The sequence below is a fragment of the Caballeronia sp. SL1002 genome, assembly GCF_057814995.1.
This window is the reverse complement of record NZ_JBYMUW010000002.1, coordinates 461,374-574,717: the sequence shown is the minus strand read 5'-3', so window position 1 is coordinate 574,717 and position 113,344 is coordinate 461,374. Positions and strand designations below refer to the sequence as shown.

Sequence of the window (113,344 nt, the reverse complement as noted above, 5' to 3'; positions counted from 1 at the left end):
CTGCTTCGAACCGGCCACGCTGGAAATTTACGAAGCGCGGCGGCTGGAATTCCGCCGCCGTCGCGATTTCATCGTACCCGCGCTCCGCTCGCTCGGCTTTGAAGTGCCGGTCGTGCCGGACGGCGCGTTCTACGTGTATGCCGACACGCGCCGCGTCGCGCATCCGGCTGCGGGCAACAGCGATGCGCTGACCAAGGCGATGCTGCACGACGCAGGCGTTGTGCTCGTCCCCGGGGCGGATTTCGGTTTTCATGCGCCGGGCGACTATATCCGGCTGTCTTATGCGACGTCGTATGCAAAGCTCGAAGAGGCGGTCGAGCGGCTGGCGGTGTTCTTCAAGCTTTGACACGAAGCGCCAACCCATAAAAAAAGGACACTGGAAGGTGTCCTTTTTTACATTTCAGCGCGTCTAAGAACCGTTTCAAGCCCCGAGTTCCGCCGATGCAACGTGCTTCGGCTGCGCCTCGGCGTCGTCCTGACCGCTCGCCGGCGTGCTCGGCTTCGGCGCGGTGATCGCCGGTGCGTTGTCGAGCGTCACGTGCACGCGCTTGTTCGCGTCGCCGGAATTCGACGCCAGCACCTGCTTCGGCGCGGGTTGCGCGGGCGCTTGCGGCGAGTTGATCGGCACATTGCGGCCACGCGCGACGTCGCGCAGGCGCGAGCGCTCGGCCAGCACTTTCGCGCCGTAGCCGCCGTCGTCCTGAGTCGACGAGCCGACATAGAACCGCAAGCCGCCAGCCACCGAACCGCCCCGCGCGATGCAATCTTTCAGCACCAGCGCGCCGACCTTGATATTCGCGAGCGGATCGAGCGCGGCGTGCGACCCGCCGAAATACTCGAATTTGTCGGAATGAACCTTCGACATGACCTGCATCAGGCCCTGCGCGCCCACGCCGCTTTCCGCATACGGATTGAAACCGGATTCGATCGCCATGACCGACAGCAGCAGCAGCGGGTCGAGACCCACTTCGCGGCCCGTGTCGAAGGCGGCGCGAACGAGTTCGCTGACCGGTTCCTGCGCCACGCGATAACGCCGCGCGATAAAGCTCGCCACCAGATTCTGCTCGCGGTTCGAGACCAGCACGCGATCGTCGCGGGCATCGGCGACCACCCGCTGCGACGGAATCGCGTTCGCGAGTGTCGCGACCGTAGGCAGCATTCGCGGATCGAGCCCATTCGGCGACACCGCCAGGCTGATGCCGCCGGTCAGTTCGCGCGTGCTGTCGTCGTCGGACGTGGCCGAGCCGAGCGACGGCGCCGCGGGCGACACCAGCGCGACCGACGTGGCGACGCTTGCCGCGTCCTCGTCGGGCGGCGGCTTGTGGCCGACCGCGAACGGCGGAAGCGGCTGACCCTGGAGCAAGCGTGCCGGGCCGGCCTGAACTGCGGCGGAGACCATGGGCATCACTTTTGCTGCAAAAGTACCGCGCCAGCTGGGCAGCAGCCAGAGGGCGAGCGCGGTGACAACGGCCGCGCAGCCGACCAGGCTGAATAGATAGTGACTCATGCGGGTCCCGCGACGCAGGGCCGCGCGCATGTTCTGCGCGATCCTTGCGTCGGGACGCCACGACAACCAAGCGTTCATTGATGCTCCCATATTGCATTGATTCCACCGATGAAAGCCGCGAGTTCCAGCTGACAAAGGCGTATATCAGATGCCGCCTGCTTCTTGGCAAGCCATAGGCGACATCGGGAAAACGGCGTGTACCGTCTGGGAAGCCGGACCGGAACATTCGGTTTCCGGTCAAGCGCGCAGCACGAAAAGCATGCCGGGGCGCGCAAAAGGCTTCCACGCGAAAAACCGGCGGAGAAGAGCGCCGGCTAGGACAACCAAAGCCACGAGTCGCCGACAGGAACGGCGCAGGCGACGCATTGCGTCTGACAAAAACCTGAGGCAACGGGTAAAAAGTTTCAAATCCTGCTGTTAATGTCGAGCGATTCTAGCAGGGTTAAATGATCCGTCAATGCTATAGACGTTGATTTCGATTACTTTTGGTTATAATGAACACTGTTCAGTTGATTAAATCGGCGCTTCGGGACGACTTTCTATCGGAATTTGCTGAATGTCCGCAAACGCACGGACTACGATGCAGGTAAAATCGACAATCGCTTTCTGCGCGCAGCTTGCAATACCCCGCGTTTGTGCGCTCCATCCGTTTCCTCGATGAAATATAAAGACCTGCGCGATTTCACCGCGCGCCTCGAAGCGCTCGGCGAACTGCGCCGAATCAGGCAGCCTGTCTCCCCCGTACTGGAAATGACCGAACTCTCCGACCGCGTATTGCGTTCGGGCGGTCCCGCGCTGCTGTTCGAGCAGCCGGAAGGCCATTCCATTCCCGTTCTCACCAATTTGTTCGGCACGCCGCGGCGCGTCGCGCTCGGCATGGGGATCGAAACGACGTCGGCCAGCGGTAAATCCGTCGACGCCAGTCTGCTCTCCGACACCGCCGCGCTCGAATCGTTGCGCGATGTCGGGCGGCTACTGTCGGCGCTCAAGGAACCGGAGCCGCCAAAAGGCCTGAAGGACGCGGGCAAGCTGTTGTCGCTCGCGAAGGCCGTGTGGGACATGGCGCCGAAAACGGTCAGCGCGCCGCCGTGCCAGGAGATCGTGTGGGAAGGCGGCGATGTCGATCTGAACCGCCTGCCGATCCAAACCTGCTGGCCCGGCGACGCGGGGCCGCTCCTCACCTGGGGCCTCACGGTCACGCGCGGGCCGAACAAGACACGGCAAAATCTCGGGATCTATCGGCAGCAACTGATCGGGCGCAACAAGCTGATCATGCGATGGCTCGCGCATCGCGGCGGCGCGCTCGATTTCCGCGAGTTCGCGCTCGCGAATCCCGGCAAGCCGTATCCGGTGGCGGTGGTGATCGGCGCCGATCCCGCCACTATTCTCGGCGCGGTCACGCCGGTCCCCGATTCGCTCTCCGAATATCAGTTTGCGGGCCTGTTGCGCGGCGGGCGGACGGAACTGGCGAAGTGCCTGACGCCGGGCGTCGATACGCTGCAGGTGCCCGCGCGCGCGGAAATCGTCCTCGAAGGCTTTATCTATCCGCAGGACGGCGCGCCCGCCGATGCACCCGACGGCGCGCCGCCGCGTCCGTCGAAAGGGGCGTCGGCGAACTACGAGCACGCGCTCGAAGGCCCTTACGGCGATCACACCGGCTATTACAACGAACAGGAGTGGTTCCCGGTCTTCACCGTCGAGAAGATCACGATGCGGCGCGACGCCCTCTTCCACTCCACCTACACCGGCAAGCCGCCCGACGAGCCCGCCGTGCTCGGCGTCGCGCTGAACGAGGTGTTCGTGCCGCTGTTGCAAAAGCAGTTCACCGAGATCACCGACTTCTATCTGCCGCCCGAAGGCTGCAGTTACCGGATGGCGATCGTGCAGATCAAGAAGAGCTATCCGGGCCACGCGAAGCGCGTGATGTTCGGCGTGTGGAGCTTTTTGCGCCAGTTCATGTATACGAAGTTCATCGTCGTCGTGGACGAGGACGTGAATATCCGCGACTGGAAGGAAGTGATCTGGGCGATCACGACGCGTATCGATCCGTCGCGCGACACCGTGCTCGTCGATAACACGCCGATCGATTATCTCGATTTTGCGTCGCCGGTGGCCGGGCTCGGCTCGAAGATGGGGCTGGACGCCACGAATAAATGGCCGGGCGAGACGGATCGCGAATGGGGCCGGCCTATCGTCATGGACGAGGCGGTCAAGCGCCGTGTCGATACGCTCTGGGACGAGATCGGGCTGGGAGGCGCGCGATGATCGCCGCCAAGGTTTATCGCGGCGGCGAGATTGAGAACACGCACGCGGCGCATGTCGCGGTGGTCGATGAAAACGGCGCGCTCGTCGCATCGTTCGGCGACCCGCACCGCATGACGCTTGCCCGCTCGGCCGCCAAGCCCGCGCAGGCGCTGGCCGTGGTCGAAACCGGCGCGCTCGAGCGCTTCGGTTTCGACGAAGCCGATCTCGCGCTGATGTGTGCGTCGCACAGCAGCGAGCCGCGCCATATCGAGCGCACGCGCGCGATGCTCGCGAAGGTGCACGCGACCGAGGCGGATTTGCGCTGCGGCGGCCACGCACCGTTGTCGGACGCGGTCTACAAGGACTGGATCCGGCGCGACTTCACGCCGACGCCCGCGTGCAGCAATTGCTCGGGCAAACACGCGGGCATGCTGGCGGGCGCGCAGGCCATCGGCGCGGCCATCGCCGATTACCACCTGCCCGAGAATCCGCTGCAGGCGCGCGTGAAGCACACGGTGGCCGAAGTCTGCGATCTGCCGGACGACGGCGTTCACTGGGCGATCGACGGTTGCAACTTGCCCACGCCCGCGTTTCCGCTCGACCGGCTGGCGCGTTTGTTCGTGAAACTGGCAACGGCCGACGGCAGCCAGCCGGACGCCAGCCCGCGCAGCGCCGCCCTCGCCCGCATCTATCGCGCGATGACGGCGCATCCGGAACTCGTCGCGGGCGACGGCCGCTTTTGCACGATTCTCATGCGCGCATTCGACGGCGAACTCGTCGCCAAGGTGGGCGCGGACGCGAGCTACGCGATCGGCGTGCGGCGGCCGGAAGGCGCGCTCGGCATCGCGGTGAAAGTCGAGGACGGCAATGTCGCGGTGCTCTACGCGATCGTCGCGACGCTGCTCGACCAATTGCAGATCGGCACAGAAGCCCAGCGCGACGCGCTCGCGACCTTCCGCCATCCGCCGATGCGCAACACGATGGGCATTGAAACCGGGCGTATCGACGTGTCGCTGCAACTCCGAAGTCACTAATAAAAATCAAGGAATACGCGTCAAATGCACTCGTGGCCGCTGTTGTCGGATGGATTTTTCCTGTCGTTGTCGCTTTGTCTCGATATTGGTATCGCGAACGTCGCGATTATTTCGCTCGCGCTGTCGCACGGTTTCAAACCGGGTCTCGTGCTCGGCCTCGGCACCTGTTTCGGCGATCTCGTCTATGCGGTGCTCGCGCTGGCGGGCATGTCGGCGCTGTTGCAATTCGCGCCGGTGCGCTGGGTCGTGTGGATCGGCGGCTCGATCGTGCTGCTTTTCCTGACGTACAAGATGGCCCGCGAAGCGCTGAATCCCGCGTCCGCGCCGCCCGTGGAAGGCGAAGCCGATCATTCCGCGCGCCGTCCGCGTCATCACAAGAGTTTCCTGCGCGGGTTTTTGCTCGCGGTGTCGTCGCCGAGCGCGATTCTCTGGTTCGCGGCGGTCGGCGGCGCGCTGATCGCAAAAGCCGGCGCGACGAGTCCGATCAGCGCATCGGTGTTCCTGACCGGCTTCTTTCTCGGCGGCCTCGGCTGGACGCTCTTCATCTGCACGCTCGCGAGCCACGGCCGCAAGCGCGCGGGCACGACGCTTCTGCGCGCGTGCCATGTGATGTCGGCGCTGCTGTTCGCGTACTTCGCGTACAGCGTGATCGTGAACGGCTACCGCGATCTGATCGTCGGCGCCGCAGTCTGATTTCCGCGCGGCGGCGTCAGGCGATAAATTCGGCGAAGCGCGCGAGATCGACGTTCCCGCCGCTCACGATCACGCCCACCCGCTTGCCCGCGACCGGCACGACACCGTGCAGCACGGCGGCGGCGGCGAGACACCCGGTCGGCTCGACGACCATCTTCATGCGCTCGGCGAAGAAACGCATCGTATCGACGAGTTGCGCGTCGCTCACCGTCACGATTTGATCGACGTGGCGCTGGATCACCGGAAAGTTGTATTCGCCGACATGCGTGGACGCCGCGCCGTCCGCGATCGTGCGCGGCACCTCGATATGCACGATCTCGCCACGCGCGAGCGACTGCTGCGCGTCGTTGCCCGCTTCCGGCTCCACGCCGATCACCTTGCACGACGGACTCAACGCGGCCGCCGCCAGCGCGCAACCGGCAATCAGCCCGCCGCCGCCGAGACACACGAACAGGTAATCGAGCGGCCCGGTTTCCTCGATCAACTCCTTCGCCGCCGTCCCCTGCCCCGCGATCACATGCGGATGGTCATAGGGCGGAATCAGCGTCATGCCGCGTTCCTCGGCCAGTTTTGCGCCGAGCGTCTCGCGATTTTCGGTATAGCGGTTGTAGGTAATCACTTCGCCGCCGTAGCCGCGCGTCGCCGCGATTTTCGCGGCGGGCGCGTCCTCCGGCATGATGATCGTCGCGCGGATGCCGGCAAGTTGCGCCGACAACGCGATGGCCTGCGCGTGGTTCCCCGACGAATACGTGAGCACGCCGGCCTGGCGCTGGCGATCGTCGAAATGCGAGATCGCGTTGTACGCGCCGCGAAACTTGAACGCGCCCATGCGCTGGAAATTTTCGCACTTGAAGAAAAGCGACGCCGCGGCGCGCGCGTCGGCGGTGCGGGAAGTCAGGACGGGCGTGCGATGCGCGGCGCCTGCAATGCGTTCGGCGGCGTCGGCGACGTCTGAATAGGTGGGAGCGGGAAGCGGCATGTCGGCGTCGGGCAGCGTGGAAGATGCCCACATTGTCCTGTGCGCGAGCGCGCTTGAACAGATACAGACGGCTAGCGCTTGAATGTGTACAGCGCGGCACGCGTTCAAACGAAAAAGCGGTGCAACCTGACGTTGCACCGCTTTTTAGACAAGTCAAATTCGCGGACTAGCGATGCCAGCCGCCGCCGTGTCCATAACCGCCACCATAGCCGCCATAACCGCCGCCGCCGTGCCCGTAATAACCGTGCCCATAGCCACCACCGTAGTAACCGCGGTTCCAGTACGGACGGCCGTAATACCCGCCGACCACCACAGGCGGGGGCGCATAGACCACCGGCGGCGGCGCGTAATAGACGGGCGGCGGAGGCGGCGAGTAATAGACGGGCGGCGGAGCGGCGTACACCGGATAAGCGGGCACCCCAATGCCCACGCCGATCGACACATGCGCTTCTGCGTTGGCCGCGAAACCTGCGGCCAGCGCGACACCGGCTAATAAGGGAATGGTCTTCTTCACGTTATTTTCTCCTCGCCGCTCGGCCTGCAGGTGCGGCTGAAAATGTGCGGCGGCATGATTTGAATTTAGCGAAAAAAACGCAGCGCCGCCGAGCCCATTTGTTGCAAATTGCAATTTGCTGCACGGGTTTGCAAGCATCTTTGAAACGATCGTGCCAACCGGATTACAGGAATTTGTCTGAAGAAGGCTGGGGAGACGCTACCAGCGCCCTTCGAGCCGCCGCGCGAGCGTGAGCGGCGATTCCCGAACCCTTACGCGCCGACACACCGGTAAACTTTATTTGCAAATGAGTTTCAGGCGTGTCAACCGGCCCGCAACTCGACTATCGCGGCCCAAAAGCAAAACCCCGCGAAACGTCGCCGTTCGCGGGGTTTTTCGAAGCTTTTTGGGGCATCGCGGGATCATCCGCGACCTGTCAGCGCCCCGGCGCGCCGGAACGGATCATCCGACCTTGACGTAAGCAAACTCACGCGAGACGTTCGGCGGCACGTAAGCGCCACCGATCACCACGCGCGGCGTCAGCCGTTTCTTCTGATCCCACCAGCGCCTGCGTTGCGCCTGACTCAGGAACCGCAGATGTTTTCGATATGAAAAAATACTCATGGCGACCTCCGTACATAGCGAATGACAACCACAAAGGAAACAAAGCGATCCAATTGCACTTCGAAACCGGATTTCCCTGTTCTGATCGTTTTTGGAACACCTACACCGGCTAACCCGAGGCGCGACGGATCGTCGCGCGGATGCGCCGTCTGGCGGAACGCCAATTAGCGTCCCACGCCGCGCATCCGGCTAATTGTCTGACTTGGAGCAGAAAACATGCCAAATTCCCCGACGCTGACAGCTGCCACGCCGCCGACGCCGACGAAGCCACGCCTGGCTTTCGTCGGCGCCGGACGGCTGGCTCGCTGCGTTGCGAGCGTCTGGTCGCGGGCGGGCTTTCCGGTCACCGCCATCGCCAGCCGTTCGCCGGCCTCCGCCCGCGAACTCGCGGAGAAACTGCCGAACTGCGTCGCCGTCGGCACGGCGGATGAAGCTGCCGCGCGCGCCGACATCCTCTTTTTGACAGTTCCCGACGACAACATCGGTGCGGCGGCGAACGCTCTGCATCTCGATGCGTCAGGGGCGGGCGCGCGCGCCGTGGTTCACTGCAGCGGCGCAACACCCGTCGATATCCTCGCGCCGGTCCGCGCTCAGGGCGGCGCGACGGGCGGCTTTCATCCGTTATTTCTATTCGGCGGTATCGACCGCGATCAAACCCTTATCCAGGGCTGCTCCGTCACGATCGAAGCCGATGGCGCGCTGCGTGAAACGCTCGTCGAACTGGCGCGCGCGCTCGGTTGCCACCCTCTCTCGATCCCGCCCGGCGGCCGCATGCTTTATCACGCGGCTGCTCACTATGCTGCCAGTTTTGCGCTATCGGCGCTTTCTGAAACCGTCGCACTTTGGCAACACTTAGGGTTTTCCGAGGACGATGCGCTGCGCGCCGTCCTCCCGATGCTCGCCGGCACGATCGAGACAGCGCGCGCCAAAGGCTTGCCCGGCGCGCTCGCCGGACCGGTTTCGCGCGGCGACACGAGCGTGGTCCAAAAGCAGCTCGCGCTGTTGCAGGACATGGGCGGCGACCACGCCGCGCTCTACGCGCTGATGACTCGCCGCGCCGTCGCGCTCGCGCGCCGCCGCAGCGTGCCGCCTCCGGCCGAAGCGCTCGCGGCGATGGATCGCGCCGTCGATACGACGCTCGGCCACGCGGCGTCCGCCACCACCGCGCGAGGGGACCAAAATGCCGGTGCCGTGTGACGCGCGGATGAACGTCGAGGGATCGGCGCTGCCGTTTCGTGCGCGACGGAAATGGCCGGACGGCGAGACTTTACGGAGCGATAACCAGCGCACCCAAGCCGCATTAAAGCCGTGCTAAGGTACGTCCGGCGTGCCTCGACAGACAATTGGCGGGGTGCCGGGGAGTGCCGCTAAACACCGGGCACGCATAACAAGAGTCGCGGGACGGCACGGATCGAGTCTCGCGCGCCGCACAGCGTGGCGGCCTGGCATGACATTTCAGCTACGAGAACGATTAATGATCAAGGTCAGCTTCCACTATCCGTTTGTCGCAAACGGACGTTTCGACATCGATTACTACTGCACGCGCCACATGCCGCGCGCCGCCGAACTGCTCGGCGCGGCGCTGAAGGGGTGGTCGGTGGAGACGGGGCTCGGCGCCTCGCCGCTCTACGTCGCGAGCGGCAATTTGCTGTTCGAGTCCATCGAGGCGTTCACGCAAGCGATCGGCCCGGCCGCGCCCGAACTCGAAGCGGATCTGGCGAATTACTCGGACGGCCCGCCCGCCAAAATGCAGATCAGCGAAGTACGCGCCGAGGCCTGAGGCCTAGGCCTAGGCCTTAGGCGTAGGCTTAAGCACAGCGCTTTCTCAGGCAATCTCACGTTTTTCACGACCCGAGCGCAGCCTTACTGCGCCACGTTTTCGAAAGGACCTCAGATGTTCGGCGATATCGCCCGTTTTCTGCTCAATACCATTTTCACGCTGTTTGGCGCGGCGCTTTTGCTGCGCGCCTGGATGCAGGTCGTGCGCCTGCCGCCCTACAACCCGGTGTCCAACGCCGTGATGCAGGCAACCAACTGGATCGTCCTGCCGCTGCGCAAGATTTTGCCGTCGAAGAGCAAGATCGACTGGGCGAGTATCGTCGCCGCGTTGATCGCCTCGCTGGTGTTCGTGGTGTTGAACGTGCTGCTGCTCGGCATCGACCCGACGCCGATGATGCCGATGCTGCTGCTCGTCGCGCTGCTGACGGTCATCAAGTGGGCGCTGAACCTGATCATCTGGGTGACGATCCTGATGGCGCTGCTTTCGTGGCTCAACCCGCAATCGCCCGCGATGCCGATTCTCTATCAGATCACCGCGCCTTTTCTGGAGCCGCTGCGACGCGTGCTGCCGCGCCTCGGCGGGATCGATCTGTCGCCGATCGTGTTGTTCGTGATCGTGCAGGTGTTGCTGATGGTGCTCTCGCGGCTCGCGCTTTCGGTGCCGATGTTTGGGTTCTGAGTCGGCTGCTGAGTCGTTAAGGAGCGCACGCCGATTTGTCAAAGCGGACTAAAACCCGTTAAAATCGATGGTTCTGGCGGGCGTCGTATAATGGCCATTACCGTAGCTTCCCAAGCTACAGACGTGGGTTCGATTCCCATCGCCCGCTCCAGACCGAACATGACGAAGCACAATAAAAGCCGCCTCAGACGCGGCTTTTATGCTTTTCAGCGATACCGGGATCTTCCACGCAGCATGTCGATTCCACCCCGCTTAGCGCCTACGAGAAGCATCCAGCAATGACCCACGATTCCCACGACGCCGAGCCGCTCGGCACCGGCGACCACGATCAGCCCGAAGCGCAAGCCGCCGCCGACACGGCACACCATCGGCGTATCCGCAGCTTCGTCACGCGCGCCGGCCGCGTGTCCACCGGCCAGCGCCGTGCGATGGACGCGTTCGGCCCGCGCTTCGTCGTGCCCTACGCCGACGCGCTGCTCGACTGGTCCGCGACGTTCGGCCGCGATGCGCCGCGTATCCTGGAAATCGGTTTCGGCATGGGCGCGACGACGGCGGAAATCGCGGCGGGCCGCGCGGGCGATGACTTTCTCGGCGTCGAGGTCCACGAGCCGGGCGTCGGCGCGCTGCTGAAGCTGATCGGCGAGCAAAGCCTCACGAATATCCGCATCGTCCAGCATGACGCCGTGGAAGTGCTCGAACATATGCTCGGCACCGACAGTCTCGATGGCGTGCACATCTACTTCCCCGATCCGTGGCACAAGGCGCGTCATCACAAGCGCCGCCTGATCCAGCCGAAGTTCGTCGCGCTGCTCGTGTCGCGGCTCAAGCCCGGCGGCTACCTGCACCTCGCGACCGACTGGCAGAACTACGCGGAGCAGATGCTGGAAGTGCTCTCGGCGGAACCGGCGCTCACAAATACCGTCGATCCCGCCGTCGGCTATTCGCCCGCGCCCGATTACCGGCCGGTCACGAAATTCGAGCGTCGCGGCTTGCGGCTCGGACACGGCGTCTGGGATCTGGTGTTTCGGAAGCGCTAAAGCGTCGCTCGAAACTCCGAGTAGAAAGCAAAACGCCACGGCAAGCCGTGGCGTTTTTTCGTCTGCAAGGCGCGCGCTTACTCGGCCCAGCTCAATCCGCCGCTATAACCGACGATCAAAATAAGCAGCCCGAACCCGATCCGATACCACGCGAACGCCGTGAAATCGTGCGTCGCGACGTAGCGCAGCAGCCAGCGCACGCAGATGAACGCGCTCACGAACGCGGCGACGAGGCCGATCGCGAACAGCCCGATATCGTCGACGGAAAGCGTGCGCCAATGTTTCGCCAGTTCGTAAAGCGTCGCGCCGAAGATGATCGGAATGGCGAGGAAAAACGAGAATTCAGTGGCGACGCGGCGTTCCAGCCCGAACAGCATCCCGCCGATAATCGTCGCGCCCGAGCGCGACGTGCCCGGAATCAGCGCGAAGCATTGCGCAAGTCCGACTTTCAGCGCATCGCCGTAGGACAAGTCGTCGACCGACACGACCCGCGGCGCGACGCCGCGATCGCGCTGACGCGCTTCCGCCCAAAGAATCACGATCCCGCCGAGAATCAGCGCGACCGACACCGGAACGGGCGCGAACAGTACGGATTTGATCGCTTTTTCGAACATCAAGCCGAGCACGATGGCCGGAATCGTCGCGATGATGACATTGACAGTGAAACGGCGCGCGTCCGGCCGGGTCGGCAATCCGGTGACAACGGTGGCGATCTTGCGTCGATATTCCCAGCAAATGGCGAGAATTGCGCCGAACTGAATAACGACGTCGAAAACCTTGGCTTGCGCGTCGTTAAAATTGAGCAAACTGCCCACCACGATCAAATGTCCCGTGCTGGACACCGGTAGAAACTCAGTCAAGCCTTCCACGACGCCGAGAATGAGCGCCTTGCACAATAGGATCCAGTCCATCCGTCAGCCCTTTTTCGCTGTTATCTGCTGTTCGCCGGAGGCATTCGCGGGCCATTCCCGATTTACTTTTCGAGAATCTGCACACGTATACCGTTTGTAAGGATGGTGATTGTACCGGGTTCGTAATTCACGCCGGCAAATTGCAATTGTTCGGGCTTGAACGTGTAGATCGGGTAACGGTCGAGCAACTGCGTCGCGAGCGCTGCGCCGGCCGCGCCAATTTGCTGGTTGTACTGAGCAGCGTCGCCCGTGACGCGCGAATCGTCGACGGTCGGCGCGAGCAGGATCACCGAGCGGCTCGCCGCGTCGTAACCGAGCTGGCTCGACAGCGTGAACGCGCCGTTCACCGGATTCGGCATGAACGGCGTCGACAGCCGCGCGTCCAGCTTCACCGTCACGCGATTGCGATCCGGCGACAATCCCACCACCGGATTGCTCAGGACGACGTCGAAAATCTGCGAGGCCGAGCGCTGCAGCGGGAACTTGCGCGCGACCGCGTCCTGGACCTGCTGCTGGGTGAACGTGTAGTGATCGGGGATAAACGGAAACGTCGATACGGCGCGCGCGGCGGGCGTCGCAACCGCAAAAGTGCTCGCGAGACACGCGAGCAGGAACCGGCGCCGATGCGGCGCGGCGGTTTGAGTCATGCGAAATCCTCCCTTCAGGGTGTTGATGGCGAGCGCGCCGGCTGCGGTTCCGGCCGTGTCGCGGCTTCAAGATGCGTGAGCCACGCGAGTGCATCGACGCGCGTGTCGCCGCACATCTCCCGCGACGGCTGCAGGCCCGAACAGCACGCGGGCCGGCGCGGATCGCCGAAGATCATACAGCGCAGGTCGGCGCCCAACTGCACGCAGCGCACGCCCGCGGGCTTGCCATTGGGCATCCCGGGAATCGGGCTCGAAATGGACGGCGCGATGCAGCAGGCGCCGCACGCTTCGCGGCAGGCGTGATCGGGAAATGTGGCGGTAGCGGACATGAGCGATGAGACCGTGCGGACAGAACCGCATTTTGCCATCGAAGGGCTTATGGGCCGCTTTTGAGCCGCTCATATGCTGCTTATATGCCGCTTATATGCCGCTTATGGATCGTTGGTTCACCTAGTTCCGTGCGGCGATATCACGCAAGGCCGCCGAGCGACGGTTCGCTACACTCGTCTCACCTGTTTCCAATCCGTCCCTCAAGCCACGGCATCGCGATGACTCCCGCCGACACGCTCTTCCGCCCCGACCTGCTCGCGAAATACAGCGCGAACGGGCCGCGCTACACGTCGTATCCCACCGCCGTCCAGTTCACCGAGCAATTCGATCCCGCCGACTACCGCCGCGCCGCCAGCGCTCAGGCCTCCGCGGCGAACCCGCTGTCGCTCTACTTCCACATTCCGTTCTGCGACACGGTGTGCTTCTACTGCGGCTGCAACACGATCGCGACAAAAAATCGCGCGCGCGCCCGGCCGTATCTCGATCGGCTGAAGCGGGAACTTGCATTGCAGGCGGCGCTCTTCGATACCTCGCGCCCCGTCACGCAGCTGCACTGGGGCGGCGGCACGCCCACGTTCCTCGCCGACGACGAAATGGCCGAACTGATGGACGCGACCGCCGCGCACTTCAAGCTCGTACCGGACGACGAAGCCGAATATTCGATCGAGGTGGATCCGCGTGAGGCGTCGGAGCGCACTATTCGCGGATTGCGGCGGATCGGCTTTAACCGGCTGAGCCTCGGCGTGCAGGATTTCGATCCGCGCGTGCAGGAAGCGATCAACCGCGTGCAGCCGCGCGAAATGACCGAGACGGTGATCGCGGCGGCGCGCGCGGAAGGCTTCAAATCGGTGAGCGTCGATTTGATTTACGGGCTGCCGCATCAAAGCGTGGAGAGTTTCAGCCGCACGCTCGACACCATGCTCGAACTCGCGCCCGACCGGCTTTCGGTGTTCGGCTACGCGCACATGCCGTCCCTTTTCAAGATGCAGCGCCAGATGGACGAAGCCGCGCTGCCCTCGCCCGCCGTGCGTCTCGCGATCCTGCAGCGGGTTATCGAGAGACTGACGGGGGCTGGCTACGTGTATGTCGGCATGGATCACTTCGCGCGGCCCACCGACGAACTCGCGCTCGCGCTGAAAGCCGGCACGTTGCATCGGAATTTTCAGGGCTACAGCACGCAGGCGGATTGCGATCTGATCGGCTTAGGCGCTTCGTCGATCGGCAAGGTCGGCGATGTTTATGCACAGAACGCAAAGGACTTGCCCGGCTACGCGGCGGCGATCGACCGGGGGGAACTCGCGATCACCCGCGGCGTGCGCCTGAGCCCGGCCGACCTTCTACGCCGCGACGTCATCGCGCGGCTCATGTGCCAGCTCGAAGTCCGCTTCGATGCGATGGAAGCGACGCACGGCATCGACTTCGCGCACACGTTCGAGGCCGAGATCGCGCGCTTGCGGCCGCTTGAGGACGACGGGCTGGTCGCCGTCGAGCACGACCGGATCCGCGTGCTGCCCGCCGGCCGGATGCTCGCGCGCAATGTCGCGATGATCTTCGACAGCTATCTCTCCCGCACTACGCCCGACGCCAAGCGCTTCTCGCGCACCATCTGAGCGGCGGCGTTCCGCTTGCGGGGAACGCCTGCTCAGGCTACCTTCTCTGACTTTGCCGCTCCGGCATTGGCCGTTCGGCATCTGCCGCCCGCCACGCCGGGCGGCGTGCCCGACACAAGCTCAGACCAAGCGTAGACAGGTAATGCAGAACTCCACCAGACGGAAGGCCGTCATCGCGGTCCTGATCGTGATTGCCGTGATCGCGGTGCTCGCGCTCGGCATCGCCCATGCGCTCAGGAAACGCTCGGCCACGCTGGCCGAACCGGCGACGGCGATGCCCGCCGAATCGGCGATCGAATTCACGCCCGACGACCTGGCCGCCGTCACGCGCCGCACGCTCTCGGAAACGCTGCCGCTGACCGGCTCGCTGCGCGCGCTCACGCAGGCGACGATCAAGGCGAAAGTCGCCGGGTCGGCGTTGAGCGTGCTGGCCCGCGAAGGCGATTCGGTACGCGCCGGCCAGGTGCTCGCGAAAATCGATGCGCGCGACTTCACCGCCCGCGCCGAGCAATCTCGCGGCCAGATGGCGGCGATGGCCGGCCAACTGGATATCGCGCGGCAAACGCTCGAAAACAATCGCGTGCTGGTCGAAAAGGGCTTCATCTCGAAGAACGCCTTCGATACCGCGCAAAACCAGTACGCCATCGCCGCCGCGAATCTTTCGGCGGCGCGCGCGGGGCTGGCGTCGTCGAATTTGTCGCTCGCGGATACCGTCGTCACCTCGCCGCTCGACGGCCAGATCGCGTCGCGCAGCGTCGAGCCGGGCGAAAAGCTCTCCGTCGATACCACGCTCTTCACCGTCGTCGATCTGCGCACGCTCGAACTCGAAGCGCCGGTGCCGGTCGGCGAGATCGGCCGCGTGCGGATCGGCCAGCCGGTCGTGATCCGTTTCGACGGCATCGATCGGCCCATTACCGGCACGGTCACGCGGATCAACCCCGCCGCGCAAGCCGGTTCGCGCTCGATCCGCCTATACGTGCAAGTGTCGAATCCGGATTCGACCTTGCGCGTGGGCATGTTCGGCACGGGCAGCGTGACGGTCGGCGAGAAGGCGGATGCGCTCGTCGTGCCGGACACGGCGGTGCGCAGCGACGGCGCGCGGCGCAGCGTCTACGCGCTCGATCACGGGCGGCTCACGGAAGTGCCGGTGCAGACCGGCGTGACCGGCTCGGCCGATGGACACAACTGGATCGAACTCGTGAACGCGCCGCTCGCGCTCGGCCAGCAGATCGTGAAAAATAATCTCGGCTCGCTGCGGATCGGCAGCACGGTGCGCATGGTCGGCGCCGCGAGTCAGCCCGCCGCCTCGAACTGACCGGAGCCGCCATCCATGTGGTTCACGCGCGTCAGCATCAGCAACCCGGTCCTCGCCACGATGATGATGGCGGCATTCCTCGTCATCGGGCTTTTTTCATATCAGCGGCTGAAAGTCGATCAGTTTCCGGACATCACGTTTCCGGTCGTCGTCGTGCAGACGGCGTATCCGGGCGCGTCGCCGGAATCGGTCGAGTCGGACGTCACGCGCAAGATCGAGGAAGCGGTCAACACGATCAGCAGGATCGACGAGATTTCGTCGCACTCGTATGACGCGCTGTCTGTCGTGATCGTGAAATTCGATCTCTCGGTGAACGTGATGCAGGCGGCGCAGGACGTGCGCGACAAGGTGGCGCTGGTGCGCCCCGACTTGCGCGACGGCGTGAAAGAGCCGCGCGTGCTGCGCTACGACCCAGCCGACATGCCGATCGTGACGGTCGCCGTCTCCAACGCGCCGGGCGCGAAACTCACCACGCGCGACCTGACCACCGCCGCCGACCAGATCGTCAGAAAGCGTCTGGAAACGGTGCGCGGCGTGGGATCGGTGTCGCTGGTCGGCGGCGTGAAGCGGCAGGTTCGGATCGACGTGAGTCCGGACCGGCTGCAGGCGCTTTCAGTCGGCGTCGATCAGGTGATCCGCGCGATTCAAAATGAAAATCAGGAGATTCCGGCCGGCCCGCTGACGTCGGCGGGCGTCGAACAGACCGTGCAGATCAAGGGCCGTTTCCAGACGCCCGACGACTTCCGGCGGATCATCGTCGCCCGGCGCGGCGTGAGCGACGCGCACGCGGTCACGCTCGATCAGGTCGCGCAAGTCGTCGACGGGCAGGAGGAGCCGGACAGCATGGCGCTCCTGAACGGCAACCGCGCGCTGTTTTTGTCGGTGGTGAAGGCGCAGGGCGAAAACACCGTCGATGTCGCCGAGGGCGTGCGCGCCGAGGTGAAGGCGTTGCAGGCGTCGCTGCCGCCGGGCGTGAAGCTCGACATCACCGACGATTCCTCGCTCAACATCCAGCACAGTGTCGATGAAGTCAAAGGCACGCTGTTCGAAGGCGCGCTGCTCACCATCGCGATCGTCTTTCTGTTTCTCGGCTCGTGGCGCAGCACGGTCATCACCGGCCTCACGCTGCCGATCGCGCTGATCGGCACGTTCGCGTTCATGTTCGCGGCGGGCTTCACGATCAACGTCATCACGCTGATGGCACTCTCGCTCTGCGTCGGGCTTTTGATCGACGATGCGATCGTCGTGCGCGAGAACATCGTACGGCACGTCGAACTGGGCGCGGATCACCGCACGGCGGCGCTCGACGGCACGAAGGAAATCGCGCTGGCCGTGCTCGCGACCACCTTCTCCATCGTCGCGGTGTTTCTGCCGGTCGGCTTCATGAGCGGCATCATCGGGCGCTTTTTTCACCAGTTCGGCGTGACGGTGGCCGCCGCGGTGCTGATCTCCATGTTCGTGTCGTTCACGCTCGACCCGATGCTCTCGTCCATCTGGCCCGATCCCGACCTTCACGGCAACCGCCGCCGTCACCTCGCGCGCGTGCTCGGCTGGTTCGACGCGCAGATCGAGCGGCTCGCGCGGTTTTATCAGCGGTTGCTCGGCTGGTCGCTCAGGCATCGGGTCGCCACGCTCGGGGCGGCGGCCGTGACGTTTTTCGGCAGCCTCTTTCTCGTGCCGCTGATCGGGACCGAGTTCGTGCCGAACGCCGATTTCTCGATGACGCAAATCGGCCTGAACACGCCGGTCGGCACGTCGCTCGACGCCACCGCCGAGAAAGTGCGCCAAGTGGAAGCGGCGCTCGCCGAGTATCCGGAAGTGCGTTTCAGCTACGCGACCATCAACTCGGGCAACGCGCAGGGCAAGAACAACGCGCTCATCACCGTGCGGTTGAAAGAGCGCCGCGAACGCACGCGCGGCGTGCAGGAACTGAACCAGGCGTTTCGCGCGCGGCTCGCGCGCATCGCGGGCGTGACGATCACGGAAATCGGCATGCCGGATGGCGCGGGATCGACGAAAGCGGTGCAGTTCAGCCTCCAAGGCGACAATCTCGACGAACTCCGGCGCTTGTCGGCCGAAGCGGAACGGCGGCTCGTTAAGATTCCCGGACTCGTCGATCTCGACGCGAGCCTGAAGGACGACAAGCCGATCATCGCGATCGACGTGCGGCGCGAACTGGCGTCGGATCTCGGCGTCGGCGTGGCCGACATCGGCCAGGCGCTGCGCCCGCTCCTGTCGGGCGACGCCATCAGCACGTGGCGCGCCCCGGACGACCAGGACTACGACGTCAGCGTGCGCCTGCCCGCCGCCGAACGCCGCAATATCGACGATCTTTCCAAGTTGATGATCGCCACCACGCGCACCGATTCCAACAACGCGCCCGTGCTCGTGCCGCTGCGGCAAGTCGCCGACCTGACCGAGACGGTCGGGCCGGACGTCATCAGCCGCCGCGATTTGTCGCGCGAGGTCGAGATTTCGGCGAACGTGAACGGCCGCTCGCCGGGCGAAGTCGCCGCCGACGTGAAGAAAACGCTCGACGACATGCATCTGCCCGCCGGCTACCGCTACCGCTTCGGCGGATCGACGAAGAGCATGAACGAGTCGTTCGTCTACGCGGTGCAGGCGCTCGCGCTCGCTGTGATCTTTATTTACATGATTCTGGCTTCGCAGTTCGGCAGCTTCCTGCAGCCGCTCGCGATCATGGCGTCGCTGCCGCTCACGCTGATCGGCGTGTTGCTGGCGCTCTTGCTGTTCGGCAGCACGCTCAACATGTTTTCGATCATCGGTTTCATCATGCTGATGGGACTCGTCACGAAAAATGCCATCCTCATTATCGATTTCGCGAATCAGGCGCGGCGCGGCACGCTCCTCGACGCGTCGGGTCACGGCCGCCGGATGGCGCGCGCGGAAGCCTTGCTGGAAGCCGCGCGCGTGCGGCTGCGCCCGATCCTGATGACCACGCTCGCGATGATCTTCGGCATGCTGCCGCTCGCGCTCGGACTCGGCGAAGGCGGCGAGCAGCGCGGACCGCTCGGGCAGACGGTGATCGGCGGCGTGATTACGTCGTCGCTGCTGACGCTCGTCGTGGTGCCGGTCGCCTATACCGTGCTCGACGACTTCGGCGCGTGGGTCGCCCGCAAATGGCGGCGGCAGGCGGCGCCCGGCGCGACGCGAAACACCCGCGAGGAAATTCAGGCCGTGGCGGAGAACGAAACGCATGAGCCGCGCCGCTGAGTACAGTATTTCTTACCGCGCTGGCATAGAATGACAGCCACTCAGGGCGAACCGTTCCGTCGCCCGTCCATTCACGCCGAAGCGTGACGAAGCGCCTGCACGAGGCTTCCGGCACGCTCCGGCCACAGCCTTTCACCATGCCGACCGCGTCCACCGAATCGCCGCTGTTTCCGCCTCTCGCCCGCCTCGCCGCCGATCTGCGCGAGGGCCGGACCACGAGCCGCGCGCTCGTCGATCAGGCGCTCGCCCGCATCGAAGATCCAGAAGGCCAGGGCGCGACAGTGTTCCTCGAAGTCGATGCCGACGCCGCCCGCGCCGCCGCCGACGCCCACGACGCCTTGCGCCGCGCCGGCACGGTGCTTTCGCCGCTCGCGGGCATTCCGGTGTCGGTCAAGGACCTGTTCGATATCGAAGGCCAGGTGACGCGCGCCGGATCGCGGGTACTCGCAGGCTCGCCGCCCGCGCAAGCCGACGCACCCGCTGTCGCCCGGCTGCGGCGCGCGGGCGCGGTGATCGTCGGGCGCACCAACATGAGCGAGTTCGCGTTCTCCGGACTCGGCCTGAATCCGCACTACGGCACGCCGCGCTCGCCGTATCGGCGCGACGTGGCGGGCGACGAACGCATCGCGGGCGGGTCGTCGTCGGGCGCGGCGGCGTCGGTCGCCGACGGCATGGCCGCCGCCGCGCTCGGCACCGACACCGGCGGCTCGATCCGCATTCCCGCCGCGCTGTGCGGCCTGACCGGCTTCAAGCCGACCGCCTCGCGCATTCCGACTCAAGGCGGCGTCCCGCTCTCCACCACGCTCGATTCGTTCGGGCCGATCGGCCGCTCGGTCGCGTGCTGCGCGCTGGTGGATCGCATTCTGGCCGGGCGGGAGCCTGAGATTCCGGCCAAACGTCCGCTCGACGGCGTGCGGCTCGGCGTACTGACCAATTACGTCACCGAAGGCGTGGATTCGACGGTCGCGAGCGCGCTCGCGGCGGCGCTCGGGCATGTGTCGGCGGCGGGCGCGCTCGTCCACGAGGTCCGTTTCGCCCCGCTCGACCGGCTGCCGGAGATTAACCGGTTCGGATTTTCGGCGATGGAAGCGTATGCGTGGCATCGCAAGCTCGTGGCCGAGCGCCCCGGCGAGTACGATCCGCGCGTGCTGACGCGCATACTTAAGGGTCAGCACGCGAGCGCTGCCGACTATCTCGATTTGCTGCGCGAACGCGCAGCGATGATCGACGCGGCGCGCACGCTCTGGCAGCGCTTCGACGCCATTGTTTGCCCGACGGTGCCGGTCGTGCCGCCGCGTATCGCGGAACTCGAACACGACGACGACGAGTTCGGCCGCACCAACGCGCTCATCCTGCGCAACCCGAGCGCGTTCAATTTCCTCGACACGTGCGCGCTGTCGCTGCCCTGCCATCCGCGCGGCGACGCGCCGGTCGGGCTGATGCTAGTGGGCGCCCCGCGCGGCGACGACGCGCTTGTGTCGATTGGACGCGCGGTGGAGGCCGTGCTCGAATCCACACGCTGACGTTTTCCCGGTAGGCTATCGCGATAGAGATCTCTGGCTTTGCCGCACTTTTTAGTGCATCACCCTCGAATATTGCGAAATATGAATAATTCTCTACACCATTTCACGATGCATCAGGAAGACCGCGTGATGCGGCGTGAACGCCGTCTGCTGGTTTTGCTCGGATTCGTGTGTCTCGCGCTGATCGGCGGGGCGCTTTATCTGCAGTTCGTGAAGCACGAGGACCCCTGTCCGCTGTGCATCATCCAGCGCTACTTTTTCGCGCTGATCGCCGTTTTCGCGTTTCTCGGCGCGGGGTTGAAAGGCTGGCGCGGTATCGCCGTGCTCGAAACGCTCGTGGCGCTATCGGCGCTCGGGGGGATCGTCGCGGCGGCGCGGCACGTGTATGTGCAGGCGCATCCGGGCTTCAGTTGCGGTTTCGACGCGCTGCAGCCGGTTGTCGACAGCTTGCCGCCCGCGCAATGGCTGCCGCAGGTGTTCAAGGTCGCGGGGCTCTGCGAGACAGCCTATCCGCCAATTTTCGGGTTGACGCTGCCGCAATGGGCGCTGGCGGCGTTCGCCGTGATGTTCGTCGCGGTCGCGGGCAGTTTGTACGGCAAACGGCGACTGCGCTCGAATTAAGCGCGCTGGTTTTCAGGGTTCGTCGACTGGCGTTGCCGCGTTCCGGGCAACGCCAGTTTTGCTTGCGCGGCTGCTCTCGGCCAACGCATCGCCCGGCATTTTCGAGATGCCGCGCTTATTTCCCCTTCCCTCCATTTCCGCCTCCGCATAACCTTGATATGTGCATCGCAATATTTTCAAGATATTGCGGTGATATCTTCGGACACTGGATGGCGATCTACGTGCGCCCGGCCGGACCTTTCCGCGCCCGCGTAACGCGCGCCCCGATCCGCAATGTCTCGGGCTACTTTATGACAACGCAAACCATCCGATTTCTGCACCGTGGAGCAATCCGCGAAATTTCCGGCGTACCGGCCACGCGGTCGGTGCTCCAGTACCTGCGCGACGGCGCGCAATGCACCGGCACCAAGGAAGGCTGCGCCGAAGGCGATTGCGGCGCGTGTACGGTCGTGATCGGCGAACTCGACAGCCACGGCGAACCGAGGCTGAAAGCCGTCAACGCGTGCATCCAGTTTCTGCCGACCCTCGACGGCCGCGCGCTTTTCACGGTCGAAGACCTGCGCGACGCGAGCGGCGCGCTGCATCCGGTTCAACAGGCGATGGTCGATTGCCACGGCTCGCAATGTGGCTTCTGCACGCCCGGCTTCGTCATGTCGATGTGGGCGCTCTATCAGAACCACCCCGCCGCCGCCGGTCTCCCGACGCGCGACGAAATCAACACCGCGCTGTCCGGCAATTTATGCCGATGCACCGGCTATCGGCCGATCGTCGATGCGGCGCAGAAGATGTTCGATGCCTCGGAATATCCTCGTCCGCCGTTCGACCGCGATGCCCTCAAACAAGCGCTCGCCGCCATTCGACGCACCGGCACACTCGATTACCGCGCGCCCGACGCGCGCGGCGCAGCGTTCGGCACGCCCGCATTCCTCGCGCCGTCGACGCGCGCCGAATTCGCCCGCCTTCGCGCGGCGCACCCGGACGCGCGCCTGCTCGCGGGCAGCACGGACGTGGGCCTCTGGGTGACGAAGCAATTCCGCGATCTCGGCGACATCCTGTTTATCGGCAACGTCGCGGAACTGAAGACCATTTCGCGCGACGCGCAGCATCTGGAAATCGGCGCGGCGGCCTCTCTCGAAGACGCTTACGCGGCGCTCGCCGCCGATTTCCCCGAACTCGCGGAACTCTGGACGCGCTTCGCTTCGCTGCCGATCCGCAACGCGGGCACGCTCGGCGGCAATGTCGCGAACGGCTCGCCGATCGGCGATTCCATGCCCGCGCTGATCGCGCTGGAAGCCGAAGTCGTGTTGCAGCGCGCTGAAAAAATCCGCTCGATGCCGCTGGACGCGTTCTATCTCGGCTATCAGAAAAGCGCGCTCGAAGCGGGCGAATTCGTCGCGGCGATTCGCGTGCCGCGACCGTCGGCGGCGCTGCGCTTTCGCACCTACAAAGTCGCGAAGCGCTACGATCAGGACATCTCGGCGGTCTGCGCCGCGTTCGCGCTGAAACTCGACGGCGCGCGCGTCACGGGCGTGCGGATCGCGTTCGGCGGGATGGCCGCGACGCCGAAACGCGCGAGCGCCACCGAGGCCGCGCTCTTGCATCGCGAATGGACTGAGGAAACGGTGCGGGACGCGATGCATGCGCTCGACGTCGATTTCCAGCCGCTCACCGATATGCGTGCGTCGAGCGCGTATCGCAGCAAGGTGGCGCGCAATCTGCTGCGGCGTTTCTACCTCGAAACGCGCGATGCCGCGCCGCTCGCGCTACGCGAAGTGAACGCCTTCGCGTTCGACGCGCACGCCGACCACGCGCACTGAAGGAGCCGCCATGAACAAGCGAACCGATCCGCAGGTCGATAGCGCCGCCGACCTGGTGCGCGGTCTGCATCAGGACACGCATACGGCCGAACCGCAGGCGATCGGCGTCGGCCTGCCGCACGAATCGGCCGCGCTGCACGTCAGCGGCGAAGCCGTTTATACGGACGACATCCCCGAATTGCGCGGCACGCTGCACGCGGCGCTCGGACTTTCGCGTCACGCGCACGCGCGGATCGCGGCGCTCGATCTGGACGCGGTGCGCGCCGCGCCCGGCGTGGTTGCGGTGCTGTGCGCCGCCGATGTCCCCGGCGAGAACAACTGCGGTCCCGTTCTCCACGACGACCCGATTCTCGCCGACGGCGTCGTGCAGTATCTCGGCCAGCCGGTCTTCGCGGTGATCGCCGAAAGCTACGAACTGGCGCGGCGCGCGGCGGCGCTCGCGAAAAGCGCGGACGTCGTGCGTTACGAGTCGCTCGAACCGGTGCTCACGCCGCGCGAAGCGAAGGCGCAGAAGCAGTTCGTGCTGCCGCCGCTGCACCTGCGCCGGGGCGACCCGGACGCGCGGATGGCCGCTGCGCCGCATCGTCTCGCGGGCGAATTCGAAGTCGGCGGGCAGGAGCAGTTCTATCTCGAAGGCCAGATCGCATATGCCGTGCCGAAGGAAGCCGACGGGATGCTCGTCTACAGTTCGACGCAGCATCCGAGCGAGATGCAGCACGTGGTCGCGCATATGCTCGACTGGCCGACGCACAACGTGATGTGCGAATGCCGGCGCATGGGCGGCGGATTCGGCGGCAAGGAATCGCAATCGGCGGTGTTCGCGTGCGTCGCGGCGCTCGCGGCGCATCTGTTGCGCCGCCCGGTTAAATTGCGTGCGGATCGCGACGACGACTTCATGATCACCGGCAAGCGCCACGACGCCGTGTACACCTATGAAGCGGGCTTCGACGACGAAGGCCGGATCATCGGCGCGAAGGTCGAAATTGCATTGCGCGCGGGCTATTCGGCGGATTTGTCGGGTGCGGTCGCGACGCGCGCCGTCTGCCATTTCGACAACGCGTACTTCCTGCCCGACGTCGATATCGTCGCGCTGTGCTGCAAGACGAACACGCAGTCGAACACGGCGTTTCGCGGTTTCGGCGGACCGCAAGGCGCGCTCGTGATGGAAGTGATGATGGACGAGATCGCGCATCGCGTGAAGCGCGATCCCGTGGACGTGCGGCGCGTGAATTTTTACGGCGAGGCCGGAAGCGAGGCCGGACGCGAGGCCGGACGCAATACGACGCCTTACGGCCAGACCGTCGAGGACAACGTGATCGCGCCGCTCACCGACGAACTGCTCGCCTCAAGCGACTACGTCGCACGGCGCGCGGAGATCGCGGCCTTCAATGCGGCGAGCCCGGTGCTCAAGCGCGGCATCGCGTACACGCCGGTCAAGTTCGGCATCTCGTTCAACGTGCCTTTCCTGAATCAGGCGGGCGCGCTCGTGCATGTGTACAAGGACGGCTCGGTGCTCGTGAATCACGGCGGCACGGAGATGGGCCAGGGTTTAAACACGAAGGTCGCGCAGGTGGTGGCGAACGCGCTCGGCGTGTCGCTGCCGCGCGTGCGCGTGACGGCCACCGATACATCGAAGATCGCGAACACGTCGGCCACCGCGGCATCGACTGGCAGCGACTTGAACGGCAAGGCGGCCGAGGCCGCCGCGCTCACCATTCGCGCGCGGCTCGCGGCGCTCGCGGCGGCCCAACTCGGCGGCACGGCGGACGCGGTGAGTTTTCACAACGGTGTGGTTGAATCGAACGGTGGCCAGATGCCCTTCGATCAACTCGTCGCGGCGGCCTATCTCGCGCGCGTGCAACTTTGGTCCGACGGTTTCTACGCGACGCCCAAAGTGCACTGGGACGCTAAAACGCTTACCGGCCGGCCGTTTTATTACTTCGCGTATGGCGCGGCGGTGTCGGAGGTGGTTGTCGATACGCTCACCGGCGAGTGGAAATTGTTGCGCGCGGACTTGCTGCACGACGCCGGCCAGTCGATCAACCCGGCCATCGATATCGGGCAGGTCGAAGGCGGTTTTATTCAGGGCATGGGCTGGCTCACGACCGAAGAATTGTGGTGGAACCGCGATGGACGGCTGATGACGCACGCGCCGTCGACCTACAAGATTCCCGCCGTCAACGACGCGCCTGCCGCGTTCAACGTGGCGCTCTATCGCAACGACAACGTGGAGCCGACTGTGTTCGGCTCGAAGGCAGTTGGCGAGCCGCCGCTCTTGCTCGGCTTCTCGGTGTTTCTCGCGATTCGCGCGGCGATCGCGGCGGCGTCGCCCGGTTCCTCCGATGCCCCGCCGCTGCGCGCACCCGCGACGCCCGAAGCGATTCTCGATGCGCTCGACGCGTTCGCCGACACCGCCGCGCCGCTTTCGCCGCAAGCAAATCCCGGCGCGCGCAGTCCCGCGCCGGTAAACTAACGCCTTTTCGCGCGCCGGGCCGACCGTTCCGGCGCACTTTTGCACCCATTATTGGAGCGTCTTCGATGCAAGCCTGGCTGCACGACCTGCAACACCTTCTCGCGCACGGCGACGCCGTCGTGCTCGTGACGGTCGCGCGCGTCGAAGGATCGGCACCGCGCGAAGCCGGCACGAAGATGATCGTGACGCGCGAGGAAGCGCGCCATACGATCGGCGGCGGGCATCTCGAATGGAAGGCGATCGAGACGGCGCGGCAAGTGCTGAAGGACGGCATGCGCAGCCCGCGCATGCGGCGGATCGAACGTTTCGCGCTCGGCCCGAGCCTCGGCCAGTGCTGCGGCGGCGCGGTCGTGCTCGCGTTCGAACGGCTCGACGTCGGCGATCTCGGCTGGGTCACGTCGCTTGCCAAGCGCATGGCGCAAAACGTATCGACAGTGCGCAGCGTCTCGTTCAGCGCCGCGCCCGACGCCGTGATGCTGTCCGATCCCGAACCCGGCGTCGCCGGTCCCGACTGCCTGCTGTGGGACGGCGCGGGTTTCGACGACAGCGGCGCGCTTCTCACCGAAACCATCGCGCCACATGAGTTCGCGGTCGCGCTGTTCGGCGCGGGGCACGTGGGCGCGGCGCTGGTACGCGTGCTCGGCACGCTGCCGTGCCGCGTCACGTGGACCGACGCGCGCGACGCCGCGTTTCCCGCGAAGGCGTATCTGCCGGACAATGTCGTGATCGACGAAAACGATGCGCCCGATTCCGCCGTCGATAGCGCCCCGCCCGGCGCGTATTTCATCGTGATGACGCATAACCACGCGCTCGATCTCGAACTCGCCGAACGTATCCTTCGACGCGGCGATTTTTCGTTCTTCGGCATGATCGGCTCGCATACGAAGCGAAAGCAATTCGAGCACCGGCTCGCGTCGCGCGGCATCGACCCCGCGCGGATCGCCCGCATGATGTGTCCGATCGGCGTGTCTGGAATCGTCGATAAAGCGCCTGAAGTGATCGCGGTTGCCGCGGCGGCGCAAATACTGCAGGCGGTCGAGGCGAATGCACACGCCCCGGCCGCGCATCATCCTGCGTGATTCAACAATAGCCCCTAAATAAAGCCCTAAAAACAGCATGAACCCCACACTCGCAGACAAGATCGCACGCGCGCCGAAGGCCGAGTTGCACATCCATATCGAAGGCTCGCTCGAACCCGAACTGATCTTCAAGCTCGCGCAGCGTAACAACGTGAAGCTCGCGTACGACTCGGTCGAAGCGCTGCGCGCGGCTTACGCGTTCACGGATTTGCAGTCGTTCCTCGACATCTACTACGCGGGCGCGAGCGTGCTGCTGCATGAAGAAGATTTCTACGACATGACCATGGCCTACGTGGAGCGCGCGCTCGCGGACCACGTTACGCACACGGAAATTTTCTTCGATCCGCAAACGCACACGGAACGCGGCGTATCGATCGCAACGGCGGTCGCGGGCATCGAGCGCGCGCTAGCCGAAGGCGAACGGCGCGGCATGACGAGCAAGATGATTCTCTGCTTCCTGCGCCATCTTTCCGAGGACGACGCGCTCGCCACCTACGACGCCGCGCTGCCGCTCTTCGATCAATACGCGCATCGTCTGATCGGTGTCGGGCTGGACTCGTCGGAGAAGGGACATCCGCCGTCCAAGTTCGCGCGCGTGTTCGCAAAAGCCCGTGAAAAAGGGCTCAAACTCGTCGCGCACGCGGGCGAGGAAGGTCCGCCCGCTTATGTCTACGAAGCGCTCGATGTGCTGCAAGTGCATCGTGTCGATCACGGCGTGCGCAGTATCGAAGACCCGGCGCTCGTCGCGCGTCTCGCCGATTCGCGGATCGCGCTGACCGTGTGCCCGCTCTCGAACCTCAAGCTCTGCGTCTTCGACGACATGACGAAGCACACGCTGAAAGACCTGCTCGATAAGGGCGTTGCGGTCATGGTGAATTCCGACGACCCCGCGTACTTCGGCGGCTACGTGAACGCCAACTACTTCGCGATCGTCGATGCGCTGAAGCTCAACGACGCCGAAGCGTACACGCTGCTGAAGAACAGCCTGGAGGCCTCGTTCGTCACGCCGGCCGAACGCGATGCGATGGTCGCCAAACTCGATACGTACTGGCACGCAGCAGCGTAACCAGGAATACAGGCAAGAGAACAACGCAATGAAGATGGAAACAGTAGAAACGGCAGGCGACGACACCACTCCGATCGAACGCTTCTTCGGCATCCGGTCGGCGGGTTCGCGCACCAAGACGGAAATCGTCGCGGGCGTGACCACCTTCCTCACGGCGATGTACATCATCGTCGTGAATCCGGGCATTCTTTCGCAAGCAGGCGTCCCGTTCGCGGCGGCGCTCACGGCGACCGTGATCGTCAGCTTTCTCGGCAGTTGCGCGATGGGTCTCTACGCGCGCAACCCCGTGCTCGTCGCGCCCGGCATGGGCATGAACGCGCTCTTCGCGTTCGTGATGGTCCACGGCGGCAAAATGCCGTGGCAGACCGCGCTCGGCTGTGTGTTCTGGGCGGGCGTGATCTTCGCGGTGCTCGCGGCGTTCAACGCGCGCAAGCTCGTGGTGGATGCCATCCCCGCAAATCTGCGGCACGCGGTGTCGTGCGGCATCGGTTTGTTCATCAGCCTGATCGGGCTCGTGAACGCGAAGTTCGTGATCGGCGATCCGGTCACCATCGTGCATTCGGCGACGCTCAATCCGGTCGTGATCACGTTCCTGATCGGCCTCGCGGTGACGACGATTCTGGTCGCGCGGCGCGTCACCGGCGCGTTGATGCTCGGCATCGTTTTCACCACGCTCATCGCCATTCCGATCGGGCGCGTGTGGGGCGACGGCACCGCGTACTGGCCCGCCGCCATCGCGACGAAAACGCTTGTGAACTGGAACGGCGTGTTCTCCGCGCCGGACTTTTCGGCGCTCGGCCAGCTCGATATTCTGGGCTCGCTGAAAGTGATCTACTGGCCGTTCATCTTCGTGATGCTGTTCACGTCGTTCTTCGACGCGCTCTCCACGTTCATGGCAATTTCCGAGGCAGGCAAGCTCTACGACCGCGACGGCAACCCACGCAACATCCGCCAGTCGATGATGGTCGATTCGTTCGCGGCGCTCATTTCCGCGCCGCTCGGCACGAGCCCGGCCAACGCGTATATCGAATCCGCCGCGGGCATTTCGGCGGGCGGCCGCACCGGCCTCGTCGCCGTGATCGCGGGGCTTTGCTTTCTGCCGTTCCTGTTCCTTTCGCCGCTGCTCTCGCTCGTGCCCGCCATCGCCACCGCGCCCGCGCTCGTGCTGGTCGGCGTGTTCATGATGGAGTCGATCACGAAGATCGAATGGAGCCGGTTCGACGAGGCCATTCCCGCTTTCCTCGCGATGATTCTGATCCCGCTGACGTACTCGATCACGGACGGCATCGCCTACGGTTTCCTCGCGTTCGTCGTGATCAAATTCTTTACCGGCCGACGCCGCGAGATCAAGCCTGCGATGTGGATCGTCGCGGCGCTTTCGCTGGTGCTTCTGACGCAGCTCTGACTGCCATAAATACGGAGACGTTTCACCCATGACTCAAACCGCCTACCGCGCGCAGCTTCTGACCTTCCGGGACGATCCCGCGCACGCCGCCGACGGCGCGATTTTCGAACAGGACGGACTGATGATCGTCGAGGACGGCCGCGTCGTCGCAGCGGGCGGCTATGCCGCGCTGCGCGACACGCTCGCACCCGATGCGAAAGTGGAGAACATGCGCGACAAGCTGATCGTGCCGGGCTTTATCGACTCGCACATTCACTATCCGCAGACCGACATGATCGCGTCGCCCGCGCCCGGTTTGCTGCCGTGGTTGAACACCTACACGTTTCCGACCGAGCGCCAGTTCGAAGATCCGGCGCACGCGCGCGATACGGCGAGCTTTTTCCTCGACGAACTGCTCGCGTGCGGCACGACCACGGCGCTGGTGTACTGCACGGTGCACAAGGAATCGGCGGACGCGTTTTTCGCCGAGAGCGAAGCCCGTAACCTGCGGATGATCGCGGGCAAGGTGCTGATGGACCGCAACTGCCCCGAGTTCCTGCGCGACACGCCGCAGTCGGGCTACGACGACAGCGCCGAACTGATCGGCCGCTGGCACAATCGCGGCCGCCAGCAATACGCGCTTACGCCGCGCTTCGCGCCGACCTCCACCGAGGCGCAACTCGAAGCGTGCGGCGTGCTGGCTCGAAAGCACGAGGACGTTTATATCCAGAGTCACGTCGCGGAAAATCTCGACGAGATCAAATGGGTCGAGAGCCTGTTTCCGGGACATCGCAGCTATCTGGACATTTACGATCACTACGATCTGCTGCGCCGGCGCGCGGTCTACGGCCACTGCATCTATCTCGACGACACCGACCGCCAGCGCATGGCAGAAACCGGCGCGGTCGCGTCGCACTGCCCGACCTCGAACCTCTTTCTCGGCAGCGGCCTGTTCGACTTCGAGAAGGCCGGCGCGTCGAACATGCCCGTCGCACTCGCGACCGATGTCGGCGGCGGCACGTCGTTCTCCATGCTCCAGACGATGAACGAAGCGCACAAGATCGCGCGACTGACGGGGCATCATCTGACGGCGACGCGCATGTTCTGGCTCGCGACCACGGGCGGCGCGAAAGTGCTCGATCTCGACGACAAGGTCGGCACCCTGGCGCCCGGCAGCGAGGCGGATTTCGTCGTGCTGGATGCCACCGCGACGCCGTTGCTTGCACGGCGCACCGCGCGCGTCGAATCGCTTGAGGAACTGTTGTTCGCGTTCGCGCTGCTCGGCGACGACCGCGTGGTGTTCGAAACGTATTCGGCGGGCAAGCGCGTGCATCGACGCGATGCACCGCGCCGCTCGGCGCTCGAACTCGCGGCCTGACGCTGTAGGGGCCGGATCCCGCTAAAAAAACGCCTCGATTTCGAGGCGTTTTTTTTCAACATATGACGAAAGCCGGGGGGTATCTTCAAGCAAAATTTGCGACTTACCGCTAAAGTCTAGCCTTCGCTGCCCGCACATTCGACGCCCGACCGACGCCCGATGAAGCACTTCGCACTGTCCACGCTCGCCGTCGCGCTTGCGGCCTTCTCGGCAACGCAGGCTCACGCGCTCGCGCTCGACGCGCAACTCGACTGCAAGTCGAATCCGCACGCCTTCATCGCACCGCTCCAGCAAAAGCATTTCATCGACGCCAGTCCGATGCGGGTCGAAGCTAATTCGATCAACGCGTTCAGGCCGGTGCACGGCACGGAATTGACGGCGTTCGATTTTGGCGTGTACGCGGTCGTGGCGTATCAGAAGGACGATACGCTTTTCACGCGCGGCAGCGGTGAGCCGATTGCCGAGTCGGCGTATGGGGCTGTTGTGATCGGGCGGGAGAGTTCGGTGGAGGCCAAGGTTCGCGCCGCGGGCAGCGATGCGATGATTCATAGCGTCGCGCCGTTCATTACTGCTATTTTTTGTAAGCAGCAATAGGACGGGGGGTTGGCCCAAGGGGCGCGTGGCATGGATTGAACACCGCTTGGTTGCCTCGCGCTTCTTGGGAACTTGCTTTCATGTGCGTTTATTAGCACGCCGCTTTGCGCGGCAGCAGTCACTTTCTTTCGCTAGCTGCAAAAGAAAGTAACCAAAGAAAGCAGCACGGGGTTCGGCGCCGTGGGGCGGCTTGAGGTGGGTTACGCCGTTTGATTTTCGGGCGCTTCTTGGGAACTTGCTTTCATGTAGGTCTACTAGCACGCGGCTTTGCGCGGCAGCAGTCACTTTCTTTCGCTAGCTGCAAAGAAAGTAACCAAAGAAAGCAGCACGAGGTTTGGCGCCGTGGGGCGGCTTGAGGTGGGTTACGCCGTCTGATGCTCGGGCGCTTTCTGGGAACTTGCTTTCGTGTAGGTCTATTAGCACGCCGCTTTGCGCGGCAGCAGTCACTTTCTTTGGCTAGCTGCAAAGAAAGTAACCAAAGAAAGCAGCACGAGGTTTGGCGCCGTGGGGCGGCTTGAGGTGGGTTACGCCGTCTGATGCTCGGGCGCTTTCTGGGAACTTGCTTTCGTGTAGGTCTATTAGCACGCCGCTATGCGCGGCAGCAGTCACTTTCTTTGCTGCTGCAAAGAAAGTAACCAAAGAAAGCAGCACGAGGTTCGGCGCCGTGGGGCGGCTTGAGGTGGGTTACGCCGTTTGATTTTCGGGCGCTTTCTGGGAACTTGCTTTCGTGTAGGTCTATTAGCACGCCGCTATGCGCGGCAGCGAGGGTGTAATTAGTTTTGTGTAAACGGTCATTTGGCAGGAGACTGCCCGTAACAGGAGCGACGATGACCGTAGCCAAACGCAACAAACGTGCGAAACCCGATCCTGAACTCGTCAAGCTGGCGGACAGGTTGCTGGCGAATTACCAGAAACCCGAGGACCTGGTTGGCGAGAACGGCCTGCTCAAGCAGCTCACCAAGATGCTGGTTGAGCGGGCGCTGGAGACCGAGATGTCCGAGCATCTGGGGCACGGCAAGAGCGAGACCGTCACCAACGCCACGGGAAACACCCGTAACGGTCACAGCGCCAAGACGTTGCAGGGTGAGTTCGGCGAACTACCGCTCGATATCCCGCGTGATCGTCAAGGCGCGTTCGAGCCGAAGCTGGTAGAACGCCATCAGACCCGCTGGTCGGGCTTCGACGACAAGATCATCTCCCTGTACGCACGGGGCCTGAGCGTGCGTGAGATTCAGGGGCATCTGGAAGAGATGTACGGCACCGAAGTGTCGCCCACGCTGATCTCCGCGGTGACCGACGCGGTCAGCGAGGAGGTGAAGCTCTGGCAAGCTCGCCCACTCGACGCGCTGTACCCCATCATTTATCTCGACTGCATCCACGTCAAGGTGCGCGACAGCGGTGCGGTGCGGACTAAGGCGGTCTATCTGGCCATTGGTGTGAACATGGACGGCCACAAGGAAGTGCTGGGACTGTGGATCGCCCAGACCGAGGGGGCGAAGTTCTGGCTGCAGGTGGTCACCGAGTTAAAAACACGCGGCGTGCAGGACATTTTTATCGCCTGCGTCGATGGGCTCAAAGGCTTTCCCGAAGCCATTGAAGCGGTCTATCCGAAAGCAGCCGTGCAGCTTTGCATCGTGCACATGGTGCGCAACTGCCTGAACTTCGTGTCGTGGAAAGTGCAGCGCGAAGTTGCCGCCGATCTGAAGATGATCTACACATCAACGACAGTCGAACTGGCCATGCAAATGCTCGAAGCGTTCGAGGCCAAGTGGGACAAGGACTATCCGTCAATCGGGCAGAGTTGGCGGCGCAACTGGGCACGCGTCGTTCCATTCTTCGACTATCCGCCGGAAATCCGCAAAGTGATCTATACGACCAACGCCATTGAATCGATCAACATGAGCCTGCGCAAGGTGATCAAGACCCGCAGCTCGTTTCCGACCGACGACGCCGTGACCAAGCTGTTTTACCTGGCGCTGAACAACATCAGCAAGAACTGGACGATGCCAATCCGCGATTGGAAGGCAGCTTTGAACCGCTTTACTATCCAGTTCGAGGACAGGCTGATGCCCCGTTAAACCACAACCTGTTTACACAAAATTCGGGACACCCCCGCGGCAGCAGTCACTTTCTTTGCTGCTGCAAAGAAAGTAACCAAAGAAAGCAGCTTATCCGTCTAAGTGTCCACCACGAACCGCAACCGGGAGTGGTACGCAAGCTGATTCGGCCATCGCACCACACTACAAAGTGGAGCCGCTCATTCATCCCCGCAGGCACAAAGTGCCTGCCGGAACGGCATAACAAAAAACCAAACCCAACCCAACCCAACCAAACCAAACCAAACCGAACGCTGGTTGTTAGATATGCCCATCGTCCGAGCGCAGCGAGGATGGAACTGACAAGTGCTGTGCCAATACCAGCGAATGCGAGTTGCCATAGTCAGCCTGCGCGCCTATCCGCAAGGTTATTCGAGGTGGACACTTAGGCGGATAAGCTGCTTTCTTTGGTTACTTTCTTTGCAGCAGCAAAGAAAGTGACTGCTGCCGCGCATAGCGGCGTGCTAATAAACCGACACGAAAGCAAGTTCCCAAGAGGCACCCGAGCATCAGACGGTGTAACCCACCCAAACCAAGCCGCCCCACGGCGCCGAATCCCGTGCTGCTTTCTTTGGTTACTTTCTTTGCAGCTAGCCAAAGAAAGTGACTGCTGCCGCGCATAGCGGCGTGCTAATAAACCGACACGAAAGCAAGTTCCCAAGAGGCACCCGAGCATCAGACGGTGTAACCACCCAAACCAAGCCGCCCCACGGCGCCGAATCCCGTGCTGTTTTCTTTGGTTACTTTCTTTGCAGCTAGCCAAAGAAAGTGACTGCTGCCGCGCATAGCGGCGTGCTAATAGACCTACACGAAAGCAAGTTCCCAGACACCACACGCAGACAAAACCAAAAGCAAACCCCGCGGCTACCGCGCCAACTGTGCAATCCCCGCAATCAGCCGATCAATATCGGCGCCCCCGACCGCTCCCATCGTCGAGATGCGAAACAGTTCCTTCGACAACCCGCCCTGCCCCGCATAGATCACAAACCCGTGCGCCTTGAGCGCATCGTGCAGCACCGGATATGTCACGCCAACAGGCAGCCGATAAGCACGTAGCACGACCGACGACTCATCAGCGGACAACGCACCATCGATCCCCAGCGCAGCAAGTCCCACCCGCGCCTGCTCAGCAAGCGCCGCATATCGCGCGTGACGCGCCCGCCAGCCGCCTTCTTCCTCGAACTCGCGCAACGCCTCCACCAACGCGTAATACGCATGCACCGACGGTGTGAACGGCGTATTACGCTCATCCTGAAGCCGCGCGAGACGCCCAATGTCGAGATAATACGTACGGCTCGCTGCGCCCTTCAACGCGTCGCGACGCACGATCACGAAGGCCGCGCCCGGCACACCGTGCAGGCACTTGTTCGCCGTCGCCGCCACCGCGACGATACCGCCGCCGTCGAAGTCGATCGCCTCCGCGCCGAAGCTGCTCACGCCGTCGAGCAGCAACCCGACGCCGCGCTCACGGCACGCCACGCTCAACGCATCGAGCGGATTGAGCCGCCCCGTCGTGGTCTCGTGATGAATGATCGCGAGGTGCGTGAAGGCGGCCGCCGAGGCGGCAGCATCGTCGAGCCGCGCGATGATCGCGTCGACGTCCGGCGCTTCCATCCACGCGTATTTAACGACTTCGTGGTCGATGTGATACTGGCGCGCGATCTGCGCGATGCGCTCGCCATACACACCATTTTCGACGATCAACAAACGGCCGCCGTCGGGCACGATGCCCGCCGTCATGCTCTCGACCGCCGCCGTGCCGGAACCGGTCATCAACACCGCCGACCAAACCGCCGGATCGAGTTTGTAGGCGGCAAGCAAACGCGTGCGCGCTTCGTCCTGCAAGTCGAAGAACTCGGGTTCGCGGTGGCACAGATCCGTTTGCAACAGACTCTTGCGCACGCGCTCCGACAGCGTGACGGGTCCGGGATTCAGTAGCAGCATCAAGCGTCTCCGAAGGTGGATCGCGCGTCGCGGCGCAGATGGTCCTGCAGGCGGCGGCGCACGTCTTCCGGGGTGATCGACGGGCGCGGCAGGTCGCCGGGCGTGCCGGTGCGGATCGACAAACGCGCGAAGCGCACGCCATCGACGTCGCGTGCTTCGAACAGTCGGTCGATCAACGAAAGGTCGTCGCCATCGAGCGCCAGCGCGTAGCCGCACGCGGACGCGATATCCGCGAACGCGACGCCCGCCGATACGGTCGCCTGGCCGCCCGTCGATTCGTGCGCGCCGTTGTCGAGCAACACGTGGACGAGGTTGGGCGGACCATACGCGCCGAGCGTCGCGAACACCCCCATGCGCATCAGCGCCGCGCCGTCGCCGTCGATCGCGACGACCGTCAGGTCCGGGCGCGAGAGCGCGAGACCGAGCGCCATCGGCGTGACGCATCCCATCGAGCCGACCAGATACAACTGGTTGTCGCGGTCGTCGATGGCATAGAGTTCGCGGCCGCAAAATCCCGTCGATGCCAAGACGACCGTCGAATCCACCGGCGTGTGCGCGATCACGCGCTGCAACGCGTCGTGACGCGTCACGCGTTCGCCCGCGAAGGTCTGAACCTCGGCTCGCGCTGCACGCTTGCGCACACCGGCAAGGCCCGCGGTCTTCAACGGATACGGCGCGACGCTGCCCTTTTGCATCACGAGCGCGTAAGGACGCCCGGTGCGATCCATGTGTGCCGTCGCGCGATCGAGCGCCGGACCGATTGCTCCAGCCTCGGTCGGAAACAGCTCCCACGGAATGTCCATCGTGTCGAGCATCGTGGGCGTGACTGGACCCATCAGCGCGTGCTGCGGTTCGTCGGCGACACCGGGCTGGCCGCGCCACGTCACGATCAACAATTGCGGCAGACGGAACGTCCACGTCATCGACGTGAGCGGACTGACGGCGTTGCCGAGGCCGGAGTTCTGCATCATCGCGATGCCGCGCCGGCCGTTTTGCGCGCCGAGCGCGACGCCCGCGATCAACGCGACCGCATCGCCTTCGTTGGCCGCCGACACGTAGTTGAGCGACGCGTCCTGCAGCACGTAGTTGATGAACGGCGTGAGGTACGAGCACGGCACGCCGGCATACCAGTCGAAGCCACGCTCGCGCGCCGCATCGACGAACTCCGCAGCTTCGATCACGCGCCGCCCTCCGGCGACACTACGCTGCCCGCCCCGCTCGATCCGAACGGCGCCTGGCCGTGCGCGAAATCGCCCGCGCGACGGAAATCGTCGAGGTCGTTCACGCCGCGCCAGTGACCATGCACGTATTGCACTTCGATCTTTTCGCCCGCATCGACGAGCGCGTTGAGCAGCGCGGCCATGTCGAGCGTGTTGAAGCCGTCGCGCGTCTGAAGCGTGGCAAGCGCTTTTAGCAGCCGTTCACGGCCTTCGCCACGCACGTTGAGCAAACCCATCCAGCGGCCTTGCGGCGATCCCGTGCGGGCGTTTCCACGCGCGCTCACGACGTTTTCAAGCCACACTTTGCGGCCGAACAAGGCGCGATCGTCGGCGGCGGAGCAATACGCGAAATCGGTCGGCGCAACGCCTTCGACCGGCGCTTGCGACGAATCCACCACGACGCAAAACTCACTGTCCGTCTCGACCAGATCGCGAAGAATGTAGCTGCGGAACAAGAGGTCGCCGTAGGAAATCACGGTGTCGCCGCTGATCGATTTGGCCGCGCACGCGAGCGACGCGAGTTCGCCCGATTGCGCGTGCTGCTCGTTGACGACAAGACGAATGCCCGAGGTGTCGATCGCGTCCGAGCGATAACCGCCCACGACCGTAATATCGTTGATGCCTTCCTTCTTGAACGCCTCGACGAGATGCCTCAAGAGCGGCTTGCCCGCGACCGGCAGCATCACTTTGGGCCGCTCGGCGGTCAGCGCTTCGAGTCCCGCGCCACGGCTCGCGGCGAGCACGACGGCCGCGCGCGACGCGCTCGACGCCGACAGGTACACGCTCTCGGCGGCCGAATATTCATCGGCGTCCTGGAGGCGGAAGATTTCGTTCACCGAGGCGATACGGTCTTCCACGTTCACGAGCGTCTCGCTTTGGTGGATTTCCTGAGCGATCGCCTGCATCGCCGATGCCGCGCCGCGAATCAGATGGTTGGCCCAGATCACGGTGCTGATGCCCGCCTGACGGAACACGTCGGTCGGCGTGCTGTAGTACTTGGTCGGCACGATCACGAGCGGCCCGCGCCCGGCCCACTCGCGCGCGAAGGTCAGGATCTCGTCGGGCTTGGAAAGCTTGCTGTGAATCAGGATCGCGTCCGCGCCGGCCCGGCGATACGCCTCGGCGCGACGCAGTGCCTCTTCCATGCCCCAGCCCGCGATCAGCGCTTCCACGCGCGCGACGATCGAGAAATTCGGATCGCTTTGCGAGTCTTTGCCCGCCTTGATCTTGCCGCAGAATTCGTCGATATCGGCGAGCGGCTGCGCTTCGCCATTGATGAAACTATTCGTTTTCGGAAACTGCTTGTCCTCGATACACACGCCCGCGATACCGCGCTGTTCCAGCTTCCGCACGAGCCGTCGCACGTTGTTGAAGTTGCCGTAGCCGGTGTCGCCGTCGAGAAGGATCGGCAGATCGCTCGCGTCCGCCATGAATTCGAGCATGTCCACAACCTGCGTCCAGCTCGCTTCGTTGTTGTCGCGCACGCCGAATTGCGCGGAGAGTGCGAGGCCCGATCCCCAGATCGCCTTGAAGCCCGCTTCCTTCACGATGCGCGCGGAAAGGCCGTTATGCGCTTCCATCAGGAATTCGAGGCGATTGCTCTGCAGCATTTCGCGCAGGCGCAGCGTGCGCGAAAAACCAGCGGGAAGTTGAGTGAGCGCGTTCATCGCAATGCTCCGGCTAGCTGGCGCAGTTGCGGCAGGATTTCATCGGCCGCGCGCGTCACGTCGTTCTGAAAGTCGATCTCGATCCACGGCGCGCCAGTCACGTCGGCGATATCGAACACGTGGCTTCGTTCGAGCAACAGGTCGCGCACCGCTTCTTCGTGCGGCAGATTCGCGCGGCCCGTCGCGACATAATGCGCGACGATTTCGCAGAAGCGGCGCGCCGCGTGTTCGTCGAAACGGAAAAATCCCACCGATTCGCCGATGGTGTCGTACTTCGTGCCGACCGCCACTTGCTTCCTCAATTCGACCGGCACGCCGTGATCGACGCACAGTTTCACTGGCTCGTCGCCGGCCTCGAAATCGCGGTCGATCAACAAACGGTTCACGTGCTTGCCCATCACGAGCGGTTCGAGCACGCGCTCGTCGTAGAGCACGTCCGCGTCCATCAGGAGCACGTCGCCGCCGCGCGTCATCGCCTCGGCTGCCGTGTGTACCGACAGCACACTGCCGAGCGAAAACTCGCTGTTCACGACCACTTCGGTCGTTGGCTTCCAGTCGATCGTCGCGAGTTCGGCTTCGACCATTTCATGGCGAAAACCGAGCACGAACACGATCTCGTTCACGCCCGCGGCCTTCAGCAATTGCAGATGACGTTCGAGCAACGACGACTCGCCGAAGCGCAGCAGGCATTTCGGTTTTTGCTGACCCTCCGGCTGGACGAGGCGCAAGCCCATCCCGGCCGCAAGAATAATTGCGCGCATTGTTGTTATCCCAATCGAGGATGAATCAGTCGATCTCCGGCACGCGCGCGAGACGTCGGCGCTGCCAGCCCTTTTCAACGAAATGCAGATAGACGATACCCGGCACGCCGAGCAGCAACTCGCGCGCGCGCTTCGCGAGCGACAGCGCGAGCGCGGCTTCCGGCGGCAAACCGATCAAATGCGCGAGCAGCAGATAACCGCCCTCCTGCACGCCGAGCGAGCCGGGAATCGCGAACGCCGCGCCACGAATGGCCTGACCGAGGCTTTCGAGCATCAGCGCATCAGCCCAGTCCACCGGATGCCCGAGCAATCGCAACGCGAGCCACACTTCGCCCGTCCCGACCAGCCAGCCGATAAGACTCAACGCGAAACTCGCCGCGACCTTGCTGCGTTCGCGATACATCGCGTGGACGGCGGTATCGACGGCGTCGGCGCGCGTCACGAGCGACGACCAATCGCGCTTCGCCGAGAAGCGCGCCGCGAGCGCGGACGCGAACCGCATCGCGCGGCCGAAGAGTCCGCGACGCTGCGCCACGTAGAAGAAATACAGCAGCGCCGCGATCACGCCGATCACGATCATCAGCGGCGTCCGCATGCTTGCCGTGCTTGTGCCGCTTGCGCCGCTCGCGCCGCTCGCATAGCGCCCGAGCATCGCCACGCCGACGAGCGCGAACACGAGTTGCGCGATCGTCTGCAGCGTCGTGCTTACCGTGATGACGGCCGCCGCGTCGCGTGCGCGCAAACCGCGCTGCGTGAGGTAACGGACCATCAGCATCGGCCCGCCGATCTGTCCGGCCGGCATCAGGCTGTTGACCGACTCGCCCGCCCAGCGCGCGAGGAGCGCGTCGCGCATCGTGACATCGCGTTCACGCGGGGAAAACAGCACGCGGATCGCGCCTGCGTCGAGAATCACCGGCAACAGATGGAATGCCGCCAAGCCGACGAGACCCCAGCCGGCCGCGGCCAGGATCGTCGCGACCGAACCGAAGCCCTGCCAGCCGAGCAGCGCGACGAACAGCACGACGCCCGCCGACAACAGGAAAGTTCCGGCGCGGTTCATGCGCGGCCGTTCTTGCCGCCTTTGCGGCGAAAGACCTGCCCGAAGCCGAAGTAGGCGATCGAATCTTTCATGTTCGAGATGAAGCGCTGCCACGGACGCATGTTCGGGTCCGTCACGTATTCGAACGTCAGCGATACGCGCATTTCGTTCGCGCCGAGCGGCGTGATGCGGTGACGCAGTTTGTCGCCGTCGAAGAAAACGAGGCCGCCCGGCGGAATCTGCACCGAGCCGGGTTCGTCGGCGCGTTCCGGCGTGCGCGTATGGAGTTCGTAGTCGAGACGGCAGGACGAGTCGTCGAGCACGCCGAGCAGGAGCGTATAGCGACGGCCGTCGTAGTAGGACGTGTCGTAGTGCCAGCCGATGTGATCGCCCGGGCGCGTATAGAAATACAGCGCGTAGGCGTGGGGATCGTCGGCGGGGGAAACCTGCAGCTTGTCGCCGCTGATCTTCGCAAGCCACTCGATCAGCGCGGGCGACCGGTAAAGGTCCGCGATGAACGGCGCGAGTTGATCGATGGTGTGGCGGCTCACGCTGCCGCCCTGCTTGTGGCCCGGCAGATAATTGCGATTCACGGCGGGCGTCACCGCGTGGACGGCGGCGATGAGACGCGCGGTGAAGTCGCGTGGCAAGAACGTGTCGAGATAGAGAAACGCGCCCCGTTCGTCGAACGATTCATGCAGCGATGCCGTGCGCAGTTCGGCGAGGCGCGCGCCGAGCGCCACGTCGATTTCATGCGCCGTGGGGTCGCGGGCGATCTGCGGCGCTCTCGCCGCGGCCGGGACAAACTCGCTTGCTGTTTCGCTCATTGCACGGCCTGAAAATCGTTGCTGTCGGAACCTTTCGGCGCCGCGCGCTGCGCCATGCGTCGCGCGACCCGCCGGTAATCCACCGCGACCCACGCCGCGAACAGCGGCGCGCCGAGCGCCGACGCGATCAAGAACGGGGTCATCGCGTTCAGCACGGTCACGACCGGCAGCAAATACAAAATGTCCTCGGTTTCGAAACCCGCCACCGACGCCTGCTGTGTGCCCGACTTGCCGATCATCGCCTCGATGCGCATGCGCAGGAAGAAGATCAGCGCGACCGCCACGCCCGCGACGACGCCGAGCCACTCCGCGCCGACGATCATCCCTGGATGATGCACGCCCACATAAAACCCGAGCCCGACGAAGAGCAGCACCGTCACCAGTGCATCGCACGCCAGATCGTAAAAATGACCGATTTTGCTGGACTGTCCGCTGATACGCGCGAGTTCGCCGTCGGTGTGATCGACGAAGTTGGACAACGCGACCAGCAATGCGCCCAGCGTACACAACCAGAATTGCCCCAGCGACAAATAGTAAGCACCGGCGACGCCTATTGCGAGGCGCAGCGTGGTCAGATGATTGGGTGTAACAGGAGTGCCGACGAGCGGCGTAACGAGGCGGCGGGCGAGCCGTGCATCCCATGTGGTGGGCGGCGGCAGGACGCGAATGTGATGAGGTGGCGACTTGGTCATGTCCGCGAATATAGCTCGATTCGCGTTTACTTGCATATGCGGCAAAGCCAGTCCCGGCGCGCGGCGAGCGCCGTTGCGCACCGTTCAGGAGCGCTCAGCAGCATCGATCCGGCACCGTATTTCAGGCGGCGAAACGAAAGCGTCCGAGCGTGCGTAAAAGTTACTTCTTCGCACGCCCGGCTCCAGCCAGCGCGCTCAGGTCTTCTGCGGCGCGCAGACTTCATGCAGTACGTTCAGGCGGCGCACGGGATCGGCGACGAACGGATTCGATTCGTCCCATGCGTAACCCGCGAGCACCGCGCTAATCATGCGACGAATGGACTCACTCTGCTCCGGGTAAAAAATGATGTCCTGGAGTTCGCCGGTGTACCAGCGCTCGACGAACGCACGGAACGTGTCGATGCCACGGCGCAGCGGTTTATCGTAGGCCTTCGTCCAGTCGATCTGCTCGCCCGCGAACTGCCATTCGAGCACCTGCACCGCGAGATGCGCCGAGCGTAACGCGATCGTGACGCCCGAGGAAAACACGGGATCGAGGAATTCGCCCGCGTTGCCGAGCAGCGCGTAACCCGGCCCGTGCAGCCGCTCGACGTTCGCCGAGTAGCCGCCGATATGCCGCGCGGGCATGCAGAACGGCGCATCGCCGATCAATCCGCCGATAGTCGGCTCGGCGCGGATCAGCGAGCGCAGCAGCGCGTCGCGCTCGGCTTCCGGCACGTCCAGAAAGGCGCTCTCGGCGACGCAACCGACCGACGAGCGGCCTTTCGCGAGCGGGATCATCCAGAACCAGACGTCGCGATGCTCGGGATGCACGCCGACGATGATCTTGTCGCGGTCCGTCGTGCCTGCCGGAATGTGGTCCATCACATGCGTGAAAAGCGCGCTGCGCACCGGAAAGCGCGTCGGCGCTTCGAGGTTCAAAAGGCGCGGCAGCACGCGGCCGAAACCGCTCGCATCGAACACGAAACGCGCATTCACGCGATACGCGCGGCCCGTTTCATCGACGACATCGAGCACGGGCGCATCGCCCGTCTGGATCGCGCGGACCTCGTGACCGAAACGCACGTCCGCGCCCGCTTTTGCCGCACAGTCGATCAAAATCTGATCGAACGCCGCGCGCTCCACCTGATACGTCGTGCCCCAGCCGGGCGTGTGCTTGTCGCGGAAATCGTAGGCCGTCGATTCGCCGTTGCGCACGAAACGCGCGCCGTTCTTGTACTGAAACCCCGCTTCGACGACGGCCTGCAGCATGCCCGCCTCTTCGAGATAGGCCATGCTTTGCGGCAGCAAACTCTCGCCGATCGAAAAACGCGGGAACTGCTGGCGCTCCAGCACGAGCACGGAACGGCCGCGTTTTCGCAGCAGCGCCGCCGCCACCGCGCCCGACGGCCCCGCGCCGATAATCGCCACATCGACGCTCATGTCGTCCATCTGGCCCGGCGTCTCTTTCACTACATCGTTCATGCTCGTTGTGCTCCGTTCACTTCGCCGGACAGCGCGCAACGCGAGCGGCCCGCCGCGTCGCGCGCTTCGTTTTTATCTACCGAGGGTAACGACGTCGCCCTTGAGCGCCACGCCCGCGATCACCGCGCCCGCGCCGCAGGTGTATTGCGTCGCGCTCGCGCGCTCTTCGTTGCGGTAGTTGCTCTTGATGTTGATCACCGCGTTGCCGCCTTCCTTGCGCGCGCGTTCCTGCAATTCGAGCACGGCGGAGAGGAAGACGTGACGGCACGCGTCCTCGTCGCTCTTGCCGAACGCGTTGGTCTTCTTGTTGGTCGCGAATTCACCGAAGCTCTTCGAGGTTCCCGCGTGCGGCTGGCCCGCGAAGTAGAGCTTGATGTCGTCGCCGACTTTCTCGTGGCCTTCGCCCATCGTCAGCGCGTCCTGAATCGGGTACTCGTGAACGGTGTCGCGGGCTTGCGCTGCTGTCGATGCCAACACGATGGCGAATGCGGCAAACATCATCGAACGTTTCATTTCTTTTTCTCCTGGTTGAAAAACGGTTGATTTCCCTGGACGTTGCTCATTCACTCACTCACTTAATCAGTCGGGCCACGCACCGAACGCAAGGCACGCCGCGACGCCGCCGAAGCCGAACGATATGGAAAGCGCATCGCGCACGCGCGCCTCGCGCCCTTCGATCACGAGCGGCAGATCCCGCACGGCAGCGTCGGGTTCGCTCAGATTCGGCGTCCCGGCGATCCAGCCGCGCTGCATCATCAGCAAAGTGTAGATGGCTTCGTGCGCGCCGCTCGCGCCGAGCGAATGGCCCGTCAAGGCCTTCACGGAGGAAAACGGCGGGACGTCCCCGTCGAATACATCGACGAGCGCACGCGCTTCCTCCGCGTCGCCGAGCGGCGTGGACGGCGCATGCGTGTTCACGTAATCCGGCACGCGGTTTCGCGTCGCCGAGCGGACCGCGCGCGCAATGCTTTCGCGACCCGGCGCGACCATCTCGCCGCCGTCGGTCGCCTGGCCGAAACCCGTCAGTTCACCGTGGATGCGCGCGCCGCGTGCGAGCGCGTGATCGAGCGATTCGAGCACTAAAACGCCCGCGCCCGACGCGATCACGAAGCCGTCGCGAGCGGTATCGTAGGGACGCGAGGCGCGCGTTGGCGCGTCGTTGAAGCCTTCCGACAACGCGCCCATTGCGCCGAACATCATCGCCGTGCCGTCATGCAGTTCCTCGCTGCCGCCCGCGAGCACGATGCTTTGCGCGCCGCTCTCGATCAGTTGCATTGCTTGCCCGATCGCTAGCGCGGAAGTCGAGCACGCCGACGAAGGCGAGTACGTCACGCCCTGCAAACCGTATTGCTGCGCGAGCGTCGCGGAACACGTGCTGCCCATCGAGCGCGGCACCGTGAACGGCCCCGCGCGCGCGATGCCGTGCTCGCGGACGAGGTCGAACGCGGCGTCGTAGGCGTTCATCGAACCGGTGCCCGAACCGACGACCGCGCCCGCGTCCGGCGCGCGCAGGCGTGCGGGATCGAGCGCGGCGTCGGCGAGCGCCGCGCGCGCGGCATGACTCGCGAAGCGCGCGGTGTCGCCCATGAAACGTTCGACCCGGCGCTCGAACGGCGCTTCGTCCGCGACCGTCGCCACGCCCGCGATCTGGCTAGCAAAGCCACGCGCACGCCATTCATCGACGCGCACGATTCCCGCGCACGAAGCCTGCAGCGCGTCGAATACGGCATCGAGCGTATTGCCGAGACACGACACGATACCCATGCCGGTCACGACCACGCGATGACGCGCACTCATGCAACGCGCCGGAAAATCAGCGACGTGTTGATGCCGCCGAACGCAAAGTTGTTGCTCATCACGTATTCGGTGTCGATCGCGCGCGCGCCGCCGATGATGTAGTCGAGCGCGGCGCACGCCGGATCGACGTGTTCGAGATTGAGCGTCGGCGCGAACCAGTTGCGCTTCATCATCTCGATCGTCCACCACGCCTCGATCGCGCCGCACGCGCCGAGCGTGTGGCCGATGTAGCTCTTGAGCGAACTGATCGGCGCGCGCTCGCCGAACACGAGCGCGCTCGCGTGGCTCTCTGCGATATCGCCGCGATCGGTCGCCGTGCCGTGCGCGTTCACGTAGCCGATCGCGGCGGGATCGAGCTTCGCATCGTCGAGCGCGAGTTGCATCGCGCGCGCCATCGTCGCGGCGGTCGGCTGCGTCATGTGCGTGCCGTCGGAGTTCGAACCGAAGCCGACGATTTCCGCGTGGATCGTCGCGCCCCGCGCCTTCGCGTGTTCGTATTCTTCGAGGATCAGCGAGCCCGCGCCTTCGCCGATCACAAGTCCGTCGCGCGCGGCATCGAACGGACGCGGCGTGAGTTCCGGCGAGTCGTTGCGCGTGCTCGTTGCGTACAGCATGTCGAACACGGCGACCGCCGGACCGGACATTTCCTCCGCGCCGCCCGCGATCATCAGCGTCTGCTTGCCGGTCGCGATGGCCTCATACGCGTAGCCGATCGACTGACTGCCCGAGGTGCACGCGCTCGATGCCGGAATGATGCGCCCCTTCAAATCCCAGAAAAGGCCCACGTTAACCGCCGTCGTGTGCGACATCATCTGCACGTAGGTATTCGACGTGACCGCGCTCATCGAGCCGGTTTCGAGCATCGTGCCGAATGCGCGGATCGGCTCGACCGATCCCGACGACGACCCATAGGCCACGCCCATGCGGCCATCGGCGATGCTCGTGTCGCCGACCAGACCCGCATCCGCGAGCGCGATCTCGCTCGCGCGCACCGCGTACAGCGAGACGCGGCCCATCGAGCGCAACTTTTTGCGCGGATAGTTCGCGGGTGCGTCGAAGGAAGGCAGCGGGCACGCGAGCCGCGTATGCAGCGCGTCGAAGAAGTCCCATTCGGGCATGCGGCGTACCGCGTTGCGGCCTGATCGAAGATTCGCTTCGACGTCCACCCAGTTTTCGCCGAAAGCGGTCACACCGCCCATTCCGGTCACGACGACGCGTTTCATCACACGATCCCGCCATTGACGCCGATCACCTGGCGCGTCACGTAAGAGGCCGCATCGGACATCAGGAAGCCCACGACCGACGCCACTTCCGCCGGTTGTCCCACGCGATTCATCGGCACGGTTTTCAGCGCATGTTCGATCGCGACGTCGCCCAGCATGTCGGTTTCGATCAAGCCCGGCGCCACGCAATTCACCGTGATATTGCGGCTCGCGAGTTCGACGGCGAGCGCCTTGGTCGCGCCGATCATGCCCGCCTTCGCCGCGCTGTAATTCACCTGCCCGCGATTGCCGATCACGCCCGACACCGACGCGATCGTCACGATACGGCCGCCCGCTTTCGCGCGCACCATCGGCATGGTCAGCGGATGCACGACGTTGTAGAAGCCGTCGATCCCCGTTTCGATCACCGTGTCCCAGTCGTCTTCGGTGAGCGCGGGGAACGCCGCGTCGCGCGTCACGCCCGCGCAGCACACGACGCCGTAGTAAGCGCCGTGCGCGGCAAGGTCCGCTTCGAGCACGCTGCGGCATTGCGCGCGGTCGCGCACATCGAATTGCACCACGCGCGCCGTGCCGCCTTGCGCGATGATGCCCGCGACCACCGCGTCCGCTTCCGCGCGGCCCGAGCGGCAATGCACGGTGACGGCAAAGCCATCGCGCGCCAGTTGATACGCGATCGCACGGCCAATGCCGCGACTCGCGCCCGTGACCAGAACACGCCGGTTGATCGGGCTCATACGCTAACGCTCCCTTCTATGAACGACTCGAAATCGGTCGGTTGAAATACCTTGATGACCGCGCGCGCGACGACCGTGCCGTCGGCGAGCGCGATCGTGCAGTCGTACGCGCCGTGCCCTTCGGCCGCGCGCAACACTTCATCCGCGAAGATCGTCAGCTGCGCTTCGGGATCGAACGCGGGCCGCAGTGCCTCGTACTTGCGCGAGCCGAGCAGCACGCCGGGCCGCGCGTGGCCGCCCGACTGCCGCGCGATCAGGCCGACGTGCGCGGCGATCGCCTGCGCCATCAGTTCGATCCCGATCCATGCGGGCATCGCGCCGTGTTCATCGGCGTACCACGCGTTTGCGTCCACGCGCGCCGCGACGGTCACGCTTTGCGCGGTGCAGTCGAGTACGCGGTCGACTAGCGCCATCGTGCCGCGATGCGGCAGCAATTCTTCGATAGCCGGAAATTCGGCGTTCTTCATCACGATCATCCCGCCAGAATCAGGCTTACGTTGCTGCCGCCGAACGCAAACGAATTGCTCATTGCATAGGCCGCGCCGCTCAGATGCCGCACGTCTTCGATCAGATCGAGCGCGGGCAACGCGGGGTCGGCTTCGCCATCCCACACGTGAGCCGGCAACGCGATCCGCGCGCGCCCGTTCGATTCATCGAGCGCGAGCCACGCAAAGCCGAGTTCGGTCGCGCCCGCCGCGCCGAGCAGATGGCCGGTAAGCGGCTTCGTCCCGCTCGCCGGAACGCCCGACTCGAATACGCGCGCGGTGAGCTTCGCTTCCATGTCGTCGTTCTTCGGCGTGGCCGTTGCATGAAGGTTCAGATAACCGATCGCGGCAGACTCGATGCCCGCATCAGACAGCGCCGCGCGCAACGCAACTTCGCCGCCGACGCCATCGGGATCCGGCGCGGAAACATGGTGCGCATCGCTCGATTCGCCGACGCCGGCGAGCGACACTTGCGCTTCCTCGCGACTCATCAGGAACACGGCCGCGCCTTCACCGACATTGATGCCGCAGCGATTGCGGCTCATCGGATTGCTCTGCGCGAGGCTGGTCGATTCGAGCGACGCGAAGCCGCGCACGGTGAGTTCGCAAAGCGAATCGACGCCGCCGACGATCACCGCATCGCAGAGATTCGCCCGCAACAAGCGCGCAGCCGACGCAACGGCCTTCGCGCTCGACGTGCAGGCCGTGGAGACCGTGAACGCAGGACCGGACACGCGAAGCGCGCGCGCGGCAAACTGCGCGACGGTGCCGATCTCCATCTGCCGATAGTTGAATTGCGGCGGCAACGCGCCCGAACGCAGCCGGTACAGCAACGCCGTTTCCGCCGATTCGATCCCCGACGTGCTCGTTCCCAGCACCACGCCGATCCGCGCCGCGCCATACTTTTCGCGCGCGCGTTCGATGGCGGGTTCGATCTGTTTGAGCGCCTGCAGCAGCAGCCGGTTATTGCGGCAATCGTAGGGTGCGAGTTCGGGCGGCGGCGCGAGTTCGAGCGGCGCGCGCACGCGTCCGACGAATGCGGGATCGCCCGTGCCGACCGGCGCGAGTCCCATGCCGGGTGCTGTGCGCATCGCGAGCGAACGTGCAATATCTTCGACGTCGTCGCCGAGCGCATTCAGCATGCCGAGTGCATGCAGGTAGACACGGGACGATTTCATCGCGTCTCCTTTAAATTGTGGTGAGCGGATGAGCGCATGGCGTTCATCCCCATCGGTGCAAGCAGAACGGCCACCGCGATACCGCCGGCAAGCGTCGCGCCGAAGCTCTTGAGCGCCGGCATCGAACTCAATGCGAGCATGCCGAACGAGAGCAACGTGGTCGCCGCCGATAAAAGCACGCCGGTCCACACCGCGCCGGATTCCGCGCCTTCGCGTTCGCTGCCTTCGCGCAGGAACACCGCGTAGTTCGAGCCGACACCGAGCACCAGCATGAGCGCGAGCCAGTTGAAAAGATTGAGCGGCACGTTCGCGTAGCCGAACGCGGCGAGCGCCACGCCCGCCGCGAGCGCGACCGGCGCCGTCGCGGCAAGACCGCCGCGCACGCCGTATTGAAGCGCAAGCGCCACGAACACGACAACCAGCGCGCCCGCGAGCCAAAGGCTTGCATCCACGCGATAACGGCCGAACAGCGCCGAGACGCTCGCCGCCTTATCGACGAAGCTTACGCCCGGCAGCGCAGCGGCCAGCGCGTTGAGTAGCGGCACGGTCTTGTCGGCGGCGCCGAGCGGCAGAACGACCGCGGCAAAACGTGCGTCCGGCGCGTTCACCGCACCGAGCCACAAATGACGATAAGGCTGCGAAATCGGCGCATCGAGCCAGGTGTCGATGGTGATCGGCTGTGTGTCGTGGGCGTGCGCCGCGATGTACGACGCCGCGATTTCATCCTTGAACCCCGCCTTCGACAAACGCTCGCGCAACGCGTCGGGATCGGCGAAAACGCGTGCATCGAGCAGCGCGCGGTCGTTTGCCTGCGTGCGCGCCGAGGGCACAAACGCAGTCACACTCTGCACGCTCTTGAGCTGATTATCGGCAAGCAGCGGCGCGAGTCGCGCGCTGAGCGCTTCGCTACGCTGAAGGACTTTCTCCGCGCTTTCACCGCGCACGAGATAGAACTGCGAGCCGCCATCGAAGCCGGTCGCCTGCCGCAACGCGTTCTCTTGCGCGACGAGCGAGGGATCGCGCTGAATCAGCAGATGCACATCGTCGTCGCTCGTGAGACGAAGCCAGCCCGGCACCGATACCGCGACGATCGCCGCGGCGACGACGAACGCACGACGTCCGCCGAGCGCCGAGCGCCAGACGCGCAGCAAGTGGGCCGCGCGCATGAAAAGCGCATCGGGCGAGCGCTTCGCGGGCGCGACCAGCAACGCGGGCAACAACCACAACACGGACGCGAACGCGGTGCCGATCCCCGCGATCGCAAAGCAGGCGATCTGCTTGAGCGCCGGGAACGGCACGCACGCGAGAATCGCGTAGCCGAACAGGCTTGTCGCAAGCGCGATGCTCAACGCCGCGCGCACCGCGCGTGCGCCGTCGCGAGCACGCCATGCGCGCCCCGCCGATAGATACACGACAAAGTACTGAATCGAATAATCGACGGCCTCGCCGATCAGGCTCGCCCCGAACACGAGCGTGAGCAGATGCAGCTTGCCGAAGACGAGCAATGTCACCGCGAGCGCGCACACTACGCCCAAAGCGGTCGATACGAATCCGAGCAGCAGCAGACGCGGTGAGCGAAACACCCACAGCATCAAGAGCGCGATGCCGAACGCGGACGCAGCGCCGATCAAGTGGACTTCGCGCTCCGATCCGCTGCGCGCGGCATCGGCGTAGAACACCGCGCCGGTGCGCGCAAGTTGCACGCCGGGATAGCGCGTGGCGAGCATCGCCGATGCGCGCGCGATGCTGTCACGCACGGCGCGCTGCGTCTGCGATTCGTAGGCGGAACCGCGCAATGTCGCGGTGACCAGCACGCTCGTTGCGTTACCGCGATGCAGGACAAGCATGTTGTCTTCGACACCGACGTTGGACGTCGCGAGCGGCAACGTGGCGAGATAATTTTCGAGCCAGCCGAACGGGTCGTCGGCGAGCGGCGTGGCGAGCCCGCCATGCACGGGCGTATACAACCGGCGCGCCAGCGTTGCATTCAGATCGGTTTCGCCGCTCTTTAGCGCCGCGCGGTCGTCCGCGTTCAGCAAGCCAAACCGGTACGGCAGATAAAGCCGCGCGATCTGCGAGAGATCGAACGGCGGCAATTCCGCGAGCACGTTGTTGAACGCGTGGTCCGCTGCGATCGACCGGCCGAATGCGCGCGCGGCGTCCTTCGTTTTCGATGCATCGTCGCCGGTGATGAGGAACACCGCGCGGTCGCCCATCGCGGATGCCAGCGAATCCACTGCACGCTCGGCGACGGGATCGGCCTCGGTCTGGGGAAGCAGCGCGAGCAAATTGGTCTGCAGCGGCGATCCTTCCGTGAAGCGCACGAGACAATACGCGCTCGCGACCAGCGCGATCAGCAGCCACGCGATGCGCGCGGCCTTGATCGAACGAGTGCTGTCGCGGCGCACGTCACGCATCATTGCGCTCCGAACAGCGCAAGGTCGGACGCCGGCAACGTATCGAGCGCCGTGCTGCCGTTGAATGTCATATGCGTCACGTCACCGTTTGCCGCGTCGATTTGCAGGCTTTGCAGAAACGCGCCGCCCGTCATCATGAGCATCTTGAGCGCCTGCGCAATTTGCGGCTGATTCGGCTTCAGTTGCAAAGTCCAGCGCTCAGGCGTGCCGGTCGCGCTCACATCGAATTGCGAATACAGCGCGGAGAGATCGCCGCCGAGCATCGCGCGCATCATCTTCGACACCTGTCCCACACCGGCCGGTGTGCGCGCGGTGCGCTGCACGCGCTGGCCGTTCGCGTTCACTTCCACCACGCCCGAATCGCTGATGACGTAGGTCGCGCGGTATGGATCGTCGAGCCGCCAGATCACGCCGCTATCGCGCATGAACACGAGCGAGCCGTGGCTCACGAGCGGCGCCTTCATCGCGGCGAGCGTTTGCGTCTGCGTGAATTGCGCGCGCACGCCGGCAGGACGCGCGAGCCGCGCGGCAATTTGGCGGACGAGCGGCGAACTGTCTTCCGCGAACGAGGCGAGCGGCACGCATAAAAGCGCTGCCGACGCGAGAAATCCGCGCCGCGTGATGCTCATCGCGCCCATGCCCGCTCCAGCTTTTCGAACACGACCGGCGGCGACACGAACTGAAGCTCGCCGTTCGCCTCGCACACGGCGACTTGCGTAGTGTGGCCTTTGGTCAGCAGCGCGCCGCTCGCCGTATCGACGATCCGGTAGGCGATCTTCAGCCGGTTCTCGTACTCCAGCAAACTCGCGCGTACCTCCAGTTTCTGCCCGTACACAGCGGGCCGAATGAACTTCAACTGGCATTCGACGATCGGCCACACGTAGCCCGACGCCTTCATTTCGAGGTAGTCGTAATCGAAGGCGCGCAGCAAAGCCGCGCGGCCGAACTCGAAATACTTGAGGTAATTGCCGTGCCAGCAGACGCTCATCGCGTCGACATCGTGGAACGGCACTTCGAACGCCGTTGCCGCTTCGAGCGTGCGTTGCTCAGTCATGCTCGCGTCCCCCTCCATCAACGCTATCTTCGATAGCGATGCGCGCGCCGCCGAGCACGACGGTCGTGCGATTCAGATCATTTTCGGCCATGAGGCGCGGTCCCGGTGTGTTTCGATCCCACCGGCATTTGCCAGAAGTCGTAGAAGTTGAACCATTGATAAGGCGCTTTCCGGCAATAGTATTCGAGCCGCGCGGCGTACTGCTGCGCATATCGGCCGATCTCGCGCGCACGGGTCGCGCGCGGCAATTCGATCTTCGCCGCGAAGCGTTCGAAATAAAGCTGATAACGCGCGCCTACTTTAAGGCAGAAGAACAGGTACACCGGGCACCCCAGCAAATGCGCGAGCACGTATGGCCCTTGCGCGAACGGTGCATCCTTGCCGAGAAAACGCGCATCGACGGTGCGGCCCGTTTCGTTCGCCGGCACGCGGTCGCCGACGATCACGAGCAACTCGCCCGCGTCGATACGTTCCTGCATGAGCAGCGCCGTTTCCGGACCGACGTCGCTGATTTCCAGCATCCGCAGGCGAAAGCCGCTGTTCGCGTTCGCCAGCACGCTGTTGAATCGGCGCGCGTGTTCCGTATAAACCACGGCGGTTACGCGCGCGATGCCGCCGAGCGTGGCGAGCGCGCGCGTCATTTCGAGGTTGCCCAGATGCGCGCCGATCAGGAGCGCGCCGCGACCGCTTGCCACCAGTTCGTCGAGCGCGCTGTGATCGAGCATATCGACGTCGCTTCGCTGCACGCGCCCGCTCCACGCGGCCAGTTTGTCGAGCCCCGATTGCGCGAACGCGAGCATGTGCCGATACGCGGTCTTGAGACCGGGCGCGGGCGTCGAATGCGGCGGCGATACGTCGGCGAGATGCGCGAAATAGTTGTCCGATGCTTCACGCGCGGCGCGCCCGGTCAGCACGAAATACGCAACCACCGGATGCAGCCAGAACGACGTGAAACGCATGCCGAACACGCGGCAACACAGCGCGAGCGTGCCGATGCCGAGCCGGCTGCCGCGTTCGCCGATACGCCACCACGGCGTCTTCTCGCGCGCGCGCGGCATCACCTTGCGTGCAAGAAGAAGCGGCGAGCGCAACAGCATGCCGATCACCAGACGCGTATGCGTCGTGCTGATCCGCACGTTGTCCCACAGCACGTCGAAGTGCGAGACGCCGTCTTCGGCGTAGGTCACGCGGGTCGGAATGGTGTGAAAGCGCAGACCGCGCCAATGCAATCGCACGAGAATTTCGATGTCGAAATCCATCCGCGTGCCAAGCCGCACCGAGTCGATCAGCGCGCACGCCGCGTCGAGCGGATACAGGCGAAAGCCGCACATCGAATCGCGAATGTCGAGCGAAAGCGTTTCAATCCAGACCCACACATGCGTGGCATAGCGCCCGTAAAGACGCGACTTCGGCACGCTCGCGTCATACACCGGCCGACCGAGAATCAGCGCGTCAGGCGCGGCATTAGCTGCATCGATGAAGCGCGGCACGTCGGCGGCGTCGTGCTGTCCGTCGGCGTCGATCTGCAACGCGTGCGAGTAGCCCGCATCGCGCGCCGCACGCAATCCGGCCATCACGGCCGCGCCCTTACCGCCGTTTTCCGGCAAACGCAGCACCGTTATTTGCGGCGCGTAGTGCGTAGCAAGCGAAGCGAGCGCGCGCTGCGTCGCTTCATTGCTGCCATCGTCGACGATCAGAATCGGCAAGCCGTGCGGCACGAGACGCGCGAGCGTCCCGACAATCGCGACGTCGTGGTTGTAGATCGGAATGACGATAGACGCGTGGATGCTCATGCGCCCGCGCTCCGGTAAGCGATCACGCCCGACGCGCAATCGCGCACGGCGTCGGCGGAATCGATCCGATACTGGAACTGCACGCGCGCGTTGGCGGCGTCGTGCTTGAGCGTAAGGCGCAACAATGCGCCGGGAAGCACGGGCGCGAGAAATTTCAGCCGGTCCACGCTCGATACATCGCGAACGTGCGGTACATGTGCCGACGCGAAGCGAATCGCCCAATCCACCTGCACGACGCCGGGCAAAATCGGCAGGCCCGGGAAGTGACCGGCGAAATGCACGAGTTGCGCGGGTACGCGCAAGTCGAGCGCGATGGTATCGGCAACGCGGACTTCCGCGAGCACCTCGGGTCCGTACGTGCGCGCGGAAAATTCGGCGGCGAGCGCGGCAGCGGGCAGTTTGCCGCGCGTATCGAATGGTAATGCCACGCGAAAACGCCAGTGACGCGGCAACACGGCGACATCCACATACTGCGCGAGGTGTCGCCGCAAGCGGGCGGCAAGCGCGTTGCGGCCTTCGTCGCGCCAGCAAGCCGCGCCTTCCTCTGATAGCGCGATCACCGCGCCCAAACGCTCGCGCTTTTCTTCGTTTTTCGCAGCGAGCGGCACGAGCGCGGCTTGCGCGACACATGGATGCTGCGCGAGACGCGCTTCAAGTTCGGCGAGCGATATGCGCTTTCCGTCGAGCTTGACCACGCGATCCAGCCGGCCGAGCAACTCGAAGCAGCCGGTGTCGTCGAAGCGCGCGGCGTCGTCGGTGGCGTGCCAGTTGTCGTGACCGAGATGCGGCGAGCGAACGTTGAGCGCGCCTGCTTCATCGCGACGCGCCTCGACGCCTGTGAGCAGACGCCATGCGGCGCGTTCGTTCTGACGCCGCCACGCGACTCCGCCCGTCTCCGTGCTGCCGAATATCTCGACCGGCGCGCTGCCGAACTGCGCGGCGTAACGCAGCGCGGCGTCGCGCGCGAGCGGACCGCCCGACGAGAAGAACGCGAGCGGCGCGGGAGCGAGCCGTTCGAAGCCGTCGAGCAGCGGCCAACGTGCAAGATGCGCCGGACTCGATACGACCGCGCACGCGCCGCATGCGTCGATCCGCGTCTGCAATTCGGAGGGATCGGCGCAGGTCGAGCGGTCGAACGGACGGCCCGCCGCCAGCGGCCAGAACACGCGAAACAGCAAGCCGTAGATGTGATGATGCGGCACGCTCGCGAGCACCGTCGCGCCGCCGAGTTGCGCGCCCCACTCCGCTTCAAGCGTGCGAACTTCGGCGTCGAATTGCGCGAGCGTCTTGGCGATCGGCTTGGGCGTGCCGCTGCTGCCCGACGTGTAGAGCGTCAGCGGCGCGAGCGGATCGATCGAAAGCGTGACGTGCTCGTGGGGCGATGCGTTGTCTTCTTCGCGAAGATCGCTGTCGCGCAGCAGAACGTCGAACGCATTCGCGAGATCGGCCAGATAGCCCGGCGCCGCGTTGGCCGGAATCACCGGCTCGCGACGCGCCGCGAACAGCGCGAAGAGCGCGCAGGTAAAGTCGTAGGGATCGTCGATACACAGCGCGACGCGGCGTTGTGGCATCGCGTCGAAACGCGCCGCGAGCGACGCGACGCGCGCGCGAAACGTGCTGAACGGTATCCGTTTCGCGCGGTCGATGCAGACGGTGCGAGCCGCGTTCACATCGTCCTCGACGCTAAAAATTCGATGCAGCGCAATCATGCGGGTTCAGCTCCGGGGTGGCCCGGTTTGACAAAGGCGCACCGCCACGCGTACTCGCCGGCAAGCAGCACGCCGATCAGCCCATACGCGATCACGCCGTTATAAAGCGCCCACGCATCGCGCGAAAACGCGTAAGCCGTGTAGGCGGAAAACGCGCCGTTCAGCACGAAGAACGCGCACCAGACCTGCGTGACGCGTCGTGTGTAGGCGACCGCGCGCGGCGGCAGATAAGGCTCGCGCACGCGCGCGAATTTCTCGATCATCGACGGCGGACGCACGAGCGTCGCGCCGAACGCGGCCAGCAAACCGAGGTTCACGAGCGCGGGATAGCAGCGCAGCAAGGCCTCGCTGTTGGTCAGCGCAATAGACGCCGACGCCACGCTCAACACGCCCGCGACGCACCAGTCGAGCGCGGACAGCCGACGCAGCGCGCGAGCCATGCCGCCCGCGCCGAGCCAGCGTTGCAGCCACAGCAGCGCGAACAGCGCGACGCCCATGTAGCGCGGCTCGCCGATGCGCCACGCCCCGAGAATCACCACCGGGTACGCGAGCTTCAACAGCACTTGCACGATCACACCCGCGACCGGATGCGCGCGCGGCGCGGCAGCGGGCGCCGCGCTTTGCGCGTTCGCCCGCCGCACGGCTTCCACGCGCCGGCTGAGTTCCGGATCGATGGGCAACTACGCGGCCAGCAGCGATTCGACCGCGCCGATCACGTCGCCGACGGTGCGCACGGTCTTGAACTCTTCCGGCTTGATGCGCCGTCCGGTCATTTCCTGCAGCTTGATCGCGAGGTCGACGGCGTCGATGCTGTCGAGATCGAGATCTTCGAACAGGTGCGCTTGCGGCGTCACCTTCGCCGGATCGATGCCGAAATTCTCCTGGAAGATCGCGCGGATCCGCGCCAGGATTTCTTCTTCGTTCATGTTCTCACTCCCCTTGTTTCGTTGCTTGAGCCAGACTCGCAGCCGCTTCGCGCTGACTCGCGACGAGCGCGGCCAGCGTGCTGACCGAGCGAAAATGCTCGCGCGTGCCTGCGTCGTTGGCGGCGATCGTCAATTGATAATGCTTGCGCAATACGATGCCGATTTCGAGCGCATCGATCGAATCGAGACCGATGCCGTCGGTGTCGAAGAGCGGCGCGTCGTCGTCGATATCGGCGGGCGTCATGTCTTCGAGATCGAGCGCCTCGATCAGCAAAGTTTTAATTTCCAGTTTTAAAGAATCCATACTCAAGCAGATGCCGTGTGATGTGAGATTGCAGGCCGTTCGCGAGCGCGCGCGCGGCAAGCGCGGGCGGCTCGGCGCCGTTCGTCCACTGGCGCGCGCTGACGGTGTCGAGCACGGCCACGCGAAGACAAAACGCACGCGGCGGAATATGGAACCACCGCCGTGTCTTGGTGAACACAGGCGGATCGCAGTCGATCAACACAGGCACGATCGGCGTCGTGTCGAACGTGCTGGCGGTATCGGCTTCGAGCGCGCCGCTCGTGCCGCTCGTGCCGCTCGTGCCGGTCATGCCCGCGAGCGCCATGTGCGCGAAGCCGCGCGAAAACGGATGCAGGCGCGCGCCTTCGGGACTGCGCGTGCCTTCGGGGAACACGATCATCGAATAGCCCGCGCGCAACTGTTGCGCACCCGCTTCGACGAGTTCGAGCGGATCGGCGTTGCTCACATAATTCGCGGCACGCACGATGCCGTAGAAACACGGGTTGCGCCAGTGCGCGTGCTTGACCACACAGCAAGCCGACGGCAGCAGCGACAACAGCACCATCACGTCGAGATAAGTCGGATGATTCGCGACGATGATCGCCGGGCGCGACGCCGTGCGCCGAAAATCGCCGCGTACTTCGAGCTTCATCACGCCGATCGCCTTCAGCATGCCGACGAACGCGCGGAAAAAAAGGTGGATCAGCGTGGTGACGGCGCGCTGGCGCGACGCGCGATGCGGCCATAGCCAGGCGAGCGGAAACAGCACGAGGGAAAACGCGGTCCCGCATAGGCCGAACAGGAGAAAGCTCAGTCCCGTGGCGACGAATCGCCATGCGTAGTCGAGGCTGCCGGCCTCGTTCGCTTCACGCTGCGCCATCGCGCCACCGCCATTGCCATTCGTCGCCGGTTGCACCGCTTTTCGCCGCTCGCCACGCGCCGTATGCGCGCGTTGACAGCGCATGCTGCAACGCATCGCTTTGCGTCTCGAATACCGGCAGTGCCCCGTCCGCATTCGTGGAATTTTCGGTGACCGCGCAGTCGAGCCGCGCCGCGCCGTTCGCGTCGATCAGCACGGCCAGCGCGCCGCCCGGTGCATCGTGTTCGACCTCGCCGTACTGTTCGCCGACCGGTTCATCGGCGTAGACCACGAGCACGGGCGACGCCGGATCGGCCGCGTACTGCGCGTAGCCTTCCAGCAGCGCGTAGCCGAGCGTTTCCTCGCCCGACGAAACGGCGCTCGCCGCCGACCGGTCGCCGCGCGCGATGCCGAAGATGCCCGTCATCGCGTTGAGCACGGACAAGCTGAACGCGGTCGGCGAGACCGGTTCATGCGCGTTCATGGCATCGAGAATGCCGGTCGTGCGGCGCAGTTCGCCGTGCCGCGAGCCGAAGACGACCCTCGCGCGCGGCACGTCCGAGGCGCAGTCATGCGCGACCTTGAGCGCCATTTTCGACAGCGAACTGAGACGGCGGCGCACATTGGCATCGATGAAGCCGATATCCGCTGGCGCAATGGCGCCGCCGGTCGATACTGACCAGCGCGCAATTGGAATTGTCCATTGGAGTTCGGGCATGACGATGACGGGTTTATACCGGGAAGCCGGCCAATGCGACGCGGACGGTTTTATCGTCCGGCATTCGACGCGGCCAGTTTTATTGTCTTGGAGATTCGATTAACGGCACGCGCGGCCGATTATTTAGTGCGCGCTGAGGCGTTTCAGCGCTTTTAGTGTGTTCGTACCAGTCATCGCCAACGTCCGCAACCCACGCGGGATGATACTGAACTTCGTCCGATAAATCACCTCGGAGCGCTACCGAGTGTCCGCTATGCGACGGATTATTAAGGGGTTTTGAGAATCAAACCGGATTTTTTACATTTTCCAAGACAATGAGCGACTTTGAAACGATTTCAATTCCTTTCATTTAAATTACTTCTTCGCCGCCCGGAATTGACGAAGCCCGTCGCGCTTCACGATGCTTCAGATTGCGCAGCCCAAAAAAAGCCGGGCATACCCCGGCTTCATTTCGCGGACCACCAGCGGGTTTATTGCGCCGGTGCGGGCGCGGCAGGTTTCTCGTTCGCGTTCATCGCAGGCGCTTCATTCGACGCACCGCCGTTCTTGTCGAGCGGAATTTGCACCGTGCGCACCGTGCCGTTGCCGAGTGGAAAATCCGCGAGCGCACTGCGGATCAGATAAGGCATCGCGCGAATCAGCGACGATTCACCGCCTGAATTGCTCGCCACGACCTTGTAGACCTCGCGCCCGGACGCGCGCTCCGTCATCCGGATCTGCAACGTATGCACGAAAATCGGGTAGCTCTGGTTGACATAGCCGCTCGGACCCATGCCCCATGGACCCCACGGACCCCAAGCGCCCCAATACGGACGGCCATATGGGCCGTACATCGGCCACGGGTCGTAGTAAAGCGGCTGGCTGACGGTCACGGTGTCGCCGCGAATCGCGTAGGCGAGTTCGACGCGATACCGGGCGTCCGCCTCCGGCACCTTCTTGAACGCGTGCATCGTCAGTTCGTTGGCGACCTGCGCCTCGTAAGTAGACTGTTCGATGCTGTTTTGCTGATCGACCCCGCGCGCGAACGCGTAGGTGCGTGTTGCATCCGTGCCGGACCAGTCTGAAAACGCCGTCACTTGCGTTTGCACATAAGTCGTACAACCGCCCAGCCAGATCGCGCCAAACGCCAGCGCAATTCGCGCCGCCGCGCCGATTCGCCCGCTCCATCGTTCGAACTTCATGGTCATCCTCTTTCTTATGCGCGCTCGTGTTGACGCCGAACGCGGGACGTACGCCGCAGACATGGCAGTACGCGGTCGAACAAACAACTCGAGTTCCAAGTTTCGCATACGCGGACAACGCCTGGCAGATTGACCCCGCTCGCAACCTGCCGCAGAGCTTTCCCGGGCTCCGGGCGCCTGCCCGCCAGCCGCCAGTTGTGAAATCCATAACCGGCCGCAAGTTTGTACAATGGGCCGATGCGTCCGATGCGTCCGATGCGTCCGTTGTTTCGGTCCGTGAGACCCGCGAGCCTGCCTGCTGTCGAAACTGCCTTTGAACCTGCTCATAACCCGCTTCCGATAAAGAACCCGCCATGTCCACTTCGACCGCCCCAATCGTGATCCGCCGCGCCGACTACGCGCCGCCCGCCTTTTTGATCGACACCGTCGCGCTCGAATTCGACCTTTCCCCGGAACGCACCGTCGTCAAGAACACGATGCGCCTGCGACGCAATCCGGACGCGCAGACGCGCGTCGAAAGTCTGGAGCTGATCGGCGAGCACCTCGAATTCGTCGGCGCGAAGGTCGACGGAAAACCGCACGCAGCGGTGCGTATCAGCGAGAACGGTTTGTCGGTGGACGATATTCCCGACAGCTTCGAATTGAGTATCGAAACGATCTGCAATCCGGCTGAAAACACGACGCTTTCGGGACTTTATGTATCGAGCGGCAACTTCTTCACGCAATGCGAGGCGGAAGGTTTTCGCCGCATCACCTATTTCCTCGACCGTCCGGACGTCATGTCGACCTACACGGTGAAGCTTCGCGCCGACAAAACCGCGTACCCGGTGCTGCTCTCGAACGGCAATCTGATCGATGAAGGCGACCTGCCCGACGGCCGCCACTTCGCGACCTGGGAAGACCCGTTCAAGAAGCCGAGCTACCTGTTCGCGCTGGTCGCGGGCAAGCTGGTCGTGCTCGAAGAGCGCATCGAGAGCGGTTCGGGCAAGGAGAAATTGCTGCAGGTCTGGGTCGAGCCGCAGGATCTCGACAAAACGCGCCACGCGATGGATTCGCTCGTCAACTCGATCCGCTGGGACGAGAAACGCTTCGGCCTGGAACTCGATCTCGACCGCTTCATGATCGTCGCGGTGAGCGACTTCAACATGGGCGCAATGGAAAACAAGGGCCTCAATATCTTCAACACGAAGTATGTGCTGGCGAACCCGGAGACCGCGACGGATGTGGACTTCGGCAATATCGAGGCGGTCGTCGGACACGAATATTTCCACAATTGGACCGGTAACCGCGTGACCTGCCGCGACTGGTTCCAGTTGAGCCTGAAGGAAGGACTGACCGTGTTCCGCGATCAGGAATTCTCCGCCGACATGGCCGCCGGCGACACACCGGGTACAGCCGCCGACGCGGCGCGCGCGACGAAGCGCATCGAAGATGTGCGAGTGCTGCGTCAGATGCAGTTCGCCGAGGACGCCGGCCCGATGGCGCATCCGGTGCGCCCGGAAAGCTACGCCGAGATCAACAACTTCTACACGATGACCGTCTACGAAAAGGGTTCGGAAGTCGTGCGGATGTACCAGACACTATTCGGCCGCGACGGATTCCGGCGCGGCATGGACCTGTATTTCGAGCGCCACGACGGCCAGGCCGTCACCTGCGACGACTTCCGCCACGCGATGGCCGACGCCAACGGCCGCGACCTGGCGCAGTTCGAAGGCTGGTACAGCCAGGCTGGCACGCCGCGCATCGACGTGCGCACCGCCTACGATACCGCCGCGAAGCGCTACACCGTGACGCTCACGCAGGGTTATGGCGAGGCATCGGAAGCCGCGCGCGCGACGCAAAAGGGACCGCTGCTGATTCCCTTCTCGATCGGGTTGATCGACCGCAGCGGCGCTGATTTGCCGTTGCGTCTGGAAGGCGAAACGGAGCCGCGCGGCACGACCCGCGTGCTCGAATTCACGCAGCAAACCCAGTCTTTCACGTTCGTCGATGTCGCCGAGGAACCGCTGCCGTCGCTCTTGCGCAATTTCTCGGCGCCGGTGATCGTCGATTATGACTATACGAATCAACAGCTTGCGTTCTTGCTGGCGAACGACAGCGATCCGTTCAACCGCTGGGAAGCCGGCCAGCGCCTCGCCACGCGCGAACTGCTGGCGCTCGCCGGCCGCGCCGCGAAGGGCGAGGCACTCTCGCTCGACGATCAGGTCGTCGCCGCGTTCGAGCAGGTGCTCGACGATCCCACGCTCACGCCCGCATTCCGCGAACTCGCGCTGATGTTGCCGTCCGAGTCGTATCTGGCCGAACAGATGACCGTCTCCGATCCCGCCGCCGTCCACGCGGCGCGCGTGTTCGTGAGCCGCCGGCTCGCCACCGCGCTGCGTGACAAATGGCTCGCCATCTACGAGGCGAACCGCACGCCGGGCGCGTATCGCCCGGTTCCCGAGGACGCGGGCAAGCGCGGCCTGAAGAATCTGGCGCTCGCCTATCTGGCCCAGCTCGACGATCCCGCCGACGCCGTGCGCCTCGCCTCCGCGCAATACGATACCGCCGACAACATGACCGATCGCTCGGCCGCGCTGTCCGCGCTGCTGACGGCGGGCGCGGCGGAGAACGCGGATCCTGCCATCGCGAATACGGCGCTCGACGATTTCTACCGGCGCTTCGAGCACGAGCCGCTCGTGATCGACAAGTGGTTCGCGCTGCAGGCCACGCAGCGCGGCGGGCCGAACCGCAAGGTGATCGAGATCGTGCGCAAACTGATGCAGCATCAGGCGTTCACGCTGAAGAATCCGAATCGCGCGCGTTCGCTGATTTTCAGCTTCTGCAACGCGAATCCGGCGCAATTTCACGCGGCCGACGGTTCGGGTTATGCGTTCTGGGCCGAGCAGGTCGTGGCGCTCGATGCACTTAATCCGCAAGTTGCCGCGCGTCTCGCACGTGGTCTGGAAATGTGGCGGCGCTACGCGCCCGCGTTGCGCGAGCAGATGCACGCCGCGTTGACCGGCGTCGCCGCGCAGGTGAAGTCGCGCGACGTGCGGGAGATCGTGGAGAAAGCGCTCGGCTGACCGTTTTACTGCTTTCGTTGTGTGAAGAACCGGCGCTCAGGCGCCGGTTTTTTTTTCGTCCTTCGTCCGTCAGCGGCGCGCGGCGCTGGGCGCGCGCTGCGTTGGCCGTTCGGACGACTGCCTCAAAACATGTCGATGCGGGAAAGTGGGTGATGGATCGCGGCGCTGTCCATAACGCGCAACAAATAACACAATCCATTTAACGCCACATGTTATATCCTACCCATGATCCGAACTTTCGCTGACAAAGCGACCGAAGCGCTCTTCGAAGGTTTCTCCGTGCGGTCGCTGCCGCGTCACATTCAGGCGTCCGCTTATCGCAAGTTGTTGATGCTGAACGCGGCGGCGTCCGCCAGCGATTTGCTCGCGCCGCCCGGAAATCGTCTGGAGGCGTTGCAGGGAAAACGCAGCGGCCAATGGAGCATTCGCATCAACCACCAATGGCGCATTTGCTTTTATTTTGTCGGAGAAGACGTGCTGAACGTTGAAATAACCGACTATCACTAATATAAGGAGTCGTTTCATGATCCATCGCCGCCACGCCCCGGGCACGCGCGACTTTTCCGACGTTTCGACCGGCGAGCGCCTGACGCCCGTGCATCCGGGCGAAATCCTGCGCGACGAGTTTCTCGCGCCGCTCGGCATCACGGCGCACGCGCTGTCTATCGCATTGCGCGTCCCCGCGCCGCGCATCAACGACGTCGTTCGAGAAAAGCGGGCTGTATCGCCGGAAACCGCGCTACGGTTAGCGCGCTACCTTGGCACGACGGCCGAATTCTGGATGAATCTTCAGGCGGACTACGACTTGCGCGTCGCGACCGCAGCCGTGGGCGAGCAGATCGAGCGCGAAATCGAGCCGTTGCCCGCTGAACGCCGCGCGTGCCTGGTGCTGGAAGACGGGCCGCGCGCCTGACTTTGGACACTTCCGGCGCACGCCGCCGCGTCCTACACCGCGAACACCGAAACTGTCTGTGACCCCGATGACACGGGCCTGCAGTATCGAGCAGGTAGAATCAGGGGATTCGTCAAACGCTCCTGGAGCCACGTAATGTCCCTCTCCCGTCGAACAACGCTGACCAAGTACCTGATCGAGCAACAGCGCGAGCATCAAAATCTACCCGCCGACCTGCGGCTTCTGATCGAAGTCGTGGCACGCGCCTGCAAGCAAATCAGCTATCAGGTCAGCAAGGGCGCGCTCGGTGACGCGCTCGGCAGCGCCGGCAGCGAGAATGTCCAGGGCGAGGTTCAGAAGAAGCTCGACATCCTGTCGAACGAAATTCTCCTCGATGCCAACGAATGGGGCGGAAATCTCGCCGCTATGGCGTCCGAGGAAATGGAAAAGATTTTCCCAATCCCCAATCGCTATCCGAAGGGCAACTATCTGCTGACATTCGATCCGCTCGACGGATCGTCGAATATCGACGTGAACGTCTCGATCGGCACGATCTTCTCCGTGTTGCGCTGCCCAGACGACAGCGAGCCGAGCGAAGCCGCGTTCATGCAGCCCGGCTCCGCGCAGGTCGCGGCGGGTTACGCGGTGTACGGCCCGCAAACGGTGCTTGTCCTGACAACGGGTAACGGCGTGAACTGTTTCACGCTCGACCGCGAACTCGGTTCGTGGGTGTTGACCCAAAGCGACATGCAAATCCCGGTCGATACCCGCGAATACGCGATCAACGCATCGAACAGCCGCCACTGGTACGAGCCGGTCCAGCAATATGTGAGCGAACTGAACGCCGGCAGCGACGGCCCGCGCAAGGAAGACTTCAATATGCGCTGGATCGCGTCGATGGTGGCCGACGTGCATCGCATCCTGAATCGCGGCGGCGTGTTCATGTATCCCGCCGACAAACGCACGCCTGACCGCCCGGGCAAACTGCGCCTGATGTACGAAGCGAACCCGATGGCGTTTATCGTCGAACAGGCCGGCGGCGCGGCGACCAACGGAGAGAAGCGCATTCTCGATATCGTTCCGCAGAGTCTTCACGAGCGCGTGCCGGTGTTTCTCGGGTCGAAGAATGAAGTGGATCGTGTGACCCGCTATCATCTCGAAAAGAAAATTTGATCAGGGTATTGCCAAACTCAGGAAAGAGTCTCTATAATCTCGTTTCTCTGATGCCGGAATAGCTCAGACGGTAGAGCAGCGCATTCGTAATGCGAAGGTCGGGGGTTCGATTCCTCTTTCCGGCACCAAGCTTCATTTTAAAACCCGCGTCGCCTTTCACGGCTTCGCGGGTTTTTTCTTTTGTCCCACGTTTGCGCGCAGTCTCGCCTTTTGCCCTTCTTCCTGCGGCATTAACAATCCGCCCAATGCATTACGCTTCCACATAACGTCTGACTCACACAATTATTACCTTTGTGTGCAGCCGCACATAAGTCAGATATTTATTTACAACACTCGAAAATACGTCAACCGCCGTTTCCCGGTATCGTTATAACGAAGTGAGCGGTTGCAAATGAGCACGTGCATGACGCTTAACTACGTCCGGGGCGCTGCGCCGCAACACGGCGCAACGGCGAACTGGCGGGAAATTTTGCGAGATGACTCGATGCCAAGCGGCAATAAATTCACGACCATTTATTAAGTCGCAATTTCGAACGCCCGTCCTTTAGCACGGACATTTTAAATATTATTGGCTTCGCTCAAAGTAGCAACGCTCGTGTTCCGTTAAAGCAACAAAGGAACGCGCAAAAGTTCGGACAGCACATTCGACGCTGGCGTGATGCCAAAGCGCAGATCGATAATCGAGTGGAACAAGGAGAGCAATGATGGACAAGCCAACGAAAATTCCGACCCCCGACAAGGTGTCCTGTCCGGATCCGGAACCGGTAGCTGTCGAATTTCTGGCCGCGGAACTGCCCGAGCACGTTCGCGCCTTCTTCGACGAGCAACGCAACCTGTGCGATTCGAAATAAGCGGTAAAGCGCATCGCGCGCACCGCAACGTTCGTACGACCGGCGCGTCACGCGTCAGGTGCGTCGGACGCATGGTAATCGCGCCGGGTTTTGTCGCGCGCTGCAAAACGATGAACGCCCAGCCGTTCCTGGATGCGCTCGCCTTTAGGTCCTGACCGCCCGTCTCTCACTGCCCCGGGCGAATTCTGTCGCGCGTGTGCGCTATGCTGGCGCTTTTCCGTCGCCGCGACCATCATGCTTCGCTCTCTCCGCATCTCCGCTTCGGCCCGATCGCTGGCCGCGCTTTCTGCCCTTTTTCTCGCTTTGACATCGACCGCTCGCGCCGACGGCGACGACGCCCCTCTGACGAACCTAATTGCGCTGACTTCACAGCGGCTCGCGTTGGCCGAACCGGTCGCGCGTTGGAAATGGGCGCGTCACGAGCCGATTACCGATGAACCGCGCGAAACGGCGCTGCTCGCGAGCGTCGATAAAAAGGCGCGCGCAACAGGCCTCGATCCGGCATTCGCGCAACAATTCTTCCGCGATCAGATCGATGCGAGCAAGCTCGTGCAAAACGCGTTGTTCGAAAACTGGCGGGCGTCGCGGCCGCCGGAAGGCGCACCGCCCGATCTCGCCACCGATACGCGACCCAAACTCGATCGTCTGACGCAATCGCTGATCGCGGCGCTCGCGCGGGTCGAGCCGCTGCGCACGGCCGACGATTGCCCGCTGCGCCTCGCCGACAGCATCGCGCGATGGAAACATCTGACACGCTACGACGCGGCGCAGAACGCGCCGCTCGCCCGCGCGCTGTCGCATGTGTGCGCGGCGGGCGGCGTCGGTGCGGTGGGTTGAGCGGCGAAAATCGCCGCGTCAAACAAGCGCCGGATCGAGCGGCACGATTTTGAGGCCGCGGCCGAGCCGCTCGCCCAGGATGCGATAGCTCGACAGTTCGAAGCCGGTCGCCGGTTTCGCTGCCCGCAGGAGAACGGCGTCGGCAAGCGTCGCGGCGGTTCCGAAATATTGCCAGCGATCCACGACGTGCCACGCGCGATCGCCCGTCGCCGGATCGCGCTCTTCCACTGCGATCGCGCCGGGATACGTCCAAGCGGCGCCGCGCGCGTCGTCGCGGCCCGACCGCGGGACGCGGTTGTGAGGCGGACGCAAGCGCGCGATCGCCGCCGCTTCCGCGAGCAGCGCGCCGACTTCGCCGCCAGTCGCCGTCCACTCCACGCGCCGCACCAACTGCGCGAGCCGTAAATCCTTCGCGGATCGGCGCGGGCCGCTTAAGTGCGCGCGCACGCGCTGGCGCACGCGAACGCTTCGTCCGACGTAAAGCGGCACATCATTCTCGCCAAAAAATACGTAGATGCCGCATCCGGCCGGCATCTGCTCGACCGTGTCTTCGTCGATATCGCCCGCGAGTCGAAAGCGCCGCGTCACCTGATCCATGTGTCCGCGCAAAACTTCTGCGGCATGCGAGCGATGCAGGTGCTGCCAGAATTGCCACAAAAGATCGGCATCGGCGAGCGCGCGATGGCGCGCCGACGGCACCAGCGCGTGCCGCTCGACCAGCGCGTCGAGACCGTGCCGCCGCTCCGCCGGATATATCGCGCGCGACAATTGCACGGTGCAGAGCACGTCCGGCTGGAACCGCGCGCCGATCCGCTTGAACTCGCTGCGCAAAAAACCGTGGTCGAAACGCGCGTTGTGCGCGACGAACAGCCGGCCGTCGACGCGCTCTAGCAGTCCCTGCGCGACATCCTCGAACGACGGCGCGTCGCGCACCATCGCATCGGTGATGCCGGTGAGTTGCTGGATAAACGGCGGAATCGCCTGATTCGGATTGACGAGCGAACTCCATTGCGAGACGCCCGACGGCCCCGCTTCGACGATACCGATTTCAGTAATACGGTGAACGCCCAACGTGCCGCCGGTCGTCTCGAGATCGACGAATACGATGGGCTCATCAGGGAGAAACGGGGTGGGAAGCGGAGGAAAGACGTGCATCGCAGCATTAAAAGTGCGCGGCGCTCGAGCCATTCGAGGATGAACCGGTGGAGCGATCGCGCGTGAAGTGCTCGCATTTTAACGCATGCGGTGGTGGTTCGCGCCTTTACACGTGCGCCGTGCGGCTGCGCGCGCCATAAAACGACAGCGATCGGCATTAACCCTTATTTATCAAGCGAATTTACTCGGTCGTTTGTAATTCAAAATTTGAAAACTCGAAATTAAAAAAGCCCCTGCATTGGCAGGGGCTTTTACGCCGCGCGGATTAAGCGAAGGCTTAGATTCCGCGAATGTTCGCAGCCTGCTTGCCCTTCGGGCCTGCCTTCACCTCGAATTGCACGCGCTGGTTTTCTTTAAGCGACTTGAAACCGTCGGCACGGATCTCGGAGAAGTGCGCGAACAGGTCTTCACCGCCGGTATCCGACGTGATGAAGCCAAAGCCTTTAGCGTCGTTGAACCATTTGACGATACCGGTTTCCATATACCTGATTCCCTTCGAAGTTTGATAAAAGCGGGCGAACCCAATACAGCCGTGCGCATAAAATACACGGTCCCGCTTTTATATAAGGCACAGTTTCTGTCGTCAAGAGGATTTTTATAACATCCATATAATCCATAGGCTTTAACGAAACGGTCAAAATAAGCATGAACATTCGGATAGGCGTACTGCCACGCCGTCATTTTTTCTTATGATCGAAATGAAAATAACAAAATTACCGTTTATTGGCCTTATATGTAACCGATGTTTTCGAATCGTAAGTGTTTACGCGTCTTGTTCGATCACATGCCGTTCGTCACTATGAAACATGAATTAGCAGACATATCTGGAGGAAATAGTGATGACCGATCTCAAGCGCATGGCTCTCTGGCTTAAATCGCTCGCCGCCCCTGTTCATCTGGTTACGCCCGACACTTCCGCCGCGCCACTCAATATCGATCCCGCCTGGCACGGCGATCATTGGCAGAACCTGCTTTCGTGTCCGATGATGGACGCGCGCCACTACGTAATGGAAGACTGGACGATCCCGCTCACGCGCGAATTCCCGCCCGAGAACGAGGCGTTGCAGGACGACGAATCGCCGGATGACGAGCACATCGAAACGGAAGACCGCCGCGCCGCCTGATCCGAGCGATCGCTTATCGGCGGGCAAAAAAAGCGCGACTGGAAAGTCGCGCTGACAAAAGGCTTTGGAGATCTTTTCCGTCGCCGGAAAAGTCCGCTTCGGAAAGCAGAAATTTCAGTATAGCGGGAACTTTTGGCAGAATTACCGACAGAAACCACAAGCGTCTATTACAAACTACTCAACAATGCAGATTGAGTTTTGTCCTGTTGCATATAGACGTCAGAAAGTGTAGCCGCTGCGCAACGACTCCGGGTTGACACCTCCGCATCAAGCCCCCGAATTTCTCTCAAAGCCTTACCCGACAAGGCTTCCGCCGCGCCCATCCATCATTGCCGATAGCAGAATACTTTATTGCGTAAATCGGAAGGTGTGAGCATTTGCAGGGTCTTTACACTTCGTCTGGTCCGGAAACAAATGTGACTGCTGCAGACACATTGCTTTGCTAGTCAGCGCCTCTCGCAGCGCGTCCAGTGAAGGTTTCCTTCAAGCCTGGGTTCGAAGAAACCCAAACTGCTCTCTCGGAGTGATAAAGATGAAAAAGACTCTCATGTTCGCGGCCCTCTCGGGCGTATTCGCTACCGCAGCTCACGCACAAAGCAGCGTCACGCTGTACGGCCTGATCGATGCTGGCATGACGTACACGAACAACCAAAATGGTCACAGCAACTTCAAGGCGACGAGCGGTTCGGTGAACGGCAGCCGTTGGGGCCTGCGCGGGTCTGAAGATCTCGGCGGCGGCCTGAAGGCAATCTTCACGTTGGAAAACGGCTTCAACATCATGAACGGCAACAACGGCCAAGGCGGTCGTGAGTTCGGCCGTCAAGCATTCGTCGGCCTGTCGAGCGAGCAATTCGGTACGACCACGTTGGGTCGTCAGTACGACTCGATGGTCGACTTCGTCGGCCCGCTGGCGCTGACCGGCACGCAATACGGCGGCACGCAGTTCGCCCACCCGTTCGACAACGACAACCTCAACAACACGTTCCGTGTCGACAACTCGATCAAGTACACGAGCGCTAACTACGCTGGGTTCAAGTTCGGCGGCCAATACGGCTTCTCGAACACGGCAGGCGCCTTTGCGGACAACCGCGAATACAGCGTCGGCGCGTCGTACAACTACGGCCCGTTGAACGTTGCCGCAGCGTATATGCAACTGAACAACAACCCGGCGAACCTGAACCTGACGAACGGCGCAGTCGCAGGCGACCAGCCGTTGTTCGCAGGCCGTCAACGCACGTGGGGCGCTGGCCTGAACTACGCTTTCGGCCCGGCAGTGGTCGGCTTCGTGTTCTCGCAAACGCAACTGGCTAATGGCGCAGGCCTGAACACGGCAGGCGCGGGCGTCGGCGGCGCAGCAGGCATCGCTTCGCTCGGCGACAGCGCGCGCTTCAACAACTATGAGTTGAACGGCCGCTACGCATTGACCCCGGCATTGAGCCTGGCCGGTTCGTACACGTTCACCGATGCGCGTATCGACGGCGTGAAGCCGAAGTTCCAACAGGTCAACCTGCAAACGGCCTACGCGCTGTCGAAGCGCACGGACGTCTACCTGCAAGGCGAATACCAACACGTTTCGGATCTGGAAGGCACGGGTCTGGGCGCGACGATCAACGGCGTCGGCATGTCGACGACGCCGAATCAAGTGTCGGCAACGGTTGGTCTGCGTCACCGCTTCTAAAGCAGTACAGCAGTTCAGATGTGAAAAAAGCGCCGCTTTCGCGGCGCTTTTTTTATGCTCGTGCGGGACGGGCGAATGCAGCGGTCAGACTTTCGGCGGATAACGCACATCGAGGATGTCGATTTGTTGCACGCCGGCGGGCGTGTGCAGCGCGACGGTATCGCCGATTTTAGCCTTCAGCAACGCGCGTGCAATTGGCGAGATCCAGCTGACACAGCCCTGGTCGAGGTCCACTTCATCGACACCGACGATCCGCACCGTGTGCGCCTCGCCGTCGTCACCTGAGTACTCCACGGTCGCGCCGAAAAAGACTTGATCCACGTTCTCCTGCCGGCTACTGTCGACAACTTCCGCCAGATCCAGGCGCTTTGTCAGAAAGCGAATCCGACGATCGATCTCACGCAGCCGCCGCTTGCCGTAGATATAGTCGCCGTTCTCCGACCGGTCGCCGTTGGACGCCGCCCACGAAAGCAGTTTCACGACATCCGGGCGCTCCTCGTCGAGCAGATGCAGCAACTCATCGCGCAGGCGCTGATGCCCTGCCGGCGTGATGTAGTTCTTCGTGCCGGCGGGCATCTCCGGCTGGGCGATATCGAGGTCGTCGTCGGTATCTTCGGATTCTTTGACAAAGGCTTTATTCATGGTGCAAACCGCTTGGAATGGCATAAGGAGAAGCAAGATCGCCGAATGGTTTAATCAGACGATCACTGATCTATAAGATTACACGAAGGTGAAAGGTTCATAGTTTGTGCCGGCGAGGTCTTCCAATTTTAGATAGTCTTGGCTATAATCTCGCTTCTGAATGCGGCTGTAGCTCAGTTGGATAGAGTACTTGGCTACGAACCAAGGGGTCGTGGGTTCGAATCCTGCCAGCCGCACCATTTATTGAAGTGTGTTCCTTTCGGAGCGCACGGATTGAAGAAATCAGCGTTTAACCATAAACGCGCGAAGTAATAAAGCAGTACCGTTTTGCGTGCGGCTGTAGCTCAGTTGGATAGAGTACTTGGCTACGAACCAAGGGGTCGTGGGTTCGAATCCTGCCAGCCGCACCACTCTTTGAAGGGCCTTCCATTCGGAAGGCCCTTTTGTTTTGCGTCTACGGTTGTATCGCGCTTGAGCGAACGTTACTGACGCGGCGCGGAACCAATATCGCCGATCCGCCCATCTGGCATCGGTACGTCCTCAACGGAAGCCGTCGCGCCCGGTTCGCCGATAATCTCCACGCGATCGCCCAGCAGCGTATGGGGCCGATGCGGAAAAGTGTCCTCGACGGTATCGCCGAAAACATGGCGCACGAACGCGCGCAGCAATGCGATGCGCAGCGACGGCCCTCGCCCTTCCTGCGGCTCCACGTCGTGGCCGAACGTCGCCGTGCACACCACTTCGCCCCGGCCGTGATCGTACATTTCGATACGGCACGCGCGCTCCAACACCACGGCCGCCGAATCCCACGATGCTGACGGCAAGAAGCGTCCGTCCCACGGCTTGCCGCGATCGTTGCCACGGATCGCGAGCGTTTCGCCGCCATCGGTAAAGCGAATCTCGCGAACGAATTCATGCAGACTGCGCGCCACCCAGTAATCCAGCGCGGGCGCGTCGAGATCGGAGGTATTCATGTTGGTGTGCCCTTGTGCGTACGTCGAATGAGTACAGGACCGCAGGATATGTTCCAGCGCCGTTCGGCCACGGCGCCGTTCAATCAATAATCGCCGCGCTCGCGATCGACCCGCATGCCGCCTTCGCTGTTGCGATGGTGCGGCTCGTCGCTCGGGCGCTCGCGGGCGATGCGCATCACGTCCGGGTTCGTGCGCACGCGGCGCATGACGTTGGCGAGATGCACGCGGTCGCTCACCTGGATCACGAAACGCAGGAACGTGGATTCCTGCGTGACGTCCTCGTCCATCGCGATATGCACGATATTCGCGTCCGCCGACGTGATGTCAGCCGCGACTCGCGCGAACACACCCTTGGTGTTATTGACCAGCACCTTCACCGCGACATCGAACAGGCGACCCGGCTGCGGCGCCCACGCCACGTCGATCCAGCGGCCCGGATCGCGCCGATGAATACGTTGCGCGACGCGGCAATCGGTCGTGTGGATCGCCATACCGAGGCCGATGCCGATATAGCCCATGATGTCGTCGCCGGGGATAGGACGGCAGCACGCGGACAACTGCACCGACATGCCTTCCGTGCCGGTAATCACCACCGGCGGCGCGGTGTTCGTGGTGAAACTTTCGCGCGGCGAATCGTCATCGTCGCGGCCGTTCATCAGCACTTCGATCCGCTTCGCCATGACCGCGGCCACGCGCCGGCCGAGGCCGATATCGGCGAAAATTTCCGAGCGGTTCTTGTTGCCGGTCCACTGCGCGAGCCGCTCCCACACTTCCGGCGTGACCTCGGCGAGCGAAAGACCGTAACCCTTGAGCGATTGATCGACGAGCCGTTCGCCAAGTTGCACCGATTCGTTCAGGCGCATCGTCTTCAGATAATGGCGAATGGCCGAGCGCGCCTTGCCGGTTCGCACGAACCCGAGCCACGCGGGGTTCGGCTTCGAATACGGCGCGGTGATGACCTCGACGATATCGCCGCTCTTCAGTTCCGTACGCAGCGGCAGGAGTTCGTTGTTGATCTTCACCGCGACGCACTGGTTGCCCAGGTCGCTGTGGATCGAATACGCGAAATCGAGCGCCGTCGCGCCGCGCGGCAGCGGCATGATCTTCGACTTTGGCGTGAAAACGTAGACGGCATCCGGGAACAAGTCGATCTTGACGTGTTCGAGGAATTCGCTGGAATCTCCAGCTTCGCTCTGAATGTCGAGCAGCGACTTCAGCCACTGATGCGCGCGCTTTTGCACGTCGTTCAGATCCGCGCCGCCGTTCTTGTAGAGCCAATGCGCGGCCACGCCCGCTTCCGCGATTTCGTGCATCTTGCGCGTGCGGATCTGGAACTCGATCGGCGCGCCGAACGGACCGACCAGCGTGGTGTGAAGCGACTGATAGCCGTTCACTTTCGGGATCGCAATGTAATCCTTGAACTTGCCCGGCACTGGTTTATACAGCGCGTGCAGCGCGCCGATACACGTGTAGCACTCGAGCGCGCTCTCCAGCACGACGCGAAAACCGTAGACATCGAGCACCTGCGAAAACGACAACTGCTTGTCGCGCATCTTTTTGTAGATGCTGTAGATCGTCTTTTCGCGGCCGGTCACTTCGGCGGTGATTTTCGCATCGGCGATGGTGCGCTGCACCGCTTCGAGAATCTTGCCGACCACTTCCCGCCGATTCCCGCGCGCCGCCTTGACCGCTTTTTCGAGCGTGGCGTAGCGGTTCGGATTGAAGTTCGCGAAGCTCAAATCCTGCAATTCGCGATACGTATTGTTCAGGCCGAGCCGGTGAGCGATCGGCGCGTAGATATCGATGGTTTCGCGCGCCACGCGCCGCCGCTTTTCCGGCGAGACCGCGCCGAGCGTGCGCATGTTGTGCAAGCGGTCCGCGAGCTTGACGAGAATCACGCGGACGTCGCGCGCCATCGCGAGCAGCATCTTGCGGAAATTCTCCGCCTGCGCTTCCTCGCGATTGCGGAATTCCATCTTGTCGAGCTTCGACAACCCGTCGACGAGTTCCGCGACCTTCGCGCCGAACGGCTCGGCAATCTCGGCTTTCGTCACGCCCTGATCTTCGATCACGTCGTGCAGCAGCGCCGCCATGATCGACTGTGCATCCAGCTTCCAGCCTGCGCAAATCTCCGCGACCGCGACCGGATGCGTGATGTACGGCTCACCGCTCTGCCGATACTGGCCGAGGTGAGCTTCGTCGCTGAAATGGAAAGCGGCCTTGACCTCCTTGATTTCCTCGGGCGTGAGGTAGGAGGCCAGCGTGGTGGTCAGTTTCGCAATGGAAACGACGTCGTGACGGCGCGGCTTTTCGGGCGTCGCCGTCGGACCGAACAGATGCCGGAACGACTGTTCCAGTACCGCGTCGATATATTTGCGCGCCGCCGAGGGCGAATGCGAGTCGTGGTCGGACTCTTGCGCGCCGTCGTGTGCGCCGTCGTGGGAGTTTTCGTGCTCCGCATCCACGGAGACGGGCAAATGGCTCTCACTCATGTTTGCCTCCGTGGTGGACGATGCGGTTGGGTAGGCCGAAATCGCGGACTGAGTCGTGCCGTTAAACCGGCACCTTCTTCAGCATTTCCACGCCGACCTGGCCGGACGCGATTTCGCGAAGCGCGACGACCGTCGGCTTGTCGCGGCTTTCGATCTTCGGCGTGTGGCCCTGCGCGAGCTGACGCGCGCGATAGGTTGCCGCGAGCGCGAGCTCGAAGCGATTCGGAATCATTTTCAGACAGTCTTCAACGGTGATGCGGGCCATGTTTTGCTTCCTTCTCAATATGTTCTTTATTCTACCTTATGTGACGGGTAGGCCTGATCACTCCGCGTGCGGCGAATGAATCCCCAACTCGACGAAAAGCTGCGTGTGGCGCGCGTATTGCGATCCGAAGCGCAAACGCGTCGCCGCGACGAGACACTGCAGTTCGGCCAGCGCCCGCTCGAAATTCTCGTTGATCACTACGTACTCCGCTTCCGGCGCGTGCGCCATCTCGCTGCCGGCCGCGAGCAAACGCCGCACGATCACGTTCTGCGAGTCCTGTCCGCGCTTCTTCAGACGGTCTTCGAGCGCGTCGAGCGACGGCGGCAGAATGAAGATCTCCACCGCGTTGCGAAACTGCTTCTTGACCTGCTGCGCGCCCTGCCAGTCAATTTCGAGCAGTACGTCGTGGCCGCTTTTCATCTGCTCCTCGATCCACACGCGCGACGTGCCATAGTAATTGCCATGCACTTCCGCGCTTTCGAGAAACTCGTGCTTCGCGTGGCGGGCCATGAAGTCGTCGACGGTGGCGAAGTGGTACTGCACGCCGTTTTCCTCGCCCGGACGCGGCGCGCGCGTCGTGAACGACACTGACAGCCGAATCGCCGGATCCTGCGCGAGCAGCGCGTTCACGAGCGTCGATTTGCCCGCGCCCGAAGGCGCCACGACCATGAACAGATTGCCGGGATACGTGCCGGTATAAGTGTTGAGATGCGCGTTGCGCGTCGAATCGGTCATGTCGCGTTACTCCAGGTTCTGTACTTGCTCGCGCATCTGTTCGATCAACAGCTTGAGCGTCATCGACGCATCCGCGAGTTCCTTCGCCGCCGCTTTCGAGCCGAGCGTGTTCGCCTCGCGGTTCAGCTCCTGCATCATGAAATCGAGCCGCTTGCCGACCTTGCCGCCCTTTTGCAGCACATGACGCGTTTCCGTCAGATGCGCGATCAGCCGCTGCAACTCTTCCGCGATATCGATGCGGATGCCGTACATCGTCACTTCCTGGCGAATCCGTTCGGCGATTTCCTCGCGCGGAATGCTCGTCGACGTGCTTTCCGGCGCGGCGATACCGAGCGCGTCCTGCAGCCGCTCGACAATCTTTTGCTGATGCTTCGCGATCAGTTCCGGCACGAGCGGCGTGATGCGCGCGACGATCGCTTCCATCTCCGTCACGTTCGCGATCAGCACCGCGCCGAGCGCCGCGCCTTCACGCGCGCGGACGTCGATCAGATCCGCGATCGCCTGCTTGCCGCACGCGAGCACTGCATCGCGCAGCACGTCCGGCGACACGCCGCTCTCCGACAAAATGCCCGGCCAGCGCAGGATTTCGCCGGTACGCATGCGTTCGGCGTCCGGGAAAATCGACAGCACCGACTGCTCCAGCGCCGCGAGTTGCGAAAGCGCGTCGCGATTGAGCGCGCCAGCGGTCGCCGTCTGTTCGGCGCGATTCAGGTTGATACGAATATCGACCTTGCCGCGCGACAGCTTCGTCATCAGCATTTCGCGCAATTGCGGCTCGCAGACGCGCACGTCTTCGGGCATGCGGAAATTCAGGTCGAGAAAGCGCGAATTCACCGTGCGCAATTCAACCGATACCCCGATGCCCGAGCCATTGGCTCCCGTGCCCGCCGCGGCGACTTCGCGCGTCGCGCTGGCATAGCCTGTCATGCTGTAGATCATGGTACGTCTCGCGGTTTCTTGGCCTTCAGAACGAAGGCCGGATAACTTCGATCCGCCCGGTATCGAGGTGCGCGGAGAACGCACGCATAGGGTGTCCGGGCGAGGAAGGACGCATTATCCCATTTTTGCCGAGCGACGCCCGATGTAGGCCATGCAGGCGCGTTTTTGCCGCGACGCTTCGTGCGCGCCTTCCGACGCCGATCAGACGCTGAACCCGAATAACGCTAAAATTCGTGAGTTACGCCGTGCGCGCCTGCGCGGCTCGTCCCCTCTTCCAGCGCCTTCCATGACCGACTCCACTCAGCTTCAATCCGCCTTCACACGTCCGAGCGGCCGCCGCCCGAACCAGTTGCGCGACGTGCGCATCACGCGCCATTACACGAAGCACGCGGAAGGTTCGGTGCTCGTCGAATTCGGCGATACCAAGGTGATCTGCACGGCGAGCATCGCCGAGCGCGTGCCGGAATTCCTGCGCGGCCGCGATCAAGGCTGGCTCACCGCCGAATACGGCATGTTGCCCCGCGCGACTCACACGCGCAGCGACCGCGAAGCCGCGCGCGGCAAGCAGACCGGACGCACGCAGGAAATCCAGCGGCTGATCGGCCGTGCGCTGCGCTCGGTGTTCGACCTGAACAAGCTCGGCGCGCGCACGCTGCATATCGATTGCGACGTGATTCAGGCCGATGGCGGCACGCGCACGGCCAGCATCACCGGCGCGTTCGTCGCCGCGCACGACGCGGTGTCGAAGCTGATCGCGGCAGGCAAGATCGCGGAATCGCCCATTAACGATTTCGTCGCGGCCATTTCGGTCGGCGTGTACGAAGGCGAGCCGGTGCTCGATCTCGACTACGACGAAGACTCGCAATGCGACACCGACATGAACGTCGTGATGACGGGCGCGGGCGGTTTCGTCGAAGTTCAGGGAACGGCCGAAGGCGTGCCGTTCTCGCGCGACGAAATGAGCGCGCTGCTCGACCTCGCGACGAGCGGGATCGATACGTTGATCGCCAAGCAGAAGGCCGCGCTGGAGTTGCAAGGTGTCTGATAGCACGTTGAAGAGCGCGCCCGGGCGCGTGGTCCTCGCGTCGAACAACGCGGGCAAGCTGCGCGAGTTCGCCGGGCTGCTGAACGCCGCCGGGATCGAACTCGTGGCGCAAGGCGCGCTCGGCGTGCCGGAAGCCGAGGAACCGCACGCGACGTTCGTCGAAAATGCGCTGGAAAAGGCGCGCCACGCCGCGCGTCTGACCGGTCTGCCGGCGCTCGCCGACGACTCCGGCCTCTGCGTCCGCGCGCTCTCCGGCGCGCCGGGCGTGTACTCGGCGCGTTACGCGCAACGCGCGGGCGGCGAGAAAAGCGACGCCGCGAACAACGCGCGGCTGATCGCCGATCTCGCGGACGAAGCCGACCGCCGCGCGTATTACTTCTGCGTGCTGGTGCTCGTGCGTCACGCCGACGACCCCGAGCCGCTGATCGCCGAAGGCCGCTGGCACGGTGAGGTGATCGATGAGCCGCGTGGCGCGAACGGTTTCGGCTACGACGCGCATTTCTTCCTGCCGACGCTAAACGCCACCGCCGCCGAGCTCGATCCGGCCACGAAAAACGCCACGAGCCATCGCGCGATCGCCCTGCAACAATTGCTCGCGCGGCTGAAGGAACTGGCGTGAGCACCGGTCCGCAAACCATCAATGTCGTGAAGGCGTTCACGTCGCCGGGCAGTATCCGGCTGACGTCGCTGCCGCCGCTCTCGCTCTACGTGCATTTCCCGTGGTGCGTGCGCAAGTGCCCGTATTGCGATTTCAATTCGCACGAGTGGAAGGGCGAGGCGTTTCCCGAGGAACGTTACCTCGATGCATTGCGCGCCGATCTCGAAGGCGCGTTGCCGCTCGTGTGGGGCCGTCAGGTGCACACGATCTTCATCGGCGGCGGCACGCCGAGCCTGCTGTCCGCGAAGGGTCTCGACCGCCTGCTGTCCGATGCGCGCGCGTTGCTGCCGCTCGACGCCGACGCCGAAATCACGCTCGAAGCCAATCCCGGCACGTTCGAAGCCGACAAGTTCGCGCAGTTCCGGGCAAGCGGCGTGAACCGGCTGTCCATTGGCATTCAGAGTTTCAACGAGGCGCATCTGAAGGCGCTCGGACGGATCCACGATTCGACGCAGGCGCACCGCGCCGTGGAAATTGCCGCGCGCAATTTCGATAACTTCAACCTCGACCTGATGTTCGCGCTGCCCGAGCAGACGCTCGACCAGTGCCGCGCCGATATCGAAACCGCGCTCGCGTTCGCGCCGCCGCATTTGTCGCTGTATCACCTCACGCTCGAACCGAACACGATGTTCGCGAAATTCCCGCCACACGTGCCCGACGACGACGCCTCCGCCGACATGCAGGACTGGATACACGAGCGCACGCAGCAGGCGGGCTATGGGCGCTACGAGGTGTCGGCGTATGCGAAGCCGCATCGGCAGAGCCGTCACAACCTGAACTACTGGCGCTTCGGCGACTATCTCGGCATCGGCGCGGGCGCGCATACGAAGCTGTCGTTTCCGTCGAAGATCCTGCGTCAGGCGCGCTACAAACATCCCGCCACCTACATGGATCAGGCGCTCACCGGCACGCCCGTGCAGGAAGAACGCGAAGTCGGCCCGCGCGATCTGCCGTTCGAATTCATGCTGAACACGCTGCGGCTCGTCGAAGGATTTCCGGTCCATGCATTTCTCGAACGCACCGGACTCGCGATGTCCGCCATCGAACCGGCGCTCGCGCTCGCCGAACAGCGCGGGCTCATCACGCGCGATTTCGAACGCATCGCGCCGACCGAGCGCGGCCAGAATTTCCTCAACGACCTTCAGGAACTCTTCCTGAAAAGCGACAAGTCACCTTGAGCGTCTCGCCTTCCGCCCTGCCCCGTTCCGTCATGCGTCACCGGCCGTTCGCGCTTTTCTGGAGCGCGCGCGTGATGTCGTCGATGGCATTCCAGATGTTGTCGGTTGCGATCGGCTGGCAGATCTACGCGATCACGCACAGCGCGTTCGCGCTCGGCTTGGTCGGCCTCGCGCAATTCGTGCCGATGTTCGTGCTGACGCTTTTGGTCGGCCATGTCGCCGACCGCTACGACCGGCGGCGCATCGCAACGGTTTGCCAGGTGATCGAAGGGCTGGCCGCGCTCACGCTGTGCGTCGGCGCGTGGCGCGGCTGGGATAGCGTCGCGCTGATCTACGCGATCGCCGTGATCAGCGGCGCGGCGCGCGCGTTCGAATCGCCTTCGATGGCCGCGCTCCTGCCGAATCTCGTACCGCGCGCGCAGCTTCAATACGCGACGGCGTGGTCGACGTCGGCCAATCAGACCGCGCAGATTCTCGGCCCCGCGATGGGCGGGCTGCTCTACGGCGTCGGCGCGCTCGCGGTGTACGGCATGGTGAGTTGCGCGTTCGTCGGCGCGGCGTTTTCGATGGCGTCGATCCGTATCGAACAGGCCGTGCGCGTGCGCGCGCCGCTCTCGTTCGAGGCGCTGTTTTCGGGCATCGCGTTTATCCGCAGCAAGCCGGTGATTCTGGGCGCGCTGTCGCTCGATCTTTTTGCCGTGCTGCTCGGCGGCGCGACCGCGCTGCTGCCGGTGTTCGCGCGCGACATCCTGCATACCGGCCCATGGGGACTCGGCGTCCTGCGCGCCGCGCCCGCTGTCGGCGCGCTGGCGGGATCGATTTATCTCGCGCACTTTCCGCTCAAGCGGCGCGCGGGGACGGCATTGTTCGGCGGCGTGATTGCGTTCGGCGTGGCGACGATCGTCTTCGGGTTGTCCACTAACATTTTCCTCTCGCTTGCGGCACTCGCGGCGCTCGGGGCGTCGGATGTGATCAGCGTGGTCGTGCGTATGTCGCTCGTGCAATTGCAGACACCCGACGACATGCGCGGCCGCGTCGGCGCGATCAACTCGCTGTTTATCGGCACGTCCAACCAGCTGGGCGAATTCGAATCGGGGATGACGGCGGGGTTGTTCGGCGCGGTGCCGGCGGTGTTGATCGGCGGGTTGGGGACGATTGCCATCGCGATTCTCTGGATGCGGCTTTTTCCCGCGCTGAAGGCGACCCGCACGCTCGAAGGCTGAAGTGTGTTTCCCTCGATGAGCGGCGCGAAAAGTTGCGCTACAATACGCGCCTTGCTGGAGGTGTGGCCGAGCGGTTTAAGGCACCGGTCTTGAAAACCGGCGAAGGAGCGATCCTTCCGTGAGTTCGAATCTCACCGCCTCCGCCAGATCTTTCTTTCAGCGCGCCCGAAAAATCCGGCCCGCGCGCCAAACTCCCCCCGCATTCACCTCAAAGCGCACGCCCGACGATCAACGGATCGACCGTGCCGATCGCCTTCATATCCCGGTTCGCGTAAGGCAGCTTGTGCAAGATATAGCGCATGGCGTTCAACCGCGCGCGCTTCTTACAATCCGAACGCACGACGGTCCACGGTGAATCGGCGGTATCGGTTTGCGCGAACATCGCCTCCTTGGCTTCCGTGTATTCGTCCCATTTGTCGAGCGACGCCAGGTCGATCGGACTCAGCTTCCACTGCTTAAGCGGATGAATCTCGCGCTCCCTGAAGCGCCGCCGCTGCTCCTCTTGGCTCACCGAAAACCAGAACTTGATTACATGCGTACCGCTTCGAACCAGATGGCGTTCGAACTCGGGCACCTGCTGCATGAAGTCGTGGTATTCCATTGGCGTGCAAAAACCCATCACGCGTTCGACGCCGACGCGGTTGTACCAGGAGCGGTCGAACATGACGATCTCGCCCGCCGTCGGCAAGTGCTGGACATAGCGCTGGAAATACCACTGGCCGCGTTCGGATTCGCTAGGCTTTTCAAGTGCGACGACGCGAGCGCCGCGCGGATTCAGATGCTCCATGAACCGCTTGATCGCGCCGCCCTTGCCGGCTGCATCGCGACCCTCAAAAAGAATGACGACGCGCTGGCCGGTTTCGCGCACCCATGCCTGCAGTTTCAGCAACTCGACCTGCAGCGCGTATTTCTGTCTTTCGTAAGCCCGCCGCGACATCAGGTTGCTATACGGGTACACGCCCGTGCGCCAGCCGGGCGCCAGTTCGTCGTCGGGATGAAGCGACGCGCCCTTGCGCCACACGGCCGGATCGCCTTCGAGCATCAACGCGCGCAGTGCAGCGGCTTCGTCGGGCGAAAGGCCGTTCATCACCGTCGTGAGCGCGTCGATCAACGTGCCCGAATCCTGCGAAGCAGCCGATAAAACGTGCCGCAGATCGTTCGCGTTCCGTTCGAGCGCGACCGCTGCCGCGATCTTCGGTTCATTGAGTTCGACGGCTCGCGGCGTGGTGGTCGGCATGACATCGCCGTGCGCAACGCGCCGAGCGGGCTCGGGCGCACGGTTAGCCGATTTGTTGAGAGGTTTCGTTAGATTCGACGCCAAGTTTGTTTTGTCCTTGTAGTTCCGTACTCCGAAGTTCAATGCGTCGTAGGCACGCCCTGATCCGCCGCGGACGCTTTTTTCAGCGCGACATACAGCATGTCCTTCAGATGCAGCTTCTCTTTCTTGAGATTCTCGATGGATAAGTGGTCGCCGGCGACGCGCCCCGCCTCCATGTTCTCGATTTGCTGATCCAGTTCGTTATGACGATGGAACAGCTTGGCGAAATGGGCGTCTTGCGTCTTGAGTGTGGAAATGAGATCGCGGAATTCGGGAAACATGGGTCGTTCCTCCTGCAGTGGTCAAAAAGAGTCGGCATCCCGGTGATGCCGATCATATTGAGCATTCTGCTGAGGAATCGCACTGACCAATGTCATATTTAATCGACGTTTGTTGAGCCTTTTTGCGTCGTCCCATAACGAAGAAAGCCCGCGAATTCGCGGGCTTTCTTCTTCAACGGTTTTAACGCTCGATCAACCCACGTCCGGCTCACCTTCTCCCGGCTTTTTCCCAGGCTGATCGTTTGGCGCCTGCTTGCGCGCTTCGTCGTCGCGTTCGGGAAGCTTGCTCTTTTCGTTATCGCTGTGCTCCGCCGGTTGCGGATCGGTCACATTGGTCGGATCGCTGCTCATCGCTGGCTCCTTGCACGGTTGAACTGACGATTTGTCAGCAAGAGTCGGACCCGATTTCCCCCAATCGTCCAGCGTTGCGCTTTTCGATACCATGGGTCATCGCGGCTCGTTCCGGTCAATTTGAAGCGCCCATGACTCTCGTCAAGTTTAAATACGCTTTGCCGTTGCTCGCGGCCATCGCGCTCGCGGCATGCACGATCACGCCGCCGCCGAAACCCGCCGAGCCGCGCCCGGCCGCGGCTGCGAGCGGCGTGACGCTCGATCAGTACAAGGCGCGCGTGGCCCAACATATCCTTGAGCGCAATCCTTCGCTTGCGCTGAAAGGCACGCCGCAAGCGATGCTGCGCTCGCTCGTCGTGGTTGCGTACACGGTCGATGGCAACGGCCGCGTGCTGCAATCCGAGGTCTACCGCAGCAACGGCGACGACGAAGCCGAATCGGCGGCGCTGGCGTCGCTGCGCCGCGCATCGCCGTTGCCCGCGCCGCCCGCGCGGCTTCTGAACGGCGTTGGCCGGCTGGAGCTTTTCGAAGGCTGGCTTTTCAACGATAACGGCAAATTCCAGCTCCAGAGCGCGCATTCCCCACAGGCTACGACCATCGATTAATTGCCCCGCGCCGCGCACGATCGTTATAATTTTTGGCATTGCCCGCCGGACGCCTGTCCGGCAACGCCTCCGCCGCGCGCTCATCCGCGTGCCGGCCGAAGCGCCGCCCGAAGCGCGCCGCACCACTCGTGCCGGCGCTTTCCGGCGAATTGTCCTCGGACATTCGACGCGTCAAATCACAATAAAAGACGTGTGCCGATGGCAGCCGCTCATCGGCCAAACTCATCGGCCAGAACCGACAAGCATCAAGACAAACGGAGACTCCATGTCATCAGCATCATTTTCCGCCGCCACGCCCAACGACGGAAAAAACAGCAATTCGCGCGTGATTTTCGCGAGCTTTATCGGCACGGCCATCGAGTTCTACGATTTCTACGTCTACGCGACCGCCGCCGCGCTCGTCATCGGCCCGGTCTTTTTCCCGCATAGTTCGCCCGCCGCGCAGGCGCTTTCGGCGTTCGTCACGTTCGGCATCGCGTTCGTCGCGCGTCCGATCGGCTCGTTTCTCTTCGGCCATTTCGGCGACCGCATCGGCCGCAAATCGACGCTTGTCGCGTCGCTGCTCGTCATGGGCGTCTCCACCACATTGATCGGCTTCGTGCCGGGCTACGATTCCATCGGCAGCCTCGCGCCGATCCTGCTCTGCGTGCTGCGCTTCGGCCAGGGCATCGGACTCGGCGGCGAATGGGGCGGCGCGGCGCTGCTCGCGACCGAATACGCGCCGCCGGGCAAGCGCGGCTGGTTCGGCATGTTCCCGCAGCTCGGGCCGTCGATCGGTTTTCTCGCCTCCAACGGTCTCTTCTTCGGCCTGGCGCTTTCCCTCTCCGACGATCAATTCCGCAGCTGGGGCTGGCGCGTGCCGTTTATCGTGAGCGCGGTGCTGGTTGCGCTCGGCCTCTACGTGCGCCTGAAAATCGCGGAAACGCCCGCGTTTCGCGCGGCCGTCGAGCGCGACGAACGCGTGCGCGTGCCGATCGCGACGCTGCTCGGCAAATACCTCGGGCCGACCATCCTCGGCGCGCTCGCGATGGTCGTCTGCTACACGCTGTTCTACATTTCCACGGTGTTTTCGCTGTCCTACGGCGTATCGACGCTGCACTTCACGCGCGAAAAATTCCTCGGGCTGCTGTGCTTCGCGGTGTTGTTCATGGCGCTCGCGACGCCCCTTTCCGCGCGTGCCAGCGACCGTTTCGGCCGCCGGCCGGTGTTGATCGTTGGCTGTCTCCTGGCGATTCTCTCCGGCTTCACGATGGCGCCGCTCCTCGGCAGCGGCAACACCTACGCGGTCGCGCTGTTCCTCACCATCGAACTGTTTCTGATGGGCGTCACGTTTGCCCCGATGGGCGCGTTGCTGCCCGAGTTGTTCCCGACCAACGTGCGCTACACCGGCGCGGGCGTCGCGTACAACCTCGGCGGGATTCTGGGCGCATCGGTCGCGCCGTACATCGCGCAACTGCTCGCCAATCGCGGCGGGCTGACCTGGGTCGGCGGGTATGTGTCGGCGGCGGCGGCGGTGAGTTTGATCGGCGTGCTGTGCATGCGCGAGACTCGCGGCATCAAGCTGAGTTGACGGACGAGACGCGTCGACGAGGCGCGCCGGCTGCGCGCCGTCAGCGATCCGGCGCGGTCGCCGGGCGCGCCTTGACGGCAGGCGCGAGCCGCGCGTCCTTGCGCTCGCGCCAGATGCGCGCGAGCCACACGAGACTGCCGATCGCGACGGCATCCGCCCCGAGCCCGGCGAGCCACTGCCAGTGGCCGAGCGAAATCAGGCGCAGCGCGGTGTCGAGCACGAGCGACACGAACGTGCCCGCGATAAAGCACACGAGCCCCTGCTTCCCGACATTCACGACATCCGGCACGCTCTTCGCGAGCATCCCGATCCAGCCCGCCTGCACCGCGCGCGCGCCGAGCCATGCAATCGCGACGAAACTCACGATCCGCAACGTCGCCAGGTTCTGCTTCATATAGCCGGGCGGCGGTTGCGTTTCGATAAAAAGCTTCGCGAACGCGAACCCGAGCACCACGACAATCGCCGCACGCGTGAGCCAGCGCGCGGTGGCGCTCGCGTGGAACCCGCCGCTGATCGGCTGCGCGCGGGCGAGCACGCCGAGCGCGAACATCAGTTGCCAGGCAAACGGATTGAACGCCCAGCCCTCTTCGTAGGCGGACGGCAAGCCTTGCGCGAGCGTCGACGCGAAGAGCCAGATGCCGAGGCTCGCAAACAACGCGACCACGGGCCGCCGCTCGGCGAGCGGCACATAGAACGGCACGGCGAGCGCGAAAAGCGCGTACATCGGCAATACCGACGACAAATACGGCTGATGCCGCAGCAAAGCGGTATCGGCGATAAATCCCAGCGGGCGCGCGAGCAGCGAGGGCCATTCGGTGTTGGCGAGCATCGGCGAGTCGATGCCGAACCACGTCAGCAGCGCGCCGCCGAGCAGCATCAGCGCGGCGGTGACCAGATAAGCACGGTAGATTTCCCAGCTTCGCTTGAAAAAGCGCCCGCGCGCCGCCGCGTTGCCGCGCCCGCGCGCGACCCCGCTGTAGGCCGCCGCCGATGCATAGCCGCCGAGAAACACGAACACTTCGGCCGAATCGCAGAACGCGTATTTGTGGAGCGTGAAATCCGCCAGCACGCTGCCCGAAATATGGTCGATCGCGATGACGAGGAGCACCAGTCCCCGAAAGAAATCGACTTCGAGCGAACGTTTTACCGGGGAATTCATCGGTACGGCTCCGAGAATTTCACATGTTGAACTGTATCGGGCGATGCAGCACGAATAAACGTTTTGGTCGAAGCACGATGCAAAGATTCCCGCGCCGCCGATTATTTAATCGGGTAATGATCAGAACGAATTGCTTGACTCGATTTGAAACCGGCGCGTCGCCTTTTTGTCGAGTTTGCAGCGTTCTTTTTGATGCCTATACTCGGATTATGGCCAAGCTATATTAAGGCCATCCCAGCGATTTCTCTCGGCGGAGAACGAAATGAGCCTGCATCTGCGAAGCGCCCATCTTGTCGCAATCATCGCAATTGCCCTGTTTACCGCGCTGCTGCTCGCGGTACGCTACAAAACCACCAGCCTGCGCGGAATCGTGTTCGAGGCGGTGATCGCCAATATCGGCGCATTCGCGGCCGTCGTGGCTTTCGAAATGCTGACTGCCTGAATTATCCGGAACGGCTTGAGACGCATAATCCGGCACTGCTCGCGCAGTATAGGGCGCGGTCAATGGCTGCTGGATGGCAGTTCAATGGCATTTCCGTCAGCAGCAAATCGTTTCTTTCGTTTTTATTTCATGCGGCATCAAGTTATGACGCGTCGCTATAATCGACGCTTTGCAACTCGATCCCGCACATGGCTCATTCGCTCAAGCGCTTTGTCTTAGGCTCGCACCGGCAAATCCGCAATCTCTGGCGCCGGTTCGGCGTGTTCTGGATGGGCGCGATCGCCGTCGGCGTGGTGGCTGTGTTCTATGCACGGCTGATCGACTGGGGCTTTGCGCGCTTTCACGACGCGCAACAGCAGCACGCGTGGCTGCCGCTCATCGTCACGCCCGCCGTGGCGGCCGTGTCCGTCTGGCTGACGCGCCGTTTCTTCCGGGGCGCGGAAGGCAGCGGCATTCCCCAAGTCATCGCCGTGCTGCACAGTCCGCCTTCGGCGGCGGGTGCGCGGCTGCTGACGCTGCGGATTCTGATCGGGAAGATCGCCATATCGTTCCTCGCGATCCTCGGCGGCTTCACGATCGGACGTGAAGGGCCCACGGTTCAGGTCGGCGCCGCGATGATGTTCAACCTGCGCCGTCTGCTGCCCCGCTCGAACGCGCGCATCGACCATCAACTGGTGCTCGCGGGCGCGGCGGCGGGATTGTCGGCGGCGTTCAACACGCCGCTCGCGGGCATCGTGTTCGCTATCGAGGAACTCACGCGCAGCTTCGAGGCGCGCGCGAGCGGCGTGCTGATCACCGGCATCATTCTGGCCGGTATCGTCGCGCTCGGGCTGAACGGCAACTACACGTACTTCGGCACGATCCAGGTGGCGAAGCATTTCCCCAGCCTGCTCGCGGTCGCGGTGATCGCGACGGCGCTCGTGACGGGCGTCGCGGGCGGCCTCTTCTGCTGGCTCCTGCTGAATACTTCGCGCTGGCTTCCCGCGCCGCTGCGCGCGCTGCACAGCGGCCGGCCGGTCGTGTTCGCGGCGCTGTGCGGGCTGGTCATCGCGGCGGTCGGCGTGATTTCCGGCGGCAACACGTTCGGCAGCGGCTATGCGGAAGCGCGCGGACTGCTCGAAGGGCACCAGCAGCTTTCTGTCTTCTATCCGCTGCTCAAGATGATCTCGATGATCGGCTCGTACCTGCCGGGCATTCCGGGCGGCATCTTTGCGCCGTCGCTCGCGATCGGCGCGGGATTCGGCAACGTCCTGCACATGGTGTTCGAGCCGATGCAGCTTTCCATGCTGATCGCGCTCGCGATGGTCGGCTATCTCGCGGCCGTCACGCAATCGCCGATCACCTCGTTCGTGATCGTGATGGAGATGATCGACGGCCACGCGCTCGTGATTTCGCTGATGGCGACCGCGTTGATTGCGAGTCGCGTCTCGCGGTTTTTTGCGCCGCCGCTCTACGACACGCTGGCGCGCCGCTACATGGCGCCTGTTCCCGCGCCGCGGACGGAACCAGCGCCGCCCGCAAAATCGGCCGCAGCCACCGAACACGAAGATACGACGCAGAAGTAGCGCGCTGAAATCAGGCCCAGTGCCCCGCCGCCCAGCGCCATTCACCACCGCGCGCGACCCAGTGCCCCGGCACCCAATGCGCGCCGATCCGCTCCGCCTGCCAGTGTCCCGGCGTCCACACATACGCGCCGTGCGCCCAGCGCCAGTGACCGTGATCCCATACATAGCCGACGCGCGTCGGCGGAACGGGCTCATAGCGCGCGGCGGGCGGCGCATGCGGCGCGACCACGACGATCTGCGCCGATGCGCCCGTTACGGCAGCCGCGCCCGCCGCTAAGAAAGCAGCTTGTGCGAGCAAAAGACGAATGGATTTTTTCATGTAAGTCTCGTTTGAAAGTGCGCCTATCCGGCGATAGTTGTTTAATGCGCGAGACCCGATTCCCGACGACATCCGGCACGTTACCGGAGCGCAGAAAATGCTACTGAATATTCCCGGAAGCGCGCCTGCGAACGTGATAACGCAACGACCGAACGCAGCACGCAAACGATAGCGCGGCCAACAAAAAAGCCGGAATCGGCACGATTCCGGCTTTTTTTCCATCTTCGCGCGCACCATCGAATGGCGCGCGCACAGCGCCTTAAAGCACTTACGCCTGCGGAATTTCGATCTTCACTTCAAGCACTTCGAGATCGTCCTGACGTTCGAGACTCACACGAATGTCGTTATCGGAGATTTTTACGTACTTGGAAATCACGGCAACGAGTTCCCGTTGCAACGCCGGCAGATAATCGGCGGGCGGATGACCGCCCGCGCGCTCGTGCGCAATGATCAACTGCAAGCGTTCCTTCGCGACCGAAGCGGACTTCTTTTTCTCGCCCAGCAAAAACGAAAGAATCGACATTGCGTCCCCTTACTTGTTGCCGAAGATGCGTTGCAACAGACCTGGTTTCTGATAATCGGTAAAACGCAGCGCCTTTTCCTCACCGAGGAAACGCGACACGATGTCCTTGTAGGCTTCGGCGACATCCGTACCGTCCAGATGCACGGCCGGCAAGCCCTGATTCGACGCATGCAGCACGGCTTCCGATTCCGGAATCACGCCGATCAGCTCGATGCGCAGAATTTCCTGAATGTCGTTGAGCGACAGCATTTCGCCTTCGCTCACGCGCTTCGGGTTGTAGCGCGTAATGAGCAGGTGTTCCTTGATCGGCTCTTTGCCTTCGATCGCGCGCTTCGTCTTCGACGACAAAATGCCGAGAATGCGGTCCGAGTCGCGCACCGACGACACTTCCGGATTCGTCACGATCAGCGCTTCGTCGGCGAAGTGCATCGCCATCAGCGCGCCCGATTCGATGCCCGCCGGCGAATCGCACACGATGTATTCGAAGTCCATCGCGATCAGATCGTTGATCACCTTTTCCACGCCTTCCATCGTCAGCGCGTCCTTGTCACGCGTTTGTGACGCCGGCAGGATGAAAAGGTTCTCGCATTTCTTGTCCTTGATGAGCGCCTGGTTCAGGTTCGCTTCACCCTGGATCACGTTGATCAGGTCATACACCACGCGGCGTTCGCAGCCCATGATGAGGTCGAGATTGCGCAGGCCGACGTCGAAGTCGATCACGGCCGTCTTGTGGCCGCGCAATGCGAGCGCCGATGCGAAGCTCGCGGAGGTGGTCGTCTTGCCGACGCCGCCCTTACCCGAAGTCACCACAATGATTTTTGCCATACAAAAGTACCTTGTGTTCGTCAATTAAGTCCGCGTGGGCTGTCTGCTCGCGTCGCGCGCCGTTCGACTCAGGCGCGCGCAGCTTTACGTCAGCCGCAGCGGTTCGATCATCAGTTTTTCTTCGTCGAGCCAGATCTGCACCGATTTGCCGAGCACGTCGGCAGGCAGCGCGTTCTCGGTCGTGCGATAGATTCCCGCGATCGAGATGAGTTCCGGTTCGAGACACGTGCAGAAAATTCGCGCATCGGTGTTGCCATGCACGCCCGCAAGCGCGCGCCCGCGCAACGGCGCATAAATATGGATGTTGCCTTCCGCGATCACTTCCGCGCCGTAGGACACGAGCCCGAGCACGACCAGATCGCCCTTCGCGTAGACCTGCTGGCCCGAACGCAGCGGCCGCTCGATGATGGTAGTCGCCTGCGCGATCACGCCCGGCGGCGGCGTTTGTGCGACCGCGGCTTCGATTACCGCGGCGGCTTCGGTATTCTCCTCGGCCTCGTCGGCGGACGGCTTCGGCGCGCCGCGCCGGTCGCGCGATTCGAGAATCGGCAGGCCTCCTTCGCTCGCCCACGTCTGCGCCGCGTTTGCCACGACGCCGATCGGACGCATGCGCACGCTGTCGAGCAACTGCGCGAGATCGGCGATCGACACGCGTTCGCTCGCATCGAGCCGGCGCACGTCGATCGCGACGGTGTCGTTGGCGAAGAATTCGGGAGTCGCTTCGAAGCGCCGCGTGAGTTCGGTGCGCAGTGCGTCGAGGTCAGGCGTCTTGACGACAAAGAGAAGCGTGTCGACCGAGCCGCTGCGCAGTTCGAAGAAGGGCGTTTTTTTGAGCGACATAGGAGCTGACAAAAATTTTGCGTATTTTACAGGCGTGACGCTCGCGACGATACTTTTTAGATTCGTGCGACGAACCGAAAACGCGGAAGAGATCAGAAGAGCACTACGATGCACGTTGCGCCAGCGGGAACCGGCGCGAGGGTGACGGGCGAAGCGAGCTCGCGAGGCAACGCTCGCGCGCCAAATCGATAACGATCACGCCGGACCGCGCGCGCCTTCCTGTCCGGTCTGCACGCGGCGCACGAGCAATGTCTCCCAGCCCTCCGCATGCGCGGGCATCGCGCGGCGCTCCCCGGCCGGACCGAAACCGAGCCGGTCGTAGAAGCGCATCGCGGTGCGGTTTTCATCGGCGACCCAGGCGAACACTTCAGGCGCGCCCTGCTGCCCGAGCCACACCGACGCCTCGTTCACCAGCAATTCCCCGCCCCGCAGATGCCGCACCGCAGGCGCGACCCACAACGCGTGAACGAACGCGCGACGGTCCGGTTCATCGTCGACGAACGCGCTGACGAGTCCTGCCGGATGCCCTTCGGTATAGAGAAGAAAAGTAGCGGTGCGAGGCGAATTTGCGTGATGCGCGGCGGTTTCGTCGAAACTCGAAACCTCGGCGGATAACGCTTCTTCAAGCGTCTCGCCGAACGCATACGGCGCCTCGCGCAACGACGCGGTACGCAGCTCGCGCAGGACTGCGCCTTGATGCGCGGCAATGCGGCGGACAGTCAGTGAAGGACTCATGCGGGCGATTATCTCTCAAGCTGTCACGTAGCTTCAACCGATCCGGCGAACGAGTCAATCCATTATTTTCAAAGGGACTCGCCCGACGCATCCGGTCACGTTTTATCGCGTAGCGGGGACTGCTTCCATGCGCGGCTTAGGGGGTCATTCACGGCGCCGGGTAAGCGCCAGTGCCATCCGGCCACGGCGTCAGCAACTCGAAACCGTCTTCGGTCACCGCGACCATGTGCTCCCATTGCGCGGACAACGAACGGTCCTTCGTCGTCACTGTCCAGCCATCGCGCGATTGCTGAGTCGCCGCGCGGCCTGCGTTGATCATCGGCTCGATGGTGAAGACGAGACCCGGCTTCAGACGCAGTCCCACGCCGGGCTGGCCGTAATGCAGCACCTGCGGATCTTCGTGATACACGCGGCCGATGCCATGTCCGCAATACTCTCGCACGACCGAAAAGCCGTCGCGATGCGCGATCGATTGAATGGCGTGACCGACATCGCCGAGCGTCGCGCCCGGACGCACCTGGCGGATGCCCGCGACCATCGCTTCGTAGGTCGTGTCGCAGAGACGCCGCGCGTCCGCGCTCGGCGTGCCCGCGTAGAACATGCGGCTGGTATCGCCGAAATAACCGTCCCTGATGATCGCGACGTCGATATTCACGATGTCGCCGTCCTTCAGTTCCTTCGCGCCCGGAATGCCGTGGCACACGACGTGATTCACCGAGGTGCAGACGGTTTTCGGGAAGCCCATGTAGCCGACGTTAGCCGGAATCGCCTTGAGTTCCTCGACGATAAAGCGGTTGCAGCGGGCGTCGAGTTCGTCGGTGGTGACGCCGGGACGCACATGTTCGCCGATCATCGCGAGCACGTCGGCGGCCATGCGGCCCGAGATGCGCAGCTTTTCGATATCGGCGCGAGTTTTGAGGGTAATAGCCATTGAACGGTGCTGGAATGCGAGTGTGCCGGCGATGATAGCATCGCGCGGCGGGCGCTTTGCTTGCCAAAGAGGCGGATTTGGTTTTATCGTCGGGGCCGCTCTGCCCGCTTATCTCGAAATTGGAACGCCATGCACTTGTCTTGCCGCCACGCCCTCGCTGCCCTTGCCTCCTTCACGCTTGCCGCCTGCAGTTCGACGAGCGGCCCCGAATTGCACGCGGCCAAACCGCTGATCCACGTATCGTCGGCGCGCGCGGCGTCGGATGTATCGAGTTGCCTCGAAGAACGGCTTCCCTCGGTGCAGGAAGCGCGCTTGCAGGGCACGACGGAACTCGTGGTCGGACCGAACGCGTGGCTCGTGACGCTGACGCCTTCGGGCTACGGCACGATCGTCAAAGTTCAGAAAGGCGGCGGCGATTACAGCGGCTTGCCCGAGCCGGAATTGCGCTTCGATATCGCGCGCTGCACGACGTGAGCTGAACGGCGTAAGACGAGCGACGGCCGCTGTCGGCGGCCACGAGCGACGCACAAGCAAAAACCCCGCAGATCTTGCGATCTGCGGGGTTTTCTAATTTTGGCGGAAAGGGTGAGATTCGAACTCACGGTACCCCTAAAGGTACACTGGATTTCGAGTCCAGCGCATTCGACCACTCTGCCACCTTTCCGTCTACCGTTTCCGGCCTTCGTCTAGCGGGTCGTTGCTCGACGAAGAAGAAAGATTATAGACGATGAAAAACCATTCGTTCAAATGTTTTTTTCATCTGCAGATAAAAAAGCTCAAACGGCCTTCGCCGCTTCCAGCCGCTCGACGCCGCGCAAATACGGGCGCAGCGCGGCCGGCACCGTCACCGAGCCGTCCGCGTTCTGGAAGTTCTCCAGCACCGCCACCAGCGTCCGGCCGACCGCGAGACCCGAGCCGTTCAGCGTATGGACGAACTCCGGCTTGCCCTGCGCGTTGCGGAAACGCGCCTGCATCCGGCGAGCCTGAAACGCCTCGGTGTTCGAGCAGCTCGAAATCTCGCGATAGGTGTTTTGCGCGGGCAACCAGACTTCGAGGTCGAAGGTCTTCGTGGCCGAAAAACCCATGTCGCCGGTACAAAGCGTGATGACGCGATACGGCAGTTCGAGCTTCTGCAGGATCGCCTCGGCGTGACCGACCATCTGGTCGAGCGTGTCGTACGACGTTTCCGGCGCGACGATCTGCACCATTTCCACCTTGTCGAACTGGTGCTGGCGGATCAACCCACGCGTGTCGCGCCCATAGGAACCGGCTTCCGAGCGGAAACACGGCGAATGCGCGGTGAGTTTCACCGGCAGCGCGGCGGCGTCGAGGATGCTTTCCCGCACCGTATTGGTGAGCGAAATTTCCGACGTCGAAATGAGATATTGCGTGACCGTGTTCTCGTCGCCACCCTTTTCCACGCGGAACATGTCGTCGGCGAATTTGGGCAACTGGCCCGTGCCGAACAGGATTTCCGGATTGACGATGTACGGCGTGTACGCCTCGGTGTAGCCGTGCTGCTCCGTGTGCGTGTCGATCATGAATTGCGCGAGCGCCCGGTGCAGCCGCGCGATCGGGCCGCGCAGCAGCGTGAAACGCGCGCCCGACAGCTTCGCGCCCGTCTCGAAATCGAGTCCGAGCGGCGCGCCGACATCAACGTGATCCTTCACCTCGAAATCGAACGTGCGCGGCGTGCCCCAGCGGCGCACTTCGACATTGGCCGACTCGTCTTTTCCCACTGGCACGCTTTCGTGCGGCAGGTTCGGCACGCCGAGCATCAGGTCGGAAAGGCGCTTCTGGATATCGTCGAGCTCGCCAGCCGACGCCTTCATCGTGTCGCCGATCCCGCCCACCTCCGCCATCAGCGCGGTCGTGTCCTCGCCGCGCCCTTTCATCCCGCCGATCTGCTTCGACAGGCTGTTGCGGCGCGCCTGCAGGTCTTCGGTGCGGGTCTGGATCTCGCGACGCTCGACTTCGAGCGCCGCGAACGCCGCGACGTCGAGAGTGTAGCCACGTTCGGCGAGGCGCTTCGCGACGCCGTCCAGGTCTTTGCGCAGGAGTTGAATGTCGAGCATGGCGGGGCTTGCTTCTTGAGTAATCGGAATCCGCGATTTTAGCGCAGCGCGGGGCTGAATCGGGCTCGAATCGGGCTATCCGGAAATCCTCGCGCCGCGTCAGCGCTTTTTCTCGTCCTTGTGCTCGCGCCGCCATTGCGCGTCGAGGTCGGCGAGACGCGCCATTTTCTCGCCGATCTTGCTTTCCAGCCCGCGCGGCACCGGCTCATACCAGTGCGGATCCCGCATGCCGTCCGGCAGATACGTTTCGCCCGCGGCGTAGGCGTCCGGCTCGTCGTGCGCGTACCGATACTCGTGGCCGTAGCCGAGTTCCTGCATCAGCTTGGTCGGCGCGTTGCGCAGATGCACCGGCACGCCGCGCGACTGGTCTTTACCGACGAACCGCCGCGCGTCGTTGTACGCCTTGTAGCCCGCGTTCGACTTCGGCGCGACTGCCAGATAGATCAGCGCCTGCGCGAGCGCCAGTTCGCCTTCCGGTGTGCCGAGCCGCTCGTAGGTTTCGGCGGCATCGAGCGCGATCCGGCCCGCGCGCGGGTCCGCGAGACCGATATCTTCCCAGGCCATCCGCACGATCCGCCGCGCCAGATAACGCGGGTCCGCGCCGCCGTCGAGCATGCGGCAGAACCAGTAAAGCGTCGCGTCCGGATTGCTGCCGCGCACGGACTTATGCAACGCGCTGATCTGGTCGTAGAACGCGTCGCCGCCTTTGTCGAAGCGGCGCAGATTCTCGGCGAGCGCGCTGCCGAGCAGCGTTCCGTCGATTTCCCGCGTCTTTTGCTGGGCCGCCGCGCGCGCGACGATTTCGAGATTGTTCAGGAGCTTGCGGCCGTCGCCGTCGGCGGAACCGATCAGCGCGTCGCGGGCTTCGTCGGTGAAGGTGAGGCCGCCCAGTTCGCCCTGCGCGCGGTCGAGCAGTTCCGCGAGTTCCTCGGCGTCGAGGCTTTTCAGCACGTAGACAGCCGCCCGCGACAACAACGCGCTATTCACCTCGAACGACGGATTTTCGGTCGTCGCGCCGACGAACACGAACAGCCCCGACTCGACGTGCGGCAGGAAAGCGTCCTGCTGGCTCTTGTTGAAGCGGTGAACTTCATCGACGAACACGAGCGTCTGATGCCCGTTCGCGCGATGAATCTGCGCCATTTCGACGGCCTCGCGGATGTCCTTCACGCCCGACAGCACCGCCGAGAGCGAGATGAACTGGGCGTTGAACGCCGCCGCCATCAGGCGCGCGAGCGTGGTCTTGCCGACGCCCGGCGGGCCCCAGAGGATCATCGAATGCGCCTCGCCGGACTCGAACGCGACGCGCAACGGCTTGTTGGGGCCGAGCAGGTGCTTCTGGCCGATTACGTCGTCGATGCTGCGGGGACGAAGGCGCTCCGCAAGCGGAACGTTGCCACGGTTTTCTTCAAACATGGTGCCTGGAATGACGCAGGTTGAGCAAAGCCAGCGATAATCTTTCGCTTTTCGAGACAGACGCCGGCATGCTTCGAGACGGGCGGCCGGCGGACGAAACGAGCCATTATGACAGCGACCCGCGCGCGACGCCGGCCAAGGCGCGCGGGCGATAAACCAAAATAGGGACGAGACTCCGATGGAGCAAGAGCGCAAACGAGAGAGCAAATACGAGAGCAAATACGAGAGCAAGCAGGCATCGCATTCAGACGGTTCACACGCCGACTACGCGCCGCTCGTGCCGGTGCCTGACGCGCGCCGCGCGTTCGGCACGCGCGATGCGTTCGCGCTGTGGTTCTCGCTCGGGATCGGCTTGCTGGTGGCGCAGGCGGGCGCGTTGCTCGTGCCCGGTTTGTCGCTGCCGCACGCGCTCGCGGCGATCGCGATCGGCACGGTGATCGGCGTGTTGTTGCTCGCGCTCGCGGGCGTGGTCGGCACGGACACCGGGCTCGCGGCAATGTCGTCGCTACGGCCGACGCTCGGTTTGCGCGGCGCGTCGGTGCCGGCGGTGCTGAACGCGGTGCAGCTGGTCGGCTGGGGATCGTTCGAGATCATCGTGATGCGCGATTCCGCCGACGCGCTCGCCAAGCAATCCTTCGGCCTTTCGATGCCGCTCATCTGGACACTCGCGTTCGGCGTCCTCGCGACGCTGCTTGCCGTGACTGGCCCGCTCTCGTTCGTGCGGCGCTTTTTGCGCACCTGGGGCATTTGGCTGCTGCTCGGCGGCGCGGGATGGCTCACCTGGAACCTGCTCGCGAAGCACGATCTCGCCGCGCTGATGCAGCGTCCCGGCACCGGCGAAATGTCGTTCGGCGCGGGGATCGACCTGGTGGTGGCGATGCCGTTGTCGTGGCTCCCGCTGATCGCCGATTACACACGTTTTGGCCGCAGCGCGGGCGGCACGTTCCGCGGCACGCTGCTCGGCTACGGCATCGCGAACCTGTGGTTTTACGCGCTCGGCGCGATCTACGGGCTGGCTGCGGGCGGCGGCGACGCGCTCCTGACCGTCGCGTTCGCGCAGGCGGGCGGCGGCATCGCGCTGCTCTTGATCCTGATCGACGAAATCGACAACGCGTTCGCCGACATTCACTCGGCGGCTGTATCTACCGGCACGTTCTGGGCGCGGGCAAGCGTGCCGGTGCTGTCGGCGGCGTTCGGCGCGCTCTGCACGCTGGTCGCGCTGGCGGTCGAAATGGGCAAGTACCAGAATTTCCTGCTGCTGATCGGCTCGGTGTTCGCGCCGCTTTTCGGCGTCGTGCTCGCGGACCATTTCATCGTGAGAAAACGGCGTATCGATACCGCCGCCCTCGCCGATTCCTCCGGCCGCTACGCGTTTTCCGGCGGCTGGCACATGACGGGTTTTGTCGCGTGGGCGCTCGGCATCGCGACTTATCACGCGATCAACCAGTGGCTGCCGAATCTGGGCGCGACCCTGCCGGCGCTGGCCGTCGGCGGGGTGGCTTATCTGGCGCTTGTGTCGGGCAGACGCGCCGCGCTGGCGTGAAAGCAGCGCGATCGGCAAAGCAAAAAGCCGTGGCGCATGCGCCACGGCTTTTTTTACGTTCAAGATTACGACTGAATCAAACGGCCACGCGGAAGGCGATCAGCGCGCGTCGTCCTGCACAACCGCAACGACGCGCGCGAAGTCGCTTTCCCGGATGCCGCGAATCACTTTCTCTTCCGCGTCGAGGTCGAGCGAGCGGCTGAGGAGCCAATACACGCCGCCCGACACGATCAGCCCGACGAGCCACGCCAGATCGACGCCGCCCATCAGCCGCGCAAAATAACCCTCGAACACGGCTTTTTCCGCAGCGGCGTCGTAGACGAAAAAGAACGGGATCATCGCGACGAAACCCACGACATAAGCGACGATCCCGCGCATCTGCCACGCGCCGTAGATGCCTTTCGGCGTGAAGAAATGCGGGATCGCGTAACGACCGCGCCGCACGAAGAAGTAATCGACGAGATTGACGGCCGTCCACGGCACGAGAAAATACAGCATCACGATCAAGAACGTATTCAGCAACGCGATGCCGTTGCCCTTGATCGCGAGCACGCAGGTCAGCACGACCGCGCTGATCGCGATGATCGACGCCACGCGGGCGCGGCGCGTCGGCTTGACCTTCGCGATCGAATCGACGCCGGTCAGCACGGTGAGCATCGCGCTATACGTGTTCAGCGCGATGATCGGCAGAAAGCCCGCCACCGAAATGAACACGATCACGCTGCCGAGGCCGGGAAAAATCGACGAGCCGATCTGGTTCAGCGCCACCAGCGCGTCAGTCGCCTTCAACTGCTGCGCGAGCCACGCGCCGAGACCGATCATCCATGTGCCGGAGAGCGCCGCGCCGAGGAAAATCGCGGCGATCAGCTTGCGCCGGCTCGTGTTCTTCGGCAGATAACGCGAATAATCCGACACATACGGCGCGTAGGAGATGTTGTAGCTCGCGCCGATCGCGAATTGCGTCGCGAACGCGATCCAACTGAAGCCGAGATTCGGTGCGTGCGCCACCTGAACGCTCGCGGGCACGTGCGCCGCGCCGAACAAGAGCGCGAGCGTGACGAGCGCATACAGCGGCAGCGTCGCGATCAGCGCCCACTTGAACGCCTTGTGCATCAGGTCGTGGCCGTAGATCGACAGCAGCGCGCCAACCGCGATCGCGACGACGGCGACCGGCGTCGCGTCGAGGCCGAACACGTGTTTCAGCCCGTCCGTGATGAGCGAAACATTGACCACATTGAAGCCGACGAACACGAACAGCGTCGCGAACAACGCGAGAATCACGCCGCGATAGCCGAACTGCGCGCGCGACTGAATCATCTGCGGCAGGCCCATTTCCGGACCCTGCGAGCCGTGGAACGCCATGAAGATCGTGCCGAACATGATGCCGAGCGCACCGGCGAGCGTCGTCCATCCGGCGGAAAGTCCCATGCCCGGCCCGACGAAGCCGATCGAAATGGTGAAGAAGTGGAAATTGCCGAGAAACCAGAACGGTCCCTGGCTGGAGAGACGCGCGTGCCGCTCGTTTTCGGGAATGTAATCGATGGAATGGCTTTCGATCTCGACCGCGTGCCCGGATTGCCCAGCGTTCGCTAAGTCGATTGCTTCTGGATTATTCATGGGGAAATCGTCTCACTGGTGTTTTTTTAATTTCGCGCGGCCCCGCGCCTGATGCGCTGTGTGCCGCGCGTCGCGCGCGTGCCAGGGCCGCGTCGTGCCGATCACGTCAGGCGCGGTATTGCACGCCCGGCAGCACGCACAGCAGTTCGAACGCGAGATTCGCGCCGAGCAGCGCGGTCGTGCCGAACGGGTCGTAAGGCGGCGCGACTTCCACCAGATCCGCGCCGACGATATTCAGCCCGCGCGCGCCGCGAATGATCTCCAGCGCCTGCGGCACCGTGAGACCGGCGATTTCCGGCGTGCCGGTGCCGGGCGCGAATGCAGGATCGATACCGTCGATGTCGAACGTGATGTACACCGGGCCGTCGCCCATCTGCTCGCGCACTTCCGCCATCAACGGCGCGAGCGATTTATTCCAGCACTCCTCTGTCTGCACGACGCGAAAGCCCTGCTCGCGGCACCAGTCGAAATCGCCTGCTTCGTAGCCCGTGCCGCGCAGGCCGATCTGCACCACGCGGTTGCAATCCAGCAGGCCCTCTTCCACCGCGCGTCGAAACGGCGTGCCGTGCGCGATCTTCTCGCCGAACATCGTGTCGTTCACGTCCGCGTGGGCATCGACGTGGATCAGCCCGACCTTGCCGTGTTTCTTCGCGATGGCGCGCAGGATCGGCAGCGCGATCGTGTGATCGCCGCCGAGCGTCAGCGGCTTGCAATCGTGCGCGAGGATTTCGTCGTAGGCGCGCTCGATCCGGTCGATCGAATCCAGCAGGTTGTACGGATTAATCGCGACATCGCCGATGTCGGCCACGCGCAGCGAATCGAACGGCGCGGCGCGCGTTGCCATGTTGTACGGGCGCAGCAGCACCGATTCGCTGCGCACCTGACGCGGCCCGAAGCGCGCGCCGGTGCGGTTCGAGGTGCCGAGATCGAACGGCACGCCGACAAAACACGCGTCCAGCCCGGCGGCGGACTGAACGTGCGGCAGACGCATCATCGTCGCGATGCCGCCGCAACGCGGCATCTGGTTCCCCGAGAGCGGTTGCGGGCGCTCGTTAGCGTGATCGGGCGCGTTGAAGTGGGAATCGAAATGCTCGGCCGGGGCGAAATGTGAAAATGTATTCATGATATTCAATGCATCCTTATCAAGTGAGTTCACTTGTTACCGTTGCTATCTGCCATTCTTCGTCCGTTCTCCATCGAGGTAAAATGGGAAATCAATCAACTACACATCGTTTTTTGTCGATGTATCGGTCAAAGGCATGCTCAATAAGGCTTCCGACCTGGATTTACGGCTTATCAGGGTTTTCCTTGCTATCGTCGATGCAGGCGGAATTTCGTCCGCCCAAGCGACGCTCAACGTCGGCCAGTCCACTATCAGCACGCAACTCGCGACGCTCGAAACCCGGCTCGGATACCGCTTGTGCGAACGCGGACGCGGCGGTTTTGCGCTCACCGCGCGCGGCGAACAGTTCGTCGAGGCGTGCCGCACGCTGCTCGCGGCCATCGATACTTTCGGGCTCGCCGCGCGCAATGTCGGCAAGAAACTGGCAGGAACGCTCACGATCGGCATGATCGGCCATACGCCGATCAGCGCCAGCGCGCGCATCAGCCAGGCTATCGCGCGGTTTCGGCAACGTGAGGAATCGGTGCGGTTTTCGGTGCTGATCCGCTCGCCGGGCGAGCTTGAGGAATTGCTTTTGGCCGGGCGGATCGAGGTGGCGATCGGGTATTTCTGGCATCGCGTGCCGTCGCTCGACTACACGCAGATCTACGCGGAAGAACAGTTCGCGTATTGCGCGCTCGGGCATCCGCTATTCGAATGCGCGGGTAACGTCGATCCGGCGGAAGCCGCCGATCACGAATGGGCATGGCGCAGTTATCCGCTGCCGGAAGCCGACGCGGTCGCGCCGCGCAACATCACGGCCTACGCGGACAACATGGAAGCGGTGGCGATGCTGGTGTTGTCCGGGCGGCATCTCGGCTATTTGCCCGAGCATTTCGCCGCGCCGTATGTCAAAGAGGGTTTGCTCGCGCCGCTGAACACGGCGCGGATGCGCTACGGCGTCGCGTTCCACATGGTGACGCGGGCGAAACGGGTGCGCAGCGAGATCGTGGAGGCGTTCGTCGAGGACATGAGCGCGGCTCATGCCCCAACGCTTTCGCCCCTGAATCAGCCGTTGATCACGTCCGCGCCCTTCGGCACGTCGAACTTGAACTGATTGGCCTTGAGCGGCGGATTTTTCTGGATGTTCGAGAACGTCAACAACGTCACGTTGCCGAACACGTCATGCAGTTCCATCGCTTCGAGATTGCCGTCCTTGAAGCCGATGCCGACCTTCTCGAACTGCGTGTCCTTCGCGATCGGCGTGAGTTCGAGCCAGTCGATCCCGCCCTTCACGCCTGCGTCGCGCAACGTGAAGTTCTTTTCGAGATCGTTGCTGCCGAACAGGATCGCGGCCGGACTCGCGCCCAGCGCGCCGTCGAGCTTGCGCACCGTGACCTGGTTCAAGTCCTTGTCGTAGACGTAGAGCTGGTCGCCGTCGGCCTGCAACACTTGCGCGTAGGGTTTCTCGTAGGACCAGATGAACTTGCCCGGCCGCGCGAACATGAACGTGCCGCTCGACGGAGCGGACACCTTCGGCGCGGCGCTCTGGCTCGCGGCGGGCGCTTTGTTCGGCGCTTTCACTTCGCGTTGCGTGAAGGTGCCGCGCGCCGCGTGAACCTGCGCGACGAACGCCTTCAGTTGCTCGGTGCCGCTCGCGAACGCCTGCGATGCACACAAAAACGCCGCGCTCGCCAGCACGGCGCCGCTCAGGAATTTGATCGAAGACTTGCTCAAAATGCGCCCCGGAAACTGCTGCATATAGTTGTTCTCCAAAATTGCCGATTACTCCGGCTCGCGGGCGGGCGTCAGGATTTCCCGGTTGCCGTTCGACGACATCGCCGACACCAGCCCCGAGTTTTCCATCTGCTCCAAAAGCCGCGCGGCCCGGTTATAGCCGATGCGCAAATGCCGCTGAACCAGCGAAATCGACGCGCGCCGGTTCTTGATGACGATCTCCACGGCCTGATCGTAGAGAGGGTCCGACTCGCCGTCCGCGTTGCCGGTTCCCGCCGCGCCCGCCGATCCTTCGTCGCCTTCGCCCGCGAGACCGCCTTCCAGCAAGCCTTCGATGTAATTCGGCTCGCCGTGCTCCTTCAGCTTTTGCACGACGCGGTGGACTTCCTCGTCCGATACGAACGCGCCGTGAACGCGCACCGGCAGGCCCGAACCGGGCGGCAGATACAGCATGTCGCCCATGCCGAGCAGCGATTCCGCGCCCTGCTGGTCGAGAATCGTGCGCGAGTCGATCTTCGACGACACCTGGAACGCCATGCGCGTCGGCACGTTCGCCTTGATCAGCCCGGTGATGACATCGACGGACGGCCGCTGCGTCGCGAGAATCAGGTGGATGCCGGCCGCGCGCGCCTTCTGGGCGATCCGCGCGATCAGTTCTTCCACCTTCTTGCCGACCACCATCATCAGATCGGCGAGTTCGTCGATCACCACGACGATATTCGGCAGGCGCGTCAGCGGTTCCGGCTCGTCCGGCGTCAGGCTGAACGGATTCGGGATCTTTTCCTCGCGCTTCGCGGCTTCGTCGATCTTGTTGTTGAAACCCGCCAGATTTCGCACGCCCATCTTGCTCATCAGCTTGTAGCGGCGTTCCATCTCGGCCACCGCCCAGTTCAGCGCGTGACCGGCCTGCCGCATATCGGTGACGACCGGGCAAAGCAGATGCGGAATGCCTTCGTACACGCTCATTTCGAGCATCTTCGGGTCGATCAGGATCATGCGGACCTGATCGGCGCTCGCTTTATAGAGCAGCGAGAGAATCATGGCGTTGATGCCGACCGACTTGCCCGAACCCGTCGTACCCGCGACCAGCAAGTGCGGCATTTTCGCGAGATCGGCGCACACCGGCTTGCCGCCGATATCCTTGCCGAGCCCCATCGTGAGCGGCGAAGCGGCTGCTGCGTAGACCTCGGAGCCGAGAATTTCCGAAAGTTTGACGGTCTGGCGGCGCTGGTTCGGCAATTCGAGCGCCATGAAATTCTTGCCCGGAATGGTTTCGACCACGCGGATCGACACGAGCGAGAGCGAACGCGCCAGATCCTTCGCCAGCCCGACGATCTGGCTGCCCTTCACGCCGGTCGCCGGTTCGATTTCGTAGCGCGTGACCACTGGCCCCGGATACGCGGCCACCACGCTCACGTCCACGCCGAAATCCTTCAGCTTCTTTTCGATCAGCCGCGAGGTGTATTCGAGCGTATCGGCCGAGATGGTTTCGGTCACTTCCGGCGCGGCGTCGAGGAGCGCGAGCGGCGGCAAAGTGGAATCGCCCGGCAAGTCGGTAAAGAGCGGCACCTGCTTTTCACGCTCGACGCGCTCGGACTTCGCGGGCGTCGCGATCGGCGGAACGATCATCACCGGCTCGTGATCCTCGATCTTCACGCGACCGCGCACGACTTTGTCCTCGCGCTTCACGGCGGCGACTTCGCCCATTTTCCGGTCGCGGCCCGCTTCGCGGCGCAGCTTCGCGCCGGTGATCGCGGCCATGATACCGTCGCCGGTTTTCTCGCACACGGACAGCCACGAGAAGCGGAAATACAGCGACAGCCCGATCGCGAGCGCGATCAGCAAAAACAGCGTCGCGCCCGTGAAACCGAGCGCGTGCGACATGCCGCGCGCAACCGCCTCGCCGACCACGCCGCCCGGCGCGCGCGGCAACTGCACCTTGAGCGACCACATCCGCAACGCCTCGATCCCGTCGCTCGCTGCCAGCACCAGCACGAACGCGAACGCTTCCGCGAGCCAGGTGCGGTCGGGCGGCGCGTCGTCGTCGATCGTCTCGGGGCGCGTAATGCGCCGGTAATTCGCGATGATGCGCCGCGCGAGCAGCACGACCAGCCAGTATGACGAGAGGCCGAAGAGGAGCAGCAGGATGTCGGAAGTCCACGCGCCGACGCGGCCCGCCCAGTTGCCGATATGGTCGACCTGCGCGGCGTGCGTCCAGCTCGGGTCGCGCCGGCTGTAGCTCAAGAGGGCCATCAGCAGGAACAGGCCGAGCGCGACCTGGAGGATCCAGCGAATTTCGGTGAAGAGGCGCGACATGCGGTGCGGCAATGCCTGCGCGCTCGCGGAGTAGGTAGCTTTTGCCATTGATCCGTTAGGCTTTGCGCGGCTGCGGTGTGTTGCTCGCGCAGCCGAAAGTGTCGGTGGGCTATTGTAAACGCTGCATTGCAATGCACGGCGTAAAAACGGCCGCCGTTGCAACCTGTAACACGACGACGGCGCAGGCATTCCCCTTGGCGCACGCGGCTTCGCGGCTATCGTGGCGATTAAAACGTTCACTCGGGTAAGTACGGGGCCAAGCCTTTATAATTACGGCCTTGCACCCAAATAGGGTCTAACGGGCGCAAACCGGCACGGCCCGCAGCGAGGCGCGCATCGTTCGCAGCCTCGCCCGCTCTGCCGCTTGGCCTCCCGTTCAACATCAACAACGGATTCCGCTCATGTCATCGACCAAACACGCCAAAGTGCTGATTCTCGGTTCCGGCCCCGCGGGCTACACCGCCGCCGTCTACGCCGCGCGCGCCAACTTGTCGCCGTTGCTCATCACCGGCCTCGCGCAAGGCGGCCAGCTGATGACCACGACCGACGTCGAAAACTGGCCCGCCGACCCGCTCGGCGTGCAAGGCCCGGAACTCATGCAGCGTTTTCTCGAACACGCCGAGCGTTTCAACACGGAAATCGTGTTCGACCACATCCATACGGCCAAGCTGACCGAAAAGCCGATCCGTCTGATCGGCGATTCGGGCGAGTACACCTGCGATTCGCTGATTATCGCGACGGGCGCGTCGGCGCAGTATCTCGGCGTGCCGTCGGAAGAAGCGTTCATGGGCAAGGGCGTGTCCGCGTGCGCAACGTGTGACGGCTTCTTCTACCGCAACGGTGAAGTCGCGGTGATCGGCGGCGGCAATACGGCGGTAGAGGAAGCGCTCTACCTCGCGGGCATCGCGAAGAAAGTGACCGTGATTCATCGCCGCGACAAGTTCCGCGCCGAGCCGATCCTGATCGACCGGCTGCTGGCGAAGGAAAAGGAAGGCGTTGTGGATATCAAGTGGAACCACGTACTCGACGAAGTGAAGGGCGACGCGTCCGGCGTAACGAGCCTGCAGGTCAAGTGCACGGAAACGGGCACGGTCACCGACGTGCCGCTGCAAGGCGTGTTCGTCGCGATCGGCCACAAGCCGAACACCGATCTTTTCGTCGGCCAGCTCGAAATGAAGAACGGCTACATCATCACGAACGGCGGCCTGACGGGCAACGCGACGGGCACGAGCATCGACGGCGTGTTCGCGGCGGGCGACGTGCAGGACCATATCTATCGCCAGGCCATCACCAGCGCCGGCACGGGCTGTATGGCCGCACTGGACGCGCAGCGCTATCTCGAAAGCATCCACGAGAACCCCGCCGCGCATTCGATGAGCCACGAAGCGCTGCGCTGATTCGTAGCGCGCGGATTAGCGCATATCAGGACGAGGCGGAATCGGTAAAATAACGTTACCGCGCCGTGTCCACGCCGATTGCATCAGGGCGCCGGTTACGATCCTTGAGGATCGCCCGGCGCTTTTTGTTTTTCGCGGGCCGCAAATTGGCGAGCGCGAACCCGCTGCAAATCCTTTTCACCGCCACGCCGACCGCCCGCCGCGCGATGCCCAAGAATCTGCCTCATCCGAACGAACCGAAACGCAAACGCCCGGCGCCCGCGCCTGCGCCGGAACCTGTCGCGGTTGAGCCGGCGGCCGTGTCGGAGGCGGTTGCGCGCGAGGGACTCGCCGGCCTCGGCGCGTTACGCGGCGCGCTGAAAGCCGACGCCGCGCGCCGCGAGCGCGAACGCGCCGCCGCGGCGGCCGCGAAGCGCGAAGCGGTGGCGGACGCCGACGTGTTCCGCCGGGCGATCGGCGAGATCGAGCCGCTGAAAACGCCGCCGCGCACGACGCTCACGCGCGAGCCGCCGCTACCCGTGCCGCTTCAGACCCAGCGCGACGAAGAAGCGGTGCTGCACGAAGCGCTCTCCGACGAATACGATCCCGAAAGCCTGCTCGACACCGACGACACGCTCTCCTATTGCCGCACCGGCGTGCGTCAGGAAGTCGTGCGGAAACTGCGGCGCGGCGCGTGGATCGTGCAGGCGCAACTCGATCTGCACGGCATGCGCCGCGAGGAAGCGCGCGAGGCGCTGGCGCTCTTTATCCGCGAGGCGGTGAAGCGCGGGCTGCGGTGTCTGCGCGTCATTCACGGCAAGGGACTTGGGTCGATCGGCCGCGAACCGGTGCTCAAAGGCAAAGTGCGCGCGTGGCTCGTGCAGAAAGAAGAAGTGATCGCGTTTTGTCAGGCACGTCCGCACGACGGCGGCGCGGGCGCCGTGCTCGTGCTGCTGCAACCGAGCGGAAGCCATGCGCACCACGCGCATCCGCAGGACCGCACTCATCCGAAGGATCCGCACGGTGCATCCTAGACTCACGCTGGCAATATCCATCATGGAGGTGGTCGCGCTGCTCGCGTATGCCGTCTCCGGGCTGATCGAGGCGCGCACGCGGCGGCTCGACGCAGTTGGCGCGTTCCTCGTCGCGATCGCGAGCGCGTTCGGCGGCGGCACGGTGCGCGACGTGCTGCTGTCGCGCCGCCCGTTCTACTGGGTGCAGCATCAGGATTACGTGATCGTCGTGTTCGTCATGGCGATTTTCGCGCCGTTCGTGCTGCGCATGACCTCGCGTCTCTTCGACCAGCGGGCGCTGCTCGTCGCCGATGCGATCGGCCTCGGCCTGTTCAGCATCTCCGGCACGTCGATCGCGGTCGATGCGCAGATGCCCGCGTTCACCGCCGTCATGATGGGCGTGGTGACCGGCGTGTTCGGCGGCCTGATGCGCGACGTGCTCTGCAACGAAATCCCGCTCATTTTGCGCGACTCTCGCCCTTACGCCGTTTGCGCGTTCGCCGGTTGCTGGCTGTATCTCGGGCTTGAGCATCTGACGGTTCTGCCGGTCTACAACGTGCTCGTGTCGACGGCTTTTATCCTCTTCGCGCGGCTCGTGACCTATAAACTGGACATTCGTCTGCCGCATTAACTGCCGCGTCGCGGCCGGTTGGCCGCCGCCTCCGATTTGCTACAATCTCGGAGTTTTCCCACCCACTGTCGATCGACCCGCAGACTGACCATGAACATCGAGCAAGCGCGTTTCAACATGATCGAGCAACAGATTCGTCCCTGGGAAGTGCTGGACCAGGACGTCCTGAACCTGCTGTCGATCGTCAAGCGTGAAAACTTCGTCCCCGCCGCGTATCGCAATATCGCGTTCGCGGATCTGGATATTCCGCTGCCCGGCGGCGAGCGCATGCTGTCGCCGAAAATCGAGGCGCGCGTGTTGCAGGAACTCGCCATCAAGAAGCACGAGACCGTGCTCGAAATCGGCGCGGGTTCGGGCTACATGGCGGCGCTGCTGGCGAACCGCGCGCGCTCGGTGCTGACGGTCGAGATCGCGCCCGAACTGGCGCAGCTCGCCGAGCAGAATCTGGCGGCGAACGGCGTGTCGAACGCGCTGGTCGCGACAGGCGACGCCGCACGCGGCTGGGAACAAAGCGCGCCCTACGACGTGATCTGCGTGTCGGGCGGCCTGCCGGTTTTGCCGCAGGAATTCCTCGATCAACTGAAAATCGGCGGCCGGATCGCCGCGTTTGTCGGCACGGCGCCGGTCATGAAGGCGCAGATCATCACGCGCGTCGACGAAAAGCAGTATCGCGTGTCCGATGTCTTCGAAACGATGGTCGCGTCACTCAAGAACGCGGTGCAGCCGCCGCGTTTCAAGTTCTGAAATAAGTTGCACGGGGCGCGGCTGCATTGCGCGCCCCTTTATCCGATACAGACAATCCATGCAAAACCTGACCGCCACCGATCTCGCCGAATGGCTCGCCGATACATCGCGAGCCGCGCCCGTGCTTCTCGACGTGCGTGAACCGTGGGAACTGGAAACGGCCAAGATGAACAACATCGTGTCGATTCCGATGCGCGACATTCCCGCGCGCAGCGAAGAACTCGACGACGAAGCGCAAGTCGTCTGCATCTGCCACCACGGCGCACGCAGCGCGCAGGTCGGCATGTTCCTGGAATCGCGCGGCTTCACGCACGTGTTCAACCTGTATGGCGGGATCGACGCGTGGTCGCGTCAGGTCGATCCGTCCGTTCCGACTTACTGATTCGCTGCCGAGCGCCCATTTCATGCGCCCGCTGTTCGCATTCGCGCTCGGCGCTGCGCTCGGTGCGCAATATTCGCTGGCGAGCGCGGTCGGCCTCAACCAGCTCTACGACGAAGCGCTCGCCACCGACGCGCAACTCGAAAGCGCGCGCGCAAGCCTCGCCGCCGATAGCGAGCAGCTTCCGCAGGCGCGCGCCAAACTTCTCCCTCAGCTTTCTGCCGTGCTCACGGCCAACCGTCAGCGCACCGATTTCGGCGGCGGCTTTCCGGCATCGACGGGTAATAGCGACGGTTACGCCGTATCGCTCACGCAGCCGCTTATCAACGTGGCGAGCTGGCAAGGTTTCGAGCAGGGAAAAATCGCGCTGACGACGGCGCAGGCGCAGTTCGCGAGCGCGCGGCAGGATTTGATCGTGCGGCTCGGGCAGGCGTATTTCGACGCGCTTTCAGCACAGGACAGTCTCGCCATCGCGCGCTCGCAGAAAACGTCGATCGCGGAGCAGCTCGAATCGGCGAAACGATCGTTCGAGGCAGGCAGCGCCACCATCACCGACACCAACGAGGCGCAAGCCAAATACGATCAGGCGATCTCGCAGGAGATCGCCGCGCAGAACGATTTGAGCGTGAAACTCGCGGGGCTGGAACAGATCGTCGGGCATCCGGTGGAGCATGTCGATGGTCTCGCGCACGGCACGACGCTGCCGCCGCCGTTGCCGAACGACATGCAGCAATGGGTCGATGCGGCACGCGCGGCGAATTATCAGGTCGTGCTCAAGCAGCTTTCGCAGGCGAGCGCGCAGCGCGAGACGGCCAAAGCGCAGGCGGGGCATTATCCGACGCTCGATCTCGTCGCGAGCTACACGAAAAGCAGTCTCGGCGCGGCGGGTCTCGGGAGTTTCGGCGGCAATTTCGGCGGCGGATTCGGCAGCGGCAACAACACGCTCACGCCGGGCATTCCGGCGGGCGCGGCGGCGCTCGGCAACTACGGCGCGTACTACACGAACGCGACGATCGGCGTTCAACTGAACATTCCGCTCTACGAAGGCGGCGGCACAGAGAGCCGCGTGCGCCAAACGCTCGCGCTGGAAGACAAGGCCGCCGCCGATCTCGACGCTGCGCGCCGCTCGGCGGCGTTATCGGCGCGGCAGGCGTTTCTCGGTGTATCGAGCGGGCTCGCGCAGGTCAACGCGCTGCAGACCGCCGAACGCTCGGCGCGGACATCGCTCGAATCCAACTTGCTCGGGTATCAGGTGGGCGTGCGGATCAATATCGACGTGCTGAACGCGCAGGATCAGCTATTTTCGGCGCGCCGCGATCTGGCGAAGGCGCGCTACGACACGCTCGTCAATTCGCTCAAGCTGAAGGCCGCGACCGCGAGCCTCACCGATCAGGACATCCTGAATCTCGACAGCATGCTGTCGCCCATCGACGACACCGCGCTCACCGCCCTGCCCGCCGTTGCGCCGATGCCGCATCCGCGTGCGGCGGCAGGCGCGGGCACAGCGAGCCGGCGCGCGATGCCGCCGGGCGCGGGATCGTCGTCGAATTAAATCAAGCGCCGCAAATAAAAAACCGCATGCGTCAGCCACGCATGCGGTTTTTTTTGCGCGCGGCGCGCGACTCGGAGCGCGATCAAACCACGTTCATCGCCAGCGCGCTCTCGCGATAATGCAGGCTCGCCTTCTCGGCGTCGCCGAGTTGCTCGTGCAGCCGCGCCAGCGCGCGATGCGTGCGAATCCGCAGCGGTTCGTTATCGGCGAGTTTCAGCGCCGATTCGAGGAACGCCTGCGCTTTGCCCCACAACTTCTGATGCAGACACAGCCGGCCGAGCGTGAACAGCAGATCGGCGTCTTCGGTGCGTTCCTTTTGCCACGCTTCGGCGCGCTGGATCAGCGGCAGCGCGTCGCCGCCGATCGCGCAATCCGGATAGCGGCGCAACAGACGCGCGTCCCAATTGTGATTGAGCGCCTCTTCGACGATCTTGCGCGCTTCCGTGCGCTTGTCGAGCGCGATCAGCAACTCGGCGGCGAGATCGGCGAGACGCGGCGACTGGCGCTCCGTCGCCGACAGCGACTGCCAGAATTCGAGCAGCGCGTCCGGATTGTGGCGCCGGTCGCGCAGCAGATTTTCCGCCGCCACCTGACGCAGACGCACCGCCACCGCCGGATGCAGCGCCTCGCGCTTCTCCAGCGTCTTGACGAGTTTCAGCACTTCGCCCCAGTTCTTCAACTGCTGCTGCGCCCGCAACGCGATCTGCTGCGCGTGCAGACGGCGGCCACCCTGCGCCTGCATCTCGGTGAGCGCGGTGAGCGCGCCGTCGGCGTCGCGGCCATCGGCGCGCATGTCGGCGGTCGCCATCAGCCGCGCGTCCTGCCAGTCCGCGCCCGTCACCTGCGAGAGCCACTCGTCGCGGCGCGCGTACTCGTGCATTTCGTGCGCGGCGTTCGCAGCGACGAGGCCCGCCGCGCCCTTGTTTTCATCGACGGAAAGCGCGTCGCGCGCCGACTTCTCCGCCTTCGAGAAACGTCCGGCGTACAGATGCCCGATCGCGTCGCGCAACGACCGGTTCGCCTTCGCCAGCTTGCTGCGCGCGCGGTACGCCGAGACCCGCTGCGGCATTTTCCAGACCGTGCGGACCGCGCGGATCAGCGCGTAAAGCACGATAAACAACACGACGATCGCGACGATAAACAGGTTTAGCGAAATATCCACGCGATACGGCGGCATCACGACGAGCACCTGCCCGCCGTCGAAACGCCCGACCGTCGCGAGCACGACCGCGATGGCGAACAGCAGCGCGAGCCAGATCAGTCCACGAATCGTCATCATCCGCCTCGCTTGAACTGGTGAACCGCCTGCAGGCTCGTGTTGAGGTTCGGCACGGCAACCGCGAGCGACGCCTGATCGACTTGTTTGACGAGATCGCGCACCGCCTGCACCTTCTTCGACGACGGATCGAAGTAGCGGCCGAGCGCGGCATCGGCGGCGGCGAGGTCCGACTTGAGCGTCGGTTCGCTGCGCGAGAGTAGCGAAAGACGCGCCGACAGCAAGCGCAGCTTCACGTTTTCGCGCACGAAATAACCTTGATCCGGCGACGTGAGCATGGCGTCGGCGTTATCGATCCGGCGCACCGACACGAGGCTCCCAAGCTGCTGGAGAATCCCGCCCGAAAACTGCTGCCACCAGACTTTCCAGCGCGGCTGGCCGGTCGCGGCGGCGATCGACGCGCTGTCGGCGGGCGCGGCGGCATGCGCGTTCGAGCGCTCGATGGGCGCTTCGCCCGCGAGCGGCAGGCCGTCGATCTGGTCGATGGCGGTGTCGAGCTTGATGGCGAGGCCGGTGAGATCGGTGGACGGCGTGCTTTTCAGCCGGTCGATATCCTGCGCGATCGCCTTGCGGATCGCCACGACCTGCGCTCCGTTGGTAGCCGCGAGGCGCGTGTCGGCGCTTTGCAGCGCGAACAGCGCGAGCTGCACATTGCCGGTGAGCTGCAATTGCTGGCTCGCGCTCGACAGGATCTGCTCGACTTCGGCCATCGTCCAGTCGTCGCGGTTGCTCGCGAGATCCTGATATTGCTGCTGCAGGGCCGCGCTGTGCGTTTCGGCGTCGGTGAGCTTGCCCTGCAACTGGATGATCTGCGTATTCGCGACGCCCGCCGCGCTCGCGGCCTGATCGGCTTTCGCGCGCAATTCGGTGTTCTGCGCCTCGGCGGCGTCGAGCCGCTCGGTGACGCCCTGATTGGCCTTTTCGAATTTGCGGTTCAGCACGAACGCGCCTGCGCCCGTGGCCACCGCGAGAATCACGATGATGAGCCACAGCAACGCGGCACCCGCGCTGCCGCCGCGTTTTTGCGCTTCGAACGGCGTGAACGGCGTGTTGCGCGGCAACGGCGGAGGCTCGGTCGATTGAGGCTCGGGCTGAGGTGTGGCTTTTTTGTAGTCGTTCGAATCAGTCATGCGCGATTGAGCCGGTTGGTGGTCCGGCGCTAAGGCCGGTTCGGAGTCCGTCGGCGCGGACTCCGCATTGTTCGGGTCGGCCGGATCGACCGCGGGCCTGCGGCCCGGGCCGTAATCGGGACGGCGAGTTGCGTTGTCGGCGTCGGTTTGCGCCGCGGCCGGTAAAGAGACAGGCGACGCCGGTTCGAGCACGGCTCTGATCGCCTCGACGATCCGCTCGTCGCCCGCGCCGGACACCGTAATCCTATCAAAACCCGCCTGCCGCGCGGCTTCTGCAATACGCGGATGCGGCGTGACGAATGGCGCGCGTTTCAACTGCACGGTTTCGTCGGCGGTCAGATGTTCGCGCGCGAGATCGTCCAGATTGCGCACGCCTTCGGAACTGGTGATGAGCCACGCGTGTGTGTCGCGGGGTTCGTCGGTGAGAAGCGCGTGAATGCGCTCCCATTGGTGCATCGCCGGTTCCGGCACGATGCGCCGGTAAGCGGCGACCTTCTCGACGCGCGCGCCCACTTCGGCGAGCCGTTCCGCGAGCCATTCGCGGCCGCCATCGCCGCGCACGATCAGCACGCGCCGCCCTTCCAGGCCGCCCGCGCCGAAATGCCGCTCGATCGCGACGTAAAGCGCCTCGGAATCGAAGCGCGGGTTCGGTTTGTTGAGCGCCGGCGTGATAACCGTGTAGCCCGGCGCGCCGACCCCCTGGCGCGCCAGCGCCGCGACGCTGCCCGGCCCGACTACAGCCATCGGCACGTCCGCGGGCCACGCCGCGCCGAGCCGCGTGAAGGTCTGATCGACCGCGTTCGGCGAGACGAACACGACCAGCGCGTAGCGCTCGGGCGCGTACAACTCGTCGAGCGCGGCGCGCAAGGGAGCGGCATCCGCGACGGGCGCGATGTCGATGAGGGGAAATTCGAGCGTCTCGTAACCCGCTCCGGCCAGCCGCGCGACGAGCGCGCCGGACTGGCCGATCGGCCGGGTAACGACGACGATAGCGCGGCGGGCGCTCGTCATCAGACCTCCGGCGAAGCGGCGGGCGGCACGCGCGCCCCGCTCGCCGTGCTCAAGGCGCGCACGATATCGAGCGCGCCTTGCGCTTCGAGCGCGGCGGACACGCGGCGGCCGAGTTCGAGCGCGGCGTCGGTGTCGGTATCGGCGGCGGACGACGATTCCTCGGCCGTCAGCACGCGCGTGCCGTCGGTGGTCGAGACGCAGCCGCGCAGATGCAGCGCGCCGTCGCGCCACATCGCGTAGGCCGCGAGCGGCACTTCGCAACTGCCGCCGAGCGAGCGCGACACCATGCGCTCCGCTTCGACCGCCGACGCCGTCGGCGCATGATGCAGCGGCGCGAGCCACGCGGCGAGTTCCGGGCGGCCCGTGCAAATTTCGATTCCCAGCGCGCCCTGACCCGCCGCCGGCAAACTGTAGTCGGCGTCGATCAGCGCGCGGATCCGGCTTTCCAGCCCGAGCCGCTTCAAACCCGCCGCCGCCAGAATGATGGCCGCGTAGTCGCCGCGATCGAGTTTGGCGAGCCGCGTGTCGAGATTCCCGCGCAGCGGTCGCACATCCAGATGCGGGAAATGCATCCGCAGCATCGCTTCGCGCCGAAGGCTGGAAGTCCCGACCACGCTGCCTTCGGGCAGGTCGGCGAGCGACGCATACGCCGACGACACGAACGCATCGCGCGGATCTTCACGCTCCAGAATGGTGGACAGCACGAAGCCTTCGGGAAGCTCCATCGGCACGTCTTTGAGCGAATGGACGGCGAGATCGGCGCGCCCTTCGGCCAAAGCGGCTTCGAGTTCCTTGACGAACAAACCCTTACCGCCGACTTTCGACAGCGTGCGATCGAGAATCTGATCGCCGCGCGTTGTCATTCCGAGGATTTTTACGTCGCAAGATGGATATAATTTGTGCAGCGCACACCGCACG

At 63.8% G+C, this 113,344-nt stretch carries 105 protein-coding genes and 6 tRNA genes (2 of these 111 running past the window's edge); 51 read left to right on the top strand and 60 right to left on the bottom strand.

The features are described 5' to 3' along the window. Window positions 1–346 carry the 3' end of a pyridoxal phosphate-dependent aminotransferase gene (locus AC3D25_RS05525; protein WP_488887447.1) on the top strand. Its footprint begins 848 nt before the window's first position, so 346 of the gene's 1,194 nt are visible here — the last part of the coding sequence; its start codon lies beyond the left edge, outside the window; it ends in the stop codon at window positions 344–346. A gap of 75 nt (window positions 347–421) precedes the next feature. Here the strand turns inward: AC3D25_RS05525 and AC3D25_RS05520 are convergent, their stop codons facing one another. Beyond that, on the bottom strand, window positions 422–1,585 hold the full coding sequence (locus tag AC3D25_RS05520; RefSeq protein ID WP_488887446.1) for a transglycosylase SLT domain-containing protein: 1,164 nt from the start codon (window positions 1,583–1,585) through the stop codon (window positions 422–424). Between the two features lie 579 nt (window positions 1,586–2,164). Between AC3D25_RS05520 and AC3D25_RS05515 the strand changes: the two genes are divergently transcribed. The 3 genes from AC3D25_RS05515 to AC3D25_RS05505 are packed head-to-tail and all read left to right on the top strand — an operon-like array spanning window position 2,165 to window position 5,478. Then, complete coding sequence (locus AC3D25_RS05515; protein ID WP_488887445.1) at window positions 2,165–3,772, top strand: UbiD family decarboxylase; 1,608 nt, start codon at window positions 2,165–2,167, stop codon at window positions 3,770–3,772. Further along, window positions 3,769–4,785 carry an asparaginase gene (locus tag AC3D25_RS05510; RefSeq protein WP_488887444.1) on the top strand — a complete coding sequence of 339 codons (1,017 nt, stop codon included), beginning with the start codon at window positions 3,769–3,771 and terminating at the stop codon, window positions 4,783–4,785. The genes AC3D25_RS05515 and AC3D25_RS05510 overlap by 4 nt, the downstream gene beginning before the upstream one ends. 24 nt (window positions 4,786–4,809) lie before the next feature. Further along, window positions 4,810–5,478: a LysE family translocator gene (locus tag AC3D25_RS05505; RefSeq protein WP_488887443.1), complete on the top strand. Its 669-nt coding sequence runs from the start codon at window positions 4,810–4,812 to the stop codon at window positions 5,476–5,478. Between the two features lie 16 nt (window positions 5,479–5,494). Here AC3D25_RS05505 and AC3D25_RS05500 read toward each other — a convergent pair whose 3' ends face one another. The 3 genes from AC3D25_RS05500 to AC3D25_RS05490 all read right to left on the bottom strand — a co-directional run bounded on the left by AC3D25_RS05500 (window position 5,495) and on the right by AC3D25_RS05490 (window position 7,574). Beyond that, entirely contained in the window at window positions 5,495–6,457 is a 963-nt protein-coding gene (locus AC3D25_RS05500) for a threo-3-hydroxy-L-aspartate ammonia-lyase (protein WP_488889609.1), read from the bottom strand. A gap of 166 nt (window positions 6,458–6,623) precedes the next feature. Then, window positions 6,624–6,971: a hypothetical protein gene (locus tag AC3D25_RS05495; protein ID WP_488887442.1), complete on the bottom strand. Its 348-nt coding sequence runs from the start codon at window positions 6,969–6,971 to the stop codon at window positions 6,624–6,626. Between the two features lie 441 nt (window positions 6,972–7,412). Continuing rightward, on the bottom strand, window positions 7,413–7,574 hold the full coding sequence (locus AC3D25_RS05490; RefSeq protein ID WP_370885170.1) for a hypothetical protein: 162 nt from the start codon (window positions 7,572–7,574) through the stop codon (window positions 7,413–7,415). 216 nt (window positions 7,575–7,790) lie between these two features. Between AC3D25_RS05490 and AC3D25_RS05485 the strand changes: the two genes are divergently transcribed. The 5 genes from AC3D25_RS05485 to trmB all read left to right on the top strand — a co-directional run bounded on the left by AC3D25_RS05485 (window position 7,791) and on the right by trmB (window position 11,069). Next, window positions 7,791–8,771, top strand: a complete 981-nt coding sequence (locus AC3D25_RS05485) for a Rossmann-like and DUF2520 domain-containing protein (protein WP_488887441.1) — start codon at window positions 7,791–7,793, stop codon at window positions 8,769–8,771. Between the two features lie 277 nt (window positions 8,772–9,048). After that, entirely contained in the window at window positions 9,049–9,354 is a 306-nt protein-coding gene (locus tag AC3D25_RS05480; RefSeq protein WP_488887440.1) for an EthD family reductase, read from the top strand. 114 nt (window positions 9,355–9,468) lie between these two features. Then, the gene (locus AC3D25_RS05475; protein WP_488887439.1) at window positions 9,469–10,032 is read left to right on the top strand and encodes a YggT family protein; all 564 of its coding nucleotides are present in this window, start codon (window positions 9,469–9,471) and stop codon (window positions 10,030–10,032) included. A gap of 76 nt (window positions 10,033–10,108) precedes the next feature. Then, window positions 10,109–10,183: transfer RNA gene (locus tag AC3D25_RS05470), tRNA-Gly, on the top strand. 127 nt (window positions 10,184–10,310) lie between these two features. After that, window positions 10,311–11,069: a tRNA (guanosine(46)-N7)-methyltransferase TrmB gene (gene trmB, locus AC3D25_RS05465; RefSeq protein ID WP_488887438.1), complete on the top strand. Its 759-nt coding sequence runs from the start codon at window positions 10,311–10,313 to the stop codon at window positions 11,067–11,069. A 77-nt stretch (window positions 11,070–11,146) separates the two neighbouring features. On the opposite strand, the gene AC3D25_RS05460 is transcribed toward trmB, so the two are convergent. The 3 genes from AC3D25_RS05460 to AC3D25_RS05450 form a co-directional block, all read right to left on the bottom strand. Beyond that, the gene (locus tag AC3D25_RS05460; RefSeq protein ID WP_488887437.1) at window positions 11,147–11,980 is read right to left on the bottom strand and encodes an undecaprenyl-diphosphate phosphatase; all 834 of its coding nucleotides are present in this window, start codon (window positions 11,978–11,980) and stop codon (window positions 11,147–11,149) included. 62 nt (window positions 11,981–12,042) lie between these two features. Beyond that, window positions 12,043–12,627 (bottom strand): DUF1439 domain-containing protein, encoded by a 585-nt coding sequence (locus AC3D25_RS05455; RefSeq protein WP_488887436.1) that lies wholly within the window; start codon window positions 12,625–12,627, stop codon window positions 12,043–12,045. A 14-nt stretch (window positions 12,628–12,641) separates the two neighbouring features. After that, window positions 12,642–12,956, bottom strand: coding sequence for a YkgJ family cysteine cluster protein (locus tag AC3D25_RS05450; RefSeq protein WP_488887435.1), 315 nt, complete (start codon window positions 12,954–12,956; stop codon window positions 12,642–12,644). Between the two features lie 219 nt (window positions 12,957–13,175). Between AC3D25_RS05450 and hemN the strand changes: the two genes are divergently transcribed. The 13 genes from hemN (at window position 13,176) to AC3D25_RS05385 (ending at window position 33,129) form a co-directional block, all read left to right on the top strand. Further along, window positions 13,176–14,567: an oxygen-independent coproporphyrinogen III oxidase gene (gene hemN / locus AC3D25_RS05445; RefSeq protein ID WP_488887434.1), complete on the top strand. Its 1,392-nt coding sequence runs from the start codon at window positions 13,176–13,178 to the stop codon at window positions 14,565–14,567. A 142-nt stretch (window positions 14,568–14,709) separates the two neighbouring features. After that, window positions 14,710–15,882 (top strand): efflux RND transporter periplasmic adaptor subunit, encoded by a 1,173-nt coding sequence (locus AC3D25_RS05440; RefSeq protein ID WP_488887433.1) that lies wholly within the window; start codon window positions 14,710–14,712, stop codon window positions 15,880–15,882. Window positions 15,883–15,897: 15 nt separating this feature from the next. Then, entirely contained in the window at window positions 15,898–19,116 is a 3,219-nt protein-coding gene (locus tag AC3D25_RS05435; protein WP_488887432.1) for an efflux RND transporter permease subunit, read from the top strand. 137 nt (window positions 19,117–19,253) lie between these two features. Next, window positions 19,254–20,639, top strand: a complete 1,386-nt coding sequence (locus AC3D25_RS05430) for an amidase (protein ID WP_488889608.1) — start codon at window positions 19,254–19,256, stop codon at window positions 20,637–20,639. A 108-nt stretch (window positions 20,640–20,747) separates the two neighbouring features. Further along, complete coding sequence (locus AC3D25_RS05425) at window positions 20,748–21,260, top strand: disulfide bond formation protein B (protein ID WP_488889607.1); 513 nt, start codon at window positions 20,748–20,750, stop codon at window positions 21,258–21,260. Between the two features lie 290 nt (window positions 21,261–21,550). Beyond that, window positions 21,551–23,077, top strand: a complete 1,527-nt coding sequence (xdhA, locus tag AC3D25_RS05420) for a xanthine dehydrogenase small subunit (protein WP_488887431.1) — start codon at window positions 21,551–21,553, stop codon at window positions 23,075–23,077. Window positions 23,078–23,087: 10 nt separating this feature from the next. Next, window positions 23,088–25,550 (top strand): xanthine dehydrogenase molybdopterin binding subunit, encoded by a 2,463-nt coding sequence (gene xdhB / locus AC3D25_RS05415; RefSeq protein WP_488887430.1) that lies wholly within the window; start codon window positions 23,088–23,090, stop codon window positions 25,548–25,550. A gap of 65 nt (window positions 25,551–25,615) precedes the next feature. Further along, a complete protein-coding gene (gene xdhC / locus AC3D25_RS05410) occupies window positions 25,616–26,629 on the top strand; it encodes a xanthine dehydrogenase accessory protein XdhC (protein WP_488887429.1) in 1,014 nt (337 codons plus the stop codon). A 37-nt stretch (window positions 26,630–26,666) separates the two neighbouring features. Next, on the top strand, window positions 26,667–27,695 hold the full coding sequence (locus AC3D25_RS05405) for an adenosine deaminase (RefSeq protein WP_488887428.1): 1,029 nt from the start codon (window positions 26,667–26,669) through the stop codon (window positions 27,693–27,695). Window positions 27,696–27,729: 34 nt separating this feature from the next. Continuing rightward, window positions 27,730–29,100, top strand: a complete 1,371-nt coding sequence (locus tag AC3D25_RS05400) for an NCS2 family permease (protein WP_488887427.1) — start codon at window positions 27,730–27,732, stop codon at window positions 29,098–29,100. A gap of 28 nt (window positions 29,101–29,128) precedes the next feature. Continuing rightward, window positions 29,129–30,457 (top strand): guanine deaminase, encoded by a 1,329-nt coding sequence (guaD, locus tag AC3D25_RS05395; protein ID WP_488887426.1) that lies wholly within the window; start codon window positions 29,129–29,131, stop codon window positions 30,455–30,457. A gap of 159 nt (window positions 30,458–30,616) precedes the next feature. Further along, on the top strand, window positions 30,617–31,051 hold the full coding sequence (locus tag AC3D25_RS05390) for a hypothetical protein (protein WP_488887425.1): 435 nt from the start codon (window positions 30,617–30,619) through the stop codon (window positions 31,049–31,051). Window positions 31,052–31,878: 827 nt separating this feature from the next. Further along, the gene (locus AC3D25_RS05385) at window positions 31,879–33,129 is read left to right on the top strand and encodes an IS256 family transposase (protein WP_488887153.1); all 1,251 of its coding nucleotides are present in this window, start codon (window positions 31,879–31,881) and stop codon (window positions 33,127–33,129) included. Between the two features lie 882 nt (window positions 33,130–34,011). Here the strand turns inward: AC3D25_RS05385 and AC3D25_RS05380 are convergent. The 25 genes from AC3D25_RS05380 to AC3D25_RS05260 form a co-directional block, all read right to left on the bottom strand. Continuing rightward, window positions 34,012–35,091 carry a 2-aminoethylphosphonate aminotransferase gene (locus tag AC3D25_RS05380; RefSeq protein ID WP_488887424.1) on the bottom strand — a complete coding sequence of 360 codons (1,080 nt, stop codon included), beginning with the start codon at window positions 35,089–35,091 and terminating at the stop codon, window positions 34,012–34,014. Then, entirely contained in the window at window positions 35,091–36,272 is a 1,182-nt protein-coding gene (aepY, locus tag AC3D25_RS05375; RefSeq protein WP_488887423.1) for a phosphonopyruvate decarboxylase, read from the bottom strand. Before aepY ends, AC3D25_RS05380 begins: the two co-directional genes overlap by 1 nt. After that, window positions 36,269–37,978, bottom strand: coding sequence for a phosphoenolpyruvate mutase (aepX, locus tag AC3D25_RS05370; protein ID WP_488887422.1), 1,710 nt, complete (start codon window positions 37,976–37,978; stop codon window positions 36,269–36,271). The genes aepY and aepX overlap by 4 nt, the downstream gene beginning before the upstream one ends. Continuing rightward, window positions 37,975–38,739, bottom strand: coding sequence for a phosphocholine cytidylyltransferase family protein (locus AC3D25_RS05365; protein WP_488887421.1), 765 nt, complete (start codon window positions 38,737–38,739; stop codon window positions 37,975–37,977). The genes aepX and AC3D25_RS05365 overlap by 4 nt, the downstream gene beginning before the upstream one ends. Window positions 38,740–38,764: 25 nt before the next feature. Then, window positions 38,765–39,799: a flippase-like domain-containing protein gene (locus AC3D25_RS05360; RefSeq protein WP_488887420.1), complete on the bottom strand. Its 1,035-nt coding sequence runs from the start codon at window positions 39,797–39,799 to the stop codon at window positions 38,765–38,767. Next, on the bottom strand, window positions 39,796–40,605 hold the full coding sequence (locus AC3D25_RS05355) for a HalD/BesD family halogenase (protein ID WP_488887419.1): 810 nt from the start codon (window positions 40,603–40,605) through the stop codon (window positions 39,796–39,798). The genes AC3D25_RS05360 and AC3D25_RS05355 overlap by 4 nt, the downstream gene beginning before the upstream one ends. After that, complete coding sequence (locus AC3D25_RS05350) at window positions 40,602–41,297, bottom strand: CDP-alcohol phosphatidyltransferase family protein (RefSeq protein ID WP_488887418.1); 696 nt, start codon at window positions 41,295–41,297, stop codon at window positions 40,602–40,604. Before AC3D25_RS05350 ends, AC3D25_RS05355 begins: the two co-directional genes overlap by 4 nt. Window positions 41,298–41,492: 195 nt before the next feature. Then, on the bottom strand, window positions 41,493–42,728 hold the full coding sequence (locus AC3D25_RS05345) for an NAD(P)/FAD-dependent oxidoreductase (protein ID WP_488889606.1): 1,236 nt from the start codon (window positions 42,726–42,728) through the stop codon (window positions 41,493–41,495). Window positions 42,729–42,833: 105 nt separating this feature from the next. Further along, a complete protein-coding gene (locus tag AC3D25_RS05340) occupies window positions 42,834–43,274 on the bottom strand; it encodes an excinuclease ABC subunit A (protein ID WP_488887417.1) in 441 nt (146 codons plus the stop codon). Between the two features lie 66 nt (window positions 43,275–43,340). Next, complete coding sequence (locus AC3D25_RS05335; RefSeq protein ID WP_488887416.1) at window positions 43,341–44,558, bottom strand: beta-ketoacyl-[acyl-carrier-protein] synthase family protein; 1,218 nt, start codon at window positions 44,556–44,558, stop codon at window positions 43,341–43,343. After that, window positions 44,555–45,781, bottom strand: coding sequence for a beta-ketoacyl-ACP synthase (locus AC3D25_RS05330; RefSeq protein WP_488887415.1), 1,227 nt, complete (start codon window positions 45,779–45,781; stop codon window positions 44,555–44,557). Before AC3D25_RS05330 ends, AC3D25_RS05335 begins: the two co-directional genes overlap by 4 nt. Next, a complete protein-coding gene (locus AC3D25_RS05325; RefSeq protein ID WP_488889605.1) occupies window positions 45,781–46,506 on the bottom strand; it encodes a 3-ketoacyl-ACP reductase FabG2 in 726 nt (241 codons plus the stop codon). Before AC3D25_RS05325 ends, AC3D25_RS05330 begins: the two co-directional genes overlap by 1 nt. Window positions 46,507–46,511: 5 nt before the next feature. Beyond that, window positions 46,512–46,982 (bottom strand): hotdog family protein, encoded by a 471-nt coding sequence (locus tag AC3D25_RS05320; protein ID WP_488887414.1) that lies wholly within the window; start codon window positions 46,980–46,982, stop codon window positions 46,512–46,514. Between the two features lie 5 nt (window positions 46,983–46,987). Continuing rightward, a complete protein-coding gene (locus AC3D25_RS05315; protein ID WP_488887413.1) occupies window positions 46,988–48,178 on the bottom strand; it encodes a beta-ketoacyl-[acyl-carrier-protein] synthase family protein in 1,191 nt (396 codons plus the stop codon). Further along, window positions 48,175–50,595, bottom strand: coding sequence for an MMPL family transporter (locus tag AC3D25_RS05310; RefSeq protein WP_488889604.1), 2,421 nt, complete (start codon window positions 50,593–50,595; stop codon window positions 48,175–48,177). The genes AC3D25_RS05315 and AC3D25_RS05310 overlap by 4 nt, the downstream gene beginning before the upstream one ends. Then, on the bottom strand, window positions 50,595–51,233 hold the full coding sequence (locus AC3D25_RS05305) for a LolA family protein (protein ID WP_488887412.1): 639 nt from the start codon (window positions 51,231–51,233) through the stop codon (window positions 50,595–50,597). Before AC3D25_RS05305 ends, AC3D25_RS05310 begins: the two co-directional genes overlap by 1 nt. Continuing rightward, entirely contained in the window at window positions 51,221–51,649 is a 429-nt protein-coding gene (locus AC3D25_RS05300; RefSeq protein WP_488887411.1) for an acyl-CoA thioesterase, read from the bottom strand. The genes AC3D25_RS05305 and AC3D25_RS05300 overlap by 13 nt, the downstream gene beginning before the upstream one ends. 77 nt (window positions 51,650–51,726) lie before the next feature. Next, entirely contained in the window at window positions 51,727–53,442 is a 1,716-nt protein-coding gene (locus AC3D25_RS05295; protein WP_488887410.1) for a glycosyltransferase family 2 protein, read from the bottom strand. Then, window positions 53,439–55,151, bottom strand: a complete 1,713-nt coding sequence (locus AC3D25_RS05290; RefSeq protein WP_488887409.1) for an ApeI family dehydratase — start codon at window positions 55,149–55,151, stop codon at window positions 53,439–53,441. The genes AC3D25_RS05295 and AC3D25_RS05290 overlap by 4 nt, the downstream gene beginning before the upstream one ends. Beyond that, window positions 55,148–55,825 carry a COG4648 family protein gene (locus AC3D25_RS05285; RefSeq protein WP_488889603.1) on the bottom strand — a complete coding sequence of 226 codons (678 nt, stop codon included), beginning with the start codon at window positions 55,823–55,825 and terminating at the stop codon, window positions 55,148–55,150. The genes AC3D25_RS05290 and AC3D25_RS05285 overlap by 4 nt, the downstream gene beginning before the upstream one ends. Window positions 55,826–55,831: 6 nt before the next feature. Continuing rightward, window positions 55,832–56,077 carry an acyl carrier protein gene (locus tag AC3D25_RS05280; protein ID WP_488887408.1) on the bottom strand — a complete coding sequence of 82 codons (246 nt, stop codon included), beginning with the start codon at window positions 56,075–56,077 and terminating at the stop codon, window positions 55,832–55,834. Between the two features lie 4 nt (window positions 56,078–56,081). Then, window positions 56,082–56,381: a phosphopantetheine-binding protein gene (locus AC3D25_RS05275; protein ID WP_488887407.1), complete on the bottom strand. Its 300-nt coding sequence runs from the start codon at window positions 56,379–56,381 to the stop codon at window positions 56,082–56,084. Continuing rightward, window positions 56,356–57,240, bottom strand: coding sequence for a lysophospholipid acyltransferase family protein (locus AC3D25_RS05270; RefSeq protein WP_488887406.1), 885 nt, complete (start codon window positions 57,238–57,240; stop codon window positions 56,356–56,358). The genes AC3D25_RS05275 and AC3D25_RS05270 overlap by 26 nt, the downstream gene beginning before the upstream one ends. Beyond that, entirely contained in the window at window positions 57,227–57,937 is a 711-nt protein-coding gene (locus tag AC3D25_RS05265; RefSeq protein WP_488887405.1) for a beta-ketoacyl synthase chain length factor, read from the bottom strand. The genes AC3D25_RS05270 and AC3D25_RS05265 overlap by 14 nt, the downstream gene beginning before the upstream one ends. A 470-nt stretch (window positions 57,938–58,407) precedes the next feature. Next, window positions 58,408–59,118 carry a DUF4136 domain-containing protein gene (locus AC3D25_RS05260; protein ID WP_488887404.1) on the bottom strand — a complete coding sequence of 237 codons (711 nt, stop codon included), beginning with the start codon at window positions 59,116–59,118 and terminating at the stop codon, window positions 58,408–58,410. A gap of 353 nt (window positions 59,119–59,471) precedes the next feature. Between AC3D25_RS05260 and pepN the strand changes: the two genes are divergently transcribed. The 7 genes from pepN to AC3D25_RS05225 all read left to right on the top strand — a co-directional run bounded on the left by pepN (window position 59,472) and on the right by AC3D25_RS05225 (window position 65,936). Then, complete coding sequence (pepN, locus tag AC3D25_RS05255; protein WP_488887403.1) at window positions 59,472–62,183, top strand: aminopeptidase N; 2,712 nt, start codon at window positions 59,472–59,474, stop codon at window positions 62,181–62,183. Between the two features lie 225 nt (window positions 62,184–62,408). Next, on the top strand, window positions 62,409–62,690 hold the full coding sequence (locus tag AC3D25_RS05250; RefSeq protein WP_488887402.1) for a type II toxin-antitoxin system RelE/ParE family toxin: 282 nt from the start codon (window positions 62,409–62,411) through the stop codon (window positions 62,688–62,690). 16 nt (window positions 62,691–62,706) lie between these two features. Continuing rightward, window positions 62,707–63,096 (top strand): HigA family addiction module antitoxin, encoded by a 390-nt coding sequence (locus AC3D25_RS05245; RefSeq protein WP_488887401.1) that lies wholly within the window; start codon window positions 62,707–62,709, stop codon window positions 63,094–63,096. 135 nt (window positions 63,097–63,231) lie between these two features. Further along, on the top strand, window positions 63,232–64,248 hold the full coding sequence (locus AC3D25_RS05240; RefSeq protein WP_488887400.1) for a class 1 fructose-bisphosphatase: 1,017 nt from the start codon (window positions 63,232–63,234) through the stop codon (window positions 64,246–64,248). A gap of 52 nt (window positions 64,249–64,300) precedes the next feature. After that, window positions 64,301–64,376, top strand: a tRNA-Thr gene (locus AC3D25_RS05235). Window positions 64,377–64,949: 573 nt separating this feature from the next. Further along, window positions 64,950–65,099, top strand: a complete 150-nt coding sequence (locus AC3D25_RS05230; RefSeq protein ID WP_488887399.1) for a hypothetical protein — start codon at window positions 64,950–64,952, stop codon at window positions 65,097–65,099. Window positions 65,100–65,333: 234 nt separating this feature from the next. Continuing rightward, a complete protein-coding gene (locus tag AC3D25_RS05225) occupies window positions 65,334–65,936 on the top strand; it encodes a chorismate mutase (RefSeq protein WP_488887398.1) in 603 nt (200 codons plus the stop codon). Between the two features lie 18 nt (window positions 65,937–65,954). On the opposite strand, the gene AC3D25_RS05220 is transcribed toward AC3D25_RS05225, so the two are convergent. Together AC3D25_RS05220 and AC3D25_RS05215 are read right to left on the bottom strand one after the other, a co-directional pair. Next, the gene (locus tag AC3D25_RS05220; protein WP_488887397.1) at window positions 65,955–67,091 is read right to left on the bottom strand and encodes an exonuclease domain-containing protein; all 1,137 of its coding nucleotides are present in this window, start codon (window positions 67,089–67,091) and stop codon (window positions 65,955–65,957) included. 277 nt (window positions 67,092–67,368) lie between these two features. Next, window positions 67,369–67,572 carry a cold-shock protein gene (locus tag AC3D25_RS05215; protein ID WP_488887396.1) on the bottom strand — a complete coding sequence of 68 codons (204 nt, stop codon included), beginning with the start codon at window positions 67,570–67,572 and terminating at the stop codon, window positions 67,369–67,371. A 358-nt stretch (window positions 67,573–67,930) separates the two neighbouring features. On the opposite strand from AC3D25_RS05215, the gene AC3D25_RS05210 reads away from it, so the two are divergent. Together AC3D25_RS05210 and AC3D25_RS05205 are read left to right on the top strand one after the other, a co-directional pair. After that, window positions 67,931–68,215 (top strand): hypothetical protein, encoded by a 285-nt coding sequence (locus AC3D25_RS05210; RefSeq protein ID WP_488887395.1) that lies wholly within the window; start codon window positions 67,931–67,933, stop codon window positions 68,213–68,215. A 532-nt stretch (window positions 68,216–68,747) separates the two neighbouring features. Next, window positions 68,748–69,893: a porin gene (locus tag AC3D25_RS05205; RefSeq protein ID WP_488887394.1), complete on the top strand. Its 1,146-nt coding sequence runs from the start codon at window positions 68,748–68,750 to the stop codon at window positions 69,891–69,893. 84 nt (window positions 69,894–69,977) lie between these two features. Here the strand turns inward: AC3D25_RS05205 and greB are convergent, their stop codons facing one another. After that, window positions 69,978–70,535: a transcription elongation factor GreB gene (gene greB, locus AC3D25_RS05200; RefSeq protein ID WP_488889602.1), complete on the bottom strand. Its 558-nt coding sequence runs from the start codon at window positions 70,533–70,535 to the stop codon at window positions 69,978–69,980. A gap of 162 nt (window positions 70,536–70,697) precedes the next feature. Here greB and AC3D25_RS05195 point away from each other — a divergent pair. Then, window positions 70,698–70,774, top strand: a tRNA-Arg gene (locus AC3D25_RS05195). A gap of 94 nt (window positions 70,775–70,868) precedes the next feature. Further along, a tRNA-Arg gene (locus AC3D25_RS05190) sits at window positions 70,869–70,945 on the top strand. A gap of 72 nt (window positions 70,946–71,017) precedes the next feature. Here the strand turns inward: AC3D25_RS05190 and AC3D25_RS05185 are convergent. The 5 genes from AC3D25_RS05185 to AC3D25_RS05165 all read right to left on the bottom strand — a co-directional run bounded on the left by AC3D25_RS05185 (window position 71,018) and on the right by AC3D25_RS05165 (window position 75,940). Beyond that, the gene (locus AC3D25_RS05185; RefSeq protein ID WP_488887393.1) at window positions 71,018–71,509 is read right to left on the bottom strand and encodes a phage protein NinX family protein; all 492 of its coding nucleotides are present in this window, start codon (window positions 71,507–71,509) and stop codon (window positions 71,018–71,020) included. An 83-nt stretch (window positions 71,510–71,592) separates the two neighbouring features. Further along, window positions 71,593–74,001, bottom strand: a complete 2,409-nt coding sequence (locus AC3D25_RS05180) for a RelA/SpoT family protein (protein ID WP_488887392.1) — start codon at window positions 73,999–74,001, stop codon at window positions 71,593–71,595. 61 nt (window positions 74,002–74,062) lie between these two features. Continuing rightward, on the bottom strand, window positions 74,063–74,266 hold the full coding sequence (gene rpoZ / locus AC3D25_RS05175) for a DNA-directed RNA polymerase subunit omega (protein WP_488887391.1): 204 nt from the start codon (window positions 74,264–74,266) through the stop codon (window positions 74,063–74,065). Window positions 74,267–74,323: 57 nt separating this feature from the next. Further along, entirely contained in the window at window positions 74,324–75,001 is a 678-nt protein-coding gene (gene gmk, locus AC3D25_RS05170; protein WP_488887390.1) for a guanylate kinase, read from the bottom strand. 6 nt (window positions 75,002–75,007) lie between these two features. Next, the gene (locus AC3D25_RS05165) at window positions 75,008–75,940 is read right to left on the bottom strand and encodes a YicC/YloC family endoribonuclease (protein WP_488887389.1); all 933 of its coding nucleotides are present in this window, start codon (window positions 75,938–75,940) and stop codon (window positions 75,008–75,010) included. A 286-nt stretch (window positions 75,941–76,226) separates the two neighbouring features. Here AC3D25_RS05165 and rph point away from each other — a divergent pair, with 286 nt between their 5' ends. The 5 genes from rph to AC3D25_RS05140 all read left to right on the top strand — a co-directional run bounded on the left by rph (window position 76,227) and on the right by AC3D25_RS05140 (window position 80,190). Then, on the top strand, window positions 76,227–76,985 hold the full coding sequence (gene rph, locus AC3D25_RS05160) for a ribonuclease PH (RefSeq protein ID WP_488887388.1): 759 nt from the start codon (window positions 76,227–76,229) through the stop codon (window positions 76,983–76,985). Further along, entirely contained in the window at window positions 76,978–77,604 is a 627-nt protein-coding gene (rdgB, locus tag AC3D25_RS05155) for an RdgB/HAM1 family non-canonical purine NTP pyrophosphatase (RefSeq protein ID WP_488887387.1), read from the top strand. The genes rph and rdgB overlap by 8 nt, the downstream gene beginning before the upstream one ends. Further along, on the top strand, window positions 77,601–78,821 hold the full coding sequence (gene hemW / locus AC3D25_RS05150) for a radical SAM family heme chaperone HemW (RefSeq protein WP_488887386.1): 1,221 nt from the start codon (window positions 77,601–77,603) through the stop codon (window positions 78,819–78,821). Before rdgB ends, hemW begins: the two co-directional genes overlap by 4 nt. A 32-nt stretch (window positions 78,822–78,853) precedes the next feature. Beyond that, the gene (locus tag AC3D25_RS05145; RefSeq protein ID WP_488887385.1) at window positions 78,854–80,044 is read left to right on the top strand and encodes an MFS transporter; all 1,191 of its coding nucleotides are present in this window, start codon (window positions 78,854–78,856) and stop codon (window positions 80,042–80,044) included. A gap of 56 nt (window positions 80,045–80,100) precedes the next feature. Continuing rightward, window positions 80,101–80,190 (top strand) — tRNA-Ser (locus tag AC3D25_RS05140). A gap of 62 nt (window positions 80,191–80,252) precedes the next feature. On the opposite strand, the gene ppk2 is transcribed toward AC3D25_RS05140, so the two are convergent. The 3 genes from ppk2 to AC3D25_RS05125 all read right to left on the bottom strand — a co-directional run bounded on the left by ppk2 (window position 80,253) and on the right by AC3D25_RS05125 (window position 81,994). Next, a complete protein-coding gene (ppk2, locus tag AC3D25_RS05135; protein WP_488887384.1) occupies window positions 80,253–81,281 on the bottom strand; it encodes a polyphosphate kinase 2 in 1,029 nt (342 codons plus the stop codon). Between the two features lie 119 nt (window positions 81,282–81,400). Further along, window positions 81,401–81,643, bottom strand: a complete 243-nt coding sequence (locus tag AC3D25_RS05130; protein ID WP_488887383.1) for an HP1242/YdcH family protein — start codon at window positions 81,641–81,643, stop codon at window positions 81,401–81,403. Between the two features lie 192 nt (window positions 81,644–81,835). Beyond that, window positions 81,836–81,994 carry a hypothetical protein gene (locus AC3D25_RS05125; RefSeq protein ID WP_488887382.1) on the bottom strand — a complete coding sequence of 53 codons (159 nt, stop codon included), beginning with the start codon at window positions 81,992–81,994 and terminating at the stop codon, window positions 81,836–81,838. Window positions 81,995–82,125: 131 nt separating this feature from the next. On the opposite strand from AC3D25_RS05125, the gene AC3D25_RS05120 reads away from it, so the two are divergent. After that, window positions 82,126–82,599: a TonB family protein gene (locus AC3D25_RS05120; RefSeq protein ID WP_488887381.1), complete on the top strand. Its 474-nt coding sequence runs from the start codon at window positions 82,126–82,128 to the stop codon at window positions 82,597–82,599. 265 nt (window positions 82,600–82,864) lie between these two features. Continuing rightward, window positions 82,865–84,169, top strand: coding sequence for an MFS transporter (locus AC3D25_RS05115; RefSeq protein ID WP_488887380.1), 1,305 nt, complete (start codon window positions 82,865–82,867; stop codon window positions 84,167–84,169). Between the two features lie 40 nt (window positions 84,170–84,209). On the opposite strand, the gene AC3D25_RS05110 is transcribed toward AC3D25_RS05115, so the two are convergent. Continuing rightward, entirely contained in the window at window positions 84,210–85,328 is a 1,119-nt protein-coding gene (locus AC3D25_RS05110; protein WP_488887379.1) for an OpgC domain-containing protein, read from the bottom strand. A gap of 262 nt (window positions 85,329–85,590) precedes the next feature. Here AC3D25_RS05110 and AC3D25_RS05105 point away from each other — a divergent pair, with 262 nt between their 5' ends. Together AC3D25_RS05105 and AC3D25_RS05100 are read left to right on the top strand one after the other, a co-directional pair. Then, window positions 85,591–85,770, top strand: a complete 180-nt coding sequence (locus tag AC3D25_RS05105) for a hypothetical protein (protein WP_488887378.1) — start codon at window positions 85,591–85,593, stop codon at window positions 85,768–85,770. Window positions 85,771–85,958: 188 nt separating this feature from the next. Beyond that, the gene (locus AC3D25_RS05100; RefSeq protein WP_488887377.1) at window positions 85,959–87,335 is read left to right on the top strand and encodes a chloride channel protein; all 1,377 of its coding nucleotides are present in this window, start codon (window positions 85,959–85,961) and stop codon (window positions 87,333–87,335) included. A 10-nt stretch (window positions 87,336–87,345) separates the two neighbouring features. Here the strand turns inward: AC3D25_RS05100 and AC3D25_RS05095 are convergent, their stop codons facing one another. The 6 genes from AC3D25_RS05095 to map all read right to left on the bottom strand — a co-directional run bounded on the left by AC3D25_RS05095 (window position 87,346) and on the right by map (window position 91,508). Beyond that, complete coding sequence (locus AC3D25_RS05095) at window positions 87,346–87,654, bottom strand: YXWGXW repeat-containing protein (RefSeq protein ID WP_488887376.1); 309 nt, start codon at window positions 87,652–87,654, stop codon at window positions 87,346–87,348. 268 nt (window positions 87,655–87,922) lie between these two features. Further along, window positions 87,923–88,177 carry a cell division topological specificity factor MinE gene (gene minE / locus AC3D25_RS05090; protein ID WP_488887375.1) on the bottom strand — a complete coding sequence of 85 codons (255 nt, stop codon included), beginning with the start codon at window positions 88,175–88,177 and terminating at the stop codon, window positions 87,923–87,925. 9 nt (window positions 88,178–88,186) lie between these two features. After that, the gene (gene minD, locus AC3D25_RS05085; RefSeq protein WP_488887374.1) at window positions 88,187–89,002 is read right to left on the bottom strand and encodes a septum site-determining protein MinD; all 816 of its coding nucleotides are present in this window, start codon (window positions 89,000–89,002) and stop codon (window positions 88,187–88,189) included. Between the two features lie 84 nt (window positions 89,003–89,086). Beyond that, window positions 89,087–89,842 (bottom strand): septum site-determining protein MinC, encoded by a 756-nt coding sequence (gene minC / locus AC3D25_RS05080; protein WP_488887373.1) that lies wholly within the window; start codon window positions 89,840–89,842, stop codon window positions 89,087–89,089. A gap of 195 nt (window positions 89,843–90,037) precedes the next feature. Further along, on the bottom strand, window positions 90,038–90,577 hold the full coding sequence (locus tag AC3D25_RS05075; RefSeq protein ID WP_488887372.1) for a GNAT family N-acetyltransferase: 540 nt from the start codon (window positions 90,575–90,577) through the stop codon (window positions 90,038–90,040). A 148-nt stretch (window positions 90,578–90,725) separates the two neighbouring features. Further along, window positions 90,726–91,508, bottom strand: a complete 783-nt coding sequence (gene map, locus AC3D25_RS05070; RefSeq protein ID WP_488887371.1) for a type I methionyl aminopeptidase — start codon at window positions 91,506–91,508, stop codon at window positions 90,726–90,728. A gap of 129 nt (window positions 91,509–91,637) precedes the next feature. Here map and AC3D25_RS05065 point away from each other — a divergent pair, with 129 nt between their 5' ends. Further along, a complete protein-coding gene (locus tag AC3D25_RS05065) occupies window positions 91,638–91,982 on the top strand; it encodes a hypothetical protein (RefSeq protein ID WP_488887370.1) in 345 nt (114 codons plus the stop codon). 100 nt (window positions 91,983–92,082) lie between these two features. On the opposite strand, the gene AC3D25_RS05060 is transcribed toward AC3D25_RS05065, so the two are convergent. The 3 genes from AC3D25_RS05060 to AC3D25_RS05050 all read right to left on the bottom strand — a co-directional run bounded on the left by AC3D25_RS05060 (window position 92,083) and on the right by AC3D25_RS05050 (window position 94,999). Beyond that, window positions 92,083–92,172 (bottom strand) — tRNA-Ser (locus tag AC3D25_RS05060). A gap of 112 nt (window positions 92,173–92,284) precedes the next feature. After that, the gene (serS, locus tag AC3D25_RS05055; protein ID WP_488887369.1) at window positions 92,285–93,583 is read right to left on the bottom strand and encodes a serine--tRNA ligase; all 1,299 of its coding nucleotides are present in this window, start codon (window positions 93,581–93,583) and stop codon (window positions 92,285–92,287) included. A 99-nt stretch (window positions 93,584–93,682) separates the two neighbouring features. Then, complete coding sequence (locus AC3D25_RS05050) at window positions 93,683–94,999, bottom strand: replication-associated recombination protein A (RefSeq protein WP_488887368.1); 1,317 nt, start codon at window positions 94,997–94,999, stop codon at window positions 93,683–93,685. 178 nt (window positions 95,000–95,177) lie between these two features. On the opposite strand from AC3D25_RS05050, the gene cytX reads away from it, so the two are divergent. After that, window positions 95,178–96,542: a putative hydroxymethylpyrimidine transporter CytX gene (gene cytX / locus AC3D25_RS05045; protein ID WP_488887367.1), complete on the top strand. Its 1,365-nt coding sequence runs from the start codon at window positions 95,178–95,180 to the stop codon at window positions 96,540–96,542. 99 nt (window positions 96,543–96,641) lie between these two features. On the opposite strand, the gene AC3D25_RS05040 is transcribed toward cytX, so the two are convergent. Both AC3D25_RS05040 and speB read right to left on the bottom strand, forming a co-directional pair. Further along, on the bottom strand, window positions 96,642–98,159 hold the full coding sequence (locus AC3D25_RS05040) for a purine-cytosine permease family protein (RefSeq protein WP_488887366.1): 1,518 nt from the start codon (window positions 98,157–98,159) through the stop codon (window positions 96,642–96,644). A gap of 106 nt (window positions 98,160–98,265) precedes the next feature. Beyond that, window positions 98,266–99,282 (bottom strand): agmatinase, encoded by a 1,017-nt coding sequence (gene speB, locus AC3D25_RS05035; RefSeq protein WP_488887365.1) that lies wholly within the window; start codon window positions 99,280–99,282, stop codon window positions 98,266–98,268. A gap of 136 nt (window positions 99,283–99,418) precedes the next feature. Here speB and AC3D25_RS05030 point away from each other — a divergent pair, with 136 nt between their 5' ends. Beyond that, window positions 99,419–100,378 carry a LysR family transcriptional regulator gene (locus tag AC3D25_RS05030; RefSeq protein WP_488887364.1) on the top strand — a complete coding sequence of 320 codons (960 nt, stop codon included), beginning with the start codon at window positions 99,419–99,421 and terminating at the stop codon, window positions 100,376–100,378. Here AC3D25_RS05030 and lolA read toward each other — a convergent pair. Next, the gene (lolA, locus tag AC3D25_RS05025) at window positions 100,330–101,022 is read right to left on the bottom strand and encodes an outer membrane lipoprotein chaperone LolA (protein WP_488887363.1); all 693 of its coding nucleotides are present in this window, start codon (window positions 101,020–101,022) and stop codon (window positions 100,330–100,332) included. The two genes, AC3D25_RS05030 and lolA, sit on opposite strands and share 49 nt — an antisense overlap. A gap of 24 nt (window positions 101,023–101,046) precedes the next feature. Continuing rightward, a complete protein-coding gene (locus AC3D25_RS05020; RefSeq protein WP_488887362.1) occupies window positions 101,047–103,362 on the bottom strand; it encodes a DNA translocase FtsK in 2,316 nt (771 codons plus the stop codon). Window positions 103,363–103,715: 353 nt separating this feature from the next. Here AC3D25_RS05020 and trxB point away from each other — a divergent pair, with 353 nt between their 5' ends. From trxB to AC3D25_RS04990, 6 genes are all read left to right on the top strand, one after another. Further along, window positions 103,716–104,711, top strand: a complete 996-nt coding sequence (trxB, locus tag AC3D25_RS05015) for a thioredoxin-disulfide reductase (protein ID WP_488887361.1) — start codon at window positions 103,716–103,718, stop codon at window positions 104,709–104,711. 206 nt (window positions 104,712–104,917) lie between these two features. Beyond that, window positions 104,918–105,724, top strand: a complete 807-nt coding sequence (locus AC3D25_RS05010; protein WP_488889601.1) for a Smr/MutS family protein — start codon at window positions 104,918–104,920, stop codon at window positions 105,722–105,724. Continuing rightward, window positions 105,714–106,334: a trimeric intracellular cation channel family protein gene (locus tag AC3D25_RS05005; RefSeq protein WP_488887360.1), complete on the top strand. Its 621-nt coding sequence runs from the start codon at window positions 105,714–105,716 to the stop codon at window positions 106,332–106,334. The genes AC3D25_RS05010 and AC3D25_RS05005 overlap by 11 nt, the downstream gene beginning before the upstream one ends. 90 nt (window positions 106,335–106,424) lie before the next feature. Then, window positions 106,425–107,078, top strand: coding sequence for a protein-L-isoaspartate O-methyltransferase family protein (locus AC3D25_RS05000; protein ID WP_488887359.1), 654 nt, complete (start codon window positions 106,425–106,427; stop codon window positions 107,076–107,078). A 58-nt stretch (window positions 107,079–107,136) separates the two neighbouring features. Continuing rightward, window positions 107,137–107,460: a rhodanese-like domain-containing protein gene (locus tag AC3D25_RS04995; RefSeq protein ID WP_488887358.1), complete on the top strand. Its 324-nt coding sequence runs from the start codon at window positions 107,137–107,139 to the stop codon at window positions 107,458–107,460. Between the two features lie 22 nt (window positions 107,461–107,482). Further along, complete coding sequence (locus AC3D25_RS04990; protein WP_488887357.1) at window positions 107,483–109,009, top strand: TolC family outer membrane protein; 1,527 nt, start codon at window positions 107,483–107,485, stop codon at window positions 109,007–109,009. An 82-nt stretch (window positions 109,010–109,091) separates the two neighbouring features. Here the strand turns inward: AC3D25_RS04990 and AC3D25_RS04985 are convergent, their stop codons facing one another. The 3 genes in view from AC3D25_RS04985 to hemC are tightly spaced (each overlapping or abutting the next) and all read right to left on the bottom strand, a layout consistent with a single transcriptional unit that may run on beyond the window. Next, the gene (locus AC3D25_RS04985) at window positions 109,092–110,285 is read right to left on the bottom strand and encodes a heme biosynthesis protein HemY (RefSeq protein WP_488889600.1); all 1,194 of its coding nucleotides are present in this window, start codon (window positions 110,283–110,285) and stop codon (window positions 109,092–109,094) included. After that, window positions 110,285–112,426 (bottom strand): fused uroporphyrinogen-III synthase HemD/membrane protein HemX, encoded by a 2,142-nt coding sequence (hemDX, locus tag AC3D25_RS04980; RefSeq protein WP_488887356.1) that lies wholly within the window; start codon window positions 112,424–112,426, stop codon window positions 110,285–110,287. The genes AC3D25_RS04985 and hemDX overlap by 1 nt, the downstream gene beginning before the upstream one ends. Beyond that, a protein-coding gene (gene hemC, locus AC3D25_RS04975) for a hydroxymethylbilane synthase (protein WP_488887355.1) crosses the window boundary here: on the bottom strand, window positions 112,426–113,344 show its 3' portion. It continues 101 nt past the right edge of the window; only the last 919 of its 1,020 coding nucleotides appear in the window; the start codon falls outside the window, past its right edge; its stop codon occupies window positions 112,426–112,428. Before hemC ends, hemDX begins: the two co-directional genes overlap by 1 nt.

Bases quoted from the DNA above. Each gene is read 5' to 3' on its own strand.
- AC3D25_RS05520 (WP_488887446.1), bottom strand. From the start codon at position 1,585: ATGAACGCTTGGTTGTCGTGGCGTCCCGACGCAAGGATCGCGCAGAAC.
- AC3D25_RS05515 (WP_488887445.1), top strand. From the start codon at position 2,165: ATGAAATATAAAGACCTGCGCGATTTCACCGCGCGCCTCGAAGCGCTC.
- AC3D25_RS05510 (WP_488887444.1), top strand. From the start codon at position 3,769: ATGATCGCCGCCAAGGTTTATCGCGGCGGCGAGATTGAGAACACGCAC.
- AC3D25_RS05505 (WP_488887443.1), top strand. From the start codon at position 4,810: ATGCACTCGTGGCCGCTGTTGTCGGATGGATTTTTCCTGTCGTTGTCG.
- AC3D25_RS05500 (WP_488889609.1), bottom strand. From the start codon at position 6,457: ATGCCGCTTCCCGCTCCCACCTATTCAGACGTCGCCGACGCCGCCGAA.
- AC3D25_RS05490 (WP_370885170.1), bottom strand. From the start codon at position 7,574: ATGAGTATTTTTTCATATCGAAAACATCTGCGGTTCCTGAGTCAGGCG.
- AC3D25_RS05485 (WP_488887441.1), top strand. From the start codon at position 7,791: ATGCCAAATTCCCCGACGCTGACAGCTGCCACGCCGCCGACGCCGACG.
- AC3D25_RS05480 (WP_488887440.1), top strand. From the start codon at position 9,049: ATGATCAAGGTCAGCTTCCACTATCCGTTTGTCGCAAACGGACGTTTC.
- AC3D25_RS05475 (WP_488887439.1), top strand. From the start codon at position 9,469: ATGTTCGGCGATATCGCCCGTTTTCTGCTCAATACCATTTTCACGCTG.
- trmB (WP_488887438.1), top strand. From the start codon at position 10,311: ATGACCCACGATTCCCACGACGCCGAGCCGCTCGGCACCGGCGACCAC.
- AC3D25_RS05460 (WP_488887437.1), bottom strand. From the start codon at position 11,980: ATGGACTGGATCCTATTGTGCAAGGCGCTCATTCTCGGCGTCGTGGAA.
- AC3D25_RS05455 (WP_488887436.1), bottom strand. From the start codon at position 12,627: ATGACTCAAACCGCCGCGCCGCATCGGCGCCGGTTCCTGCTCGCGTGT.
- AC3D25_RS05450 (WP_488887435.1), bottom strand. From the start codon at position 12,956: ATGTCCGCTACCGCCACATTTCCCGATCACGCCTGCCGCGAAGCGTGC.
- hemN (WP_488887434.1), top strand. From the start codon at position 13,176: ATGACTCCCGCCGACACGCTCTTCCGCCCCGACCTGCTCGCGAAATAC.
- AC3D25_RS05440 (WP_488887433.1), top strand. From the start codon at position 14,710: ATGCAGAACTCCACCAGACGGAAGGCCGTCATCGCGGTCCTGATCGTG.
- AC3D25_RS05435 (WP_488887432.1), top strand. From the start codon at position 15,898: ATGTGGTTCACGCGCGTCAGCATCAGCAACCCGGTCCTCGCCACGATG.
- AC3D25_RS05430 (WP_488889608.1), top strand. From the start codon at position 19,254: ATGCCGACCGCGTCCACCGAATCGCCGCTGTTTCCGCCTCTCGCCCGC.
- AC3D25_RS05425 (WP_488889607.1), top strand. From the start codon at position 20,748: ATGCATCAGGAAGACCGCGTGATGCGGCGTGAACGCCGTCTGCTGGTT.
- xdhA (WP_488887431.1), top strand. From the start codon at position 21,551: ATGACAACGCAAACCATCCGATTTCTGCACCGTGGAGCAATCCGCGAA.
- xdhB (WP_488887430.1), top strand. From the start codon at position 23,088: ATGAACAAGCGAACCGATCCGCAGGTCGATAGCGCCGCCGACCTGGTG.
- xdhC (WP_488887429.1), top strand. From the start codon at position 25,616: ATGCAAGCCTGGCTGCACGACCTGCAACACCTTCTCGCGCACGGCGAC.
- AC3D25_RS05405 (WP_488887428.1), top strand. From the start codon at position 26,667: ATGAACCCCACACTCGCAGACAAGATCGCACGCGCGCCGAAGGCCGAG.
- AC3D25_RS05400 (WP_488887427.1), top strand. From the start codon at position 27,730: ATGGAAACAGTAGAAACGGCAGGCGACGACACCACTCCGATCGAACGC.
- guaD (WP_488887426.1), top strand. From the start codon at position 29,129: ATGACTCAAACCGCCTACCGCGCGCAGCTTCTGACCTTCCGGGACGAT.
- AC3D25_RS05390 (WP_488887425.1), top strand. From the start codon at position 30,617: ATGAAGCACTTCGCACTGTCCACGCTCGCCGTCGCGCTTGCGGCCTTC.
- AC3D25_RS05385 (WP_488887153.1), top strand. From the start codon at position 31,879: ATGACCGTAGCCAAACGCAACAAACGTGCGAAACCCGATCCTGAACTC.
- AC3D25_RS05380 (WP_488887424.1), bottom strand. From the start codon at position 35,091: ATGCTGCTACTGAATCCCGGACCCGTCACGCTGTCGGAGCGCGTGCGC.
- aepX (WP_488887422.1), bottom strand. From the start codon at position 37,978: ATGAACGCGCTCACTCAACTTCCCGCTGGTTTTTCGCGCACGCTGCGC.
- AC3D25_RS05365 (WP_488887421.1), bottom strand. From the start codon at position 38,739: ATGCGCGCAATTATTCTTGCGGCCGGGATGGGCTTGCGCCTCGTCCAG.
- AC3D25_RS05360 (WP_488887420.1), bottom strand. From the start codon at position 39,799: ATGAACCGCGCCGGAACTTTCCTGTTGTCGGCGGGCGTCGTGCTGTTC.
- AC3D25_RS05355 (WP_488887419.1), bottom strand. From the start codon at position 40,605: ATGAGCGAAACAGCAAGCGAGTTTGTCCCGGCCGCGGCGAGAGCGCCG.
- AC3D25_RS05350 (WP_488887418.1), bottom strand. From the start codon at position 41,297: ATGACCAAGTCGCCACCTCATCACATTCGCGTCCTGCCGCCGCCCACC.
- AC3D25_RS05345 (WP_488889606.1), bottom strand. From the start codon at position 42,728: ATGGACGACATGAGCGTCGATGTGGCGATTATCGGCGCGGGGCCGTCG.
- AC3D25_RS05340 (WP_488887417.1), bottom strand. From the start codon at position 43,274: ATGAAACGTTCGATGATGTTTGCCGCATTCGCCATCGTGTTGGCATCG.
- AC3D25_RS05335 (WP_488887416.1), bottom strand. From the start codon at position 44,558: ATGAGTGCGCGTCATCGCGTGGTCGTGACCGGCATGGGTATCGTGTCG.
- AC3D25_RS05330 (WP_488887415.1), bottom strand. From the start codon at position 45,781: ATGAAACGCGTCGTCGTGACCGGAATGGGCGGTGTGACCGCTTTCGGC.
- AC3D25_RS05320 (WP_488887414.1), bottom strand. From the start codon at position 46,982: ATGAAGAACGCCGAATTTCCGGCTATCGAAGAATTGCTGCCGCATCGC.
- AC3D25_RS05315 (WP_488887413.1), bottom strand. From the start codon at position 48,178: ATGAAATCGTCCCGTGTCTACCTGCATGCACTCGGCATGCTGAATGCG.
- AC3D25_RS05310 (WP_488889604.1), bottom strand. From the start codon at position 50,595: ATGCGTGACGTGCGCCGCGACAGCACTCGTTCGATCAAGGCCGCGCGC.
- AC3D25_RS05305 (WP_488887412.1), bottom strand. From the start codon at position 51,233: ATGGGCGCGATGAGCATCACGCGGCGCGGATTTCTCGCGTCGGCAGCG.
- AC3D25_RS05300 (WP_488887411.1), bottom strand. From the start codon at position 51,649: ATGACTGAGCAACGCACGCTCGAAGCGGCAACGGCGTTCGAAGTGCCG.
- AC3D25_RS05295 (WP_488887410.1), bottom strand. From the start codon at position 53,442: ATGAGCATCCACGCGTCTATCGTCATTCCGATCTACAACCACGACGTC.
- AC3D25_RS05290 (WP_488887409.1), bottom strand. From the start codon at position 55,151: ATGATTGCGCTGCATCGAATTTTTAGCGTCGAGGACGATGTGAACGCG.
- AC3D25_RS05280 (WP_488887408.1), bottom strand. From the start codon at position 56,077: ATGAACGAAGAAGAAATCCTGGCGCGGATCCGCGCGATCTTCCAGGAG.
- AC3D25_RS05275 (WP_488887407.1), bottom strand. From the start codon at position 56,381: ATGGATTCTTTAAAACTGGAAATTAAAACTTTGCTGATCGAGGCGCTC.
- AC3D25_RS05270 (WP_488887406.1), bottom strand. From the start codon at position 57,240: ATGGCGCAGCGTGAAGCGAACGAGGCCGGCAGCCTCGACTACGCATGG.
- AC3D25_RS05265 (WP_488887405.1), bottom strand. From the start codon at position 57,937: ATGCCCGAACTCCAATGGACAATTCCAATTGCGCGCTGGTCAGTATCG.
- AC3D25_RS05260 (WP_488887404.1), bottom strand. From the start codon at position 59,118: ATGAAGTTCGAACGATGGAGCGGGCGAATCGGCGCGGCGGCGCGAATT.
- pepN (WP_488887403.1), top strand. From the start codon at position 59,472: ATGTCCACTTCGACCGCCCCAATCGTGATCCGCCGCGCCGACTACGCG.
- AC3D25_RS05250 (WP_488887402.1), top strand. From the start codon at position 62,409: ATGATCCGAACTTTCGCTGACAAAGCGACCGAAGCGCTCTTCGAAGGT.
- AC3D25_RS05245 (WP_488887401.1), top strand. From the start codon at position 62,707: ATGATCCATCGCCGCCACGCCCCGGGCACGCGCGACTTTTCCGACGTT.
- AC3D25_RS05240 (WP_488887400.1), top strand. From the start codon at position 63,232: ATGTCCCTCTCCCGTCGAACAACGCTGACCAAGTACCTGATCGAGCAA.
- AC3D25_RS05230 (WP_488887399.1), top strand. From the start codon at position 64,950: ATGATGGACAAGCCAACGAAAATTCCGACCCCCGACAAGGTGTCCTGT.
- AC3D25_RS05225 (WP_488887398.1), top strand. From the start codon at position 65,334: ATGCTTCGCTCTCTCCGCATCTCCGCTTCGGCCCGATCGCTGGCCGCG.
- AC3D25_RS05220 (WP_488887397.1), bottom strand. From the start codon at position 67,091: ATGCACGTCTTTCCTCCGCTTCCCACCCCGTTTCTCCCTGATGAGCCC.
- AC3D25_RS05215 (WP_488887396.1), bottom strand. From the start codon at position 67,572: ATGGAAACCGGTATCGTCAAATGGTTCAACGACGCTAAAGGCTTTGGC.
- AC3D25_RS05210 (WP_488887395.1), top strand. From the start codon at position 67,931: ATGACCGATCTCAAGCGCATGGCTCTCTGGCTTAAATCGCTCGCCGCC.
- AC3D25_RS05205 (WP_488887394.1), top strand. From the start codon at position 68,748: ATGAAAAAGACTCTCATGTTCGCGGCCCTCTCGGGCGTATTCGCTACC.
- greB (WP_488889602.1), bottom strand. From the start codon at position 70,535: ATGAATAAAGCCTTTGTCAAAGAATCCGAAGATACCGACGACGACCTC.
- AC3D25_RS05185 (WP_488887393.1), bottom strand. From the start codon at position 71,509: ATGAATACCTCCGATCTCGACGCGCCCGCGCTGGATTACTGGGTGGCG.
- AC3D25_RS05180 (WP_488887392.1), bottom strand. From the start codon at position 74,001: ATGAGTGAGAGCCATTTGCCCGTCTCCGTGGATGCGGAGCACGAAAAC.
- rpoZ (WP_488887391.1), bottom strand. From the start codon at position 74,266: ATGGCCCGCATCACCGTTGAAGACTGTCTGAAAATGATTCCGAATCGC.
- gmk (WP_488887390.1), bottom strand. From the start codon at position 75,001: ATGACCGATTCGACGCGCAACGCGCATCTCAACACTTATACCGGCACG.
- AC3D25_RS05165 (WP_488887389.1), bottom strand. From the start codon at position 75,940: ATGATCTACAGCATGACAGGCTATGCCAGCGCGACGCGCGAAGTCGCC.
- rph (WP_488887388.1), top strand. From the start codon at position 76,227: ATGACCGACTCCACTCAGCTTCAATCCGCCTTCACACGTCCGAGCGGC.
- AC3D25_RS05145 (WP_488887385.1), top strand. From the start codon at position 78,854: ATGCGTCACCGGCCGTTCGCGCTTTTCTGGAGCGCGCGCGTGATGTCG.
- ppk2 (WP_488887384.1), bottom strand. From the start codon at position 81,281: ATGCCGACCACCACGCCGCGAGCCGTCGAACTCAATGAACCGAAGATC.
- AC3D25_RS05130 (WP_488887383.1), bottom strand. From the start codon at position 81,643: ATGTTTCCCGAATTCCGCGATCTCATTTCCACACTCAAGACGCAAGAC.
- AC3D25_RS05125 (WP_488887382.1), bottom strand. From the start codon at position 81,994: ATGAGCAGCGATCCGACCAATGTGACCGATCCGCAACCGGCGGAGCAC.
- AC3D25_RS05120 (WP_488887381.1), top strand. From the start codon at position 82,126: ATGACTCTCGTCAAGTTTAAATACGCTTTGCCGTTGCTCGCGGCCATC.
- AC3D25_RS05115 (WP_488887380.1), top strand. From the start codon at position 82,865: ATGTCATCAGCATCATTTTCCGCCGCCACGCCCAACGACGGAAAAAAC.
- AC3D25_RS05110 (WP_488887379.1), bottom strand. From the start codon at position 85,328: ATGAATTCCCCGGTAAAACGTTCGCTCGAAGTCGATTTCTTTCGGGGA.
- AC3D25_RS05105 (WP_488887378.1), top strand. From the start codon at position 85,591: ATGAGCCTGCATCTGCGAAGCGCCCATCTTGTCGCAATCATCGCAATT.
- AC3D25_RS05100 (WP_488887377.1), top strand. From the start codon at position 85,959: ATGGCTCATTCGCTCAAGCGCTTTGTCTTAGGCTCGCACCGGCAAATC.
- AC3D25_RS05095 (WP_488887376.1), bottom strand. From the start codon at position 87,654: ATGAAAAAATCCATTCGTCTTTTGCTCGCACAAGCTGCTTTCTTAGCG.
- minE (WP_488887375.1), bottom strand. From the start codon at position 88,177: ATGTCGATTCTTTCGTTTTTGCTGGGCGAGAAAAAGAAGTCCGCTTCG.
- minD (WP_488887374.1), bottom strand. From the start codon at position 89,002: ATGGCAAAAATCATTGTGGTGACTTCGGGTAAGGGCGGCGTCGGCAAG.
- minC (WP_488887373.1), bottom strand. From the start codon at position 89,842: ATGTCGCTCAAAAAAACGCCCTTCTTCGAACTGCGCAGCGGCTCGGTC.
- AC3D25_RS05075 (WP_488887372.1), bottom strand. From the start codon at position 90,577: ATGAGTCCTTCACTGACTGTCCGCCGCATTGCCGCGCATCAAGGCGCA.
- map (WP_488887371.1), bottom strand. From the start codon at position 91,508: ATGGCTATTACCCTCAAAACTCGCGCCGATATCGAAAAGCTGCGCATC.
- AC3D25_RS05065 (WP_488887370.1), top strand. From the start codon at position 91,638: ATGCACTTGTCTTGCCGCCACGCCCTCGCTGCCCTTGCCTCCTTCACG.
- serS (WP_488887369.1), bottom strand. From the start codon at position 93,583: ATGCTCGACATTCAACTCCTGCGCAAAGACCTGGACGGCGTCGCGAAG.
- AC3D25_RS05050 (WP_488887368.1), bottom strand. From the start codon at position 94,999: ATGTTTGAAGAAAACCGTGGCAACGTTCCGCTTGCGGAGCGCCTTCGT.
- cytX (WP_488887367.1), top strand. From the start codon at position 95,178: ATGGAGCAAGAGCGCAAACGAGAGAGCAAATACGAGAGCAAATACGAG.
- AC3D25_RS05040 (WP_488887366.1), bottom strand. From the start codon at position 98,159: ATGAATAATCCAGAAGCAATCGACTTAGCGAACGCTGGGCAATCCGGG.
- speB (WP_488887365.1), bottom strand. From the start codon at position 99,282: ATGAATACATTTTCACATTTCGCCCCGGCCGAGCATTTCGATTCCCAC.
- AC3D25_RS05030 (WP_488887364.1), top strand. From the start codon at position 99,419: ATGCTCAATAAGGCTTCCGACCTGGATTTACGGCTTATCAGGGTTTTC.
- lolA (WP_488887363.1), bottom strand. From the start codon at position 101,022: ATGCAGCAGTTTCCGGGGCGCATTTTGAGCAAGTCTTCGATCAAATTC.
- AC3D25_RS05020 (WP_488887362.1), bottom strand. From the start codon at position 103,362: ATGGCAAAAGCTACCTACTCCGCGAGCGCGCAGGCATTGCCGCACCGC.
- trxB (WP_488887361.1), top strand. From the start codon at position 103,716: ATGTCATCGACCAAACACGCCAAAGTGCTGATTCTCGGTTCCGGCCCC.
- AC3D25_RS05010 (WP_488889601.1), top strand. From the start codon at position 104,918: ATGCCCAAGAATCTGCCTCATCCGAACGAACCGAAACGCAAACGCCCG.
- AC3D25_RS05000 (WP_488887359.1), top strand. From the start codon at position 106,425: ATGAACATCGAGCAAGCGCGTTTCAACATGATCGAGCAACAGATTCGT.
- AC3D25_RS04995 (WP_488887358.1), top strand. From the start codon at position 107,137: ATGCAAAACCTGACCGCCACCGATCTCGCCGAATGGCTCGCCGATACA.
- AC3D25_RS04990 (WP_488887357.1), top strand. From the start codon at position 107,483: ATGCGCCCGCTGTTCGCATTCGCGCTCGGCGCTGCGCTCGGTGCGCAA.
- AC3D25_RS04985 (WP_488889600.1), bottom strand. From the start codon at position 110,285: ATGACGATTCGTGGACTGATCTGGCTCGCGCTGCTGTTCGCCATCGCG.
- hemDX (WP_488887356.1), bottom strand. From the start codon at position 112,426: ATGACGAGCGCCCGCCGCGCTATCGTCGTCGTTACCCGGCCGATCGGC.